General features: G+C 69.7%; 78 protein-coding genes. 39 read left to right on the top strand and 39 right to left on the bottom strand.

Annotation, left to right across the window (positions count from 1 at the left end):
* The 4 genes from HOV91_RS15320 to mftA all read right to left on the bottom strand — a co-directional run.
* The coding region (locus tag HOV91_RS15320; RefSeq protein ID WP_174186048.1) for a GMC family oxidoreductase N-terminal domain-containing protein at positions 1–578 on the bottom strand (578 nt) is incomplete at its 3' end.
* 90 nt (positions 579–668) lie between these two features.
* Positions 669–2,069, bottom strand: a complete 1,401-nt coding sequence (gene mftF, locus HOV91_RS15315; protein WP_174186047.1) for a mycofactocin biosynthesis glycosyltransferase MftF — start codon at positions 2,067–2,069, stop codon at positions 669–671.
* A gap of 231 nt (positions 2,070–2,300) precedes the next feature.
* Positions 2,301–3,845: a mycofactocin radical SAM maturase gene (gene mftC / locus HOV91_RS15310; RefSeq protein WP_174186046.1), complete on the bottom strand. Its 1,545-nt coding sequence runs from the start codon at positions 3,843–3,845 to the stop codon at positions 2,301–2,303.
* A 16-nt stretch (positions 3,846–3,861) separates the two neighbouring features.
* Positions 3,862–3,960, bottom strand: coding sequence for a mycofactocin precursor MftA (mftA, locus tag HOV91_RS15305; protein WP_157107015.1), 99 nt, complete (start codon positions 3,958–3,960; stop codon positions 3,862–3,864).
* A 388-nt stretch (positions 3,961–4,348) separates the two neighbouring features.
* Between mftA and mftR2 the strand changes: the two genes are divergently transcribed.
* A complete protein-coding gene (gene mftR2 / locus HOV91_RS15300; RefSeq protein ID WP_174186045.1) occupies positions 4,349–4,987 on the top strand; it encodes a mycofactocin system transcriptional regulator MftR2 in 639 nt (212 codons plus the stop codon).
* A 61-nt stretch (positions 4,988–5,048) separates the two neighbouring features.
* Positions 5,049–6,104 carry a ferredoxin--NADP reductase gene (locus tag HOV91_RS15295; RefSeq protein ID WP_174186044.1) on the top strand — a complete coding sequence of 352 codons (1,056 nt, stop codon included), beginning with the start codon at positions 5,049–5,051 and terminating at the stop codon, positions 6,102–6,104.
* A gap of 58 nt (positions 6,105–6,162) precedes the next feature.
* Here HOV91_RS15295 and HOV91_RS15290 read toward each other — a convergent pair whose 3' ends face one another.
* The 3 genes from HOV91_RS15290 to HOV91_RS15280 form a co-directional block, all read right to left on the bottom strand.
* The gene (locus tag HOV91_RS15290; RefSeq protein ID WP_174186043.1) at positions 6,163–6,912 is read right to left on the bottom strand and encodes a DNA alkylation repair protein; all 750 of its coding nucleotides are present in this window, start codon (positions 6,910–6,912) and stop codon (positions 6,163–6,165) included.
* 58 nt (positions 6,913–6,970) lie between these two features.
* Positions 6,971–7,732, bottom strand: coding sequence for a glutamate racemase (locus HOV91_RS15285; RefSeq protein WP_174186042.1), 762 nt, complete (start codon positions 7,730–7,732; stop codon positions 6,971–6,973).
* Between the two features lie 557 nt (positions 7,733–8,289).
* Positions 8,290–9,486 (bottom strand): NAD(P)/FAD-dependent oxidoreductase, encoded by a 1,197-nt coding sequence (locus HOV91_RS15280; RefSeq protein ID WP_174186041.1) that lies wholly within the window; start codon positions 9,484–9,486, stop codon positions 8,290–8,292.
* Between the two features lie 217 nt (positions 9,487–9,703).
* Between HOV91_RS15280 and HOV91_RS15275 the strand changes: the two genes are divergently transcribed.
* From HOV91_RS15275 to HOV91_RS15265, 3 genes are all read left to right on the top strand, one after another.
* On the top strand, positions 9,704–10,060 hold the full coding sequence (locus HOV91_RS15275; protein WP_174186040.1) for an SPW repeat domain-containing protein: 357 nt from the start codon (positions 9,704–9,706) through the stop codon (positions 10,058–10,060).
* Between the two features lie 5 nt (positions 10,061–10,065).
* Positions 10,066–10,689 (top strand): TetR/AcrR family transcriptional regulator, encoded by a 624-nt coding sequence (locus tag HOV91_RS15270; protein WP_174186039.1) that lies wholly within the window; start codon positions 10,066–10,068, stop codon positions 10,687–10,689.
* Positions 10,690–10,781: 92 nt separating this feature from the next.
* Positions 10,782–11,738: a type IV toxin-antitoxin system AbiEi family antitoxin domain-containing protein gene (locus HOV91_RS15265; protein ID WP_174186038.1), complete on the top strand. Its 957-nt coding sequence runs from the start codon at positions 10,782–10,784 to the stop codon at positions 11,736–11,738.
* A 126-nt stretch (positions 11,739–11,864) separates the two neighbouring features.
* Here HOV91_RS15265 and HOV91_RS15260 read toward each other — a convergent pair whose 3' ends face one another.
* The gene (locus HOV91_RS15260) at positions 11,865–12,686 is read right to left on the bottom strand and encodes an alpha/beta fold hydrolase (RefSeq protein WP_174186037.1); all 822 of its coding nucleotides are present in this window, start codon (positions 12,684–12,686) and stop codon (positions 11,865–11,867) included.
* Between the two features lie 313 nt (positions 12,687–12,999).
* Here HOV91_RS15260 and HOV91_RS15255 point away from each other — a divergent pair, with 313 nt between their 5' ends.
* Both HOV91_RS15255 and HOV91_RS15250 read left to right on the top strand, forming a co-directional pair.
* Positions 13,000–14,010, top strand: coding sequence for an adenylate/guanylate cyclase domain-containing protein (locus tag HOV91_RS15255; RefSeq protein ID WP_174186058.1), 1,011 nt, complete (start codon positions 13,000–13,002; stop codon positions 14,008–14,010).
* Positions 14,011–14,058: 48 nt separating this feature from the next.
* Positions 14,059–14,826 (top strand): RluA family pseudouridine synthase, encoded by a 768-nt coding sequence (locus HOV91_RS15250; protein WP_174186036.1) that lies wholly within the window; start codon positions 14,059–14,061, stop codon positions 14,824–14,826.
* A gap of 218 nt (positions 14,827–15,044) precedes the next feature.
* Here the strand turns inward: HOV91_RS15250 and HOV91_RS15245 are convergent, their stop codons facing one another.
* The gene (locus HOV91_RS15245) at positions 15,045–15,647 is read right to left on the bottom strand and encodes a TIGR03086 family metal-binding protein (RefSeq protein ID WP_174186035.1); all 603 of its coding nucleotides are present in this window, start codon (positions 15,645–15,647) and stop codon (positions 15,045–15,047) included.
* A 51-nt stretch (positions 15,648–15,698) separates the two neighbouring features.
* Here HOV91_RS15245 and HOV91_RS15240 point away from each other — a divergent pair, with 51 nt between their 5' ends.
* From HOV91_RS15240 to HOV91_RS15230, 3 genes are all read left to right on the top strand, one after another.
* The gene (locus HOV91_RS15240; RefSeq protein WP_174186034.1) at positions 15,699–16,136 is read left to right on the top strand and encodes a MarR family winged helix-turn-helix transcriptional regulator; all 438 of its coding nucleotides are present in this window, start codon (positions 15,699–15,701) and stop codon (positions 16,134–16,136) included.
* A gap of 182 nt (positions 16,137–16,318) precedes the next feature.
* Positions 16,319–17,104 carry a metallophosphoesterase gene (locus HOV91_RS15235; protein WP_246350126.1) on the top strand — a complete coding sequence of 262 codons (786 nt, stop codon included), beginning with the start codon at positions 16,319–16,321 and terminating at the stop codon, positions 17,102–17,104.
* Positions 17,105–17,171: 67 nt separating this feature from the next.
* Complete coding sequence (locus HOV91_RS15230) at positions 17,172–17,849, top strand: phosphodiesterase (RefSeq protein ID WP_174186033.1); 678 nt, start codon at positions 17,172–17,174, stop codon at positions 17,847–17,849.
* Here the strand turns inward: HOV91_RS15230 and HOV91_RS15225 are convergent.
* Positions 17,846–18,907 (bottom strand): AraC family transcriptional regulator, encoded by a 1,062-nt coding sequence (locus HOV91_RS15225; RefSeq protein ID WP_312884622.1) that lies wholly within the window; start codon positions 18,905–18,907, stop codon positions 17,846–17,848. The two genes, HOV91_RS15230 and HOV91_RS15225, sit on opposite strands and share 4 nt — an antisense overlap.
* Before the next feature lie 85 nt (positions 18,908–18,992).
* Here HOV91_RS15225 and HOV91_RS15220 point away from each other — a divergent pair, with 85 nt between their 5' ends.
* The 4 genes from HOV91_RS15220 (at position 18,993) to HOV91_RS15205 (ending at position 24,502) form a co-directional block, all read left to right on the top strand.
* A complete protein-coding gene (locus HOV91_RS15220) occupies positions 18,993–20,459 on the top strand; it encodes a flavin-containing monooxygenase (protein ID WP_174186032.1) in 1,467 nt (488 codons plus the stop codon).
* Between the two features lie 55 nt (positions 20,460–20,514).
* Positions 20,515–22,641 carry an ABC transporter ATP-binding protein gene (locus HOV91_RS15215; protein WP_312884621.1) on the top strand — a complete coding sequence of 709 codons (2,127 nt, stop codon included), beginning with the start codon at positions 20,515–20,517 and terminating at the stop codon, positions 22,639–22,641.
* Positions 22,638–23,375, top strand: a complete 738-nt coding sequence (locus tag HOV91_RS15210) for an energy-coupling factor transporter transmembrane component T family protein (RefSeq protein ID WP_174186031.1) — start codon at positions 22,638–22,640, stop codon at positions 23,373–23,375. Before HOV91_RS15215 ends, HOV91_RS15210 begins: the two co-directional genes overlap by 4 nt.
* A gap of 473 nt (positions 23,376–23,848) precedes the next feature.
* Positions 23,849–24,502 (top strand): DUF8020 domain-containing protein, encoded by a 654-nt coding sequence (locus tag HOV91_RS15205; RefSeq protein WP_174186030.1) that lies wholly within the window; start codon positions 23,849–23,851, stop codon positions 24,500–24,502.
* A 108-nt stretch (positions 24,503–24,610) separates the two neighbouring features.
* Here the strand turns inward: HOV91_RS15205 and HOV91_RS15200 are convergent, their stop codons facing one another.
* Positions 24,611–25,879 (bottom strand): lipase family protein, encoded by a 1,269-nt coding sequence (locus tag HOV91_RS15200; protein WP_174186029.1) that lies wholly within the window; start codon positions 25,877–25,879, stop codon positions 24,611–24,613.
* A 249-nt stretch (positions 25,880–26,128) separates the two neighbouring features.
* Between HOV91_RS15200 and HOV91_RS15195 the strand changes: the two genes are divergently transcribed.
* Positions 26,129–26,773, top strand: a complete 645-nt coding sequence (locus HOV91_RS15195) for a cysteine hydrolase family protein (protein ID WP_174186028.1) — start codon at positions 26,129–26,131, stop codon at positions 26,771–26,773.
* A 42-nt stretch (positions 26,774–26,815) separates the two neighbouring features.
* On the opposite strand, the gene HOV91_RS15190 is transcribed toward HOV91_RS15195, so the two are convergent.
* Genes HOV91_RS15190 through HOV91_RS15170 form a run of 5 tightly spaced genes read right to left on the bottom strand, consistent with a single transcriptional unit; the run spans position 26,816 to position 31,522 of the window.
* Positions 26,816–26,992, bottom strand: a complete 177-nt coding sequence (locus HOV91_RS15190) for an antitoxin (RefSeq protein ID WP_312884620.1) — start codon at positions 26,990–26,992, stop codon at positions 26,816–26,818.
* A 44-nt stretch (positions 26,993–27,036) separates the two neighbouring features.
* Positions 27,037–29,358 carry an ATP-dependent DNA ligase gene (locus tag HOV91_RS15185; protein ID WP_174186027.1) on the bottom strand — a complete coding sequence of 774 codons (2,322 nt, stop codon included), beginning with the start codon at positions 29,356–29,358 and terminating at the stop codon, positions 27,037–27,039.
* A gap of 47 nt (positions 29,359–29,405) precedes the next feature.
* Positions 29,406–29,612, bottom strand: coding sequence for an antitoxin (locus HOV91_RS15180; protein WP_174186026.1), 207 nt, complete (start codon positions 29,610–29,612; stop codon positions 29,406–29,408).
* Between the two features lie 39 nt (positions 29,613–29,651).
* Positions 29,652–30,794 carry an MBL fold metallo-hydrolase gene (locus HOV91_RS15175; protein WP_174186053.1) on the bottom strand — a complete coding sequence of 381 codons (1,143 nt, stop codon included), beginning with the start codon at positions 30,792–30,794 and terminating at the stop codon, positions 29,652–29,654.
* Positions 30,794–31,522 carry an enoyl-CoA hydratase gene (locus tag HOV91_RS15170; RefSeq protein ID WP_174186025.1) on the bottom strand — a complete coding sequence of 243 codons (729 nt, stop codon included), beginning with the start codon at positions 31,520–31,522 and terminating at the stop codon, positions 30,794–30,796. Before HOV91_RS15170 ends, HOV91_RS15175 begins: the two co-directional genes overlap by 1 nt.
* A gap of 89 nt (positions 31,523–31,611) precedes the next feature.
* Between HOV91_RS15170 and HOV91_RS15165 the strand changes: the two genes are divergently transcribed.
* Positions 31,612–32,715 (top strand): NAD(P)-binding domain-containing protein, encoded by a 1,104-nt coding sequence (locus HOV91_RS15165; RefSeq protein ID WP_174186024.1) that lies wholly within the window; start codon positions 31,612–31,614, stop codon positions 32,713–32,715.
* Positions 32,716–32,731: 16 nt separating this feature from the next.
* Here the strand turns inward: HOV91_RS15165 and HOV91_RS15160 are convergent, their stop codons facing one another.
* The 6 genes from HOV91_RS15160 to HOV91_RS15135 all read right to left on the bottom strand — a co-directional run bounded on the left by HOV91_RS15160 (position 32,732) and on the right by HOV91_RS15135 (position 40,791).
* A complete protein-coding gene (locus HOV91_RS15160) occupies positions 32,732–33,589 on the bottom strand; it encodes an aldo/keto reductase (RefSeq protein WP_174186023.1) in 858 nt (285 codons plus the stop codon).
* A 115-nt stretch (positions 33,590–33,704) separates the two neighbouring features.
* The gene (locus HOV91_RS15155) at positions 33,705–35,285 is read right to left on the bottom strand and encodes a carboxyl transferase domain-containing protein (protein ID WP_174186022.1); all 1,581 of its coding nucleotides are present in this window, start codon (positions 35,283–35,285) and stop codon (positions 33,705–33,707) included.
* A gap of 51 nt (positions 35,286–35,336) precedes the next feature.
* Positions 35,337–35,939, bottom strand: coding sequence for a GTP-binding protein (locus HOV91_RS15150; protein ID WP_174186021.1), 603 nt, complete (start codon positions 35,937–35,939; stop codon positions 35,337–35,339).
* Positions 35,920–36,294: a DUF742 domain-containing protein gene (locus HOV91_RS15145; protein ID WP_014981573.1), complete on the bottom strand. Its 375-nt coding sequence runs from the start codon at positions 36,292–36,294 to the stop codon at positions 35,920–35,922. The genes HOV91_RS15150 and HOV91_RS15145 overlap by 20 nt, the downstream gene beginning before the upstream one ends.
* 7 nt (positions 36,295–36,301) lie before the next feature.
* On the bottom strand, positions 36,302–36,715 hold the full coding sequence (locus HOV91_RS15140) for a roadblock/LC7 domain-containing protein (RefSeq protein WP_011207200.1): 414 nt from the start codon (positions 36,713–36,715) through the stop codon (positions 36,302–36,304).
* The gene (locus tag HOV91_RS15135) at positions 36,712–40,791 is read right to left on the bottom strand and encodes a sensor histidine kinase (protein ID WP_174186020.1); all 4,080 of its coding nucleotides are present in this window, start codon (positions 40,789–40,791) and stop codon (positions 36,712–36,714) included. Before HOV91_RS15135 ends, HOV91_RS15140 begins: the two co-directional genes overlap by 4 nt.
* 320 nt (positions 40,792–41,111) lie before the next feature.
* On the opposite strand from HOV91_RS15135, the gene HOV91_RS15130 reads away from it, so the two are divergent.
* The 5 genes from HOV91_RS15130 (at position 41,112) to HOV91_RS15110 (ending at position 47,123) form a co-directional block, all read left to right on the top strand.
* The gene (locus tag HOV91_RS15130) at positions 41,112–43,175 is read left to right on the top strand and encodes an AMP-binding protein (RefSeq protein ID WP_174186019.1); all 2,064 of its coding nucleotides are present in this window, start codon (positions 41,112–41,114) and stop codon (positions 43,173–43,175) included.
* A gap of 121 nt (positions 43,176–43,296) precedes the next feature.
* Positions 43,297–43,683, top strand: coding sequence for a hemophore-related protein (locus tag HOV91_RS15125; RefSeq protein WP_174186018.1), 387 nt, complete (start codon positions 43,297–43,299; stop codon positions 43,681–43,683).
* Between the two features lie 125 nt (positions 43,684–43,808).
* Positions 43,809–44,522 (top strand): response regulator transcription factor, encoded by a 714-nt coding sequence (locus HOV91_RS15120; RefSeq protein ID WP_174186017.1) that lies wholly within the window; start codon positions 43,809–43,811, stop codon positions 44,520–44,522.
* Positions 44,519–45,895, top strand: coding sequence for a sensor histidine kinase (locus HOV91_RS15115; RefSeq protein ID WP_174186016.1), 1,377 nt, complete (start codon positions 44,519–44,521; stop codon positions 45,893–45,895). The genes HOV91_RS15120 and HOV91_RS15115 overlap by 4 nt, the downstream gene beginning before the upstream one ends.
* Positions 45,896–45,953: 58 nt before the next feature.
* Complete coding sequence (locus HOV91_RS15110; RefSeq protein ID WP_174186015.1) at positions 45,954–47,123, top strand: YhgE/Pip domain-containing protein; 1,170 nt, start codon at positions 45,954–45,956, stop codon at positions 47,121–47,123.
* Positions 47,124–47,360: 237 nt separating this feature from the next.
* Here the strand turns inward: HOV91_RS15110 and HOV91_RS15105 are convergent, their stop codons facing one another.
* From HOV91_RS15105 to pdxH, 4 genes are all read right to left on the bottom strand, one after another.
* Positions 47,361–47,720, bottom strand: a complete 360-nt coding sequence (locus HOV91_RS15105) for an FKBP-type peptidyl-prolyl cis-trans isomerase (RefSeq protein WP_174186014.1) — start codon at positions 47,718–47,720, stop codon at positions 47,361–47,363.
* 38 nt (positions 47,721–47,758) lie between these two features.
* Entirely contained in the window at positions 47,759–49,072 is a 1,314-nt protein-coding gene (locus HOV91_RS15100; protein ID WP_083880375.1) for a citrate synthase, read from the bottom strand.
* A 192-nt stretch (positions 49,073–49,264) separates the two neighbouring features.
* Positions 49,265–50,545 (bottom strand): MFS transporter, encoded by a 1,281-nt coding sequence (locus HOV91_RS15095; protein WP_174186013.1) that lies wholly within the window; start codon positions 50,543–50,545, stop codon positions 49,265–49,267.
* Positions 50,546–50,614: 69 nt separating this feature from the next.
* Complete coding sequence (gene pdxH / locus HOV91_RS15090) at positions 50,615–51,307, bottom strand: pyridoxamine 5'-phosphate oxidase (protein WP_174186012.1); 693 nt, start codon at positions 51,305–51,307, stop codon at positions 50,615–50,617.
* Positions 51,308–51,428: 121 nt separating this feature from the next.
* Between pdxH and HOV91_RS15085 the strand changes: the two genes are divergently transcribed.
* The gene (locus HOV91_RS15085) at positions 51,429–52,577 is read left to right on the top strand and encodes a citrate synthase 2 (protein WP_174186011.1); all 1,149 of its coding nucleotides are present in this window, start codon (positions 51,429–51,431) and stop codon (positions 52,575–52,577) included.
* 93 nt (positions 52,578–52,670) lie between these two features.
* On the opposite strand, the gene HOV91_RS15080 is transcribed toward HOV91_RS15085, so the two are convergent.
* The 4 genes from HOV91_RS15080 to HOV91_RS15065 form a co-directional block, all read right to left on the bottom strand.
* Entirely contained in the window at positions 52,671–53,174 is a 504-nt protein-coding gene (locus HOV91_RS15080) for a hypothetical protein (protein WP_174186010.1), read from the bottom strand.
* Positions 53,175–53,302: 128 nt separating this feature from the next.
* Positions 53,303–53,647: a hypothetical protein gene (locus tag HOV91_RS15075; protein ID WP_174186009.1), complete on the bottom strand. Its 345-nt coding sequence runs from the start codon at positions 53,645–53,647 to the stop codon at positions 53,303–53,305.
* Entirely contained in the window at positions 53,626–54,069 is a 444-nt protein-coding gene (locus HOV91_RS15070) for a DUF4254 domain-containing protein (protein ID WP_174186008.1), read from the bottom strand. The genes HOV91_RS15075 and HOV91_RS15070 overlap by 22 nt, the downstream gene beginning before the upstream one ends.
* Before the next feature lie 6 nt (positions 54,070–54,075).
* Entirely contained in the window at positions 54,076–54,255 is a 180-nt protein-coding gene (locus HOV91_RS15065; RefSeq protein ID WP_174186007.1) for a hypothetical protein, read from the bottom strand.
* Between the two features lie 298 nt (positions 54,256–54,553).
* Here HOV91_RS15065 and HOV91_RS15060 point away from each other — a divergent pair, with 298 nt between their 5' ends.
* The 3 genes from HOV91_RS15060 (at position 54,554) to HOV91_RS15050 (ending at position 57,571) form a co-directional block, all read left to right on the top strand.
* Positions 54,554–55,912: a helix-turn-helix domain-containing protein gene (locus HOV91_RS15060; protein WP_174186006.1), complete on the top strand. Its 1,359-nt coding sequence runs from the start codon at positions 54,554–54,556 to the stop codon at positions 55,910–55,912.
* Entirely contained in the window at positions 55,909–56,589 is a 681-nt protein-coding gene (locus HOV91_RS15055; protein WP_174186005.1) for a RibD family protein, read from the top strand. The genes HOV91_RS15060 and HOV91_RS15055 overlap by 4 nt, the downstream gene beginning before the upstream one ends.
* Positions 56,590–56,719: 130 nt before the next feature.
* The gene (locus tag HOV91_RS15050) at positions 56,720–57,571 is read left to right on the top strand and encodes a polysaccharide deacetylase family protein (RefSeq protein ID WP_246350123.1); all 852 of its coding nucleotides are present in this window, start codon (positions 56,720–56,722) and stop codon (positions 57,569–57,571) included.
* Positions 57,572–57,597: 26 nt separating this feature from the next.
* Here the strand turns inward: HOV91_RS15050 and HOV91_RS15045 are convergent, their stop codons facing one another.
* Positions 57,598–58,236, bottom strand: a complete 639-nt coding sequence (locus HOV91_RS15045) for a hypothetical protein (protein ID WP_174186004.1) — start codon at positions 58,234–58,236, stop codon at positions 57,598–57,600.
* A gap of 64 nt (positions 58,237–58,300) precedes the next feature.
* Here HOV91_RS15045 and serC point away from each other — a divergent pair, with 64 nt between their 5' ends.
* The 3 genes from serC to HOV91_RS15030 all read left to right on the top strand — a co-directional run bounded on the left by serC (position 58,301) and on the right by HOV91_RS15030 (position 61,785).
* A complete protein-coding gene (gene serC, locus HOV91_RS15040) occupies positions 58,301–59,425 on the top strand; it encodes a phosphoserine transaminase (RefSeq protein WP_174186003.1) in 1,125 nt (374 codons plus the stop codon).
* Between the two features lie 210 nt (positions 59,426–59,635).
* Positions 59,636–60,679, top strand: a complete 1,044-nt coding sequence (sepH, locus tag HOV91_RS15035) for a septation protein SepH (RefSeq protein WP_174186002.1) — start codon at positions 59,636–59,638, stop codon at positions 60,677–60,679.
* Positions 60,680–61,053: 374 nt separating this feature from the next.
* Positions 61,054–61,785: a DUF6928 family protein gene (locus HOV91_RS15030; RefSeq protein WP_174186001.1), complete on the top strand. Its 732-nt coding sequence runs from the start codon at positions 61,054–61,056 to the stop codon at positions 61,783–61,785.
* A 176-nt stretch (positions 61,786–61,961) separates the two neighbouring features.
* On the opposite strand, the gene HOV91_RS15025 is transcribed toward HOV91_RS15030, so the two are convergent.
* Together HOV91_RS15025 and HOV91_RS15020 are read right to left on the bottom strand one after the other, a co-directional pair.
* On the bottom strand, positions 61,962–62,249 hold the full coding sequence (locus tag HOV91_RS15025) for a DUF2537 domain-containing protein (protein ID WP_312884619.1): 288 nt from the start codon (positions 62,247–62,249) through the stop codon (positions 61,962–61,964).
* Positions 62,246–63,049 carry a TrmH family RNA methyltransferase gene (locus tag HOV91_RS15020; protein WP_174186000.1) on the bottom strand — a complete coding sequence of 268 codons (804 nt, stop codon included), beginning with the start codon at positions 63,047–63,049 and terminating at the stop codon, positions 62,246–62,248. Before HOV91_RS15020 ends, HOV91_RS15025 begins: the two co-directional genes overlap by 4 nt.
* Before the next feature lie 112 nt (positions 63,050–63,161).
* Between HOV91_RS15020 and HOV91_RS15015 the strand changes: the two genes are divergently transcribed.
* The 3 genes from HOV91_RS15015 to HOV91_RS15005 all read left to right on the top strand — a co-directional run bounded on the left by HOV91_RS15015 (position 63,162) and on the right by HOV91_RS15005 (position 65,285).
* Positions 63,162–64,364 carry a GNAT family N-acetyltransferase gene (locus HOV91_RS15015; RefSeq protein WP_174185999.1) on the top strand — a complete coding sequence of 401 codons (1,203 nt, stop codon included), beginning with the start codon at positions 63,162–63,164 and terminating at the stop codon, positions 64,362–64,364.
* A 65-nt stretch (positions 64,365–64,429) separates the two neighbouring features.
* Positions 64,430–64,831, top strand: a complete 402-nt coding sequence (locus tag HOV91_RS15010; protein ID WP_174185998.1) for a YccF domain-containing protein — start codon at positions 64,430–64,432, stop codon at positions 64,829–64,831.
* A 214-nt stretch (positions 64,832–65,045) separates the two neighbouring features.
* Positions 65,046–65,285 carry a hypothetical protein gene (locus HOV91_RS15005; RefSeq protein WP_174185997.1) on the top strand — a complete coding sequence of 80 codons (240 nt, stop codon included), beginning with the start codon at positions 65,046–65,048 and terminating at the stop codon, positions 65,283–65,285.
* Positions 65,286–65,336: 51 nt separating this feature from the next.
* Here HOV91_RS15005 and HOV91_RS15000 read toward each other — a convergent pair whose 3' ends face one another.
* On the bottom strand, positions 65,337–65,774 hold the full coding sequence (locus tag HOV91_RS15000; RefSeq protein WP_174185996.1) for a MarR family winged helix-turn-helix transcriptional regulator: 438 nt from the start codon (positions 65,772–65,774) through the stop codon (positions 65,337–65,339).
* Positions 65,775–65,888: 114 nt separating this feature from the next.
* On the opposite strand from HOV91_RS15000, the gene HOV91_RS14995 reads away from it, so the two are divergent.
* Complete coding sequence (locus tag HOV91_RS14995) at positions 65,889–66,128, top strand: DUF2530 domain-containing protein (protein WP_174185995.1); 240 nt, start codon at positions 65,889–65,891, stop codon at positions 66,126–66,128.
* Positions 66,129–66,137: 9 nt separating this feature from the next.
* Here HOV91_RS14995 and HOV91_RS14990 read toward each other — a convergent pair whose 3' ends face one another.
* Positions 66,138–68,198: a neutral/alkaline ceramidase gene (locus tag HOV91_RS14990; RefSeq protein WP_174185994.1), complete on the bottom strand. Its 2,061-nt coding sequence runs from the start codon at positions 68,196–68,198 to the stop codon at positions 66,138–66,140.
* Between the two features lie 126 nt (positions 68,199–68,324).
* On the opposite strand from HOV91_RS14990, the gene HOV91_RS14985 reads away from it, so the two are divergent.
* Positions 68,325–68,942, top strand: a complete 618-nt coding sequence (locus HOV91_RS14985; protein WP_217440411.1) for a TetR/AcrR family transcriptional regulator — start codon at positions 68,325–68,327, stop codon at positions 68,940–68,942.
* Between the two features lie 4 nt (positions 68,943–68,946).
* Here the strand turns inward: HOV91_RS14985 and HOV91_RS14980 are convergent, their stop codons facing one another.
* Together HOV91_RS14980 and HOV91_RS41245 are read right to left on the bottom strand one after the other, a co-directional pair.
* Positions 68,947–71,892 carry a sacsin N-terminal ATP-binding-like domain-containing protein gene (locus HOV91_RS14980; protein ID WP_174185993.1) on the bottom strand — a complete coding sequence of 982 codons (2,946 nt, stop codon included), beginning with the start codon at positions 71,890–71,892 and terminating at the stop codon, positions 68,947–68,949.
* Positions 71,893–71,936: 44 nt separating this feature from the next.
* Complete coding sequence (locus HOV91_RS41245; protein ID WP_438822664.1) at positions 71,937–74,027, bottom strand: DUF3027 domain-containing protein; 2,091 nt, start codon at positions 74,025–74,027, stop codon at positions 71,937–71,939.
* Between the two features lie 134 nt (positions 74,028–74,161).
* Between HOV91_RS41245 and HOV91_RS14970 the strand changes: the two genes are divergently transcribed.
* The 3 genes from HOV91_RS14970 to HOV91_RS14960 all read left to right on the top strand — a co-directional run bounded on the left by HOV91_RS14970 (position 74,162) and on the right by HOV91_RS14960 (position 77,534).
* The gene (locus HOV91_RS14970; RefSeq protein ID WP_174185991.1) at positions 74,162–74,935 is read left to right on the top strand and encodes a glutaminyl-peptide cyclotransferase; all 774 of its coding nucleotides are present in this window, start codon (positions 74,162–74,164) and stop codon (positions 74,933–74,935) included.
* A gap of 92 nt (positions 74,936–75,027) precedes the next feature.
* Positions 75,028–76,956: an MFS transporter gene (locus HOV91_RS14965; RefSeq protein WP_174185990.1), complete on the top strand. Its 1,929-nt coding sequence runs from the start codon at positions 75,028–75,030 to the stop codon at positions 76,954–76,956.
* On the top strand, positions 76,953–77,534 hold the full coding sequence (locus tag HOV91_RS14960) for a DUF2771 domain-containing protein (protein WP_174185989.1): 582 nt from the start codon (positions 76,953–76,955) through the stop codon (positions 77,532–77,534). The genes HOV91_RS14965 and HOV91_RS14960 overlap by 4 nt, the downstream gene beginning before the upstream one ends.
* A 10-nt stretch (positions 77,535–77,544) precedes the next feature.
* Here HOV91_RS14960 and HOV91_RS14955 read toward each other — a convergent pair whose 3' ends face one another.
* A complete protein-coding gene (locus HOV91_RS14955) occupies positions 77,545–78,159 on the bottom strand; it encodes a TetR/AcrR family transcriptional regulator (RefSeq protein WP_174185988.1) in 615 nt (204 codons plus the stop codon).
* A 113-nt stretch (positions 78,160–78,272) separates the two neighbouring features.
* Here HOV91_RS14955 and HOV91_RS14950 point away from each other — a divergent pair, with 113 nt between their 5' ends.
* A complete protein-coding gene (locus tag HOV91_RS14950) occupies positions 78,273–79,799 on the top strand; it encodes a sulfatase family protein (protein WP_174185987.1) in 1,527 nt (508 codons plus the stop codon).
* A gap of 33 nt (positions 79,800–79,832) precedes the next feature.
* On the opposite strand, the gene HOV91_RS14945 is transcribed toward HOV91_RS14950, so the two are convergent.
* Entirely contained in the window at positions 79,833–80,252 is a 420-nt protein-coding gene (locus tag HOV91_RS14945) for a cold-shock protein (protein ID WP_043719222.1), read from the bottom strand.
* 187 nt (positions 80,253–80,439) lie between these two features.
* Between HOV91_RS14945 and HOV91_RS14940 the strand changes: the two genes are divergently transcribed.
* Together HOV91_RS14940 and HOV91_RS14935 are read left to right on the top strand one after the other, a co-directional pair.
* Positions 80,440–80,682: a hypothetical protein gene (locus HOV91_RS14940; RefSeq protein ID WP_312884618.1), complete on the top strand. Its 243-nt coding sequence runs from the start codon at positions 80,440–80,442 to the stop codon at positions 80,680–80,682.
* Positions 80,683–81,086: 404 nt separating this feature from the next.
* The coding region (locus HOV91_RS14935) for a transglycosylase family protein (protein ID WP_174185986.1) at positions 81,087–81,469 on the top strand (383 nt) is incomplete at its 3' end.

Below are 81,469 nucleotides of genomic sequence, written 5' to 3'. Positions count from 1 at the left end.
CAATTGCACGGCACCGCCCCCACACCCGCGCCGGTCCCGGGTGCGTTGAGATCCGGTACTTCGGCGAATCCGGCGGCCAGGCACGCTTGCGCGAATTCCACGCTGACCGGAGCGGGAGCCGACGCGCGCCGCACGGGGATGGGGCCGCCGTCACCGTGCCAGGGCTGCTCGCCGAAGTCCAGGTCCCGCTCGGTCCGGCAGTACATCGGCAGCACGGATGCGTACGACCAGGCGTCCGAGCCGCCGAGCACGCGAGTCCAGGCGTCGAAGTCCGTCACCGTGGCCCGGACGAAGTAGCCGCCGTTGACCGACCCGGAGCCGCCGATCAGCCTGCCGCGCACGATGGTTCCGGGCACCGGCGGGTCGTCGGCGAGGACCACCTCGTAACGCCACAGCCACTGCGCTTCCGGACCGATCGGAAGCGCGGCCGCGTCCATCAGTTCGGCGGGCATCGCGTCCGCGCTGGTCCACAGCGCACCGGCCTCCAGCAGCCGCACCGTGTGCGCCGGATCGGCGCTCAACCGCTCCGCCAGCACACAGCCCGCGGTACCGCCCCCGACGATGAGCGTGTCGGCCATAGGGACTCCCGTTCAGTGTCGCGGCGCGGTCAGCGCCACCGGGCGGGGCGCACGGGTGCGCCGTGGTCCAGGACATCTCGTTCGGGTGGATCAGCGCGACGGTGTGGTGGGTTTGAGCGCCTCCATGCTGCGGGCGCGGAATGCGCCCAGCCACAGACCGGTGCCGTATGCGATGTCGTCGAGCCGCTTGTAGGCCACGTAGCGCACCGGATCCAGGCCGCCCGCGTCGCGGTGGGTGAACCAGTCGGCCAGTCCGTCCGCGACGGCCATGGTGACCGCGACCCGCCGGACCCGCCGGGAGACGACCGTCGCCAGCAGCGTGATCGGCCAGTAGTGCCTGCACATCGCCGAGGCCAAGCGCCACAGTCCGGCGAAGAAGCCGCGCGCCAGGTAGATCGCGGCGATCCGGGTGGGGTTGTCCAGCCCGGCGAAGACGCGGCGCAACCGGGCCAGCGCGGTGATCAGGGTGACGATGCCGCCGAGCAGTCCCCACTTGGTCAGCGTCCCCAACAGGAACGCGGCCAGCAGCGTCCAGGACGGCACCGACAGCGGCGAGACCGTGCCCGCGTGCCGCTCGCCCAGCGGCGCGGCGCCGGTGCCGTAGAAGAGCTTTCGGCCGAACCAGGCCCGGAAGCACACCCGGTGGTCGTGCGCCACGTGCGCGGCGGGCTCGTAGCGCAGCCGCCAGCCCGCCCGCTCCAACCGCCAGCACAGGTCGACGTCCTCGGCGACGTGCATCGCCTCATCGAAACCGCCTTGTTCCAGCAGCGCCCTGCGCCGTGCCAGCAGCGCCGCGCTCGGCACGTAGGACACCAGTCCGCGCGAGTGCACGGCCGCCTCACGCCGGCCCAGGTCCAGCGAGGATCGGGTGTGCTCGTAGCGCGCCAGCGCGTTGGACTCCGGGTCGAGCGCGACGATCCGCGGGGCGACCAGCGCCACCCCGGGGTCGCTGAAGTGGCCGAGCATCACCTCCAGCCATCCGCTGCGCGGCACCACGTCGGAATCCAGGAACGCGACGAAGTCGGTTGTCGCCGCCCGTAAACCGGCATTGCGCGCCGCGGCGGGCCCTTGCTTGCGGTCGTGCCGCAGCACGGTCACCCGGCAGCGGGTGCCGCGGTTGCGCGGGATCCGGACCGGCTGGTCGGACCCGTCGTCGACCACGATGACGTTGTGCCCGCGCAGCGCGGCCAGCAGCCGCGCCAGCCCCTCGGCGTTGTTGTGCAGCGGCACGATGACGGTGACGTCGTCCGGCGAAGGCAGCAGCCGGGGGCGGGGATTGGCCACTCCGGAGTCGAGCAGCCGTCTGGCAACGACGGCGGATTTCGGACCGGTCACCTCGAGGTACCCGTCGCCGATCATCTCGGCGGCCTCCGGGGCAAGTCGCAGCAACCGGGCGGGCGAACCGCCGATCAGGACTCGCCCACCGGAGTATGCGCGTACCCGAGGATCGATCCGCACCCCGAATCCATCGGGCAGGCGATCATGGCGCATTCCTGGCATGCTAGGCGGAGTTTCGGGTGCGGACATCAACAGTCCGGAAAAAACGGCGGAATTCCGGGCGAAACCGGCCCGCCACCGGAAGCCACCCGCCCCGCTTCCGATGCTGGAAGTTCGCCAGCGCGCCTGTCCCAGCATTCGGCAACAGTGCGGCTATCGCCCGGTAGCACACCGGGCGATAGCCGAGACCGGATATTCGGCATACATTCAGCAAACTTCATGGCGTCATGCCAGCGGACTCTCGTCGCAGGCCCGTGACGGACGGCGTTCCGGCGCGAATCCAGCCGGGCGCGTCGCGCTCAGCGTCAACGGGATCGGCCCGCTCTTGCGCCCGCCCGCTCGCGGCCCGGACCGGCGGGAATGGTCGACCGACGAACGCGGGATCATCCGCTCGGTATCGGCCAGCGCCGCCTCGCCGTAGCCCTGGACGCACTCCGGGTCCGGTCCGTCGGCGGGCAGCCCGGTGAAGAACTTCGCCGCCATGCAACCGCCCCGGCAGGCGTCGTAGTGGCTGCACGACGCGCACGCGCCGCCGCCGCTGGGCTCGCGCAGTTCCCCGAACAGCTCCGAGGACCGCCATACGGCGCCGAAACCGCCGTCGGTCACCACATTTCCGGCGTGGAACCGGTCGTGAATGGCGAACGGACAGGCATAGACGTCACCGACCGGGTCGACCAGGCAGACCACGCGCCCGGCGCCGCACATGTTCAGGCCCGGCAGAGCCTGGCCGAACGCGGACAGGTGGAAGAACGAGTCGCCGGTGAGCACGCCCTCGCCGTTGCGCAGCAGCCAGTCGTAGAGCACGCGCTGCTGATCGGGAGTCGGGTGCAACTCGTCCCACACGTCCGCGCCCCGGCCCGACGGCCGCAGCCTGGTCAGGCGCAAGGTGGCGCCGTATCTTTCGGCGATCGCCCGGAACTGGTCGAGCTGTTCGATGTTGTGCCGTGTGGCCACCACCGACAGCTTCGCGTCCTGGAATCCGGCCGCGGCCAGGTTCTCCAAGGCGCGAATGGCCATGTCGTAGGAGCCGGGGCCGCGCACGGCGTCGTTGACCGCCGCGTCGGCGCCGTCCAGCGACACCTGCACGTCGACGTAGTCGCTGGCCGCGAGCCGGGCCGCCACCTCGGGCGTGATCCGGACCCCGTTGGTGGAGAACTTCACTCCCACGTGGTGCGCGGTCGCGTAGTCGACCAGCTCCCAGAAGTCCGGGCGCACCGTGGGCTCGCCGCCGCCGATGTTCACGTAGAACACCTGCATGCGCTCGAACTCGTCGATCAGCGCCTTGCACTGCTCGGTGCTCAGCTCGCGCGGGTCGCGCCGGCCCGAGGAGGACAGGCAGTGCACGCAGGACAGATTGCAGGCGTAGGTGAGTTCCCAGGTCAGGCAGATCGGCGCGGCCAGACCGGATTCGAAGCGATCCACCAAGCGCACCGCCGCGTCCGACGGCGCGACCTCCGCCGCGCGGGGAGCCGAAGCCGCGACCGCGGATGCCACCGGAGCGCCGGCCGGAGCGCCGACGATCATCTGCGAATCGGCGAGCTGGGTCAGCGCATCGACGTAGGCCCGGGTACCGGCCTCGGGCACGCCCGCGGCGCGCAGGGCGGTGCGGGCCGACGCGTGCTCCGGCAGCGACCGGACGATCTCGACGATCCGCGGACTCTTCAGGAAGGAGAGTTTGCGCGTGCCGAAGTGGTAGAGCAGCGCGCCGAAGGGCTCCGGCCGCAGCGCCACTCGGGGGTGCAACTGCCAGCGGGTATCGAGATCGAGCATTGTCCTCGACCGCCCGTCAGTAGACGCCGCACATACCGTCGATGGACACCTCTTCGATGAGGCTCTCCTCGACCAGCGGCGCTTCTTCGGCCGACCGCGCGGCGGCGGTCTCCATCCGTCCGGTGTTGTCGGTGTCGGCGTGTCCGATGGACCCGTATTCCGGCATGGCTACCTCCGCGAGGACGATCCGTGTGCCGGACTGCCCGGTGCAGTCCGTGCTCACACAATAACGTCATAAACTGACAAAACAACAGGTTTCAGTACGAACCGAAGACCCGGGATTCGGCCGCCGCGACGACCGGCCGATTCGGCGGGCGCCGAGTGGAACAGGCGGCGACGAGGTCCGCACCCGGCGCTCTAGACTGCGAATGGCAAGCAGCTGAGCGAAATGTGACGGGCGGCACACGCCCGCAGCGGTAGAGGTGGCATGGGAGTCGGACGAATGCAGGCGAACGGGGGCGGCGGCACGCCATGGTGCGAGCATCAGGCCCGGAGGCGGCAGCTTGCGTAACCACGGAGGACCCGCGAGCACCACGAATGGAACGCTGTCGGAGTTCGAGATCGTCGAGGCCGCGCTGCGGGTTGTCCGCGAGGACGGCGTGGCGAAATTGTCGATGCGGCGACTTTCCCGCGAACTCGGCGTCTCCCCGATGGCGCCCTACTACTACGTCGCGGACAAGCGGGAGCTGCTCGACCTCGTCGCCAGCGCGGCGCTGACCGGAGTGCGCACGCCACCGCCGGAATCCGGGCCGTGGCAGCACCGGCTGCGCGACCTCGTCGACCAGATCGACGAGAAATTGCGCAAGTATCCCGGCCTCGGCGACATCCTCATCGAGCAGATGCTCGGCAAACAGCTGGACCTGATCGCCGCCATCATGGATCTACTGGCCGAAGCGGGTTTCGGTGACCGCAACGTGCTCGCCGCCTACGCGACCATCCACACCTACCTGTTCGGCCGCAGCCGGGTGAACCCGCGCGACCGCTCCGCACCGGCCGACGTGACGCTGCCCCCCGTGGTCGAGCGGGCTACCCGCTACATCGGCGACCTGCGTGGACGCTATTCCTACGACTTCGGCATGGAGGTCCTGATCGCCGGTCTCGAAGCCCAGCTTGTCCGTCAGGCGACGACCGACGTACGATGAAACTGAAACACGTTCTAGTTTTGGCATCGAGGGATGCCCGCGCCAGGTTCGAGAGGACGACATGACGACTGTCGAGGTTCCACACGGCTCGCGCTCGGTCGTGCTGCGGGTGTCCGCGGTCATCGCCGAGACGGCCGACACCCGCTCGCTGGTCTTCGACGTCCCCGACGAGCTGGCCGAGAAATTCCGCTACCAGCCGGGACAGTTCCTCACCCTGCGCATCCCCAGCGACCGGACCGGCTCGGTGGCACGGTGCTACTCGCTGGCCAGCTCGCCCTACACCGACGACCGCCCGAAGGTGACCGTCAAGCGGACCGACGGCGGCTACGGGTCGAACTGGGTGTGCGACAACGTGCGGGCGGGCGACCAGATCGAGGTGCTGCCGCCCTCCGGTGTGTTCACCCCGAAGGACCTCGACGACGATCTGCTGCTGTTCGGCGCGGGCAGCGGCATCACGCCGGTGATGTCCATCTTGAAGTCGGCGCTGGCTCGCGGCACCGGCCGCATCGTGCTCGTCTACGCCAATCGCGACCACGAGTCGGTGATCTTCGCCGGCGAGTTGCGCGACCTGGCGGACAAGCATCCGCAGCGGCTCACCGTGATCCACTGGCTGGAATACCTGCAAGGGTTGCCGACCGCCGACGCGCTGGCCACGCTCGTCGCGCCGTATCGCGGCTACGACGCGTTCATGTGCGGGCCGAAACCGTTCATGGACCGGGTGCACGACGCGCTCGCCCAAGTGGGCGTGCCCCGCTCGCGCACGCACGCCGAGGTGTTCAACTCGCTGGCGGGCGACCCGTTCGCCGATCAGGCGCCGGTCGAGATCTCCGAGGACGAGGCGGCCGACGCGGCGACGGTCGAGGTCGAACTCGACGGCGAAGTGCACGAGCTGAAGTGGCCGCGCAAGCAGACGCTGGTGGACATCATGCTGGCCAAGGGCTTGGACGTGCCCTATTCCTGCCAGGAAGGCGAATGCGGTTCGTGCGCCTGCACGGTGCTCGAAGGCAAGGTCGAAATGGACAACGCCGAGATTCTCGACCCCGAGGATATCGAGAACGGCTATATCCTCGGCTGCCAGGCCCATCCGGTGACCGACCACCTGAAGATCCAGTTCTGAGTCGACCCCGGTTCGAAACGCAATCTTGCGTTCGCCCGCAATTGTTGCGTTGACCGAACTATTGCGGGGCCCGGGGCGCGCGATACGCCGCGCGGACTTCGGGCGGCAGATGCTCGGTCGCGTAGCTCAGCGCGGTGCGTCCCATGTTCGTGGCGTGCCGGTCGAGGAAGCCGGTCAGCAGGCTCCGGTCGACACGCTTGCCGACTTCGCGCAGCATCCAGCCCAGCGCCTTCTGGATCAGGTCGTGCCGGTCGGCGAGCAGCAGTTCGCTCAGCGCGAAGGTGGTCGAGGCGTCCCCCGCCTTGATGAACGCGAAGGTGGACAGCAGCGCCACCCGCCGCTCCCACAGCGATTCGCTCCGGGCCAGCTCGAACAGCAGGTCACGCGGCTTGTCCAGCAGCCACGGGCCGACGATGTGCTCCGCCGACACGTCCACGAGGTCCCAGTTGTTCACCCGACCGCGGCGCACGGCGGCCAGGTACAGCTGCACCACGGCGGCGCGGGCGGCATCGTCGAACGTGCGCGGCTTGGACGCCTGGGCGAATCGGGCGTTCAGGATGACCAGCGCGGTGAACCGGTCCTCGTGCACGTCGCTGTCGAGCAGCTCGTCGATCTCGTCCAGCGCCAGGGCGGCGAAGCGTTTCGCGACGCCACGGCTGGCCGGGACCCGGACGCCGAGGAACACCTCACCCTCGCCGTACTCGCCGGGCCCGGTCTTGAAGAACCGCCGCAGGTGCGCCGCGTCGGCCGGATTCGCCAGTTCCCGCAGGGCCGCTCGCACGTCGGCCGCGGTCACCGAGCCGGTCATCGAACCACACTCCCGTTTCGACCTCGTCGGCGCGGCGGACGCTCCGCCGGGCGGCGGTTCACCCTTGCGCGCCCAGAGCGCGGCCCGACTCGAAGGCGGCCGCGCTGGCGGGCAACGCACCGGGCCGACCGCTGGTGAGCACGCGGATCTCCCCGGCGCCCGTGCTCGGGCGGCCGAGCGCGTCGATACGCCGAACGGTCTGCGCGGCAACGGCTTGCGCGCTGTCGAACAGCCGCACACCGTCCGGCAGCGCGGCCACGATCGCGTCGGTCACCAGTGGATAGTGCGTGCAGCCCAGCACCACGCCCTCGACGTGCGGCGGAGTCCGCGCGGCCGCGTCGGCGATCGCGTCGTGGGCGGCCGCCAGGTCACCGCGATCGATGGCGTCGGCCAATCCGTGGCAGGCCACGCCGACCACGTCGGCGTCGCCGCCGAATTTCGCGATCAGATCGGCCTGGTACCGGCTCGCCGTCGTCGCCGCGGTGGCCCAGACCGCCACCGACCGGCACACCGCCGCCGCGGGCTTGATCGCGGGCACGGTGCCGATCACCGGCACGTCCGGCCCCACCTCCGCGCGCACGTGCTCCAGCGCCGTGACGCTGGCCGTGTTGCACGGTAGGACGATCACCTCGGCCCCCATCCGGAGGGAGGTCCGTGCGGCGCCCACCACGCGCTCGACCACCCAGTCCTCCGGCTTCGGCCCCCACGGCGCGCCCTCCGGGTCCAGTTGCAGCAGCAGATCCACATCCGGCCGCAACTTGCGTAACCAAGCGGAGGTGGGCAGCAACCCCAGACCCGAGTCGATGAGCGCGACGATCACCGCACCACCGTATTACAGCCCCACCGCCAGCCCCGCACACCGCTCACGCCCGGCGCACGCTCCACAACAGGCGCCGGATCACCGGCCGCAACGGGTAGGACCGCGCCGAACAGCCCGCGACAACCGTAATGGACCGCCTACGTCAACAACCGGAACGGACTCCACGCGAGGCGGCCGCGCGGATTCACTCGGCGTGAACCGCTCGGTCACCCGGCGCGGGTCAGCTCGGTGCAAGGCGCTCAGTCACCCCGCGCCAGCCAACTCGGCGCAAGCAACTCGCTCACCCCGCGCCAGTCCACTCGGTGCAAGCAACTCGCTCACCCCGCGCCAGTCCACTCGGCGCAAGCAACTCGCTCACCCCGCGCCAGCCAACTCGGCGCAAGCAACTCGCTCACCCCGCGCCAGCCAACTCGGCGCAAGCAACTCGCTCATCCCGGCGCGGATTCACCCCGGCGTAAGCAACTCGCTCGCCCCGCGCCAGTCCACTCGGCGTAAGCAACTCGCTCACCCCGGCGCGGATTCAACTCGGCGCAAGCAACTCAGTCACCCTGCGTGAGTCAGCTGGGCGCGAGCAGCTCGGTCACCGGAACGCCTGCCGCGATCTTGGCGCGCGCCTTCATCACCTGGGCGGTCATGCCGGCGCCGACCACGCCGGTGAGGTTGCCGCCCTGGGCGTAGTAGGCGAGGAACTTGCGGCCGTCGTCCGAGGCGATGTGCACCTCGTCGGTCGCGCCGGGGGTGCCGAGGGCCTGGATCTTGACGTCGTACTGGTCGCTCCAGAAGTACGGGACGCGCGCCGCGGTGGGCGGTTCGGCGCCCAGCAGCGCGCAGGCGACCAATTTGGCCTGTTCGCCCGCGTTGGTCCAATGTTCGACGCGTTTGCGCGCCCCGGTGTCGTGCAGCCACGCCGCCACGTCGCCGACCGCCCACACGCCTTCGACGGAGGTGCGCCCCACTTCGTCGGCGAGCACGCCGCCACCGGCCGACGGTTCGGCCAGCGCGATTCCGGAATCGCTCAGCCATTCGGTCACCGGACGCGAACCGACGCCGATCACGACGAGGTCGGCGGCGACTTCGGTGCCGTCGGACAGCCGGGCGCCGCGCACCCGTCCCGCGTCGTCGCCGAGCAGCGTGTCCACACCGATGCCGCAGCGCAGGTCGACGCCCTCCGCACGGTGCATCCGCGCGACCAGTTCGCCCACCTCCGCGCCGAGCACCGAGGCCAGCGGCGTGGCCTGCGGTTCGACCAGCACCACAGCCACACCCTGCGCCCGGAAACTCGCGGCGAGTTCGCACCCGATGAAGCCCGCGCCGACGACTAGCGCCGTGGCCGCGCCGGTCAGGTCGGCGCGCAGGGCGACGGCGTCGGAATGGCCGCGCAGCACGTGCACACCGCGCAGCTCGGGCAGGCCGGGCAGGCGGCGCGGGCGCAGGCCGGTGGCGACGATCAGCTGCTCGTAGTCCAGCGTCGTGCCGTCGGCGAGGCGGACGCGACGGGCCGCGGTGTCGACGCCGACCGCCTCGGTGCTCAACCGCAGCTCGATCTGCTTCTCGTCGTAGAACTCGCTGGGACGCAACGTGGTGTCGTCGGTCTCGCCGCGCACGAACTGCTTGGACAGCGGTGGCCGGTCGTACGGCAGCCGCGACTCGTCACCGACCAGCACGAGCGCACCGGTGTATCCCGCGCGGCGCAGTTCCTCCGCGGTGCGCAGGCCGGCGAGGCCGGCTCCGACGATCACGATCGGCGCGGTCATGCGGCCATCCCTTCCTTGGAACCCGGCCGCCGGTTCCACGGGACCGGCGGTGCGACGAAGCTCACCCTAACCTCCGCTTGGTTCTCCCCTCTGTGAGGACCGTCACGTCACGGCGGCCGTCGGACTGCCGCCCAATCGTTTCCGTCCCGATATTGATCGGGCGGTCAATCAGAGTTATACCGAGGACAGGACATATTCACAGCCCGAGGAGGCACACATGTTCACCGAGAGCCGCGCGCAAGATCTCCTGGCGGTCGTGCTCGGAGCCTTCGCCGCACTGTCCCCCTTGTGGGTGGACACCAACGACAACGCCATGTGGTCGCTGATCGTGCTCGGCGTGCTCATCGCCCTCACCGGTCTCGCACAGATGGCCCGCCCCGAGATGGCGGCGGCGGACTACGTGATGGGCCTGTGCGGCGCACTGCTGTTCATCTCCCCCTGGGTCATGGACTTCACCGAGTACCGCAGCGCATCCTGGACCGCGTGGGTGGTCGGGGTAGTGACGGCGGTGGTCGCGGTAGCGGCACTGCCCACGGTGTCGGGACGTCTGCACGACATGGCTCCGCATCACTGATGCAGATGCCCAAAGCCCGGCGTGCCGGGCGGCGCCGCAGCGCGAAAGCCGACGGCGACGCCCGGCAGCTCATCCTCGACGCCGCGGAGCGACTCTTCGCGGCGCAGGGATTCGACGCCACCGCGACGGCGGCCATCGCCGCCGCGGCCTGCGTCCCCAAAGGACTCGTCTTCTATTACTTCCCGACCAAGGATTCGATCCTGTCCGCCTTGATGTCCGAGCGGGTGCCCGCGCAGCCGATCGATGACATCGGCACGGTGGTGACGCCGGGAGATCCGGCGGCCAGCCTGGTCAACCTCGACGCCGCCCTGAATCTGCGCGACCACCACTCGTCGGTGCTGCGGGTGATCCTGTGGCGGGAGGCCGACACCCATCCCGACGTGCGACGGCAGCTGCGCCGCCTGCGGGATCAAATGCTGGACGTCACCGCCAGGGTGCTGCAAGCCAGCGCTCCGGGCCCGGTCCGCCCCGGCACCCTGCGGGCGTGCGCCGCGGCCTGGGTCTCGGCGATGTTCGCCATCGCCAGCACCGACCGGCTGCACGCGCTCGACGGCGTGCCGCTGCCCACCGCCGACGAGGTGCTGAACGTGGCTCGAGTGGTCGCGGCGGGCATGACCCAGATGGGCTGATCGCGCACCGGAGTTATGCACAGCATGCGTGTTGTCCCCAGTCGCCCGTGCGGTGGGTGTGGCGGGGCCGCGGGTCGATCACGATCGTCGGTATGGAAGCACCGCAACTGATCTCGCGCCGACAGGCGCTGGCCTCCGGCCTGTCCGACAACGCGCTGCACCGATTGTGCCGGACCGGGCAGTGGTCGCGGCTGCGGGCCGGGCACTACCTGAACTCGCCCGCGTCCGGCCTCGGGGCGACCGGCCGGCACCTGCTGCTGACGCTGGCGACGGCGGAGTCCACCTCCGAGTCCGCCATCACGAGCCACTGCTCGGCGGCGGTGCTGCACGGAATGGCAACCTGGGGCATTTCGCTCGACCGCGTTCATCTCACCAGGAACCGGATCAACGGCGGTCGGTCGAGCAGGCGGATCGTGGTCCATTCGGCCCAGGTGGAGCCGGACGAGATCACCTTGGTCGACGACATCCGGGTGACCACTCCGGCGCGAACCGTCCTCGACATCGCCCGATCGGAAGGCTTCGAACAGGCCGTCGTCCTCGGAGATTCCGCCTTGCGTCAGGGCGTGACCACCACGGCGGAACTACGCGAACAGCTCCGCAGGGCCAGGCACCGGCCCGGATGCCGCCGGGCCGCCCGCGTCCTCGGCTTCCTCGACGGGCGCAGCGCGAGCGTCGGCGTATCGCGCAGCCGACTCGTGCTGCGGCAGTACGGTTTCCCCGCTCCAGAAGTGCAGGCACGCGTCTTCTCCGATAGCGCGATCTGCGTCGGCCGCGTCGATTTCCTGTTTCCCGACCTCGGGGTGATCGGCGAGTTCGACGCAGGGGCCGAGTACCGAACCGCGGCGCGCGGCCTCCGGCCTGCCGCACCGGCGGACAACGCGGCGCGGCTGCGCGAAGACCAACTGCGCGCCCTCGGCTGGGCGGTCGGCCGCTGGACCTGGGAGGACCTGTCCGCTCCCGCCCGTATGGCCGAGCGCCTGCACATGGCGTTCCACACCGCCCGCGACGACCACCGCTCCGGCTATTGGACGCCCACGCCCGCACCTTGATCGCATGCCCGCAGTCCCACGAACGCGAAGAGGCGTCCCATGATCCACTACCCGATCACGAAGCCCTTGTTTACCGAGCGGGGCAACCCGGGTTCGCGCCGCGCCGAAGACGCGGTCGGCGGCGAGTCATGCATTCCGCGTGAGGAATTCGGTGACGTCGGCGGCGAAGCGGGGGTGTTTGATGGCGCCCATGTGGCCCGCACCGGGGTAGATGACGAGGCGCGAATCGGGGATTCCATCGGCGGTACGACGGAAAGTGGCGACGCTGTAGGCGGCGTCCCGTTCGCCGCCGACGACGAGGGTGGGCGCCTGGATCTCGCCCAAGCGCTCCCCGACGTCGAATCCGTCCTCGGCGCGGAGGAAGGCGTGCGTGTCGGCCGGGTCGACCGGGCGGGTCAGCGGGTCGAGCAACCACATGGCGGCGGCCGCGAAACGCGCGGCGACAGGCGAGGACACGGCGATCGGCGCCAGGTGGTGCATCGCCCGTCGGCCGCGCAAAGCGGCTTCGGCGTAGCGCATCTGGCCTTCCTTGGCGGCCGGGTCCAAGCGGTATCCGGACGACGCTACGACAAGGCGGCGCACGACCTCGGGATGATCGGCGGCCAGTTGCAGCGCCACCGAGCCGCCGGAGGAGATGCCGAGTACGTCGACCGGCTCGCCGAACTCACCGCGCAGCGCGTCCGCGTGCTCGGCGGCGATCTCGCCCATCGTGCTGCCCTCCGCCATGCCCGGCGCACGGCTCACCGCGTAGACGCGGAAGTTCCTTGCGAGCGGCGCCAGCGTCTTGACCTCGGAGTCGCGCATCCACCCGCGAGGATTCGCGTGGTCGGGGCTGAACCACCGGAGAAACACCAGCGGCCGACCGGAGCCGATGGCGAAATACGGCAGGCCGTGCGCCCAGCTACCCTCCGTGATCTCGAACCCGGCAACCCGTCCGGTCTTGCCCACAGTGCCCTCCGATCAGAGACCCGTCCGTCGTCCCGACGCTATCGGAGCAAGCCGTGGGACGCGATGACCTCCGTGGTCGGACTCGCGATCGCCGCGCGCGCCCGGCCATCGCCGGTGCGCTCGGTCACGGACCTCCCGCACGCGCCCCTGGCCGGGGAAGGGCCGCACCCCGTCCACCGCCGCACAGCGCTGAAGGAGACCGATAACACCCTCGGCGCGCGGGCGAAGCCGATGTCGGCCGCTCGGCGGTATGTGAACTGCCCCAATGAAGGCCGCGTCGACGGATGCGGCCCGTAAGGTACCGATCATGGACATGGCGCCCACCGAGAGGTCCGAGCTGGTGCAGTCGGTCGTCGAGTCCTACCTGCTCGACGGAGCTCGCCGGTACGACCGCACCGAGGTCGCCGAGCAGTCGGGGACGACGACGGCGCTCACGAAGCGCCTGTGGATGGCGCTCGGTTTCCCGTCGAGCATCGGTGACGAAGCGGTCGACTACGCCGACGCCGACGTCGCGGCGGTGCGCAACTTCCAGCAGCTCACGGTGTTGTCCTCGGCGGACAGCAAGCAGCAGTCGGCGACCGCGCGCACGCTCGGCCAGGGCATGGCGCGCCTGGCGGAATGGCAGGTCGACCTGGTGCTGGCGGAGATCGAGGAACGCATCGCCCGAGCGAATCCCGATGCCGACCCGGAGGAGACGGTGCGCGCCGCCACCGAGGGCGCCATCGCCACGCTGGAACAGCTGAACGCCTACGCATGGCGGCGGCATCTCGCCGCGGCGCTGGCGCGCTCGCTGGACCCGGGGACGAGTGCGGGTGAGTCGGTGCGCGAACTGGCCGTCGGGTTCGCCGACATGGTCGGCTACACCAGGCTGACCAGGCACCTGCATCCGGACGAACTGTCCATGCTGCTGGAGGCGTTCGAATCCACCACCACCGCCGCCATCACCGAGAACGGCGGATGGGTGATCAAGAACGTCGGCGACGAAGTCATGTTCGCCACCGAATCCGCCACCGAGGCCGCCCGCATAGCCCTCGCCATCCAGGAGTCCACCATGATGGTGGGCGGCACCCCCGACTTGCGGGTCGCCGTCGCTTACGGCCCGGTACTGCAACGCTTCGGGGACCTGTACGGCTCGGTGGTGAACATCGCCTCGCGGCTCACCGGCGTCGCGCGGCCGGGCACCGTCCTGGTCGACGACCACGCCGCCGCCGCACTGGAGGGCGACCCGGCATTCACCATCAAGCACCTGCGCAGCGTCCGGGTACGCGGCTTCAACCGCCTGCGGCCGCACCTGCTGCGGCGCAACGGCAAGAACGGCAGATAGCCCCGACCGCCTGCCGCCTGTCCGCGACGCCCGCCCTAGGCTCGTCCGGTGGACACGGACTGGTCACAGCTGCGCGCGCGTTCCCTGGTCGAGGAGGACGCGGCGATCCTGGCCCTGCGCAAACCGGCCGGCATCGCGGTCACCGGTGAGCGCCACGACACCGACCTGGTCGAGCTGGCGGCCGCTGCCGGTGAAACGTTGTATCCGGTGCACCGGATCGACAAGGTGACCTCGGGGCTGATCCTGTTCGCCAAGGAACTCGGTGCGCACGGCGAGCTGACCAGGCAGTTCAACAAGCAAACCGCCGAAAAGGCGTACCTGGCCGTCGTCGCGGCCACCGGCCTGCCCGAGACCGGCGAGTTCGATCTGCCGCTCAGCGTGGGGCGCAAGAACCGGGTGCGGATCGCGGCGCCGCGCGAGAGCATCCGCCATGCGGAGGGGCGCTGGTTCGTCGATGACGCCGACCTGCTGCCCGTCAAGAACTACCCGTCGCTCACCCATTTCGTGACGGTGCTGCGCGGCCCGGCGCACACCGTGCTCGCGCTGCGCCCGGTCACCGGCCGCCGCCACCAGATCCGCGTCCACTTGGCCTGGACCGGGCATCCGATCGTTGGCGATCCCCTGTTCGACCGCTCCGGCGCCCACCAACGGACCTACCTGCACTCCTGGCGCCTCGGCCTCACCGCCTCCTGGCGCACCCCGCCGGAACTGTCGCTGACCGCCGAGCCCGACACCGATTTCTGGCGTCCGCTTGGCGAATCCGCGACCCCGCCACCTCTCGACCACGCAGCCGATCTCCTGCGCGCGATCCGGTAGGCGGCCCCGCGGACCCGCTCTGTTCTGCACAGACCCGGCACAGCCCCGCACCCGGCTTCCACCACCCGAACGCCTGCGGCAAGAGCGTTGAGTCGGGCACCGTGACCATTTGTCGCGCTCTCGCGCACGGCAGGCACTGGTTCGCGGTTCATCCACAATCATCCTCAGGCGAACTGCCCAGGTGCGTGAGCGCGTGCGAGGGCAGCCGCCGGAGCACGTCAGTTCGGCCAGTTCGGCGAGCGGCCGAGAGCCAGCAGGATTCGATCGAGAGTCGAGGTCTGCTCCGGTTCGGCCAGCGCTGGACCGAAGGGCGCGCCGGGGTCGGAGCGTTCCGGGCCGTCGGGGACGGTGCGGGCGATGCTCAGCGCTGCGTCGGCCACGGCGGCATCGGGCGTGATGGTCTCGCCGATCGATCGCGCGACGTCCCAGGCATGGACGACGCTGTCCACCAGATGGAAGCCGATCACCTGGGCGGCGGGAATGCCCTGGTCGGGCAGGATTTCCGCGAGCACCAGCGTGCGCTCGAAGACGTCCTCGGCGGCGAAAGCGGACAGCACGTCGTCGGCGGAGACGTGATAGTCCGCGACCGGATCGGCGGACGGGCGAACAGCCCAGACACCGGGATCGTCGCCACCCCGCGCGGCGTCGGCGAAGCCGTGGTTCTGGGCGATCATGTGTTCCAGCAGGTCACGCAGACGCCAACCCGCACAGGGGGTCTCGGCGTCCAACTGGTCGGGGCGCACACGGGCGACGGCGTCCACGCTCAAACGAACCGACCGGGCGTGCCGGGCACGCAATTCCTCTACCGAATTAGTAAGCATCTGCACATCATATGTACGAGCTTACAATTTGCCAAGCAGTATCGTCGGTCCATGCCGAACGCCCGTCCCGATCTCGCCGCGATGATCGCGCCGCTCATCCGGGCGCTCATGGCCGCCGAACTGCCCATCCTGGAGCGCCATGAGCTGTCGATGTGGGGCTATTCCGTCCTGCTCGGCCTCGGGGCCGAGCCCGTGCACACCCAGGCGGCGCTGGCCAAGGCGATCGGCGCGGACAAGACCCGCATCATCGGCGTGCTCGACGAGTTGCAGCGCCGCGGCCTGATTACGCGCGAACCCGATCCGAGGGACCGGCGGGTCAACCTGATCTCGCTCACCGAGGCGGGCCGCGACCTGCGCGACCGTGCCCAGCGCGACATCCAGGCGGGCGAGGACCGCCTGCTCGAGCGACTGCCCGCGCCGGATCGCCGCACGTTCCTGCGCGCCCTGCGCACCCTCTCCGACGCGGTAGCCGAATCCCCCACGACCTGACCCCGCGAGACCGCGACAACGCATTTCACAATGTGATCCCAACCACAGTTCACCGAGGAGTTTTCGTACGGTGGCGAGCGTCATGGCGACGCGTAATACGCAGGTCAACTAGCCTGATGACGTGCGGTGGCCGCGACGCGCGCACCCTCTGACGCAGTGCAGCGAACCCCTAGCGAAAGCGAATGCCGATGATCCTGGTGGCTCAGGTCAGCGACACACATTTCGATCTCGGCACCCGCAATGCCGAACGTGTGCAGCAGGTGATGGCGTTCATCGCCGGCCTGCGCCGCAGACCTGACGCCATCCTCGTGACCGGCGACATCACCGATTCCGGCAAACCCGAGCAGTACGCGGAGGCCAAGCTCGCCTTCGACGCCGAGATCCCCGTGTACGCCATCCCCGGCAACCACGACGACCGCGCGGGCTTCCGCACGAGCCTGCTCGGCGAGCCCGCCTCCGACGCTCCGATCAACCGCTCGCATCGCATCGGCGATCTCACCGTCGCGCTGCTGGATTCGAGCATTCCCGGGGAGGCCGGCGGGCGGCTCGCCGACGAGACCTACCGGTGGCTGGACGCGGTGCTCGACACGGCGCCTGCGGGCAAGCCCATCCTGCTCGCGCTGCACCACCCGCCCGCGCACCTGTTCAGCCCGATCGTCGACGACATCTCCCTCGCCGAGCCGCAGCGCCTGGCCGAACTGGTGGCCGGGGACGACCGGATCGTCGCCGTTCTCACCGGGCACGCGCATTCCGCCGCGACCACCACCTTCGGTGGGCGCCCGCTGCTGGTGGCGCCGAGCACCGCGTCGGTGCTGAGCGGCGAGTGGGAACTGGACCTGCCCGACCAGGTCATGGACTACGCGCCCGACCCGGCGGTCGCGCTGCACGTCATCGGCGACGACCACCGGCTCACCACCCACTTCCGGACCATTCCGCTGGGCGGCCGGATCGGCGTGCAACCGGTCTGAGGCCGGTTTACCCGGCCCGAGCCGGGGCAATCGGGAGGCACACGACGCCTACCCGGGAGGATTCGCCATGGTCGATCTACCAGCCGCAGTGGTGAAGAACGCGTTCGCGGCCGGAGCGCGGATCCGGCATGCGCGGGTGTTCCACCCGACGGGGTTGCACCTGGCCGGTCGCCTGCACGCGGAGCCGGAATTCGAGCCGCTCTTCGGCCCTGGCGACCGCGCGGTCATCGCGCGGTTGTCCAAGGGCGTCGGCCTGCCGAACGGGCTGCCGGATGTGCTCGGCTTGGCGTTCCGAGTACTCGGCCACGACGACCAGCCTTGGGATTTCGCACTGGCCACCACGGGCCAGGGGTCGCTGGGCAGGCTGGTGATCACCCCCGCGCGCGGCTGGGCAAGCGCACGCTACGGCTGCCTGATGCCCTACCGGATCGACAACTCCGCACCCACCTGGTTCTTCGCCGAGCCCGACGGCGTGCAGCCCGGGTCCGCGTCGCTGGAGTCGATGCAAGCCCACCTGCAAGAGGATCTGGTGAGCTTCACCCTCACCGCCAGCCGCCTCAGCGGCCCCGCCTGGCGGGTCGCCGAACTGACACTGCGGCCCGCCGAATCCGCCGAACATCGCACGGACTACTTCGATCCGATGCTCAACCATCCGCCCGAGGTCGAGCTGTTCCCCAAAGCCATCGGCAAGATTCGCGAGCTGGCCTACACCGGTAGCAGGAGCGGGCGCGGCGAAGGGGCTTAACGCCGGACGGCGCGTTCGCGGCGGTAAGCCGCCGGGGTGTTACCGGTCCACCGCTTGAAAGCGAAGATGAACGTCGAGGCTTCGGCGTAGCCGAGCCGGATCGCCACGTCGCTCACCGATAGCGGTGTGGCGGTGAGCATTTCCTCCGCCAATGCCCGCCGCACTTCGTCCAGCAGCGCGCGATAGCTGGTTCCCGCCGCGTCGAGGTGGCGCCGCAGCGTGCGCGTGCTCATATTGAGATCGTTCGCCACGACGTCGATGCCCGGTGGCGCAGCGAACCCGTCCGCGCCGCCGCGCGGCACCAGGCGCTCGCGCACCTCGGCCGCGATGCCGGTGCGAGCCCTGCGGCGGTGCACCAGGTCCCGGCACTGCGCCAGGCACATCGCCCAGGTGTGCTCGTTGGCCTGCGGCAGTGGTTGTTCCAGCAGCATCGGTTCGATCGCGAACAGGTTGCGCGGCATGCCGAAACGCGGCGGCACCACCGTGACCTCCGTGATCCGGTCCGCGTACGCGGGTGCGGGAAAACGGAATTCGGCCCTGGTCAGCGGCAAGCGGGTGCCGAGCAGGTCGCTCATCACCCGATGCATAGCCGTGACATCGCGTTCGACGAGGAACTGGCGCACGTCGGCGGGCACCGACTCGTCGTGCACCACCGCGACGAACTCGCCCTCGCCCCACTCGGCGACCGGCAGGCAGAAGGTGAAGCTGAGATCCAGGTAGCGCAGCGCGAAGCTGATCGCCTCCCCGAGCGTCGGACTGCTGACACACGCGAAGCCGAAGATGCCGAAGGTGGTGATCCGGTAGCGACGGCCGACCTCCACACCGAGCGCGGGCCGGTCGGCGAGTTCGCGGACGAGATTGCGGATGACCGCCAGTTCGGTGTGCGCGTCGATCTGCGCGTCCGGATCACGCAATTGCTGCTCGGTGAGGCCGGTGCCGCGCAGCATGGGCGCGGCGGGCACACCGCGCTCAGCTGCGTAGCCGACCATCAGCGCCACGCTGGCCACCCCGCGCGGAAAGTTCCAATCGCGGATTTCCGGATCCTGCACCCGCTCCACGCGGACATTATGGCCGAATTTCTCGATACGACGGCACACCGGCTCCTACAGTGGAGACAGTTACGGTCGCGGTGAGGAGTGTCACATGACAGTGCGCAATGGGCCATCGATCCTCATAATCGGCGCCGGCTTCGGCGGCATCGGCATGGCGATCGAGTTGCGCCGCAACGGCTTCGACGACATCACCATCCTGGAGCGCGCCACCGACATCGGCGGGGTCTGGCGGGAGAACACCTACCCCGGCGCCGCCTGCGACGTGCCGTCCCCGCTGTACTCGTTCTCGTTCGAACCCAAGCCGGACTGGCCGCAGCGGTACTCGGGGCAGGCCGCCATCCACCGATACCTGCGCGGCGTCGCCGAACGCCACGGCGTGCTGTCGGCGATCCGTTTCGGCACCAGCGTCACCGACGCGGAATTCGACGACGCCACCGGCCGGTGGACCGTTCGCACCGCCGACGGCGGCAGCTGGATCGTGGACGTGCTGATCTCGGCGGTGGGCCAGCTGTCGCGCCCGTCCCTGCCCGCCATTCCCGGCATCGAGACCTTCGCGGGCCCGTCGTTCCATTCGGCCGAGTGGGACCACGACGTCGACCTCGCCGGCAAACGCGTGGCCTGCGTCGGCACCGGGGCCAGCGCCATCCAGTTCATCCCGGAGATCCAGCCCCTGGTCGCCGAACTCACGCTGTTCCAGCGCACGCCCGCCTGGGTGATCCCGAAGTTCGACACCGATTACACGCCGATCCAGCACAACCTGTTCGCGCGGGTGCCGGGCATGCTGCTGGCCGAACGGTTCGGGTGGTGGTCGATCGCCGAGTTCGTCTCGCTCGGACTGGTTGAGGTCCCCGCGATCGCGCGGTGGGTGGCCCGCATCGCCGCCCGGCACCTGGCCGAACAAGTGGAGGACCCGCAACTGCGGGCCAAACTCACCCCGGACTATCCGATCGGCTGCAAGCGCGCGCTGTTCTCCAACGACTACTACCCCGCGCTCACCCAACCGAACGTACGGGTGGAGACCACCGCCATCAGCGAGGTCACCCCGCGGGGCATAAGCACCGCCGACGGAGCGGTGCACGAGGCGGACGTGATCATCTACGGCACCGGCTTCAAGGGCACGGAGTTCCTCTGGCCGATGGACGTCTACGGCCGCGGGGGCCGCAAGCTGGCCGACGCCTGGGCCGACGGCGCGCACGCCTACTACGGCATCACGGTGCCGGACTTCCCGAACCTGTTCCTCGTCTACGGGCCGAACACCAATCTCGGCGTCGGCTCGATCATCTACATGATCGAGTCGCAGGCTCGCTACATCCGCCAGGCCGTGCGCTTGCTCGCCGACCACCCCGGTCACTGTGTCGAGGTCCGCGCGGACCTGGAGGAGGACTACAACACCGCACTCCAGCAGCGCCTGGCCCGCACGCCGTGGAACTTCTGCTCGAGCTGGTACCGCGACTCCGCGGGCCGCATCACCAACAATTGGCCCGGATCGCAGGCCAGTTACCGCCGCCGAACCCGTCGCCTCGACCCCCGGCATTACACGCTCACCCCGGTCTCCTGACCGACGCCGATCCAGCTCGACCCGGCATCTCCCGCCGGGCTGGCAGACTTGTGCTGTGCATGAACTGGACCGTCCGGGCGAATCGGATCAGCGCGGGCCACTGCGTCCGATCGAGCTGGCCACCGGCGCCGTGCTGGGCGGAGCCACCGTCGGGCTGGTGACCATCGGCTCGGTGGTCCCGTTCGCCGCCGCGCTGAACCTGGTCGCCGCGGTCCCGATCGGGCTGATCGCGCACCGCTTCCGGTCGCGCGCCGTGGTGACCGCGAGCATCGCGGCCACACTGGTCACCTTCGTGGCGGGCGGCTTGGCGGCGGCGACGGCGTTGCTCGCCGCGGCCACCATGGGCGGAATCATCGGGAGTGTGAAGCGGCGCGGCGGCGGCGTCATCGCGGTCTTCGCGCTCTCGCTGCTCGCCGGGCTGGCGTGGGCCGCGCTCGCCGTCGGATCGCTGCTGGCGCTGTCGAGCGTCCGCAACCTGTTCTTCGACAACATCCGCAACCTCGCGCGCGGTATGCAGGATCTCGCCGCCCAGGCCCAGCTGGCTTCGCTCGGGCAACTGGCGGCGGAACTGGCGGACTCCGTACTGCGCTGGTGGTGGGCGTGGATCGGCGGCGGCGTCGCCCTCGGCATGGTGGCCACCGGGGTGTTCTCCTGGTACGTCCTCGGCTCGGTACTGGACCGGCTGGACTGGCTGCCCGGCTCCGACCGGCTCGACGCCCCGGTCGACGACCGGCCGATCGCACCGCTGCCGGTCACGCTGCGCGATGCCGGGTTCCGCTATCCCGGCGCGGCGCGCGATGCGCTCAGCGGCGTCGACCTGACCGTGGAACTCGGCGAATTCGTGGCCGTGGTCGGCCACAACGGTTCGGGCAAGTCGACGCTGACCCGGTTGCTGGCGGGGCTGCCGCCCACCTCGGGATCGGTGCGCCGGCCCGGGTCCGCCGGTCTCGGACGGCTCGGCGGGACGGCGTTGGTCCTGCAGCGACCCGAGAGCCAGACCCTCGGCGTGCTCGTCGCCGACGACGTCGTGTGGGGCCTGTCCGCGCAACTCGCCGCCGAGGTGGACGTCGAGGGCCTGCTCGGCGAGGTCGGGCTGGCCGGGATGGGCGGCAAGGAGACCGCCACGCTCTCCGGCGGGCAGCAGCAGCGACTGGCGGTCGCGGCGGCGCTGGCCCGGCGGCCCGCGTTGCTGATCGCCGACGAAGCCACCTCGATGATCGATCCGGACGGCCGCCGGGAACTGGTGGAACTGCTGGCCGCGCTGCCGAAACGGCACCCGATGGCCGTGGTCCTGGTCACCCACCACGAAGCCGACGCCGCGGCCGCCGACCGGGTAGTGCACCTGGCCGCGGGCCGTTCGGTCGCGCGACTGCCCGCGTGGCCGCGCCCGGTGCGCGACGAGCGACGCAGGCCGATGGGCGAGCCCATCCTGGAACTGCGCGACGTCCGGCACACCTACAACCGCGCGACACCGTGGGAAGCGCCCGCCCTGCACGGCGTCGACCTGTCGGTCCGCCGAGGCGAGGCGCTGCTCATCGTGGGCGGCAACGGCTCGGGCAAATCCACCCTGGCCTGGATCATGGCGGGCCTGATCGAACCGAGCTCCGGCCGCTGCGACCTGCGCGGCAAGCCGATCAGCAAGCAGATCGGCCGGGTCGAACTCGCGTTCCAGCACTCCCGCCTGCAATTGCAGAAGCAGACCGTCGGCGCGGAGATCGCCGACTGGGGCGGGCGGGCCACCGGCTCCGGCGCGGTCGGCCGTGCGCTGGACGCCGTCGGACTCGACCGGTCGCTGGCCGCGCGCTCGATCGAGGAACTCAGCGGCGGCCAGGCCAAACGAGTGGTGCTCGCGGCCATCGTGGCCAGCCATCCCCAGGTGGTCGTCCTCGACGAGCCCCTCGCCGGTCTCGACCCGGAGGGCCGGGCCGAGGTCGTGGAGTTGCTCGCGCGGCTGCGGGACTCCGGACTGACGCTGATCGTCATCTCGCACGACGTGGCCGACATGGCGGCGGTGTGCGATCGGACAGTGCATCTGCGCTCGGGACGCATCCTGGGCGCGGAATCCGCGTGGCAAGCCACGGCGCTGCCGGGCAAGGCCCCCGCACAGGCCGATACCGGCCCCGGGACGCTGCGCACGCCCGGCGCGACCGCGTGGCGATTCGAGCACGGAGGTCGAGAATGAGCACCGTTCTCCTGCGTCAGGTGCCGGTCGCCAGTCCGGTGCATCGACTGTGGGCGGGCACCAAGATGATCGGGGTGTTCCTGATCAGCCTGGTGCTGATGTTCATGCCGTCCTGGCCGGTGCTCGGGATCATGACGGCGTTCCTGGTGTTCGTCGGCGTCACCGCCCGGTTGCCGCTCGGCACGCTGCCGCGCCTGCCCTGGTGGTTCTGGGCGTTGTTCGTCGTCGGCGGCCTGATCACGGTGCCGGTCGGCGGCGCGGCGGTGCTGCGCTACGCGCAGATCGCCACGTTCACCCTGATCCTGATGGCCGCCTCGTTCCTCATCGCGTGGACCACACCCATGGGTGATATCGCGCCCGCCCTCGCCAAGCTGGGCGCGCCGTTGCGCAGACTCCGGCTCCCGGTGGACGAATGGGCTGTCGTCGTCGCGCTCACCCTGCGCGGTCTGCCCCTGCTCATGGAGGAGATCCGGGTGCTGCGGGCTGCTCGTCAGCTCCGCCCCAAAGACGGCATGCTCGCTCGCGCGGCCGACAACCCGCTCATCGACATCCTCACCGCGGCCATGGCGGTATCCACCCGCCGCGCCGGTGAATTGGGTGAGGCGATCACCGCGCGCGGTGGCACCGGGCAGCTCACCGCCCACCCCAGCGCTCCGGGCCGCCGTGACGCGCTCGCGCTCGCGCTGGTCGTCGGCGTTTGTCTCGGTTCCGTCGCACTGCACCTGCTGCTCTAGAACTCGACCGAAAGAGCAGAAAAAGGGCGTTCGGTTCGTAACCGAACGTCTCGCGAAGCGAATCGCGCGCCGCCGAGCCATCAACCGGATGCCGGCCGGTTGCCACACCCGTCGGCCTCCGGCCGATTCCGCCATCGTAATTCGCCAGACATTTGCCGAGCGATGACCCGCGCCCGGTGGATGAGCCGGGACCGCAGACGCGGAATGCATACCGCCCGAGCCGATTTGGTCGCCACCCATCCCAGCCGAATCCACATGAAATAGCTAATCGCTATAATCCCACTAAGGGCAGGAAAATCGGAAGATTACCCCTTTAATTCGGGTCCTAAACCTTCTCAGCCACAGTACAGTTATCACTCAGAGGTAGCTGTCTTCTGCATCACATCACGGATCTATACGCCGATGGGGGAAGGAATTTCGGCGTGTGCCGCGTTCTCTATTGCTCGAAACCTGATGAAGATTGGAACCGAGAAATGATTCTCCGGAAAGTCACCGCCGCTGTCGTGCCGCTCGTCGCCGCGCTGACGGTAGGGGCCGGTGTCACGCACGCGGAACCAGCCGCCGCGCCGGTCCCGGACATCGGCTACGAAGCCCGGCTGATCGGGAACAAGATCGTCACGACGCTCACCGCGGGCACGTTCGACGTGCGCGGTGACGCCGTAGACATCAAGGACGCGGCCGGAAACGTGGCGGGCACACTGCCGCTGGCCTTCCGGCAGGACGGGCTCGAATACCCCATGCCGCACGCCGTGCGCGACGCGGGCCGGGTACTGGAGCTGACCGTCGTGAAGGACGCGGCACAGGCCCGCCCGGCGGCCACGCCGATCGCGTCGCCGTTCGAGAACCAGCGCGCGATGGACGCGTTCCTGGCGCAGTTCAGCATCGCCACCGCGGTCGGCGGGTTCATCGGCACGGTGATCGGCGCGCTCGTCGGACTGACCGGCCTCATCGGCGGACCCGTCGGTATTGCCACCGTGCTCGCCGGCGCGGGCATCGGCGGCGTCATCGGCACCATCGTCGTCGGCGGACCGGCTCTGATCATCGCCGGCATCGATCTGATCAGCACGCTGGCCGCCCCGCCCGCCACCACCAAGTGGATGGACACCACCGGCCGTCCGCAGAACTGATCCGCGCCCTCGGCACGAGCGCACCGAATCGACCGCGATTCGGTGCGCTTTCGTCTGCGCTCGGTCGGTGCTCCCCGAGTCACCCGCCCCTGCCAGGTGATCATCCACCTACCGCTCGCGACATCCCGGAGCGACGGGCAGACCAGCGAATCGGTCGGCCAGGAAGTTCATCGCGCCCGGAGCCTCCCCGACCGCCGCCGGGTTGTGCGTGGGCAGCATCGAGTGCACCGAGGTGACGCTCGCTCCCTGCGCGCAGTAGCGGCCGACCAGATCGGTGAATCCCGCCACGGGAATCACGTCGTCGGTCAGGCTGTGATACAGGTACATCGGCGTCACGGGCGCGCTGCCGCCGAGTTCCTGGGCAGCGGTGGCGGCCCGGAAGACCGGATGTGACAGCAGGTTCGGGACGAGGGCGAAGTCGTCGACCCACGCGCCCGCGTACTTCGGCACCAGATCGGACCCGCAGGCCGCGCCGTTCTCGATCAGTGCGGCGCGCCCTCGATCGTTGAGCAACTCCAGCAAGCCCCCGCCGGGATCGTTGCGGGCGAGCGCGAACAGGATCAGCAATGCCAGCCCGGCCTGCAAGGTGCCGTCCGCTTCGCGCGCTATGGCGGGCCAGTCGGCCGGAACGCCACCCGAGGTGATGCCCGCGAAGCGGACGTCCGGCGCGTACCACGGCTGGATCTGCGCGGCCCACAAGGTGGCGAACGCACCGCCGGAATAACCCCACGCGCCGATCGGCGTCGCGGGACCGAGGCCGGCGGGCGGGAAGTCGCGGGCCGCCCGAATGCCGTCCAGCACACCGCGGCCGGAGTTCTCCCCGTCCAGGAAACGCGACCGCGGCCCCTCGTAGTCGCTGACCACCAGCGCCCACCCGCGGCGCAGCGCCTCCGCCATGAACGGCGTGTCGATCAGCGTGTTCGCGACGCCGGTGTCCCAGCCGCCGCGCAGCGCGAACGACGGCGCGCACCGGGTGCCCAGACTGTCCTCCGGGACCTGATACGACAGCAGCGGCCGTGCGCCGGGACCGAACCACGGCCACATCGGGACCAGCACGGTCGCCACGTCGGCGACGGGATCGTCGCTCGCGTCGGTGCTCCGATACTTCACCTGCCAGGCCGAAATGGGCAGTGGAAGACCGAGGAGCGCGATCGGACGGGAATCCAGCACGGCGCCGTCGTGGTAGTCGTCGAGGTCCGCGGGGGCCGCGTAGAACGGGTCCAGATCCGGCGGCGGTAGCTCGGCGTATGCCTGGGGTGCGGCGCTCAGGGCGGCGACCAGAAAGGTCAGCGCGGATAGCACGGCCCGCAGGATCGCCGGGCACACAGACCGGTTGCTCGCCCACGTGCTGGCGGGCGCTCGCTGAACATCCTTCATCAGGGCCTCCCCAGTCCCGGCGAGGCGAGTGTTCCCGGTGCGTCGGCGCCGATCCACCCGGCCTCCAGACCCTCAACGGTACTGCCGCGCCGAGCGCCCCGGCAACGGTCGATCGCAGGTCACACCCACCGCCGCCGGTTGTCCGCCCGACTGGCTACAGTGTTGACGAAACCGCCCCTAGCGCAAGCGGATAGCCGCCGGGCGGACCCTCCCGAGCGGCGCGGGCGCAACCAAGAGGAGTAGCCGAGCATGCGGCATGGCAACGGACTGGACATCCCCGACGGACTCGCCGACGTGTGCGCCCCGGACCGGATGGCGGTGATCGTCTACGACATGCAGGTCGGCGTGCTCAGCCAGTTGCCCGACGGTCAGGAGATCGTCGAGCGCGTGGTGCGGGTGGTGGACGCGGCGCGCTCGGGTGGCTACCCGGTGGTCTTCCTGCGCCACTTCTTCCTGCCCGAGCGCCTCAGCGGAGCTTTCGCGCTGCGCATGGCCATGAACTGGCAGCAGGTGGATTCGGTGGACCAGGTGCGCTTCATCCTGCAGCGCGACACCCCGGCCTTCGAACTGGTGCCGGAGCTGCGGCCGCGCGCGGACGAGGTGGTGTTCGACAAGACATCGATGTCGGCGTTCGAAGGCACTCCGCTGGCCTCGATGCTGCGCGACCTGCGCATCGGCGCGTACGCGATCGCGGGCGTCGCGCTGGAGATCGGCATCGCGCCCACGGTCGCGCACTCCACCGATCTGGGGTTCGTCCCGGTGGTGATCAGCGACGCGGTCGGCGGCCGGGACGAAGCGGCCATGGCGCGGGCCTACGACGACTTCGAATTCCAGGGCCACGCATTGGTGACCGACATCGCGACCATCACCCCGCTGCTCTCGGGCGCACACTGACAGCGGAACGGGACCCGGCCGGATCGGGTCCCGTTCGATCGCTCACTTCTCCCGCAGAGCTTTCTTGGCCGCGTCCTGGGCGGCATCCACCTGGCTCGCGTACTTCTTGCCGGTCTTCTCGTCCACGAGGTCACCCGCCTTGTCGATGACCGCGTCCAGCTTGTCCGCGTTCTTCTGGGCCAGATCCATCGCCTTGCCTGCCAGGTTCTTGAAGTCCACCGTGCACTCCTCGTTTTCGCGCTGAGAACAACCGCGAGCCAACCCTACCCAGCCTCGCGCACCTGCGGCGCGGCGCCGACCCAGGCCGGATGCCACAACCGTCCCGCCTCGGTCCAGTTCATGAACCGCACGGTGCCACCGAGTTTCGGCGTCACCCACACCGCCTCCTTGCGCTCCTCTGCGGTGAGGTCGTTGTCGAACGGGGAGGTCTTCCGTTCCAGCTTGCGCAAGCGCGCGGCCAGCTCACGCATGTCCGGCTCGTTGAAGCCGGTGCCGACCCGGCCGACGTAGACCAGCCGCCCGTCGTGCGGAATGCCGACCAGCAGCGATTTGAAATCGCGCGCCGTGCTGCGCCGCCAGCCGCCGATCAGCACCTGCTGGGTGCGCCAGTTGCGCTGCTTCACCCAGGAATGCCCGCGCTTGCCCGGCAGATACACCGAATCCTTGCGTTTCGCGACCACGCCCTCCAGCCCCTGTTCCTGGCTGTAACGCAGCGCTTCGGCGCCCGAGCCGTCCAGACGCGGCGGCACCACCAGCGACGGCGCGTTCGCGGCGAGCGCCTCGAGCACCCTGCGACGATCGGAATAGCGTTTGCGCAGCAGCGAGGTGCCGTCCAGGTACAACACGTCGAACGCGACGAAGACCGCCCGCGCCGCGTCGGCTTGCAGCAGCCCGAGGACCGCGACGCCGTGGTCGTCGAAGACGACCGCCTCACCGTCCAGCACCACCTGGTGCCCGGACAACTCCCGCCGCAAGGCCGCGATGCCGGGGTAGCGGTCGGTGACGATGTTCCCCGCCCGGCTGCGCAAGGTCATCTCGCCGGAATCGATCTCGGCGATCAGGCGGAAACCGTCCCACTTGGTCTCGAAGCACCACTCGTCGGCGGCGAGTTCGGCGACCTCGCCGGGAGTCGCGAGCATCGGCGACAGTCCGCGCGGCAGCGGCGAGGGTCCGTTGGACGGGCGAATGATCCGGCCCGGCGACTGGTCCGGCGGTCGCTGCGGTTCGGCGCCGTTGCCCGCCCGCATCAAATGCATCAGCCATTGGTTGCCGTTGGTCTGGATCAGCGCGTACCGGCCGGTGAGCCGCTTGCCGTGGAACCGGACGATCACCTCGTCGTCGCGCCACTTCTCGGTCTCGTAGGTGCCGGAATCCCAGATCGTCATCTCGCCCCCGCCGTACTCGCCCTTCGGGATGGCGCCGTGGAAGTCGAGATACTCCAGTGGATGGTCCTCGGTGTGCACGGCGAGGCGGTTCTGCTCCGGCGAGGTCGGCGGGCCCTTCGGCACCGCCCAGGACACCAGGACACCATCGCGCTCCAGCCGCACATCCCAGTGCAGCCGCCGCGCATGATGCTCCTGCACGACGTAGCGGTTGTTCGCCCCCGGCGCGGGCGACTCGGCCGGTACGGGCTCCGGCGTGCGGGCCGGGTCACGCATCGAGCGGTACTTGGTCAACGCGTCCGGCCCCGCCTGCGCCGACGAATCGCCCGATGACGCCAGCGGCGGATCCAGTTCCGCCAGGAGATCACCGTCCGATCGGTACCGGGCCAGCACCTCGTCGAACCGCAGGTGCCGCAGCTTCTTCCGGTTCTCGATCTCTTTCCAGGTGCGCGGTGCGGCGGCGTTCGGCTCCGGCCGCCCGCGCAACGAGTAGGGCGCGATCGTGGTCTTCGCCGGGTTGTTCTGGCTCCAGTCCAGGAAGACCTTGCCGCCGCGGGCCGCCTTCGCCATCGTGGAGGTCACCAGGTCCGGGTGCAGCCGTTCCAGATTCGTGGCCACCTGCTTGGCCACCGTGGACGCGCCGCCCGAACTCAACTCGCGATCCAACGGCACGTAGAGGTGAATCCCTTTGCTGCCGCTGGTGACCGGGAACGCGTGCAGCCCGATGCCCTCGACCATCTCGCGCACCGCGAGCGCCACCTCGGCGCATTCGGCGAGCCCGACTCCCTTGCCCGGGTCCAGATCGAACACCAGCCTGGTCGCCGGACCCATCTCGTCGCCGTCGAAACGCCACTGCGGCACATGGACTTCCAGCGCGGCCTGCTGCGCGAGCCAGGCCAGCCCGGCTTCGGCATCGATCAGCGGGTAGACGACCTTGCGATCGGAGTGCCGCAGGGCGCGCCGCTCGATCCAGGACGGCGCGTGCGACGGAAGATTCTTCTCGAAGAAGGACGGTTCGTCGACCCCGTTGGGCCAGCGCTTCCGGGTGACCGGCCGCCCGGCGACATGCGGCAGCATGGCGGGCGCGATCGCCGAATAGTAGGCGACGACTTCGCCTTTGGTGGTGCCGGTGGCCGGATACAGCACTTTGTCGAGGTTGCTCAGGTCAACCTCGATACCACCGAACGCGCGGCGGGCCGCCATATTCGAAGTGTAGCGGCGGAGACCCGGTCGCGGTCTCCGCCGCTCGCTCAGGCGTGCGGGCCGGACTGGTCCGGGGGGACCACCTTCTTGGCGGCCTCTTTACCCTTCGCGATCTTGTCCGTGTACTTGCCGTGCGTCTTCTGGTCGATGAAGTCGCCGGCCTTGTCGACCGCGCTGTTGATCTTGTCGGCGTTCTTGGCCGCCGCGTCCTTCCCCTTGCCGACCAGGCCTTTGACCGTATCCGCGAAACTCATCGCCGTGAATCCTTCCTGTCGTCAATTAGCCGGAGTCGTTCACCCAACATTGTCCCACCAAGAATCCGCAGGTGGGGCACTCGACGGGTCCACACGCTGCCCGGGCACCGGCACCGCCACGGCGGTACCGGCCGACCGCGCCGCCGCAACCATGCGTCCGACCGGCTCCGACCACCCGTGGAAGGCGAGATTGAACGTCGCCCAGTGGATGGGTACCAGCAGGCCGTGGCCGGGATCGCCGCCACACAGATCGGCGTGTGCCCGGACCGCCTCCTCGGGATTCATGTGCACATCCGGCCAGCGCTCGTCATAGGCGCCGATCGGCAGCAGCGTCAGATCGAACGGACCCAGCGCCGCGCCCGCCGCGGCGAACGCTTTGGTGTAGCCGGTGTCACCGCCGAAGTACGCACGCCGTGTGGGACCGGCGATCGACCACGAGGCCCACAGGGTGGTGTTGCGCAGCAGGCCGCGGCCGGAGAAATGGCGAGCCTCGGTGCAGGTGATCACCAGGTCTACGCCGTCCCGGTCCCGGCCGAGCTCGGCGAGCGAAACCGCTCCGCCCCAATCCAATTCGACGATCCGATCCTCCGGGACACCCCAGTGCCACAAGTGGGCGCCGATACCGATCGGAACGAGGAACGGCGCGCTCTGGCGCGTCACCAGCTCCCGGACCGTCTCCTTGTCCAGGTGGTCGTAGTGGTCGTGGGAGATGATCACCGCGTCGATCGGGGGCAGGTCGGCCAGCGGCTGCGGCACCGGATGCAGCCGAGCCGGCCCGACCAGCGCGGACGGCGAAACCCGCTCGCTCCACACCGGATCGGTGAGAATCCGGTATCCGTCGACCTCGAGCAACGTCGTGGCGTGGCCGTACCAGGTGACGGCGAGCGCGGCCGCCGCAGCGGGCTGCCGCGGGGTCTGCAACGGGATCGTGGCCCGCGGCCTGCCCGCGTTGCGCCTGGTCAGGGCCGAGACCAGCAGTGAGGGAGCCGAACCCGCGACCACTTGGCTGCTGGGCTCGGTGTTGTGGAATTGGCGATCGCGATAGGTCGTGGCGCCCATCGCGTGCGGCTGGATGGCGGAGATCGAAGCCCCCATCGCCGATGGGATGTCCCACACCGCGCGCACCAGCCAGGTGATGCCGAGCGCACCCGCGGCGGCCCCACCGATACGTCTGATGTCCATCATCGCCCCACGAACTTCGCCGGACGCTTTTCCTGCCTGGCCAAACGACCCTCCTTGGCATCTTCACTCGTCCACGCGGCCTCCAGCGCCGCCCGCTGCTGCGCGGTCTCCGGATCGCGCGTTCCGTCGTCGTTGAGCACCAGTTTCATGTGCCGCAGCGACAACGGGGCCAGCGCCGCGATCTGCTTGGCCCAGGCTTGCGCGTCGGCCAGTCCGCCGATCCGGTTGGCGAACCCGAACGCGTAGGCGTCCTCGGCCGCTATCTGTTCGGCGCCCAGCAGCACGGTTCGCGCCGGACCGCCGCCGATCAGTGCCACCAGCCTGCGAACGGTCCACCGGTCCACGGTGATGCCCAGTTTCGCGGCGGGGACCGCGATGTAGGCCCCCGGTTCGATCACCCGCAGATCCGAGGCGAGCGCCAGCTGTACGCCCGCTCCGATCGCGGCGCCGTTGATGGCCGAAATCACCGGGACCGGCGCCGATTCGATCGTGTGGAGCATCTCCAGCAGCCCGGACAGGAAATCGTCGGAGTACACCCCGGACAGATCGGCGCCCGCGCTGAAGACCGGACCGCGCCCGGTCAACACGATGACTCGCGCCTGGTCGGCGACCGCGGCGAGCACGGCCTCGCGCAGTGATGTGACGAGTTCGTAGTTGAGCGCGTTACGGCGCTCCTCCCGCCGCAGTTCGATGGTGACCACGTCACCGTCACGGCTGACCCCGAGCATGCGACCTCCCCGGCTGAACGGTCCATCTGGTCTCTTCACTCTGCCATAGCGGCGCACCCTTTCCGCGCCAGGCGATACGATCACCGGCTGTGCCGACCGACTTCGACATCCTGGTGATCGGCGCCGGTCAGGCGGGGCTGTCGGCCGGATACCACCTCCAGCGCCTCGGGCTGCGTCCCGAGCGGCACTTTCTGCTGGTCGACCGGTCTCCCGGGCCCGGCGGCGCTTGGCAGTTCCGCTGGCCATCGCTCACCTTGGAAACGGTCAACAACGTGCACGATCTGCCCGGTATGCCGTTCGCCGAGACCTTGCCGCCGGGTTCGTCGTCGGCACCCGCGGCCACCGCCGTGCCGCACTACTACGAGTTGTACGAAAAGCGGTTCGATCTGCGCGTACACCGGCAGGTGTCGGTGACCGTGGTCTGTGATCGCACCCAGGAGGGCAACCCGGCCGACCGCGGCCCGGTGCTGAACGCGGAAACCGACGCGGCGGGAGTCATCCGGGTGCGCGGCCTGATCAACTGCACCGGCACCTGGGAGCATCCGTTCGTCCCGCACTATCCAGGAGCACAGACCTTCACCGGCCGCCAGCTGCACACCCACGACTATCGCGGCGCCGCGGAGTTCGCCGGCGAGCACGTCGTCGTGGTCGGCGGTGGCATCTCGGCGGTGCAGCTGCTCGACGAGATCTCCCAGGTCACCACCACCACCTGGGTGACGAGGACCCCGCCGCGCTTCCGCGAGGGCGCTTTCACCGAGGAGGCCGGGCGAGCCGCGGTCGCGATGGTCGAAGACCGCGTGCGGCGCGGGTTGCCACCGGGATCTGTGGTTTCGGTCACCGGATTGCCGCTCGATGATCGCTTGCGCGCGGCCCGGGCCCGCGGCGCCCTCACCCGCTTGCCGATGTTCGAGCGCATCGAGCCCGACGGGGTGCGCTGGGCCGACGGGACCTTCCGGCGAGCGGACGTGATCCTCTGGGCTACCGGGTTCCGCAGCGCTCTCGACCACCTCGCGCCACTGCGACTACGCGGGCCCGGCGGCGGCGTCACCATGACGGGTCGACTGGCCACGCAGGTAGCCGCCGACCCGCGCATCCACCTGATCGGCTACGGGCCCTCGGCCAGCACCGTCGGCGCCAATCGCGCCGGACGCGCGGCGGCGGCCGAACTCACCGCGCATCTCGGACTGCGCTGACCGCTGCGCCGACCCGTCAGTCGATCAGACCGAGTGTGAACGTGTCCGGGTCGCCACCGAGACGCGAACCGGTGTCCAGCGCGTTGATCGCGTCCATCTGTTCCGGGCTCAGCTCGAAACCGAACACGTCGAAGTTCTCCGCGATCCGCGCGGGCGTGACCGACTTCGGGATGACCACGTTCCCCAGTTGCAGGTGCCAGCGGATGATCACCTGCGCCGGCGTGCGACCGACCTCGGCGGCCACCGTGGTGACGGCGCTCTCGTCGAGCAGCGTGCCCTGCCCGAGCGGGCTCCACGCCTCGGTGGCGATCGCGTTGGCGGTGTGGAACTCGCGCAGTTCGCGTTGCGCCAACCGTGGGTGCAGCTCGATCTGGTTCACCACCGGGATCTCACCGGTCTCCCCGATGAGCCGCTGGATGTGCGCGACCGTGAAGTTCGAGACGCCGATCGACCGCACCCGGCCCTGGGATTTCAGCGCCTGGAAGGCACGGAAGGTGTCCACGAAGCGCTCGGCGGCGGCCACCGGCCAGTGGATGAGGTAGAGGTCGAGGTAGTCCAGGCCGAGCCGCTGCATGCTCGCGTCGAACGCGCGCAGCGTCGAGTCGTAGCCCTGGTCGGAATTCCACAGCTTGGTCGTGACGTAGATCTCATCGCGAGGCAGGCCGGATTCCCGGATAGCCCGGCCGGTGCCCTCCTCGTTTCCGTAGATCGCGGCGGTATCGATGCTGCGGTAGCCGACCTGGAGCGCGGTGGTGACGGCCGAAACGACATCCTCGGCGGGCACTTGGAACACGCCGAAGCCGAGCTGCGGGATCACGTTCCCGTCGTTCAGCACGATCGAGGGAACGGTGCTGGTCTCGCTTTTGAAGGTCACATTCCGACGGTAGAAGTGCGGCGGCGAACCGTCAATCACGACCTCGGGTGTGTTGGCCCGCAATTTGCTGAAGAAGTGGGGTTTCGGAGCGGAACGCACCGCCGTTCGCCACCGGTCAGCTCGTTCCGCCGGACAGCCCGAGCCGCCGGTAGCGCGCCTGCCGCGCCGCGAGCAACTCCGATTCCGGCCGGGCACGCAAAGTCGCGAGCTCGTGCGCGATCGCGGCGACCATCCGGCGGGCGAAGTCCACCGGCTCGTCCGCCGCGTCGGGGAACTCCGGCACGATCCGGTCGACCACGCCGTCGGCGAGCAGATCGGCAGCGCTGATGCGCTGTGCGGCAGCGAGTTCCGCCGCATGATCGGTGTCGCGGAAGACGATGGCGCTCGCGCCTTCCGGCGGCAGCGGAGCCAGCCACCCATGGGTGGCGGCGAGCACCCGATCGGCGGGCAGCAGCGCGAGCGCGCCACCGCCGGTGCCCTGGCCGAGCAGCACCGAGACCGTCGGGGTGTCCAGGGTGACCAGATCCGCGATGCAGCGGGCGATCTCGGGGGCGAGCCCGCGCTCCTCGGCCTCCTTCGACAGCGCCGCGCCCACCGTATCGATGACCAGCACCAGCGGCAAGCGCAACTCCTGAGCAAGCGCCATGCTGCGCCGCGCTTCGCGCAGGGCCGCCGGGCCCATAGTGTTCTCGCCCTGCTGGCCACGCCGGTCGTGCCCGAACACCACGCACGGCTGTCCGCGGAAACGTCCGAGGGCGTGCACCGCCGTGCGATCGGACTCGCCCTGCCCGGTGCCGCTGAGCGGAACCCGTTGTGTCACATGACGTAACAGCTCCCGGATACCGGGGCGCTGCGGGCGGCGGGAGATCTCGACCGACTGCCACACCGCATCGGCCTCGGCGCGAATACGCGGACTATCCGGCCGAAGCTGTTGCGCCGCACCCTGATTCGCATCAGACTCGAACATCTGCGGTTGCCCGACGCGCCGGTCGGAAACCGGCTGTGCGGCAACCGAATCGGGTAACTCGACGCCACTGAACACGCTCAGCGCGCGGTGGGCGATCCGGCGGAAGACCGGAATCGGCAGAACACCGTCGATGACGCCACGCCGATACAGGTTCTCCGCGGTCTGCACGCCCTCCGGAAACGGCCTGCCGTAGAGGGCCTGGTAGACCCGCGGACCGAGAAACCCGATGAGCGCCCCCGGCTCGGCGAACGTGATGTGTCCCAGCGAACCCCACGAGGCGAACACGCCGCCCATCGTGGGGTTACGCAGGTAGACGAGGTAAGGATGACCCGCCGACTTGTGCGCCGCGACCGCACCGGCGATCTTCACCATCTGCACGAAGGCGACGGTGCCCTCCTGCATCCGGGTGCCGCCGGAGGTCGGTGACGCGACCAGCGGCAGCCCGAGTTCGGTGGCGCGCTCGACCGCCGAGACGATCCGCTCCGCGGCCGCGACACCGATCGATCCGGCCAGGAATCCGAACTCGCAGGCGATCACCGCCACGCGCCGACCGCGCAGCAGCCCTTCGCCGGTGAGCACCGATTCGTCGGTGCCCGCCGCGACCGCCGCCTTCCGCAGGGCATCGCGATACTGCGGGGAAGCGGCCACCGTCACCGGCGGCCGGTCCCAGCTGACGAACGAGTCCGTGTCGAGCAGTTGCCCGAGTAACTCTCGCGCCGAAGTACGCACCGGGCGAGCCTATCCGGCCCTACCCGGCGCCCAGGCATGCCACGCGAGCACTCAGTAGCCCTGCATCACCTTGCGCAGCGCGTACTCGGTGAGCGCGACCAGTGCCTGCTTGGCCGGCTCCCGGCGACGGGCATCGATGGACAGGATCGGCACATCGGCGGGCACCGCGAGCGCCTGCCGGATGTCCTCGATCGGGTATCGCGGCGCGTCGTCGAATTCGTTGAGCGCCACCAGGAAAGGCAGGCCGCGCGCTTCGAAGTAGTCGACGGCCGCGAAGCTGTCCTCCAACCTGCGGGTGTCGACCAGCACGACCGCGCCGATAGCGCCGCGGATCAGGTCGTCCCACATGAACCAGAACCGATACTGGCCGGGCGTGCCGAACAGGTACAGCACCAGATCGTCGGCGAGGCTGATCCGGCCGAAGTCCATCGCCACGGTGGTGGTCGACTTCATCGGAATGCCGGTCAGATTATCGATCCCGGCGCTGGCATTGGTCACCAATGCCTCGGTGCGCAGCGGAACGATCTCCGAGACAGCACCGACCAACGTGGTCTTCCCGACACCGAAGCCACCCGCGACCACGATCTTCGCCGATGTTGGCTTGCTGGTACGAGTGTCGACCTGCGCCGTCGAATCAAATACGCCGGAGTCCACTGAGAACCCTTTCGATCAGCTCGCGACGCTCATCGTCGCTGGAATCGTCTTTCAAAGTCGCCGAAACGCGCACGTGCCCGGCCTCGATCAAGTCGGCCACGAGCACGCGAGCCACCCCGATAGGAATACCCAATCGGGCTGCCACCTCGGCGACGGACGGCGATTCTCTGCACAACTCCACGATTGACGTCTCGATGTTGGTCAGTTCGAACTGCCGCTCCAGGGCGACCGGATGCGATGCGACGAGAGCTTCCAACGCCAGCTCGACCGCGGGCCTGGTACGGCCTGCGGTCAGCGAATACGGGCGTACGAGGCTCGGCTCGGCGCTCCCCACGCGGTGATCTTCTATGTCCATCCCACCATCAGGAACCCATCGTGACGCGTGGTGTGGCCTGAACAGTCTGGCCAACACGCTCGACCAACAGAGCCATCTCGTAGCCGACCTGGCCGATGTCACACGACGTATTGGTCAGCACCGCGAGATAGGAACCGTCGCCGACGGCCATGAGTAGCAGGTAGCCGTGCTCCATCTCGACGACGGACTGCAGCACGGTGCCGCCCTCGAACAGGTTCGAGACGCCGACTGACAGGCTGGCCAGACCGGCCGTGACGGCCGAGAGCTGTTCGGCGCGATCGACGGGCAGCTGGGCACTCGCGGCCATGAGTAGGCCGTCGGCCGAGACCAGGACGGCATGGGCTACGCCAGGAACCTCGTTGGCAAAGTTCGAAACCAGCCAATCCAGCTGACGGTTCGTACCACCTAGATCGGGGTTCATCGGTCTCCTTTATCTCCGGTTAGGTTCATTGCTCTCATTGCGCGGCCATCCCGGACGCCCTGCTGGTGACGACTCAAGCTGGACCTGATCGTTTCTGGGTCGCGGCGCGGCGCCCGATCCGCCGCACCGGTCACGCCGCCGGGGACAAGCCTTCCGCCCGGATTGCGTTGCGGCAACCCCGCGGCCGTTTTCGTCTCGGTCTGCGCCTCGCTGGCGCGGCGAGCAGCCTGCCACCCTTCGTCGCCCGGCGATTCGAAGGAAGCGGCCACCTGGGACCGATCCGCGTTGGGATCCGACAGCCACGCCGACATCATCTCGGCGAAGATCGGCGTTCCGCCCATCGACGCACCCGACTCCTCGGCGGGCTGCAACCTGGTCTGGAAGAACGAGGCCGTCTTGGCCGGGTTGGACCGGAAGCTGTGCTTGCCTGGATCGCGCCCCGCCGGGGTGGCCTGCTGATCTTCGCTCGCGGCGTGCTGGGCGCCGCGATCCCGTTGCGGCAGTGCGATGCCCGGGGGCACCGGCTGACGCTGCGGCGCTTGGGCGCCCGGCTGCCGCTGCGGCAGGCCGGTCAGCCCGCTCTCCCGCTGCGGCGGGCTCGAAGGCGCGGGAGGTCGCTGCGGCAAGCCGTTCGCGATACCGGGCTCACGCTGCGGCAAACCGTTCGGGGCCGAATCCCGTTGCGGGAGGCCGTTCACGGCGGGCAGCCCACCAGAGCGCGGCTCACGCTGCGGCAGACCGTTCGAGGGCTCCCGCTGCGGGAGATGGTGGGCGCCGGTGTCCCGCTGCGGCAGGCCGTTGCCCGGTTCACGCTGCGGCAGACCACCGGACGCCGAATCACGCTGCGGCACACCGGTCGATCCCGGCTGCCGCTGCGGTAGGCCGGTGGAGCCCGATTCACGCTGCGGCAGGCCGGTCGAGCCCGATTCACGCGACGGCAGGCCGCCCAAGGCATCACGCTGCGGCAGGCCGCCCGTGGACTCACGCTGCGGCAAATCACCCAGCGCGTCACGCTGCGGCAGGCCGCCCGTGGACTCACGCTGCGGCAAACCACCCAAGGCGTCACGCTGCGGCAGGCCGCCCAAGGCATCACGCTGCGGCAAACCACCCGCGGGGTCACGCTGCGGCAAATCACCCAACGCGTCACGCTGCGGCAAACCACCCGTGGACTCACGCTGCGGCAAACCACCCAAAGCATCACGCTGCGGCAGACCACCAGAAGCGGACTCACGCTGCGGCAGACCACCCAACGGGTCACGCTGGGGCAGACCACCGGAGGCCGACTCACGCTGCGGCAGACCACCCAGCGCGTCACGCTGGGGCAAACCACCGGAGGCCGACTCACGCTGCGGCACACCACTCGCGGGATCACGCTGGGGCAGACCACCAGAAGCGGACTCACGCTGGGGCAGACCACCCAACGGGTCACGCTGGGGCGGACCACCCAGCGCGTCACGCTGGGGCAGACCACCGGAGGCCGACTCACGCTGCGGCAAACCACTCGCGGGATCACGCTGCGGCAAACCGCCCAACGCATCACGCTGCGGCAGACCACCGGACGCGGACTCACGCTGCGGCAGACCACCCAGCGCGTCACGCTGGGGCAAACCACCAGCGGCCGACTCACGCTGCGGCACACCGCTCGTGCCCGGCTGGCGCTGTGGCAGACCGGTGCTCGGCTGTGGCACACCGTTCGCGCCCGGCTGACGGATCGGCAATTCACCGGAGTTCGGCTCCCGCGGCGGCAGGCCGGTCCCGGCCTGCTCCGCGGGACCACCGGGCTGCCGCGGCGGCGGACCGCCTGGAGCCAGGTTGCGCTTGGGCAGATTGGCCGCGGCGAGCTTGCCGCGCTGCGGACCGCTCGGCGCGGGCTGCCCCGGCGCGGGGCGCAGGCTCGCAGCCGACTGCTGCGCGTCGGCGCGCATACCGGACGACGACATGGCCGAACCGGGCTGCCGCTGCGGCAGCCCGCCCGGGCCGGTGGCCGCGGGCGCGCTCGGGGTGGGTCCGCTCGGGTTCGGCGTGGCACTGGTGACCGGAATCGGGCCGCTCACCCCGGGATCGACGGTGACCATGACATTGCCCCCAGGGGTCCGCGTGACGGCCCGCATCTGCATGGACGACGGCGCCGACGGACGCTTCGGCGCGGCGGCCTGCGGCGAGGGCTGCGGGGTGACGGGCTGCGCCGCGCTCGGCTTGCCCGCGACGATCAGTCCGACCGGCACGTGCACGGTCACCGTCACGCCTGGGTCGCGCGCGGTGTCGAAGGTGGGGCGCAACCGCACGGTCAGGCCGTGCCGCTCGGCGAGCCTGCCGACCACGAACAGACCCATGTGGCGGGCCGTGTCCGGACCGGGCTCGGCGGTCTGCTCCAAGCGCCGGTTGATGTCCGCCATTTCGGCGGGCGGCATACCGATGCCGCGGTCGGCCACCTCGATGAGCAGGCCCTGATCGTGCGCTTGGGCGAAAGTGAACTTGACGTCGGTCTCCGGCGGCGAGGCGCGCAGCGCGTTGTCCAGCAGCTCGGCGAACAGGTGCGCAAGGTCGGAGGCGGCGGGTTCCTTCAGCGAACCGCGCGGCGTGGCGCCGAGCTTCACGCGCTCGTAGTCCTCGACCTCGGAGATCGCGGCGCGCAGCACGTCGGCGATCTCGACCGGGGCGGACTTGGCGCGGCGCTGCCTGGTACCCGCGAGGATGAGCAGGTTGTCACCGTTACGGCGCATACGTGCGGCGAGGTGGTCCAGCCGGAAGAGGTTCTCCAGCAGGCGCGGGTCCTTCTCGTCGTACTCCATCGCCTCGATGAGGGTGAGCTGATGGTCGACGAGCGACTTGGACCGCCGCGCCAGGGTCTCGAACATGTCGTTGACCTGCGAACGCATCTTCGCCTGGTCGCTCGCAAGGCGCAGCGCCTGGCCGTGGATGTCGTCGACCGCGCGGGCCAGCTGACCGATCTCCTCGGTGCTGCGCACCGGCATCGGCTCCAGCGGCACCTCCTCCGGCGAGGCGCCGTTGCGGAGCTGGGCGACCTCGTGCGGCAGGTCGCTCTCGGCCACGCGCAGCGCGGCCAACCGCAGCCGGTGCAGCGGGACGATCATCGAGCGGGCCACGAAGACGGCGAGCAGGAGCGCGGCGAGGATGGTGGCGATGACGACCGCGGTGTAGGTCCACGCGTCGCGCTGGGCCGTGGACACCAGCGACTGCATCGCGGAGTCGATGTCCTTGGTCGACTTGCCGACGACGTGCTCGTAGACCGCGAGGCTGTCGGTCAGCGACTTCTTCAGTTCACCGATCGGCAGCTGGCCCGCCTGCGCCTGCGTGCTGGTCAGCAGCGCGACCCTGGTGTCGATGCCCGCGCGCAGATCGGCGATCGAGGTGTCGCCGTCCGGGAACCGGTGCGCGACCACGTTGAGCAGCGCGCGCTCCGTGCTGGACGCGATGAGGAAGCTCTGCACGCCGGCCTGCTGGTTGCGCAGCACCTCCGGGAACGACGCGACCACGCTGACCAGCGCGGCACGGGTGTTGAGCGAGTCGACCAACCGCAGTTTGGCCGCGTCGACCCCACTGTCGCTGACCTGGCCGACCGTGGTTTCGACGATATGCACGCTGTCGTTGCGGACGCGGTCGATCAACGCGACGGTATCCGAGGCCGGACCGGTGGTGGCGCCTTTCCCCTGGGCACGGACGGCTTTGGCCTGGTTGAGCATGCTCTCCAGCGACGCGCGCGCGCCGGGCACGCTGCTCAGCCGCTCGACCGACTTCTCCGCGTTGGCGATCGCCTTGTCCAGATCCGCCAGGTTCTGATCCGTCACGATGGAAGTGTTCGGCGCCAGGGTGACCATCTGCGAACTCGCAGTGGTCGCCGTCTGCGCGCTGAGGCCGGTGACCACCGGGATGGCGGCGATGTTCTCGGCGATGTCGGCGAGCCGGTTCGATTCCGCGAACTCCGATGAGATCCTGGACACGCCGAGCCCGACCGCGACCGCCAGAGGCACGGCGAGCACCGCCGTCACCTTCCAGCGCAGGTCCCAGTTGCCGAGCGCCCAGCGTTTGTTGCCGGACCTAGCGGCGTCACGCATCTCCCACTCACTTTCCAAACTGGCCTCTACCACGCACCATCAGCCGAACCTCCACAATCGCGTGCATGGCTCGACGGGTGGAGCTGGCCGAGAACTGCGGCTGGCCGAGAAATTGCGTCTACGACGGCCCAAACAAGTGACATCAGATTCTAACGGATCAATAACTTCTTGGGTGACTCCGTGTAAGTTCGCAACCGATGACCTGCCGATTCCAGGCAAAACCAAAGGTCGCGGCACCCACCCGGGCGTCGCGTGAAGTCTGCCACAATCAACCAGATCTATCGAGGCGGGCATCGAGGCGAGGCTAGGGAGTCACGGGGTTGAACGTGCGGCAGGAGTATCGACCGGCCTATCAGACCAGCTTGGTGGATCCCGCCGAGTTCTGGGCCGCCGCGGCCGAGGCGATCGACTGGGACGTGCGGCCGACGCAGATCCTCGACACCAGCGCCCGCCCGGTGGCCAGGTGGTTTCCCGACGGCCGGCTCAACACCTCCTTCAACGCGCTCGATCGGCACGTGCATCCGACGACCCCCGGTGCCCCCAGCCGCGCCGATCAGCCGGCACTAATATACGACTCGGCTATGACCGGCGCCACCGCCGTCTACACCTACGCCGAATTGCTCGACGAGGTGGCGCGGTTCGCCGGTGCGATGGCCCGGTTGGGCGTCTCGGCGGGCGATCGTGTGGTGATCTACCTGCCGATGATCCCCGAAGCGGTGATCGCGATGCTGGCCTGCGCCCGAATCGGCGCGGTCCACTCGGTGGTGTTCGGCGGCTTCGCGGCGCCGGAGCTGGCCGCCCGCATCGATGACGCCGAGCCGGTGTTGATCGTCACAGCGTCCGGCGGCCTGGAACCGGGCCGGAAGATCGAATACCCGCCGATCGTGTTGCAGGCGCTGGATCTCGCCGAGACCACCGCGCCGCGCACCGTGGTCGTCAAGCAGCGGCCGGAGTTCGACACCATTCACTTCCCGGCTCCGCAGCCCGCCACCGAGTTCCTGCCGAGTTCGGCGCAGACCGTGGCCGCGCAGTGGCTGGACTGGGACGACGCCGTGCGCGACGCGCCACCGGCCGGCCCGGTGCCGGTCGCCGCGACCGATCCGCTCTACATCCTCTACACCTCCGGCACCACCGGTAAGCCCAAGGGCGTGGTCCGGGACAACGGCGGGCACGCGGTCGCCCTGGCCTGGTCTATGCGCAATATCTACGACGTAGCCGCGGGCCAGGTGATGTGGGCCGCCTCCGACGTGGGCTGGGTGGTCGGGCACTCCTACATCGTCTACGCGCCGCTGCTGGTCGGAGCCACCACGCTGCTGTTCGAAGGCAAGCCGGTCGGCACGCCGGACGCGAGCGCGTACTGGCGGGTGATCGACCGGCACAAGGTGGACGTGCTGTTCACCGCCCCCACCGCGCTGCGGGCCATCCGCAGGGCGGATCCGCAGGCGGAGCTGGCCCACCGCCACGACCTGTCCTCCCTGCGCGCCCTGTTCTGCGCGGGCGAGCGCCTGGACCCGGCCACCTACGCCTGGGCCGACGAGACCCTGCTCGCCGACCGCCCGGACTGCCCCGTCGTCGATCACTGGTGGCAGACCGAGACCGGCTGGCCGATCTGCGCGAACCCGCTCGGCCTGCAGCAGTTGCCGATCAAGCCGGGTTCGGCGTCGGTGCCGGTGCCGGGTTATCGACTACGGGTGCTCGACTCCTCCGGCAACGCGGTGGCGCCCAACACCGAGGGCAATATCGTCATCGGTCTGCCGCTGCCGCCCGGCACGCTGACCGGGCTGTGGCGCGACGACGCCCGCTACGAGCGCTCCTACCTGTCCGCCTATCCCGGCCACTACCTCACCGGCGACTCCGGCTACTTCGACGAGGACGGCTATCTGTTCGTGCTCGGCCGCAGTGACGACGTGATCAACATGGCCGGGCACCGGCTCTCGGCAGGCAGCATCGAGGCGGCCATCGCCGGGCACGAGGCGGTCGCCGAATGCGCCGTCATAGGGCTGCCCGACGAACTCAAGGGCCACCGGCCGCTGGCGTACGTGGTGCTGAAGTCCGGTGTCGACATCGATCCCCGGCGACTGCGCGAGGAGCTGATCGAGCGGGTTCGCACCCAGGTCGGCGCCATCGCCACGCTGCACGACGCCATCGCCGTGACGGCGCTGCCCAAGACCAGGTCCGGCAAGATCCTGCGCAAGACCATCCGCCAGATGACCTCCGGCGGCCCGTTCGAGGTGCCCTCCACCATCGAGGATCCGGGCGTGCTCGCGGCCCTGGAACAGCAGATCCGCGCGGCCCGTCCGGAGTGGCGGGAACCGGCGGGCAGCGACACCGAGAACACCGACGACGTGGTGGCGCCCGACGTGGATCCGGTTGTGCCATCCTGAGTTTCCGCACGACTTGTGATGTCCTCAGAGTTTCCACAGAGGACGTTCATAACCGTGCCAGCAGTTCGAAATAGCCTCGAGACCGCCCCGAAACCCTTCGATGATCTGGAGGCAACACATCATGAAACGTTCCGTAGGCCGCCCCGCCCTCGCCGCTCTCGCAGCCGGCGGATTCGCCACGGTCACGTTCGTCCTGAGCCCCGCGATCGCCACCGCGGGCCCGATGGAATACGCCGAGCCGCTGCTGACCTCGAGCTGCACGTTCGCCCAGGTCGATGCCGCGCTGCACGACCGAGCGCCGCAGCTGGCCGCGATGCTCGACGCCAACCCGAGTCAGAAGGCCGAGCTGCAGCGCAGGTTCGACCAGCCGGTCGAGCAGCGGCGGGCCGAGCTGCAGCGGGCCATCGACGAGAACCCGGAGGCCGCGCGCCAGGCGGAGAACGACCCGCGGACCGCGCAGCTGCGCGACACCATCCGCGCTGTGGCCGAGTCCTGCCACAACTACTGATCGCGCGACGAAATCGGTGACTCGCCGGGTCCACCAGGACCCGGCGAGTCATCCGTCCGAGAGCTGGTCGCGAGTCCGGCATCCCCGGCCGCACGGCCTGAAGACCCGCAGAGGAGGGGAGCAGAATGGACGACGTGACGTCGACCCCGACCCCCACGGTTCTCGTCGTCGACGACGACGAGGACGTGCTCGCCTCGGTCGAGCGCGGGCTGCGGCTGTCCGGCTTCCAGGTCCTGGTGGCCAGGGACGGCGCGCAGGCGCTGCGCAGCGTGAACGATCACGCGCCCGACGCCATCGTGCTCGACATGAACATGCCCGTTCTGGACGGCGCGGGCGTGGTCACCGCGTTGCGCGCGATGGGCAACGACGTGCCGATCTGCGTGCTCAGCGCCCGCGCGTCGGTGGACGACCGCATCTCCGGTCTGGAGTCCGGCGCCGACGACTACTTGGTCAAGCCGTTCGTGCTGAAGGAACTCGTGGTTCGGATCCGTGCCTTGCTGCGCCGTCGATCCGACACGCCCGCCCCCGCGACCCCTGGCGCGATCACCGTCGGTCCGCTGGAGGTGGACGTCGCGGGCTATCGCGCGATGCTGCACGGCCGTGAGATCGAGCTGACGAAGCGGGAGTTCGAACTGTTGTCCACGCTGGCCAGGAATGTGGGCGTGGTGCTGAGCCGGGAGCGGCTGCTGGAACTGGTGTGGGGCTACGACTTCGCCGCCGACACCAACGTGGTGGACGTCTTCGTCGGCTACCTGCGCCGCAAGCTCGAGGTGGACGACACGCCCAGGTTGCTGCACACGATCCGCGGCGTCGGGTTCGTGCTGCGAGCGCCGAAATGACCGGGTCCGCCCCTGACCGCCCGAAGACCCGTCGGCGCCGGTCGTTTTCGCTGCGCACCCGGGTCGCGGGCGCGGCGGCGGCGGGAGCGATCGTCATCGTGACGCTGATCAGCCTGATCAGTATTCGCGCGATCGAGCGCAACAACGTGCAGCAATCCGACCAGCAACTCGCCGTCGCGGCGCGGATCGTGCTGATCGAGCCGCAGATCGCCGTCCGGTTCATCAGCTTGACCGGGCTGAACAACGACATGGCGGTGACCGTCCGGGACAACGGCGACGTCGTCGCGAGCACGCCCACCGAACTGCCCGAGCTGGCGACCGGTTCGCGCACCGTCCCGGTGGGCGGCACCCCGTACCGGATCCTGACCACCACCGAGAATCAACCAGCGGGCCGGGTCGTCTCACTGGGCATCCCCGCCGCGGGCGCGGCCGAGGCCACCGCCGAGCAGCAACGATGGGTGCTCGGCGGCGCACTGCTGGCCATCGCCGCCGCGGCGGCGCTCGGCTGGCTGCTGGCGGGCGCCGCGGTGCGTCCGATCGTCCGGCTCACCCGGCAGGTGGGGGCGCGTAGCGCGTTCCCCGATCCACGCAATCCGCAGACGCCGGTGGAGGGCGCGGGCGTGCGCGAGGCGGAGAAACTGGCCGACGCGGTGAACACCATGCTGCACCGGGTGGACCAGGCCCAGGCCCAGACCGCGGCCGCGCTGGAGACCGCACGCGACTTCGCCGCCGTGTCCGCCCACGAGTTGCGCACGCCGCTGACCGCGATGCGCACCGACCTCGAGGTGCTGCGCACCCTCGATCTCGACGAGGCGCAACGGGCCGAGATCCTCGACGACCTGCAGCGCAGTCAGGGCCGGGTGGAGAGCACGCTCGCGGCGCTGGAGCGGCTGGCCACCGGCGATCTGACCAACGAGCGCGACCACGTCGCCACCGACGTCGGCGACCTGTGCGACCAGGCCGCGCACGACGCCATGCGGCATTTTCCCGGCCTCACCGTGCGCATCGATTCCGACGCCGAGCTCGTCACCCGCGGCCTGCCCGCCGGGTTGCGGCTGGCGGTGGACAACGCGCTGGCCAACTCCGTCAAGCACGGCGGAGCCACGGAGGCCCTGGTCTGCGCGCACCGGAGGCCGGGCGGCCACATCGTGATCTCGATCGACGACAACGGCCGCGGCATCCCGCCGCAGGAGCGCGAAGCCGTCTTCGACCGCTTCTTCCGCGGCAGCCAAGCCAGCAAAGGCGGCTCCGGCCTCGGCCTGGCGCTGGTCGCCCAGCAGGCCCAATTGCACGGTGGCCGCGCCTACTTCGACGCGGGCACCCTCGGCGGCATCCGGCTGGTCCTCGATCTGCCCGAGCGGTCGGCGATTTAGACATCCCTCAGAGAAACGCCAAGAAGCGCACCATAATTCGCGTTTAGGGTGTGCGAACGTGATCGGAAAACGCGCCCGCTGGGCACTTCTCGCCGTTGCCCTCGTTTCCGCTGGTGCGCTCGGCGCCGCAATCACCGCATGTGCCGGGGCCGGTCGAGGGCCGACGGGAATCGCGCTGGTCAACGGCGATACCGGCCCGACCGGCGCGCGGGTCGTCAAGGCGCTGCAGGACGCGGGCGGCTACGAATGGACCGCCGTCGCCGCGAGCGCGGTGGACACCGACGATTACGCCGCCGTCATCACGCTGCCCAGCGATCTGACCGAGTCGTTGGGCACCCTGGCCGGCGCGGAGCCGAAGCGGGCCGAAGTCACCGTGGACACGCACGAAGACGCCGACGCCGACCTGGTGCACGGCGCGGTGACCGCGGTGACCCAGCGGATCGGCGCGGTCGGCGTCGAGGCCGCCCTCACCGCGGTCACCCAGGCCCGGTCCCAGCTCTCCCAGGTGCAGTTCACCGCCCAGCTGCTCAACGCGGGCGTCGGCGCGGCCGCCGCCGGCGCCGATCAGTTCAGTTCCGGCGCAGATCAGCTGCTCGGTTTCCTGGAGTTCGCGAAAACGGGTTCGGCGCAGCTGACTTCGGCCATCGCGCTGCTGAACTCCACCGTCGACGGCGCCGCCGCGCAAGCGAACCAGCTCGCCGCCGCACTCGATTCGACCGGCATCACCATCGCGCAGGTGGAACAGACGGCGAACACCGTCAGCAGCGGACTCGATCAGATCCTGCCGCTGCTGCGCGCGCTGCCGTTCGCGAACGATCCGGCCCTCGCCGACATCATCGGCAAGCTGGACGCGCTGCGCAGCGTGTCCGGCCAGGCGGGCGCGCAGCTGACCGGACTCGGCTCGCTGGTCGGCGGCGCGGTGGACCCCGAGACCGATCTCGGCACTCTGCTTCGCACCGTTGTCGACCGTCTGACCAGCGCGAGCGCGCAACTGTCCGAGGGCGCGAAGCTCGCCGAGGGCTTGCCCCAGCTGGCCGAACAGGGCGGCGCCCAACTGGTCGACGCCATCGCCCAGCTCACCGGCGGTGTGAGCCAGCTGCAAGGCATCGTCCACAACCTGAGCGCCCAGACCGACAAAGCCGTCGCCGCCCTGCCCCAACGCAGCAGCGCCCAGCAGTCGGCTCTGGCCTCCGCCCTCACCGATCCGGTCGAGATCGTCCGAAAGTAGCCGGACACGACGATGGCCCGTGTTCCTGGATGGAACACGGGCCACACATTTCGAGCTGCGGCGCAACACTGCGTCGTGCGATCCCCGACGACGAAACACCGGCCACACATCTCAGGCCGCGGCGAAACCTTGGATGGTGCGATCTCCGGCGCACGTCACCACACCGGCTCGACCACAGGTTTCGAGCGAAGCGAGACCGAGCATTGCCCGTTCACGGCCCGCCGCAGCGCGGCAAAACTAATTTGCGTTCAGCAGGTCGATCACGAAGACCAGCGTCTTGCCCGACAGCGGATGCCCCCCGCCGACGGAGCCGTAGGCCAGCTCCGGCGGGATCGTCAGCTGACGACGGCCGCCGACCTTCATGCCGGGGATGCCGTCCTGCCAGCCCTGGATCAGGCCGCGCAGCGGGAAGGTGATGGACTCACCGCGGTTCCAGGACGAGTCGAACTCTTCGCCGGATTCGAATTCGACGCCCACGTAGTGCACCTCCACGGTGCCGCCGGGCACCGCTTCCTTGCCCGAGCCTTCGATGATGTCCTTGATCACCAGCTCGCTGGGCGCGGGCCCTGCCTGGAATTCGATCTCCGGTTTGGTCATTCGGCTATGCCCCTTCGATAGGTGGTGGATGGATGTCGTCAGCGGTTGTTGATTTCGCGGTAGTCGCGAGCGCCGTAGCCGGTGTAGATCTGCCGCGGACGGCCGATCTTCAAAGGCTCGCTGTGCATTTCGCGCCAGTGCGCGATCCAGCCGGGGAGCCGGCCCATCGCGAACAGCACCGTGAACATGCGGGTCGGGAAGCCCATCGCCTTGTAGATGACGCCGGTGTAGAAGTCGACGTTCGGGTACAGGCGCCGCTCGATGAAGTAGTCGTCGGTGAGCGCGGCCTCTTCCAGGGCCTGCGCGATGTCGAACAGCTCGTCGTGGCCGCCGAGCTTGCTCAGGATCGCGTCGGCGTGCTTCTTGGCGATCGAGGCGCGCGGGTCGTAGTTGCGGTAGACGCGGTGCCCGAAGCCCATCAGCTTCACCCCGTCTTCCTTGTTCTTGACCTTGCGGATGAACTCCTTGACGTCGCTGCCGCTGGCCTTGATGCCGTCGAGCATCTCCAGCACGGCCTGGTTCGCGCCGCCGTGCAGCGGGCCCCAGAGCGCGTTGATGCCGCCGGACACCGAGGTGAACAGGTTGGCGTCGGAGGAGCCGACCAGGCGCACGGTCGAGGTGGAGCAGTTCTGCTCGTGGTCGGCGTGCAGGATGAGCAGCATGTCCAGCGCCGCCGCGACCTCGGGATCGACCTCGTAGGGCTCGGCCGGGAAGCCGAAGGTCATCCGCAGGAAGTTCTCCACCAGGCTCAGCGAGTTGTCCGGGTAGAGGAAGGGCTGGCCGACCGACTTCTTGTACGAGTAGGCCGCGATGGTGGGCAGCTTGGCCAATAGTCGGATGGTGGACAGCTCGACCTGTTCGGGGTCGCGCGGGTCCAGCGAGTCCTGGTAGTAGGCCGACAGCGCGTTCACCGCCGAAGACAGCACCGGCATCGGGTGCGCGTTGCGCGGGAACCCGTCGAAGAACCGCTTCAGGTCCTCGTGCAGCAGGGTGTGCCTGCGGATGCGGTCGGTGAAGTCCTCGAGCTGGGCCTGGGTGGGCAGCTCGCCGTAGATGAGCAGGTAGCTGACCTCGATGAAGGTCGAGGCCGCCGCGAGCTGGTCGATCGGGTATCCGCGGTAGCGCAGGATGCCCGCCTCACCGTCGATGTAGGTGATCGCCGACTTGGTCGGGGCGGTGTTCATGAAGCCCGGGTCGTACGTCACGTACCCGGTGCTGGCCAGCAGCTTTCCCAGCTCGATCCCGTCGTTGCCCTCGGCGGCCCTGGTGACCGTCATCGGGAACTCGCCGCCGGGGTAGGAAAGGACCGGCTTGGCGTCGTCGTCGACGTTGATGATGTTCTCAGCGGGCACGGAAGGATCCCTCTCAGGCTAGAACCACAGGCACCGGCGCGGTCGGCGCACGATGCGCTTGCCTCAACGCTAGCCGTTCACCGACGCGGACAATACCGGAGGGTAGGCCTGCGGCGGCTCACAAACACGTCCCGGCGCGGTGAGGTTCCGCGCCCACGGCGCAACGCGGTCGCCGGGTGTTCGCGGTGCACGTCACAGGCCGATTTCGGTCTGAGCGCGAGCGACACGGTAACGCGTGAAGGCCGGGAACGCGACCGCCGCGATCAGCACGCCCACCACCACGAGCGCGCCGCCGCCCGCCGCGGCCACAGCGGTACCCAGGCTCGCTGCCGCGAAACCGTGGGCAACATCACCGATCCGCGGACCGCCCGCCACCACTACTGTGAAGACCCCTTGCAACCGTCCGCGCAGCTCGTCGGTGGCCACCGTTTGCAGCATCGTGACCCGCAGCGCGGCCGAGACCATGTCCACCGCGCCGCCGAACGCCGAGCAGGCCAGCGCGATCCACAACCCCGCGCCGAGGCCGATGCCGTGGCCGGTGAAGCCGACGGCCAGACCGAAGCCGACCATGGCCAGACCCCACAGCACGATGCAGACCAGCACGGCCAGGCCCTGCCTGCGGACACGCGGGATCCAGCCGGAGAACACCCCGCCGAGCACTGCCCCCGCCGACATCGAGGCGAACAGCAAACCGAGTGCCACCCCACCGGTGGCCGGGTCTCCGAAGGTCTCATGCGCGATCTGTGGGAACAGCGCGCGCGGCATTCCGAACACCATGGCGATCACGTCCACCGCGAACGACGCGAGCAGCACCCGCTGCGTGGCGAGATAGCCGAAACCGGCGAGCACCGTGCGGAATCCGGCACGGCGCACCGTTCCGGTCGGCGGCAGCGCGGGCAACCGCCAGACCGCCCAGAGAGTGGCCAGCAACGCGACGGCGTCGAGGAGATAGAGCGTGGCGAGCCCGACGACCGGGATGAGCGCACCGGCCAGCACCGGCCCCGCGATGGCGCCGAACTGCAGAACCGTCATGTTCAGCGAATTCGCGGCGGCCAGTTGGTCATCCGGCAGCAGGCGCGGGATGGCGGCGCTGCGGGTGGGCTGGTTCACCGCGAAGAACGCCTGCTGCACCGCGAACAGCCCGAGCACGACCCAGACGTTGTCCAGTCCGACCGCCGCTTGCAGCCAGAAGGCCAGCGCCGTGAGCCCGGTGCCCGCATTGGTGAACAGTAGGAGCCTGCGCCGGTCGAGTACGTCGGCCAGCGCGCCGCCCCACAGGCCGAACACGATCAACGGCGCCAGGCCGAACAATCCGGCCAGACCGACGTAGCCGGAGCTGCCGGTGATCTGGAAGATCTGCTGCGGCACCGCGACGACGGACAGCTGAGCGCCGATCATGGTGACGATGCCCGAACTCCACAGGCGTCGGAAGTGCGGATCGCGCAGCGGAGTGGTGTCGGCGAGCAGTTTCACCGGGCGCAGCGTATCCAGTCGCCCGGACCGGTCGGGCGCGAGAATTCTCACGCCCGGACCGGGAATACCTCAGGGCTGCAAGCGCTCGATCGTCGTGGTCGCGTTCTCGATCCGCACTCGGATCCGGTTGTGCAGTCTGCCGCGCCGCCCTTGCCAGAACTCGACCTCGTCGGGGCGGACCAGGAAACCGCCCCAGTGCGGCGGTACCGGGATCTCGTCGACATCGGCGAACCGCGCGGTCGCCTCGGCCAAGGTGCGATCCAGTTCCGACCGCGAGCCGATCGGCTCGGACTGCCGCGAGGCCCACGCGCCGAGTTGCGAGTCGCGCGGCCGGGAACGCCAGTAGGCCGCCGTCGTCTCGGCGGGCACCCGTTCGACCGCGCCGCGCAGGTGCACCTGCCTGCCCAGCGCGGGCCAGACGAAGGTGACCGCGGCGTACGGGACGGCGGTCAGCTGAGCGCCCTTGGCGGACTCGTAGTTCGTGTAGAAGATCACACCTTCCGGCGAGAGCCCTTTACACAGGACGGTCCGCGCGACCGGTCGCGGTGTGCCGTCGGCCACCGACACCGTGGCCAGCACCATGGCGTTGGGTTCGGCGATGCCGACCGCGGTGGCCTGTTCGATCCAGTGCCGCAGCAGCGGCTCCCAGCCTCCGGCGAGCCAGGTCTCGTCCAGGTCGACGTCCTCGTTGCCGCCGTGCGGCAGGCCGCCGTAGTCGACCCGCATGGCGGCGAGATCCGATGAATTGTCCAGGTCACGCATGGGCCAGACGTTACTCCGCAGTAGCGGGGAGCTAAGGTTTTGATGATCGGCATGTGCTCGTCAAATCCGACATCTTCCCATCGACGAGAACATGCGACCCAAGTGCAAGGAGAGTCGCAACATGACTACCAGCCCCGCGGTTTCCGGTGGGCAGGCCACCGTACCCAGCGATTTCGTCAGTGGCCTGGAGGGCGTGGTTGCTTTCACCACCGACATCGCCGAACCCGACAAGGACGGCGGCGCGCTGCGCTACCGCGGAGTCGACATCGAGGACCTGGTGGAGAACCGGGTGACCTTCGGTGACGTGTGGGCGCTGCTGGTCGACGGATCGTTCGGCCGCGGCCTGCCGCCCGCCGAGCCGTTCCCGCTCCCCGTGCACACCGGTGACGTGCGCGTCGACGTGCAGGCCGGCCTGGCCATGCTCGCTCCGATCTGGGGCTACCAGCCGCTGCTGGACATCGACGACGAGACCGCTCGGGAGAACCTCGCCCGCGCCTCGGTCATGGCGCTGTCCTATGTGGCGCAGTCGGCGCGCGGCATCTACCAGCCCGCGGTCCCGCAGAAGAAGATCGATGAGTGCACCACGGTCACCGAGCGCTTCATGACCCGCTGGAAGGGTGACCCGGACCCGCGCCACACCGAAGCCATCGACGCCTACTGGGTCTCCGCCGCCGAGCACGGCATGAACGCCTCCACCTTCACCGCCCGGGTGATCGCCTCGACCGGCGCCGACGTGGCGGCCTCGCTGTCCGGTGCGATCGGCGCGATGTCCGGTCCGCTGCACGGCGGCGCGCCCGCGCGCGTGCTGCCGATGATCGAAGAGGTCGAGAAGTCCGGCGACGCACGCGCTCTGGTCAAGGGCATCCTGGACCGCAAGGAGAAGCTGATGGGCTTCGGTCACCGGGTCTACCGGGCCGAGGACCCGCGCGCCCGCGTCCTGCGCGCCACCGCGAAGCGCCTGGCCGCTCCGCGCTACGAGGTCGCCGCCGCGCTGGAGCAGGCCGCCCTGGCGGAACTGCGCGAGCGTCGTCCCGACCGCGCCATCGAGACCAATGTGGAGTTCTGGGCCGCGGTGATCCTCGACTTCGCCGAGGTCCCCGCGCACATGATGCCCGCCATGTTCACCTGCGGCCGCACCGCGGGCTGGTGCGCGCACATCCTGGAGCAGAAGCAACTGGGCAAACTCGTCCGCCCCGCGGCCATCTACACCGGCCCCAGCCCCCGCAAGCCCGAAGAAGTCGAAGGCTGGACCACCATCGGGCACACGTAAGCCACCCACGACCCCATATTCACGAGCCGGACGTGACGGCGGGAGATGTCCTCCTGCGGTGACGTCCGGCTCGCGTCGCATACGGGAAGCGGGCTACTGATCAGCCCGCGGCCCGACTGCGACCCGCCGTCCGTCGCTGGTGGTCACAGTGACGCGCGGCTCTTCGCTGCCGGTGGCGCGGACGACCGCGAACGCCAACCCATCCGCGCCGATCGCAGTGATCTGTTCCTCCAAGCTGGAGGCCACCGACAGAAATACCGCGTCCTGTGCGGCGCGTCCGATCACCGCGAACCAGCCCGCACCGGTCCGGTCAGCAGTCGCGGACCGGAACCGGGCTCCGCGTCGCTGCAACGGCTCCCACGCCAGGGTGTGCGTGTGCCGGGGACCGGAAGGCCGGGGTGCGCCGAACGTTGTTCCGTGCGTCGCCCACTGATCTCCGTCGGGGTGCACGAACACGATGTAGCGGCCGCGCTCGCCGTCGACGACGACAGCGGCGATCTCGTCGCGGACAATAGCGCTGATCGGGGTGAGGTCCCGGTCAGCGGCGGTCAGTGCATCGAGCGCCACGGAGACCGCTGGATGATTCAGAGTGTCCATTCGCCGTGCCGATTCCTTTCCTGTCAGCGGATCGCTCAATGACGGCGCTGTTATCCCACCGTCGACCCAGTAGCGTGCGGCGTCCTTGAATCGACTTTCCGCCGGTAGGTCCTGATCAGGCCACGAGCTTATGGATTCCTCCTTCGAGAATGGGCGTGCCGACCACCTCGCCGGGTCGGTGCCGTTGGGTTGGCGTCGATGTCCGGGGCGACTCCGGCCGCGCGCAATGTCCGCTGGATCTCCTGCTTGCGGGCGCAGTGGGTGAGTCGGCAGCACAGATGCCGCGCCCACTGCTGGCGGGCCTGCTCGACCGTCAGCGGCAGGGGCGGCGGTTCGTGACTGAGGCGTTCATCGATCTCGGTGAACCGCAGCCCAATAGCCGGTGCACCGGTCGCCAGCCAGGCAGCGGCGGATACGCAGGCGATGACCGCGGCGGCCATCGCGGCGAGGATCAGCACCGGCCCGGCGGGCATGGCTGTCCATACACCACCGCGGCGACGAGATCGGCCCACTGCGTAGCGAGGTAACCCACCTGCGTCCACGCCGCGTGCAGGGTCTCCTCGGTAACCTTCTCCTGCGCGAGCAACAACACCTCGGCATCGACGTACGCGGCGGCGAGCGCGTCAGCGGCGGGCCCGACATCGGCCGCGCCGGTGGTCGGCGCAAGGTGGGTGGTCACCCATTGGTTGATCAGCGTGACGAGCTCGGCGCGGCGGCGGTCGATGTCGGCGGTGCGGCCCGGGTCGATTCGGCGGCTGCGGTGCAGGTGCGCGAGTGCCCGCGCCCATCGAGTGACGAGGTGATCGCCGGGCTTGTCGCCTGCGACGTAGCGGATCGCCGCGCTGACCTCGTGCCAGTCCGGTAACCCGTGCTGAAACCTGTTGCCCGCGTCCATACCCGGTTACTCCTGTGATCCGAGCGAGTAGGCCATCGCCGCGAGGTATGGCAGGCATCGGCCGCCGTGGCCGGAGTGGTCGACGAGGATGAAGCGGGCGCGGTCCAAGTCGAGATCGGTGGGTTCGGTTCCGCAGTCGCGGTAGTGCGCGGCCCACAGGTCCCGGGTGTCTCGCGTGATACGCATGGCGGCCTCCGTGGCAGACGGTTCGGGCACACCAGCGCTGGGACCGCCGCGCAGTCCGAACCAAATGACCTCCCGCGCGGCCGGTACGTATCCGAGACGGGTGCGGGATCGCCTGCGGCCCAGCGCCGGTGTGCTGTCTCAGCGTCTCCGCGGCGGGTAGAAGCGACCAGGCAGTAACGACGCAGTTGCAACGCAACTTCGCAGCGTCTCTCCCGAGCGATTGGAGGATGGATGCGGTTGGCGATGTGTAATTTCCGAAGTCACCACGGCGGCACGAGCAGGGGGCTGAAGCGAGCCGATGATCATCTATCGCTGGACCGGAGTGGAATCGAAAGCGCTGCGCGATGCGATGCTGCTGAGCGTCGAAAAGTTCGCAGCCAGAACGGGGATCTCGGCGCGGTCGGTCACCAACTGGGAGCTCCAGGGGGTCTCTGCGCACATGCGGCCGAGCAGCCGGGAACTGCTGGACCAGGCGCTCGCGGAAGCGTCGCCGGAGGTGATTGCCCGCTTCGAGCGGGCCATCGCCGAGATCGGATCGCAGCGAGACGAACCCGAGGACGGCCTCCCGGTAACGGTTACGCTGGCGAATGACACCCCCGCTCGGCTGGTTCCGATCGCGTCGGGTGCTGGTGATGCTGATCAGGTCTGGGTGCGCGCCCGGACCGCCGCCGGAGAGGTCGTCCTCGTGTCACTCCCACGTCGCACCGTCGTCGCAGGATTCGGAGCTGGAGCCCTAGCCGCCGCCGTGGGCGCCAAGCCCGCGGCGGCCCTTGCCCACAGTCACGTCGACCATCCCGCCCATTTCCGCACGCTGCGGTTGGCGCTCATCGAGAGCGACAACCTCTACGGCGGGCAGTCGGTGATCCCGCTTGTCGAGCAGAATCTCGAGATCATGAACCAGCTGCGGCGCGCGGGTATCGGCGACGCCGCCGAGATGCAGCGGATGCGGATCTTCTACGCGGAGTTCGCGGCGTGGCTGTACCAGGACGCCTGTCACTGGTCGCGCGCTCAGCACTGGACCGACCGCGCGCTGACCTGGTCGCATCAGCTCGGCGATGACTACTGCATCGCAGCCACGCTGATCCGTAAGGCGCAGATCGCGAACGACATGGAAGACAGTGCCGAGGCAGTGGAGTTGGCGGAGGCCGCCGAACGCGCCGCGCCGCCGGGTACGCGTTTCGCCGCGGTGGCAGCGACCTATGCGGGGTACGGTGCCGCGCTGGCCGGTGACCGATCGGGCAGCGCTCGCGCGTTCGACCGGGCGCGCATGCTCGCGGACGACGCCGAGGCGGATCCGGTGTGGGGCGGGTTCCTCGACGGGCCGTACATCGACGTCCACCAAGCGCACGGGTATACGACGCTGGGCGACTATCGGGCCGCGATCGACCAGTTCGCGCGGGCGATCAGTGGAATGCAGTCCGGGTTCACGCGCGATGAAGCTGTCTACACCTCGCGGCAAGCGCTCGCGTACGCGCGCGCAGGTGAAGCAGAGCCCGCCGCCACGCTTGGCCTCGCCGCAATGCGGGTCGGCGTCAGCACCGGATCCGAACGCGTCCTGCGGAACGTGCGCGCTGTCGATGAGTTGCTGTCGGCGCGGAATCTGCCCGAAGTTGCCGAGTTCCATGCGGCGGCCGAGCGTTGGGCGGTCGTCTCGTGACGCGGCCGTTCGTGCTGCTGTCTGTCGCGACCAGCATCGACGGCTACATCGACGATACGACCGCCGAACGGCTGCTGCTGTCGAACGCCGAGGACTTCGACCGCGTCGACCAGGTGCGCGCCGAGTGCGACGCCATCCTCATCGGGGCGGGCACAGTCCGCGCCGACAACCCCCGGCTGATCGTGAAGGGCGAAGACCGCCAGGCCGAGCGCGCCGCGGCCGGCCGGACCCGGCAGCCGTTGAAGGTGACCGTCACCGACAGCGGCAACCTCGAGCCGGACGCGAAGTTCTGGCACCACGGCACCGACGAGCACCGGCCCGTGGTCTACACGACCGACGCCGGCGCAGTGAAGGTGCGCGAACAACTCGGCGAACTGGCGGACGTCGTCGCGCTCGGTGAGACGGTGGATTTCGGGGCGCTGCTCGACGACCTCGGCGCCCGGGGCGTCGGCCGGTTGATGGTCGAGGGCGGCTCCCACGTGCACACGGCGTTTCTGTCGGCCGGGCTCGCCGACGAGCTGCATCTCGCGATCGGCCCGATCCTGGTCGGCGACCCTGGCGCGCCGCGGTTCGTGAATCCCGCGCGGTTCCCGGGCGGTTCGACGCGGAGGATGCGGCTGGTCGACGTTACTCAGCTCGGCGACGTCGCGGTACTGCGCTACCAACCGAAGGCGTAGGTCGATACCGGTCGTCGGCATCGTCCTGCGGCGGCTGGTGTTCCTCGCCCGCGGCCGCCTCGAGTACGTCGAGGATCCGGCCGAGTACTACCTCGGCGTACCATCCGGGGGAAGCAAGAGGACTCGAGGGATGCTGGACAAACGAATATCGCGGCGCCGGATGCTCGGCGCCGGGGCCGTACTGGCCGCAGGAGCCGCCGCCACCGGGTGCGGCACCACACCGATCACGTCCGTCGCGCAGGCCGAAACGTCGGCTGCCCCCGCCACGAGCGCGCCGTTGGCGCCGGTATCTGCGACCCCCACCGCCGTCGCAGCCAGGCACGCCAGGCTGCGGCCACAGCGGTGGGGCGTCGACATGCCTGGGATCACCAGCACTTTCACGGCTGCGGGCAAACAGATGGCGCTCACCTTCGACGCGTGCGGCGGGCCGGGCAACAACGACATCGATGAGTCGCTGATGAACTTCCTGATCGCCGAGCGGATTCCGGCGACGCTGTTCCTCAACAAACGCTGGATCGACGCGAACCGGGCGCGGGCCGCGCAATTGGCGGCGAATCCACTCTTCGAACTGGCCAATCATGGCGTGGCGCACAAACCGCTTTCGGTGAACGGCCGTGCAGCCTATGGCATCGCCGGGACGGGTTCGGCGCAGGAGGCCGCCGACGAAGTGTGGGCGAACCACGAGTTGCTGTCCGCGCTGACGGGCAGGCCGCCGCGATTCTTCCGCGCGGGCACCGCGCATTACGACGACGTCGCGGTGTCCGTCGTCCGCGAATTGGGGGAAATCCCGGTGGGTTTCAGCATCAACGCCGATTTCGGCGCGACGGCTTCGGCCACCGAGGTGCAATCGGCGATGAATGCGGTTGCCCCGGGCGCTATTTCACTCGCCCACATGCACCGGCCGCACTCCGGAACTGCGGCGGGCATGATCGCGGCGCTGCCGAGGATCCGGGCGATGGGTTACACCTTCGTGCATCTGTAGGCGCTCGACCTGGGTTCGCCCGCGGTTCACTCCTCCAGCGACGCGAGCCAGTCGACGGCGACCGATTCGCCGTGGTCGACCTCGAAGAAGGCGACCTCCAGATGCTGACCGAGATCCACCAGACGGATGGCGTTCAACGGCACCGGCTGGACCAGCCGGACCCGCCACGGTTTGGGTTCGTCCCAGGCCCGCAGTTCGAGGTCCAGCCGCAGCACGGGGTCGTCGCGCCCGGAGTAGTCGGCCGCGACCGGCGCGGCGGCGAGTACGGTGGCGTCGGCGCGGCGGCCGTCGGCGAGGATCTTCGCGATGCTGGCGCGACCGGATTCTTCGAGGTCGGGCACGTACAGCACCAGGCGATCGCGGTCACGCGGGTCCACCCGGCAGCACACGACGTCGCCCGGGCGCATCCATTCCAGGTCGGCCTCGGCCACCCGCTGCCGCACCCGGCTCTCGTAGGGGAACTCCCCGGCCAGCTGCACCCGCACCCAGAACACGTGCCCGGGTTCGGTGCGCCGCGGACGCACGCCGAGGATCGTCGCGGTCCCCGCTTCGCCGCGGATGAGCAACTCCCGCCGCATCGCCTCCGAGACCGTCGCGCCGCGCAGGCGGAAATTCCGTGCCCGCTCGCGCAGTCGCCACCCCGAGTTTGCTGACGGCATGCTCATGGGCGCTTACGTTAGCCGGAGTGTGGGCGTCGCCACAGCGACACCACCGACTACCCTGTTCGCCATGACCTCTGCGTTTCCGACCATTCCCGACGATCTCAAGCCCGCCGACGGACGGTTCGGTTGCGGCCCCTCCAAGGTGCGCCCGGAGCAGCTGCAGTCGCTGGTGAACGTCGGCGCCTCGGTGTTCGGAACCTCGCATCGGCAGAAACCGGTCAAGGACGTGGTGGCGCGGGTGCGCTCGGGCTTGCGCGAGCTGTTCGGCCTGCCGGACGGCTACGAGGTGGTACTCGGTAACGGCGGCACCACCGCGTTCTGGGACGCGGCCGCCTTCGGCCTGATCCGTGAGCGCTCGCTGCACCTCACCAACGGTGAGTTCAGCTCGAAGTTCGCCGCGGTGACCAAGGGCAACCCGTTCATCGGCGACCCGATCGTGGTCTCGGCCGAGCCGGGCAGCGCGCCGGAGCCGGTGTCGGACCCGTCGGTCGACCTGATCGGCTGGGCGCACAACGAGACCTCGACCGGCGTGTCCATCCCGGTCCGGCGTCCCGCGGACTCCGAAAACGCGCTCATCGCCATCGACGCCACCTCCGGCGCGGGCGGCCTGCCGGTGACCATCACCGACGCCGACGTCTACTACTTCGCCCCGCAGAAGTGCTTCGCCTCCGACGGCGGCCTGTGGGTCGCGCTGATGAGCCCCGCCGCGCTGGCCCGGGTGGAGGAGATCAAGGCGTCCGGCCGTTGGACGCCCGATTTCCTGTCGCTGCCGATCGCGATCGACAACAGCACCAAGGACCAGACCTACAACACCCCGGCGCTGGGCACCCTGCTGCTGTTCGCCGACCAGATCGAGTGGCTCAACGGCAACGGCGGCCTGGACTGGGCGGTCAAGCGCACGCTGGACTCCTCGTCGCGGCTGTACTCCTGGGCCGAGTCGAGCGAGTACGCCACCCCTTACGTCACGGACCCGGCGCACCGCTCGCAGGTGGTCGGCACGATCGACTTCGCCGACTCGGTCGACGCGGCCGCGGTGGCGAAGATCCTGCGCGCCAACGGCATCGTGGACACCGAGCCGTACCGCAAGCTGGGCCGCAACCAGCTGCGCATCGGCATGTTCCCGGCGATCGATCCGGACGACGTCAGCCAGCTGACCCGCTCGATCGACTGGGTCGTGCAGAATCTCGGCTGAGCGCCGGGTATTTCGGTCCGACGGACGCAACACGCCCGAGATCGACACGCCGCAGAATTAGGCATAGCGGATAGAACAGAGCAGATTAGCGGGGCACGGACGTCTCTTCGGAGATTTCCGTGCCGCGTGTCCTGCCCCACGAATCTCAGATGTGCACTACTGTTTCGGAAAGTGGGCGGTGTCGCGAGTCGACGCGATAAGGAGGTAACGGTGCGTGAACTTCGAGTGATCGGGGTAACGCCCGACTCCACGCACATCGTGTGTATCGACACCGAGTCCGGTCAGAAGTTCCGGCTGCCCGCCGACGACAAACTGCGAGCCGCCGCGCGCGGAGACCTTGCCCGATTCGGCCAGATAGAGATCGAAATGGAAGCAACTATGCGTCCCCGAGATATCCAGGCCCGTATTCGCGCAGGGGCCTCTGTGGAACAGGTCACCGAGGAATCCGGAATGCCGGCCAGTCGTGTCGAGCGGTTCGCCTATCCGGTCCTGCTGGAGCGAGCGCGCGCCGCCGAACTCGCCCAGAAGGCCCATCCGGTCCGTCCCGACGGTCCCGCCGTTGACACCCTCATCGATGTGGTCACCGCCGCGTTCACCGCGCGCGGGCACAACATCGAGGGCGCGGAATGGGACGCCTGGAAGGACGAGAAGGGTTACTGGGTCGCCCAGTTGCAGTGGCAGAACGGGCGATCGGAGATCGCCGCGCACTGGCGCTACCAGCCGGACGCGCACGGCGGCTCGGTCTCCCCGCTCGACGATCCGGCCTCCGATCTGATCGATCCGGACTTCGGACGTGCGCTGCGCGGATTGGCGACCATCGTGCCGCCCGAGCCCGAACCGGCTCCGCCGCAGCCGGAACCGGTGGCCGAACCGCGTCCCGCTCCGGCCACGCCGCCCGCCCGCACCGCGAGCCGCCAGAGCCAGCCCACGCTGGACGAGTACTACGAACAGCGTGCCGTCGCGGCCGGTGGCAGCGCCGCCGCGATCCCGCCCGGCACAGGTGCCGCGACCGGTACGGCGGTCCCCGCGCCTGCCGCCAACCCGGCTCCCGCCAACCCCGCCGCGGCGACCACGGCTTCCGGCGCCGCGGCGGATACCGCCGCGCCCGCCCCTGCCGCGTCGGCGCCCGCCGCGAGCGAGGAGCCGGCCAAGCCCGCGAAGGCTCCGGCGAAGCCGAGTCGCGCCAAGCGGGGCAAGGCGCCGATGCCGTCCTGGGAGGACGTGTTGCTCGGGGTGCGCAGCTCCGGTCACTGAGCGCGCTGCCCGCCTCTCCGTGTCTTCATACCGTAGAGATGGGCGCGTGGGGCTCGCACAGGTCCTGCTTCAGCTGCCGCATCGGCTTCGGGCGTTCTCGTGAGTTACCCATGTGCTCGCGAAACCAGTAGTCGCCATTCGGTGCTCGATCGCCCGTGCGAGACGGAACCATTCCCTTACACCGCAGGGGAACGGGCGCGTGTTTCGCGGCGCGAAGCCGCCCCGCGCCCGGTGCGGGGCGAGTAAATTCTCGGTGTGGTCGACGACGCGCGTCGGCGCCGGGACAGGTCACCTCAGCGGTGCGCCGGTCGGTGCCAGCGCGCGTTGCTCGAAGTTCGCGAAGTCCATTCGTGCAACTATCGGGAGGTGCCGGAATGCTATCCAAGGCTTGGTCGCTCTGGTACGTCGACACCCCCGAGCCGGTGGCGATGCGGTGCGCGAACCACGACCCGGATCCTCGAGCCGCACTGGCGCTGGCGAAGCAACTGCACGAAGACCGCGACGTGCAGCCGATCATGGTCGGCACGCTGGCCGGTTGCGCGGGCCCGGAAATCGACGAGGTGTACATCGGCTGCTTTCCCGGTGTGACGGTGCTGTGCTCGGCCCAGGCCGCGCGGATCCACCCGACCGAGATCCCGGAATTGCTGGTGCGCCCGCTGGCCTCCGAACACACCTATCTGGTGTCGTTCGACACCGAGCACGGCTGGGGCGCGTTCGCCCATTGGGAGCGCGGCGAGTTCCGCCGGTCGTTCAGCTCCACCCGGGTGAACATCCTGGAGGACGAAGGACTTCCGCTGGTCTGGGAACGCCCGTACTGGGCGGGTGAGCATCCGGTGCGGTGGCGCGCGGGCGAACTGCCCGACCCGCATGCGCTGCCGTTCGACCCGCCCGACTTCGCCGACGCCGCCAACGACGAATGGCTCGGCTTCCACTACCGCGGACCGGTCGCCCCCGGCGCGATCGCGCCCAGCGACATCCCCATCTGCGGTTTCGCGCTGTACCCGAAGGGCAAGGCGATCCTCGGCCACACCGACGGCGGGTCGCACGCGACCTCGCGCAGGCGCGGCCTGCTCGGCTGGCTGCGCGGACCCGACCCCGTCCCTTAGGCGCGTCCGAGTGCGGCTGGCTGCGCGGGACTCGCCCCCGCCCCAGTCGCCGCCGAGGTCAACTGGCTACGCGGACTCGACCCCTACCGCTCCGGCGCGGCCCGCTCATGGAGATGCACGGACCCCGACCGTCGAGCGCGTCGCCTCTCGGCGGGATCGATCAGCTGAACCGCCGATCAGCCGATCAGCAACGCGATCCAGCCGAGCAGCACGCCCACCGCGCCGCCGCCGATCACCCACCGCGTCACCGGCGCGAAACGCCAGCGCCACGCGGTGGGCGCGGCGCCGCCGACCGCGACGAGATTCACCGCGACCGCGAGCAGCGGATGCACTTCGGCCAGCGCGGCGCCGAAGGAATACACCGCGACCGCGGCCAGCAGCGCCACCATGGTCGCCACGGTGAAGCCCGCGCCCCAAGGCGTCGGGTCCGGATAGGACGGATACGGTCGATGCGGTCCGGTCACGCCGTCCTCACCCGCTCGTAGAACGCCATCGCGGCCGCGGTCGCGACGTTGAGCGAATCGGTGCCGGGCGTCATGGGAATGCGCGCGCGGACATCGGTGGCCCGCATGGCCTCCTCGGTCAGTCCCGGCCCTTCGGCCCCGAGCAACAACGCCACCCGCTCCCCCGTCATCGCCGTCGCCAGATTCGCGGCAGCCGGGTTCGGCGTGAGCGCGATGATCTGGAATCCCTTGCGCCGCAGTATATCCAGCCCGACCGGCCAATCCGGCACGGTCGTGAACGGTACCCGCAGCACATGTCCCATCGACACCCGGACGGCGCGGCGGTACAGCGGGTCGGCACAGCGGTCGCCGAACAGGATCGCGTCGGCCCCCAGCCCGGCCGCGTTGCGGAACATCGCGCCGAGATTCTCGTGATCGTTGACGCCCTCGAGCACCGCGACGGTCCGCGCCTTCTCGATCACCTCGTCCACCCCGAGTTCGGCGGGACGGCGCGCGACGGCCAGCACGCCGCGGTTGAGGTGGAAGCCGACCACCTCGGCCATCACCTCGGCCGTCGCGCGGTAGTACGGCACGTCCACGGCCACCAAGTCGTCGGCGAGTTCGGCCCTCCTGCGTTCCACGCCGAGCAGGGCGGCCGGCGCGAAGCGCGAGTCGAGCATCCGCTGCACCACGACGACGCCCTCGGCGATCACCAGTCCCTTGCGCCCGGGGAGATCGGGTCTGCGGTCGGCCGACTTGAGATCGCGGAAATCGTCGACACGTGGGTCGGCGGGGTCATCGATATCGATCACTTCGGCCACCGCTCCATCCTGCCGGGCGGTCGTGGCCGTGTCCGAATCGGTGTTCGCCCGGCGGTCGCGGACGGTGGAAAAATGCGGTGCGGGCGGGGTGCGAGCGTGGGATGGTCGAGACATGACGCTCCCGGGAATCTCGATTCGGTCCGCCACCGAGGACGACGGGCCCGCGATCATGACGCTGGTGGAGACCTCGTTCGGCACCCGCTACGACCCGGCCGAGTTGCAGCGGATACCGCGGCTGTTCCCGCCGGAGAACACGATCGTGGCGGTCGACGGCGACCAGGTCGTCGGGCACGTGCAGTCCACCACCATGACGGTGACGGTGCCCGGCGAGCGGACCGTGCCGGTGTGCGGCATCGCGGGCGTCGGCGTGGCGCCGACCCACCGGCGGCGCGGCATCCTCCGCGCCATGTACACCGAGCAGCACCGGCGTGTCGAGGCGGCCGGGCTGCCCTTGACCATGTTCACCGCCAGCGAGGGCGGCATCTACGGCCGCTTCGGGTACGGGCCCGCGACGCGGGAGAACGCGGTCGGCATCGACCGCCGCTTCGCCGAATTCCTGCCGTCGGCGCCGGACCCCGGCGGTGTCACACTCCGCACGCCGGGTGAACTGCGCGCGGCCGCGGAGCGGATCTACGATCGCTGGCGCAGGCTGGTGCCCGGCGCGCAGGTCCGCCCGGCGGCGGCATGGGACATCGTGTTCGACGACCCGGAGCGTTTCCGGGACGGCGGCACCACCCTGTTCGGGTTCCTGCACGCCGACGGATACGCGCTGTATCGGTTCCACGCCGACGGCAGGGCGAGAACGGTCGAAGTCGCCGAGATGCGCACGGTCACCGCCGAAGCGCACGCGGCGCTGTGGCGGGCCCTGCTCGGGCTGGATCTGGTCAGCCGGGTCGACGGCGTGCTCACCGACCACGACCCGCTGCCCTATCTGCTGACCGATCCCCGGCTGGTGCGCACGACGGCCCGCTACGACGGGTCGTGGCTGCGCCTGATGGACGTTCCCGCCGCGCTGACGGCGCGCGCTTACACGGGCGAGTTGGATGTGACCATCGAGGTGACCGATCCTTTCCGGAACGCGGGCGGCACATTCGCGCTGCGTGTGCGCGACGGTCAGGCGGAGTGCGCACCCACCGACCGCGCGGCCGATATCGAACTGGGCATCGACGTTCTCGGCAGCATGTATCTCGGCGCGTATCCCGCGCGGGTGTTCGCCGCGGCGAACCGGTTGCGAGCCAAAGATTCCGCGCAGGTGCGTGCGCTCGACGACGCCTTCCGCACGGCGCGCGACGCCATGCTCGGCTGGTTCTTCTGACGGCGCGCCCCGGCGCGGGGAAGGAAGAAATGTCCGAATCGGCGCGCGGCTGGCATGCTGGTCTCATGAAGCCGATTCAGTTGGTGCTCAACATCCTGTGGCTCGTCTTCGCCGGGTTCTGGCTGGCGCTCGGCTACATCGTGGCGGGGATCATCTGCTTCATCCTGATCATCACGATTCCGTTCGGCATCGCGTCGTTCCGGATCGCCGCGTACGTGCTGTGGCCGTTCGGCCGGACCACGGTGGAGAAGCCGGGGGCGGGCGCGGGCTCGCTGATCGGCAACATCATCTGGTTCATCGTCGCGGGCTGGTGGCTCGCGCTGGGCCACCTGCTCACCAGCATCCCGCTGTTCGTCTCGATCATCGGCATCCCGTTCGGCTGGGCCAACCTGAAGTTCATCCCCATCTCGCTGTTCCCGCTGGGACGGGAGATCGTGGACAGCGATCAGCCGTTCGGCACGCGGTAGCCGCTGACCGACCGGAGTGGCCGCCTTTCGGGCCGGTGCGATCAGCGCACATACATCCGTCTACACCACCTCCGCAATATGTCTGTGATCTGCATCACAGAGTGTTAACGAAATCACATCCCTGTGCGAATGTTAGCTAGAAGGTAACTGACGTTTTCCAGTGCCCATCGCGCCCGACTCGGGCGCCGAGCCGACCGCACAGGAGGGCTCCACCATGACCGACCGCACTGCCCGCCGAGCCGACTCGGACTCCGCGCCGCTCGCGCCGATCGCGGCGGTCCTGGGCCTACTGTTGCTCGTCGTCGCGGCCACGCAGCTCACCCGCCTGCCCCGATGGGCCGACGACTACGGCGTACTGGTCTACCCGGCCTTCGTCCTGTGCCTGACGATCTCGGGCGGCCTGCTGTGGTGGGGAGCCGGCATCCTGGTCCGGCTCGTCCGGACGAACCGCTGATTCGCACCGCTGTTCGGCGGCATGGCGATGAATGCCGTTGTCCCCGCGCGGCTACTCGGACTCCGCGACGATCTGCTTCATGATCGCCACGGCGCGAGTGAGCACCACGAGCTGCTCCTCGGTGAGCGTGGACAGCTGCTCGGTCATCCATGCCTCACGCGCGCTGGTCTCGTCGGCGATGAGCGCGCGGCCCGCCGAGGACAGCGAGACGATGATCTGACGGCCGTCGGTCGGATGCGGGTTGCGCTCCACCAGATCCAGATCGGTGAGCGAGGCGATGACACGAGTCATGGACGGGGGCTGGACGCGTTCTTTCGCCGCGAGCGCACCCGGCGTCATCGCGCCCTCCCGCGCGAGGGTGGCGAGCGCGGAGAGTTGGGTGAGCGAGATCTGCGAGTCGGCCCGACGGCCGCGCAGGTGTCGCGTCAGGCGAACGACCGCCAGCGAGAGCTCACCAGCAAGGGCTCTGACATCCGATGGCGTTGTCACAGTGGCAAACGATACGGGACCGCGGGCGGCCGGTCGCGGGTTCCCGCGCTGCGGGATCGGCTCGCTTCCACTCGGCCTGCGGACTTCGTCTCCAGGTCCGATTAGGCTGAGCTCGTGACGCAGAAAGTCCCGCAGCTCCCGCCGCGCCTGACCGATCCGCGCCCCGTGCTCGCGGTCGGCAGCGCGCTGTGGCTGATCGCCACCGTGGTGGTGTGGGCGGGCGGCGACCGGTGGGCGTCGGCCCGCCCCGTCTGCCTCATGGGCATGGTGGTGGGCCTGATGGCCCTGGTGATCTATCTGGTCCAGCGTCGCGGCGCGCGACGCGGGGACAAGGGCGCGCAGACCGGTTTGTAGCTCAGCCGGTCACGCTCGGCCCACCTCGAATTCGTCGGTGGCGCCGGTGAACGGGAACAGCGCGCCACTGGGATCGAGACGGGTCGCGTAGTGCTGGAAGCGGTAGCGTCCCGGCTCAGCGTCGAGCGGGATGTCCCAGGTGAACCGGGCCACCGACTCGGCGAGCCCGCGCTTGCTCCAGTGGTATCGCACCGCCCACTCGCCCTCGTTGGCCACCCGCGCCCACTCGCCGGAGGCATTCCTGCGCTGCACTTCCAGGAAGGTCCCGTTGCGGCGGTTGTCGTGTTTCGGATGCGCCGAGACGAATTCGGCCACCACGCGGCCACCTGGCCCGTAGGAGGGATGGGGCTGCACCAGCACGTCCCCGAAGGCGCGCCCCGCCGCTGCCGCGTCCGGGCCGGCGCCCACCTGGAAGTTCGGCTGTAGCTGGGACACATCGCGCGGCGCCGGACCGCGCGGCACCCCGGCACCGGCGGCGAAGGCCGTGGCCAGCCGGGTGAACTCCTGCTGATAGGCGCACAGGGTGTAGCGGCCGAACAGTGTCGAAGCGCCCTCGTACTGCTGGGAGTCGTATTCCTCCGGCGTGGTGACATATTCGTGGTAGGCGTTCGCGTACCCCTGCATGAGCACCTGCTCCAGCGGGACGTGCAACGCTTCCGCGACCGCCTGGCGAACCCGCAGGCCCGCCGTGATGGTGAACTCCCCACCCGCGGCGGCGAGATAGAGCTCGCCGATGCGAACGAGCTGAATCGGCAGCACATTCGGCACCCACGCGACCGGAGGCAGCAAACCGAGCGGCACAGCGATCGCTTTCGGGGCCTGCGCGCCCGCCAGCCAGGCCGGTGCGGGCTGAGCCGGGTCACCGAGCGCCTCGAGAAACGGATTGCGCACACCTTCCGGAACAGGGCCACCCGGCAAGCCCGGACCGTCCTCGACACTGCCCGCGATCAGCGAGACTCCCGCCGCGGCGGGCGCGGTGCGACGCGGCAGGCCGTCCGGTGTGAAGCGACCGTCCACCGCGATGTCGGCCAGGTCGATGTAGCAGAGCAGCCCGTCCACCGGACCGGAGATCGAGTTCGCCCGCGCCACCGCCTCTTTCGACGCCGCGTACTGCCGCTCGCCCAGGATCCGGGTGTTCTCGAACTCGTCCTCGGTGGGCCCGGAGCCGGGACGCAGATTCAGGTTCGGGGACATGTCGCCGGCGTTGGTCTGCGCGAAGGCGGCCACGAACGCGGGCTTGCCGTCCAGGTATCGCACGCCGTGCTCGATGTGCTCACCGGAGAACGAGGCATAGCCCTTGTTGTCGGAGCTGATCAGCCGGTTCGCGTTGGTCATCGAGGTGTTGTGGGTGGCGAACCAGGTGATGGTCCCGGCCATCCGGCCGCCCTTGCGCAGGACGAGCGTGGTGACCGCGGGATCGATCGCGTCCGGGAAATGTCGCCGGTCCGCCGCCGGATTGCGTTCCCAGGCCACCCGCGAGCGATTCACGCTCGCGTCGTGCAGCTCGGTGCGGCCGACCGCGAGCGAACCGGGGCCGAGATCGGCGTGCGCGGCGGCGATCGCCTCGACGATCCCGTTCACCTCGGCGTCGTACACCTGCTGCTGGAAACCGAGGATGGACAGGTTGTAGGCGTAGTCGTGGCTGGAGCCGCCGCAGGTGGCGTGCGAATGCGTGGAGGTGAGCAGGACGTTCTGCTCGGTGTACAGATCGCCGAAGCGCCGGGCCAATTCGGCGAGCACGCCGCGGTGCACGGACTGGAAGATCATCCCGTTCTCGGCCACCGCGAAGACGATCCGCCGCCCCGCGCTGCCGATGACGAACGCCCGCGCGCGCGGGCGCAGGTGAATGCCCGCGGTCTGCTGCTCGAGCTGGGAGTAGCCCATCATGCCGCATTCCGCGGCCGGGCCGGTGATGTCGGAAAGCCCGACGCCGATCTCGTACTCGCCGGAATCCGCCGCGGCGGCGGCCGGAAGGCCGAGCACGCCGCTCATCCCGGGCGCCGTCGCGGCCGCGAGCGCGGCCGAACCGATCGCGGTCCGGGCCAGAACAGTTCTGCGCGACACCGACATACCGTCTCCCTTCCGTTCCCGAAGCAGCGAACCACACAGCTGGTCACTCGTCCAGTCCAGGTTTTTCCGGCTCGCGAATTGACTGCGCGGGCCGTGGGCGCTTAACTCCCTTGGGTGTCCTCCCGATTGAGCGTCGAAGAACGACGGGCCCACCTTATCGAGGCCGCGATCGGCCTTGCCGAGAAAAAGGGTGTTGCGGGCGTGACCACGCGCGATGTCGCTCAGGCGGCCGGCGTCTCGCTCGGTGTGGTGCATTACTGTTTCGAAAACAAGGACGCTCTGATGACCGAGCTGGTCAAAGCGTTGTCGATGGAATTACGCGATTCCGTCGACGCAAACGAAACGGTATGGCAGGACGTCGGAAGTGGAAAAGAAGCCCTTCAAAAATTGATCCGTGCCGGACTCGAACTCATGTGGCTCAACATCGAAGCCACTCCGGAACGGCAGCTGCTCACTTACGAAACCACCACATACGCGCTGCGGGAAGGTGAGCAAACCCCGGCGAAATTGGCGATCGCGCGCGAACAGTACAACTTCAACGACTCCACCGTCGCCGACATCCTCGAGCACGCGCGCGACGCGACCGGCACCAGTTGGTCGGTCCCGGTGCAGACGCTGAGCCGGTTCACGCTCAACGTCATCGACGGCCTGGTGCTGCGGTGGCTGGTGGACGACGACAGCGAGAGCGTGCGCGGGCAGCTGGATCTGCTGAGCGAGATGCTCACCGGATACGCCGCGCAGTAACCGCTCAGCCGTGCGAGTGCGGCGCGTGGACGTGCACGGCCGCGCCGGTTCGCCACCAGGGCACCGCCACCGTCGCCTCGATCGCACCGCTCAGGCGCACCGTCAACTCCCGGTGCACGATCAGCTCGCCCGCTTGCGGAGGCAGGTCGAACACTTGACGCAGCACCACGCCCAGCGGCTCGGCCGCCCAGGTCGTGCGGCGGCCGGTGCCGACCACCTCGGCGGTGACGGCCTCGGACACCAGCGGCAGGTCGAGCAGAGCCGCCAAGGCGGAGGCGGTTTCGCTGTCGCCCGTCACCAAGCGGTCCGGCGGCACCGCCAGCCCGAACCACGGTTGATCCAGGACGAACGCGTCACCCGGGTCCGCCACGGCGCCGGAGAGCGTGCGCACGCGATCGGGCGGTTCCAGATCGCCGATGTCGAGCACACCCGCGTCGACGGCGGCCGCCATGCGCGCGTGCGCGCGCGAAACCACCTCGGGCACGGGTGTTTTCGAGGGATCGGCGAGCGCGTCGAGCAGCGCGGCGACCAGCTCTTCGGTGATCGTCCTCGGGTCGGCGAGCACCGCGCGATAGGCATCCGGGTCGACTCCTGCGACGGCGAACGCCGGTAGCAGCCCGGCGAACTCGGTGTCGGCGGGGTGACGGAACAGGCCGAGCGCGGTGCTGTCGATCCGCGCGTACGCGCGCAGCCACCACGCGGTGTAGCCGTCGGCGTCGGCGAGCAGGCGGCGGGTGCGCGGCGTGGCGGCCAGCTGCCGCAACGCCTCCGGCCAGGCGTGGTCGTCGACCAGGTCGAGGTCGCGGACGGCGATCAGCTCCGGCGGATCGTCCGACAGGGTCGACCACCACTGATCCTCGTCGGCCAGATCATGGTCCGGGCCGGTCGGATCGGCTTCCACGAGCACGACGAAATCCCAGCCGACGCCGACCGCGCGCAACGCGTCGGTACCGTAGCGTTCCACCACCTGGGGGTCGAGCGTGCCGAACGGCGCGTCCGGCACGAGCAGCTCACGCAGCGGCGCGCCGGGCAGCAGCAGTTCGTCGGCGGGACGCGGTTCGCCCTCCGCATCGGGCAATTCGAGCAGTCCGAGCCAGGACGGCAGCGACTCCGGGTCGGCGTGCGCGGCGAGACGCAGGATGGCGTCGACGGTGTCGGGATCGCCCGGATGATCCTCCAGGTCGGCCTGCAACGCCGGGTCGTTCAAGAGATCCTCGGCGGTGGCCGACCGCGCACCGAGCCGGGCCAGCAGCGGGTGCGCGGCTTCCGGGTGCGCCAGCCTGGCCCAGTGCACCGGGATGGCGACCTCGAGCTGATCGTCCAGCACCACGGTGCGCGGCCCGGTGACCAGTCGGCCATCGGCCAGCGGAACCGCCAGCGCGCCCAACTCTTCCGCCGCAAGCGGATCCACCACGAACGGTTCCAGCGCGGCATAGAACGAGCGCCACCAACTCGGCGGACGCTCCAGCCCCGCCGACAATTCCGCGAGCCGGGCCAGTCCGAGCCGGTGCACGTCCAGCACGCCCATGGCCTCGGCGTTGCCTCGCCCGGAGAGATCGGGGATCACCAAGGGGCCGACCACGTCGTCGAGCAGCGCGGCCAACTCCGCGGTGAGGCCGGTGAAGACGTATGCCCGGGTGGGGACGGCCATGCCCTGGAGCGGGGCTTGCACGACGGTGAACGGCGCATCGGCGAAGCCGGAAGCCGCATCGGGTGCGTCGAGCAGTCCTTCGGAGGCTGGTCCTGCTTCGGTCTCGGCACCGTCCGCGTCGGCGAGCGTTCCATCCAGCGCTTCGGCGGGCCACACCAGTTCGTCGCGAGCGGCGGATTCGTCGAATGAGCCGGTCAGCGGTTCGTGGCCTGCGGCGGAGCCTTCCCGCGAAGCGCGCCGGTGGGTGGCTACGACCGGGAGCCAGGCGTGCGATCGCAGTTCGTGCAGCAGGGCCTCGCGCAGCAGCCCGTCGGCCTCGCTGCGCGCGAAACCAGGCGCCGGGACCAGCACGAGACGGTCGCGCGGTGGAAGGGCGCGAGCGAAATCGGCGTAACCCGCCGCCAGTTCCGCGAGCCGGGCACCGGGCAACAGCCTGCGACGATCCGGTTGCATGGAAATATCGGCGATGAGCAGCGCGGGCAGCGACAGTTCCTCGTCGGAACGAGTGGGCGCGCGCAGCACGTCGGGAGCGGCGGCCACCGGCTTACCGTCGCGCACGGGCAGCAGCCAGCGTGCGCGCGGTGCGCGGTACTCCCACCAGGTGCGCTGTTCGCTGCCCGGCCCGTCGACATAGACCTCGTGCATGCCCTCGCCCATGTCTTCGGCGCTGTAGACGAATTCGTCCGCGCCGACGCGGATGCGATGCAGAGCGGGCAATTCGAGCAGCAGGTCGACGGCTTCGGCGCGCATCGCCGCCAAGAGCGCGTCGGCGTCGACGTCCGCGCGCAGGCGCAGCCCCACATCGGTGTCGAGACCATCCGACGGTCGCGCCGCGCTCGGCCAAGCCAACCGAAGCACCGGAGGGGCGAATTCGCCGGTATCGACGGCGGGAATGCGGATCTGGTTGCGGCTCAGGTCATCCCGGGTCAGATCGCGAGAGAAACGCAAGGACCCGGAGGCGGACCGTAGCTCTATGTCATCGCTCACCGCGAGCACCGCGGTGAACCCGACACCGAACCGCCCGACGGAGCCGTCGCCGGACTTTCCCGACGCGCGCAGCGCGGTGAGCGCGTGCACGCCGGAGACGTCCAGCGGCGCACCCGTATTGCCGATCGACAGGTCACGGCCGTCGAGCCGGACGACGAGCTCGCCGGGCACGCCCGCCTTGCGCGCGGCGTCGGCGGCGTTCTGCGCCAGCTCGGTCAGCAACCGGTCGCGGTAGCCCGCGCGCACCAAGTCGTGCTCGGTCGCCGCGTCCTCCCGCAACCGAGTCGGCGAATCACGCCATGCGGCGAGCACTCCCGCCCGCAGCGCCGCGGTGCCGAACGGATCGGCGGCCTCGATCAGCTCCGCGGCGATGACTGGAACTCCGGCCGTGTCTCGGACCCCGGCTCGTCACCGGTGTCCTCGACGCCTGCCTGCTCGATCGGCTCGACCGAGCTCTCCGAAGCGACGGCGGCGCTTTCCGTATCGAGCGATGCGGCATCCGCAGAGGCCGAACCGCTCTCGTCGACGGCTGCAGGCGAGTCCGCCGCGTCACCCGTACGGAGCGCTGAGCTGCTGTCGGCGTCGTCTGCCGTGCCGCTCGGCTCGTCCTGAGCGGCGACCCCAGGCATCGCGTCAGCGGCGGCAGACGCGGTGTCGTTCACCGGCTCGGCGTCTACCGAATCGCTCGCCTCGTCCAGGGCAGCGACGGCAGGCATCGCGTCAGCGGCGGCAGACGCGGTGTCGTTCACCGGCTCGGCGGCAGCGTGCGCGCTCGAGGTCTCCCGCACGGCGGACGGAACGTCGGCTTCGGCAGCTACAGCGGCGGAATCAACTTCGCCCACCCGGTCTGCGCCGACCGCCTCGGGCTCGTTCCCCTCGGCACCTGCGGTCGCCGTGTGGTCCTCGGTCTGGTCCACGCTGGTCGAACTTGAAGCCGCGTTCTCTTCCGTGCCCGCCGTGTGCTCCGATGCCGCGTCCTCTCCGGCAGCGGCAACCGCCTCCACGACATCAGAGGTCTCGGCAACGGCAAGGTCCTCGGTGGCGGCATACTCTCCGGCGAGGGCCGTGTCTTCGGCGACAGTAGCGTTCGCGGCGGCCACAGCATCGCCGGCAACCGCAGAGGCTTCCGACACTTCCGCGTTTACATCGGTTGCAGGGGTTTCGACAGCCACAGCGTCGTCCGCGACCGCAGCGGTCGAACCGGCCGCAGCGTGCTCGGGAACCGTGGGTGCTTCGTTGATCTCGGTGTCCGCACCGACAGCGAGCGTCTCGCCAACCGGAGCGTCCTCGGCGCCCGCAGCTGCCGCAGCGACAACAGCGTTTCCGGCGACGGCAGCTTCCTCGGCGACGGCAGCGTTCTCGCCTAGCGCTTCAGCGGGCGCAACGGCATCGTCGGTAACCGCAGTGGTCTTGCCGACCTGCGCGTCCTCGGCAACCGCAGCGCCTTCGGCGATAACCGCGTCCTCGACAGCCGCAGCGCCCTCGGTCACGTCCTCGGCAACCGCCACGTCCTCGGCAACCGCAGCGCCCTCGACAACCGCAGCGCCTTCGGCCATCGCAGCGTCCTCGACAGCCGCAGCACCCTCGGCAACCGCCACGTCCTCGGCAGGGCCGACACCCTCGGCTACCGCTTCATCGGCAACCGCCTTGTCCTCGGCAACCGCCGCGTCTACGCGGGCCTCAGCCGTCCTCGTCGTGTCCTCCGGCTCATCGGCGGCCACGGTGGACGCACTGCTCGTCTTCTCCGCAGCGTGCCGGTCACCACCCCCGGGAGCCGAAACCTCGGCTGTGCCCGGTGCGGCGGCACGCGCGCCTTCTGTTTCGAGCGCGATCACTTCGATGGCCGCGTCGTCATAGGCCTCGTACAGGGGGGAGCCGCCGCCGGCGGGGATCTCGGTGTCGGAGTGCGCGCCGCAGCCGTAGGCGACGTGGACGACGCGCCCGTCGGCGCCCATGACGTTGCCGCAGACACCGAACGCGGCGCGCAGCGCTCCGGCCAGCGGCAGGTAGAAGCCGCAACTGCCGCAGGTGGCCGGCGCGGCCTTGGCCATCTCGGAGTCGGGGCCGTGTTCGGCGTACCAGCGTTCGGCGGCCTCTTCGCGGCCTTCCCTGCTCATCACCTTGGGGCGGCCGAGACCGAGCTCGTAGGTGACTTCGTCGACCACCGGGTCGCCGGTCGCGACATAGCCGGGCACCAGGCGCGGGTCGTCGGCGGGCGGGGCCAGCAGGTCGCCGGGCGCGAGGTCCCCGGGGCGCACGCGCTGCTCCCATGGCACGAACTCGGGTGCGACCAAGGCGTCGGGGCCGGGCAGCAACGCGGACTCGCTGACCGTCGCGTGATCGGCTCCGGGCGGGGCGGCCACCACGACCGCCCACTGCCACCCGCGATAGCCGGGCAGCGTGGCCTCGAATCGATGGGTCGCCGCGCTCTCGTCCTCGGCGATCACGCCGAGGTGCGCACCGACCGCCGATGGTTCCAACTCCAGGAGCGCACGGCGGGCCAAATCGACGGCATCGGCCAGAATCGGCCGTACGCCGGACTCCGAAACAGAAACTGCGCTCACGGCCTACATTTTGCCGTATGGAACGCAATCGGCGTTCGTTGGCCGTCGGTGTGCTGGTCGGTCTGCTCGTCGTGAGCGGATGCGGCGCCGCCGAGGACACGACACCCAGGATGAACATCGAGGTGGTCGGCACCCGGCCACACGACCCGAAGGCGTTCACCCAGGGTCTGGAAGTCGATGGCGAGGTGCTCTACGAGGGCACCGGTCTGGCCGGCGCGTCGAGCGTGCGCGCGTCCCGGCTGACGACCGGCGAGGAACTGGCCAGGACCGAGTTGCCCGCTCCCTACTTCGGCGAGGGCATCACGGTCGCCGGCGGCACACTCTGGCAGCTGACCTGGCACGACGGCGTCGCGATCGCGCGCGACCCGGCCACCTTGGCCGAACGCGGCCGGGCGAGCTACGAGGGTGAGGGCTGGGGCCTGTGCGCCGGGGACGGGCGGCTGATCATGAGCGACGGCACCGACCGGCTCACCTTCCGTGATCCGGTCACTTTCGCCCCGACCGGCTCGGTCGAGCTGACCAGCCACCACGGCGCGCGCCTCAACGAACTCGAATGCGCGGCGGACGGGTCGGTCTACGCCAACGACTGGCCCACCGACACGATCCTGCGCATCGACCCGGACTCCGGCGCGGTGCTGGCGTCCGCCGACGCCGCCGGTCTGCTCCCGGCGACCGCCCGGGCCGGGGCCGACGCCCTCAACGGCATCGCCCAACTGCCCGGCACCGACCGGTTCCTGATCACGGGCAAGAATTGGCCGACCATGTTCGAGGTCCGCTTCGCGCCCGCCTGAGCGGATCGGCGAGCCGCGACGATGGTCACTTTCCACCGCCGCCACGGAGCGTGCGTGAACGCCCAGCGCGGGAGTACGCCAGAATTGAAGTCGTGACTACTCCCCGCGAACCTTCCGGTCCCGACCGTGATCGGTGGGAAGGCGAGGAGTCCCCGCCGTTCGATCGGCATCCCGGTTTCGACCGATATCCGCCACCCAATGCGCCGCGACGTCGCGGGCCGCTGCCGCCGCTGCGACGCGGGCGCGCCTCCGAGCGTCGCGACCAGGCGGGATCACCACCGCCGAGTCCGCGACACGACCCACAACGGCCCGCCGAGCCTCCGCCGACCAAGCCTTTCCCGAGCGGACCGGAGGCCGAGCAACCGAGTTCCCGCGGCAGGGAGCCTCGACACGTCTTCCCGCACCGTCCGCAGCCGCCTCGCCGGAGCGAACCACCGTCCGACGACGACTATCCCGAGACCGCCGTCCAGGATCAGGGGCATCCACCCGCAGGCGCGGCGCCAACCGGTGCGCAGCGGATGCCGCGCAAACTCACGGTTACCCGGGTGGCCGCCATGCGCGGCCGGGAGCTCACCGAAAAGGGCATCGCGACCTTCCAGCGCGCGGCCAAAGCCGACGGCGCCGACAAGTCGGGCCTGACGGCGCTCACCTACGCCACCATGGCGAACTTCGCCCTCGACGCCGCCATCGCGGTGGCGCTGGCCAACACCCTGTTCTTCGCCAGCGCCACCGCCGAGAGCAAGACGAACGTCGCGCTGTACCTGCTGATCACGATCGCGCCGTTCGCGGTGATCGCCCCGCTGATCGGCCCGATGCTCGATCGCCTGCAGCGCGGTCGCCGCCTGGCGCTGGCGACGTCGTTCGCGGTGCGCGCGGTGGTCGCGGTGGTGCTGATCCTCCAGTTCGACACCTGGGCGCTGTATCCGCTCGCACTGTGCATGATGATCGGCAGCAAATCGTTCTCGGTGCTCAAGAGCGCGGTGACCCCCCGGGTGCTGCCGCCGGACATCGATCTGGTCCGCACCAATTCCCGGCTCACGGTGTTCGGATTGGTCGGCGGCACCCTCGGCGCGGGCGCGCTCGCCGGGGTCGCCGCGGCGATCGCGAATTCCGCCGGCGCACTGGTTTTCGCGGCGCTGATCGCCGGGGCGGGGGCCTACCTGAGCCTGCGTATCCCCTCCTGGGTCGAAGTCACCGAGGGTGAGGTGCCCGCGACGCTGAGCTATCACGGCCCCGACGCGCACACCGAGGTGCTGTCCTCCGGCAAGGAATCGTCGGTGCCGCCGCGCAAACGCAGGCAGCCGCTCGGTCGCGCCGTGGTGACCGGGCTCTGGGGCAACAGCGCCATCCGCGTGCTGACCGGGTTCCTCACCTTCTACGTCGCTTTCGTCGCCAAGGCCACCGAGCACCGCCCGGTGCAGCAGGCCCTGATGCTCGGCGCGGTCGGCGCGGCCGCGGCCGTCGGCAACTTCGCGGGCAACGCGACCGGCGCCCGGCTCCAGCTCGGCAGGCCGGCACTCATCGTGCTGGGCTGCACGGCGGCCTGCGCCCTGGTGGCGCTGTTCGCGACGTTCGCGAACAATCTGCTGGGCGCGGCGGCCGCCGCCCTGGTCGCGGCCGCGACGAGCGCGCTGGCCAAGGTGTCGCTGGACGCCTCGATCCAGGACGACCTGCCGCCGGAGTCGATCGCCTCCGGCTTCGGTCGCTCGGAGACCGTGCTGCAGCTCAGCTGGGTCGTCGGCGGCGCGGCGGGCGTGCTGCTGCCGACCGACTACTGGAAGGGTTTCGCGGTGGTCACCGCGATCCTCGTCCTCGGCTTGGTGCAGACTTTCCTCAGCTTCCGCGGTCACTCGTTACTGCCCGGCCTCGGCGGCAACCGTCCGCAGCACGCGGAACAAGAGGTGCCCGCGCCCCGGCCGCACGGATACCCCGAAAGCGCACCCCGCGCACAGGATCCGGCGGCGCGGCGCGGCGGCGACACCAAACGCATCCAACGAGGGCAAGGAGACCCGATCTGGTGAGCAAGCTCAACGCACGCACGATCGTCGCGCTGGTCGCGGCCGCCCTGCTGGTGCTCACCCTCGCCTTCGCGGGCGTGCTGGCGGTGCTGGTGCGCAACGCCGACGAACCCGACGTCACCCTCACCGCCTACGCGCACGGCAAGACGGTCACCGTGCGGCCGTTCAGCTACTGCGCGGTGACCATGCGGGACTGCCGCATCCTGCCCGCGGACGATGCGGCTGGGACGGTGTTCGCGACGTTGAACTGCGCCCCTGACACGCCGGACTGCCACCGCGGCCGCACCGTCGAGTTGGAAGTCCCCGCCGGTTACCCCCTGCAACTGTCGCTGCCGAAGCAGGTCGCCGACGCGCCCTGGCTCGCCCAGCTCGTCTACCTGCTGCCCAACGGCGAGAAGGTCGACCAGGTGATCAGCCGCAACGACTACCCCGACCGCGCGCTCGCCCTCACCATCGACTCGAAGCCCGAACCCGATCTGCGCCTCATCGGCGTCGAATTCCAGCTGCCCATCCTCGCCCGCGACGAAACCGGCCGTGAGTTCTACGTGCCGCACGCGACCTGGTCGATCAGCACCGCGTAGCAGGCGGACGCTACGCCGGAGGATCGAGTGGGCGCCGCGCCGTGAGCGCGGTCCGCACCAAGCGCCCGACAGCGTCGATACGCTCCGAGGTACCGCTGCCGCCGACCTGCACCACGGTGATGACCACGGCGGTGAAGACGGCCTCGAGCGCGATGGCGGTGTCGCGCGGATCGAGGTCTTCGGCGATGTCCCCGGCCTGCTGACCGGCGCGCAGCCCCGCTTCGAGCGCTTGCCGGATGCGATCCGGCACGACACCGCCGACCAGTCGGACGAGCAACCCCGGCTCCTGTCCGGCCAGGACGCGATGCACCAGCGGGTAGGCGTCGAGCCTGGTCACGAACCGGCTGACGACCTGCTGCCAGTAGACGGCGTCCATCGGGCCCGACCGGGGCAGCGCCGCGTCGCACAGCCGCGCGGCGTCGCGGTCGAACGCGGCGACGAACAGCGCCTCTTTGTCCGCGAAGTGGAAATACACCGCCGAGGGCGCCAAACCCACCTCGCGGGCCACCGCCGCCACCGAGGTGTTGCGGAAGCCTTGGTCGGCGAACCGGCGGGTGGCGACGTCGAGGATGGCCTGCCGCGTCTGCTCACCGCGCGCCGTAGTGGACGTCTCGGTTCCTGACACCCGTGCAGAGTAGCGCGACGACTCCCACCAGCGGAAAAGTCATACTGAATGATTTCATCAAATCATCAGTTAGGGTGGTGCTGCCCGTTCGACGCACCAGGAAGGCCCCGCCCGTGCCCGACTCCGATCAGTTCCTCGCCCACCCATCGGCTCCGAGCCGGCGTCAGGTTCTCGCGATGATGGCCGCCGCCTCGGTGCCCGCCCTGAGCGGAGCGCTCGCCGCCGAGGCAACCGCGGCTCCGGCGGCGCGGCCGAACATCTTGGTGATCATGACCGATCAAGAGCGCGCGGATGTCGTCCTACCCGCGGGCTTCGCCCTGCCCGCCCGCGACCGGGTGGCGGCCGCCGGAGTCCGGTTCACCATGCACCATTCCCCGACGGCCCCCTGCTCGCCCGCGCGATCGGCGTTCTTCACCGGAGCACACGCCCCCGTCACCGGCATGACCGACAACGTGCGCGGCAACGACCTCATCGGCGCGGTGCTCGGACCGCTGCACGCCTGGAGCCCGAATCTCGACACCACCATCCCGACCATCGGAACGGTGCTGAAGAACGCCGGCTATCGGACCGCCTACATCGGGAAATGGCACCTCTCCGAGCCGGTCGGCGCCGAGAGCACGGCGCTGTCGGCATACGGGTTCGACGAGGCCTACGACATCCTCTCCGGCGGCGGGCCGAACGAGGGCGCACACGAAGATCCGGGCGTCGTCGAGAACGCCGTCGGCTGGCTGCGACGGCACGGCAGCGACGCCCGACCGTGGCTGTGCGTGGTCAGCATGGTGAACCCGCACGACATGATGTACTGCCCGCGCTTCTACCGCCTGCAGGACGTGCCGGATCACGGCGCCGACGTGCCGCCGAATTTCGAGTCCGACCTGTCGGCCAAACCGCGCGTACAAGCCGTGTGGCGCACCATGAACGAGGCGGTCGGCGGTCTGATGCCGAACGAGGTCGACTCGCCGCTCGGACGCACCCGATGGCGGCAGTGGGGCAACTGGTATCTGGAGTTGCTGCGCCGCACCGACGAGTTGATGACCGAGGTCCTCGACGCGTTGGACCACAGTGGCGGTGCGGGCAACACCGTCGTGGTCCGGGTCGCCGATCACGGCGAACTCGGCGGCGCGCACGGACTGCGGCAGAAGGGCGCGATGATCTACCGCGAGAACAACCGCGTGCCCCTGGTCATCGCCGACCCCAGGAAGCCCGCCACGCACGGAACCACCACCGCCGCGCTGACCTCGCACATCGACCTGGTGCCGACCCTGGCCGCACTGGCCGGGATCGGCGGCGCGGCAGGCTCACTCGTCGGCAAGGACCTCACACCCTTGCTGGCCGATCCGGAGGGCTCGCTCCGCGACGCGATCCTGCTCACCTCCGATGCCAAATCCAGCGGCGGCCAAGCACCCGGCGTCGAATACTGCCTGCGGGGCGCGGTGACGCCCCGCTACAGCTTCGCCCGCTATTCGACGCCCCATGGGATCGCCGGTCCACGCGAAGTTTTCGACTACGAACTCTACGACCGGCAGGAAGATCCCCACGAGATGCGCAACCTCGCGCACAACGGCGGCGCGGCCGAATTGGTCGAGGAGATGAACGATCTCGTCGACAGCCTCATCGCCCGAGAACTGCGCGGTGGCTGAACGCCGAGCGCCCGGGTGACTTCGCGCGGGCGCCTATCGGTCCAGTTCGCGCGCCACCGCGCGGACGACCTCCGAGATGCGCTGCGCCGTCTTGCGATCCGGGTACTTGCCCTTGCGCAGATCCGGCTGCACCTTCGCCTCGAGCAAGGTGATCATGTCCTCCACCATGCCGTGCAGCTCGTCGGGCGTGTGCCTGCGCGCGGCAGGTTCCTTGCGCGCGTTGCGTTCCTGGCCCTGGCGGACCGACGGCGGCGCCTCGAGCAGCTTGAGACTCAGCGCCTGGGGGCCACGGCGGCCCGCGGCCATGCCGAACTCGACGCGCTGGCCGGGCTTGAGACCGTCGACGCCCTGGGGCAGCGCGGACGAGCGGACGTAGACGTCCTCACCCTCGTCCTGGGAAAGGAAGCCGAAGCCCTTTTCGACGTCGTACCACTTCACCCTGCCGGTCGGCACTGCGCTCACCCGTTCGTCATCGAAACTCGGACCCCTACGGCCCGAGCACATCTGTCCACCGGGCCGGTCACACGACCGGCCCTTTTCCTGTGCGAAAAGAACGCGCCCAGCACGATTGCAGGACGCGATTGCCACCGAGTCTACCCCGGTGCGAATAACGCAAGCACATCAGTTTTACCGTCGAGCCGTGACGAACCCTTCCGCTCCGACCCCTTCCGGCGGCTCGCCTCGACAGCGCGGCGATTGGTTGCTGCAGCTCGCACTCTGCTTGTTCGCGCTGGGATTGCTGGCGATCATCGCCATCTTCGCGATCCCCATACTCACCGACGGCGAGCCGGGACTGTGGCTGTACTTCGGGGCGATGCTCGCGCCGCTGGGGTTCGTGCTCGCCCTGACGTTCGCTCTGCGCTCGGGCCGCCGGTCCCGCTGAACGGAAGGCAAGCCGTCGTCCACCGCGAACTGGTTACCCGGCGCGTTCGTTACCCACTCCGATGTGTGATCCTCATCACATTACGGGTTGGTCACGAGGTGGTGACGATGGTCGACCCGCGCAGCCACGGCCGCTCTAGCTGCGCGAAGGCTTTTTCCGCAGCTGATATTCCGCCGAGACCCACTGGTACACACCGGTTACCAAATAGTGATTTTTCCCGGGGTTCGTCGTACCGTCTTATCCAGCCGGGACACACCGGCGACCACCGGCCCGCCGCACCGAGCCTCGCCCCGCGGGTACCGGAACCCCAACGGAAACGTAGGGGCGAGGGCGGAACGGACGACCTCTCAGTCCGAACCAGAACCGAAGATGTCGCAGGTGCGTCGAGAGGAAGACGAACCCGAATGAGTGGACGCCATCGCAAGCCAAGCTCGACCGGCCGCACGGTAGCCAAGGTTGCCGTCACCGGCGCCATCATCGGCACCGCCGGTGTGGCATTCGCAGGCAACGCCAGCGCGGCACCCGACTCCGACTGGGATCGACTCGCTCAGTGCGAGGCCGGCGGCAACTGGGGCATCAACACAGGCAACGGTTTCCAGGGCGGGCTGCAGTTCTCGCCCAGCACTTGGCGCGCCCACGGCGGCCAGGAGTACGCCGCCTCGGCCAACCAGGCCAGCCGTGAACAGCAGATCGCGGTCGCCGAGAAGGTGCTCGCCTCGCAGGGCTGGGGCGCTTGGCCCTCCTGCTCGTCCAAGCTGGGTCTGAGCAGCGCGCCCACCCCGCGCTC

The organism is Nocardia barduliensis (assembly GCF_013315795.1).
Classification (GTDB): Bacteria; Actinomycetota; Actinomycetes; order Mycobacteriales; family Mycobacteriaceae; genus Nocardia; species Nocardia barduliensis.
Note: the sequence above shows the minus strand (reverse complement) of the source record. Positions and strands in the feature narration are given on the sequence as shown.

Excerpts from the sequence above, each read along its gene's own strand:
- mftF (WP_174186047.1), bottom strand. The coding sequence starts at position 2,069 with ATGCGCCATGATCGCCTGCCCGATGGATTCGGGGTGCGGATCGATCCT.
- mftC (WP_174186046.1), bottom strand. The coding sequence starts at position 3,845 with ATGCTCGATCTCGATACCCGCTGGCAGTTGCACCCCCGAGTGGCGCTG.
- mftA (WP_157107015.1), bottom strand. The coding sequence starts at position 3,960 with ATGGAGACCGCCGCCGCGCGGTCGGCCGAAGAAGCGCCGCTGGTCGAG.
- HOV91_RS15295 (WP_174186044.1), top strand. The coding sequence starts at position 5,049 with ATGACGACTGTCGAGGTTCCACACGGCTCGCGCTCGGTCGTGCTGCGG.
- HOV91_RS15290 (WP_174186043.1), bottom strand. The coding sequence starts at position 6,912 with ATGACCGGCTCGGTGACCGCGGCCGACGTGCGAGCGGCCCTGCGGGAA.
- HOV91_RS15280 (WP_174186041.1), bottom strand. The coding sequence starts at position 9,486 with ATGACCGCGCCGATCGTGATCGTCGGAGCCGGCCTCGCCGGCCTGCGC.
- HOV91_RS15275 (WP_174186040.1), top strand. The coding sequence starts at position 9,704 with ATGTTCACCGAGAGCCGCGCGCAAGATCTCCTGGCGGTCGTGCTCGGA.
- HOV91_RS15270 (WP_174186039.1), top strand. The coding sequence starts at position 10,066 with ATGCCCAAAGCCCGGCGTGCCGGGCGGCGCCGCAGCGCGAAAGCCGAC.
- HOV91_RS15265 (WP_174186038.1), top strand. The coding sequence starts at position 10,782 with ATGGAAGCACCGCAACTGATCTCGCGCCGACAGGCGCTGGCCTCCGGC.
- HOV91_RS15255 (WP_174186058.1), top strand. The coding sequence starts at position 13,000 with ATGGCGCCCACCGAGAGGTCCGAGCTGGTGCAGTCGGTCGTCGAGTCC.
- HOV91_RS15245 (WP_174186035.1), bottom strand. The coding sequence starts at position 15,647 with ATGCTTACTAATTCGGTAGAGGAATTGCGTGCCCGGCACGCCCGGTCG.
- HOV91_RS15240 (WP_174186034.1), top strand. The coding sequence starts at position 15,699 with ATGCCGAACGCCCGTCCCGATCTCGCCGCGATGATCGCGCCGCTCATC.
- HOV91_RS15235 (WP_246350126.1), top strand. The coding sequence starts at position 16,319 with ATGCCGATGATCCTGGTGGCTCAGGTCAGCGACACACATTTCGATCTC.
- HOV91_RS15230 (WP_174186033.1), top strand. The coding sequence starts at position 17,172 with ATGGTCGATCTACCAGCCGCAGTGGTGAAGAACGCGTTCGCGGCCGGA.
- HOV91_RS15220 (WP_174186032.1), top strand. The coding sequence starts at position 18,993 with ATGACAGTGCGCAATGGGCCATCGATCCTCATAATCGGCGCCGGCTTC.
- HOV91_RS15210 (WP_174186031.1), top strand. The coding sequence starts at position 22,638 with ATGAGCACCGTTCTCCTGCGTCAGGTGCCGGTCGCCAGTCCGGTGCAT.
- HOV91_RS15205 (WP_174186030.1), top strand. The coding sequence starts at position 23,849 with ATGATTCTCCGGAAAGTCACCGCCGCTGTCGTGCCGCTCGTCGCCGCG.
- HOV91_RS15200 (WP_174186029.1), bottom strand. The coding sequence starts at position 25,879 with ATGAAGGATGTTCAGCGAGCGCCCGCCAGCACGTGGGCGAGCAACCGG.
- HOV91_RS15195 (WP_174186028.1), top strand. The coding sequence starts at position 26,129 with ATGCGGCATGGCAACGGACTGGACATCCCCGACGGACTCGCCGACGTG.
- HOV91_RS15185 (WP_174186027.1), bottom strand. The coding sequence starts at position 29,358 with ATGGCGGCCCGCCGCGCGTTCGGTGGTATCGAGGTTGACCTGAGCAAC.
- HOV91_RS15180 (WP_174186026.1), bottom strand. The coding sequence starts at position 29,612 with ATGAGTTTCGCGGATACGGTCAAAGGCCTGGTCGGCAAGGGGAAGGAC.
- HOV91_RS15175 (WP_174186053.1), bottom strand. The coding sequence starts at position 30,794 with ATGGACATCAGACGTATCGGTGGGGCCGCCGCGGGTGCGCTCGGCATC.
- HOV91_RS15170 (WP_174186025.1), bottom strand. The coding sequence starts at position 31,522 with ATGCTCGGGGTCAGCCGTGACGGTGACGTGGTCACCATCGAACTGCGG.
- HOV91_RS15145 (WP_014981573.1), bottom strand. The coding sequence starts at position 36,294 with ATGGACATAGAAGATCACCGCGTGGGGAGCGCCGAGCCGAGCCTCGTA.
- HOV91_RS15140 (WP_011207200.1), bottom strand. The coding sequence starts at position 36,715 with ATGAACCCCGATCTAGGTGGTACGAACCGTCAGCTGGATTGGCTGGTT.
- HOV91_RS15135 (WP_174186020.1), bottom strand. The coding sequence starts at position 40,791 with ATGCGTGACGCCGCTAGGTCCGGCAACAAACGCTGGGCGCTCGGCAAC.
- HOV91_RS15125 (WP_174186018.1), top strand. The coding sequence starts at position 43,297 with ATGAAACGTTCCGTAGGCCGCCCCGCCCTCGCCGCTCTCGCAGCCGGC.
- HOV91_RS15120 (WP_174186017.1), top strand. The coding sequence starts at position 43,809 with ATGGACGACGTGACGTCGACCCCGACCCCCACGGTTCTCGTCGTCGAC.
- HOV91_RS15115 (WP_174186016.1), top strand. The coding sequence starts at position 44,519 with ATGACCGGGTCCGCCCCTGACCGCCCGAAGACCCGTCGGCGCCGGTCG.
- HOV91_RS15105 (WP_174186014.1), bottom strand. The coding sequence starts at position 47,720 with ATGACCAAACCGGAGATCGAATTCCAGGCAGGGCCCGCGCCCAGCGAG.
- pdxH (WP_174186012.1), bottom strand. The coding sequence starts at position 51,307 with ATGCGTGACCTGGACAATTCATCGGATCTCGCCGCCATGCGGGTCGAC.
- HOV91_RS15085 (WP_174186011.1), top strand. The coding sequence starts at position 51,429 with ATGACTACCAGCCCCGCGGTTTCCGGTGGGCAGGCCACCGTACCCAGC.
- HOV91_RS15080 (WP_174186010.1), bottom strand. The coding sequence starts at position 53,174 with ATGGACACTCTGAATCATCCAGCGGTCTCCGTGGCGCTCGATGCACTG.
- HOV91_RS15075 (WP_174186009.1), bottom strand. The coding sequence starts at position 53,647 with ATGCCCGCCGGGCCGGTGCTGATCCTCGCCGCGATGGCCGCCGCGGTC.
- HOV91_RS15070 (WP_174186008.1), bottom strand. The coding sequence starts at position 54,069 with ATGGACGCGGGCAACAGGTTTCAGCACGGGTTACCGGACTGGCACGAG.
- HOV91_RS15065 (WP_174186007.1), bottom strand. The coding sequence starts at position 54,255 with ATGCGTATCACGCGAGACACCCGGGACCTGTGGGCCGCGCACTACCGC.
- HOV91_RS15060 (WP_174186006.1), top strand. The coding sequence starts at position 54,554 with ATGATCATCTATCGCTGGACCGGAGTGGAATCGAAAGCGCTGCGCGAT.
- HOV91_RS15050 (WP_246350123.1), top strand. The coding sequence starts at position 56,720 with ATGCTGGACAAACGAATATCGCGGCGCCGGATGCTCGGCGCCGGGGCC.
- HOV91_RS15045 (WP_174186004.1), bottom strand. The coding sequence starts at position 58,236 with ATGAGCATGCCGTCAGCAAACTCGGGGTGGCGACTGCGCGAGCGGGCA.
- serC (WP_174186003.1), top strand. The coding sequence starts at position 58,301 with ATGACCTCTGCGTTTCCGACCATTCCCGACGATCTCAAGCCCGCCGAC.
- HOV91_RS15030 (WP_174186001.1), top strand. The coding sequence starts at position 61,054 with ATGCTATCCAAGGCTTGGTCGCTCTGGTACGTCGACACCCCCGAGCCG.
- HOV91_RS15015 (WP_174185999.1), top strand. The coding sequence starts at position 63,162 with ATGACGCTCCCGGGAATCTCGATTCGGTCCGCCACCGAGGACGACGGG.
- HOV91_RS15010 (WP_174185998.1), top strand. The coding sequence starts at position 64,430 with ATGAAGCCGATTCAGTTGGTGCTCAACATCCTGTGGCTCGTCTTCGCC.
- HOV91_RS15005 (WP_174185997.1), top strand. The coding sequence starts at position 65,046 with ATGACCGACCGCACTGCCCGCCGAGCCGACTCGGACTCCGCGCCGCTC.
- HOV91_RS14990 (WP_174185994.1), bottom strand. The coding sequence starts at position 68,198 with ATGTCGGTGTCGCGCAGAACTGTTCTGGCCCGGACCGCGATCGGTTCG.
- HOV91_RS14970 (WP_174185991.1), top strand. The coding sequence starts at position 74,162 with ATGGAACGCAATCGGCGTTCGTTGGCCGTCGGTGTGCTGGTCGGTCTG.